A 111039-nucleotide genomic window follows, 5' to 3' on the forward strand; every position below is an offset into this window, starting at 1 on the left:
TGGCCCGGACCCGCTCGTGGTAGCGGTCGGCCGAGCCGAAGACGCTCACGGGGCCCGCCGAGGGCCACCGGTTCCAGACCCTGCTGCGGTAGCTCCCGTAGTCGGTGTCGCTCCCCTGCCAGAAGGGCGAGTTCGCGCTCAGGGCCGTCAGGACGGACAGCCAGGGGCGGATCCGGTCGAGGACCGCCACGCCCTCTTCGTCGGAATCCACCGAGACGTGCACGTGACAGCCGCAGGTCAGCTGCTCCTGCGCCGTCAGACCGAACTGCCGGGCGATCCACTGGTACCGCTCCCCCACGCTCAGCGAGGGCTCCACCCGTGTCGGACACGTGGCGAGCGCGGCGACGACGACGCCCGCGGCCTCGGCGTGCCGGGCGGCTTCGGCGCGCCACCGGAGGATCTCCTCCGCGAGTTCGCCCATCCGCGTCACCGGTTTGGTCGCGAACTCGACCTGTTGCTTGTGGAGTTCCTTCTCCAACGGGATCTCGCCGCCGGCTCCCGCCGCGCGGCCCCCGGTCCGGATCGCGGAGGCCAGCACCGCGCCGGCGGACGCCGCCGGCTCACCGGTCCGCGGATCGACGAGCAGCAGTTCTTCCTCGACGCCGACACTGCGCATGGGGGCCCTCTCGTTGGTTCCTGGTGCTCGTCCGGCATCTGCCCAGTTCCAGGGAAGCCACGCGCCCGGGAAGCCACCCGCCCCGGACGGGCCCCGGGCCCGGGCCTTTCGCGACGGATTTCGCCCGGGTTTGAATTCCCGCGCGGTGAGCATTCGGCGAACGTAGGAATTTCATCGGAGCCCGGAGAGGCAACACCATGGGAATCATCGCCTGGATCATCATCGGACTGCTCGCGGGAATGATCGCGAAGGCGCTCATGCCCGGGCGGGATCCCGGCGGTTTCCTCGTCACCATCCTGATCGGCATCGCCGGTGGTCTTCTCGGTGGCTGGCTGGGGAAGGTGCTGTTCGGCGTCGACTCGATCGACGGATTCTTCGACCTCTCGACCTGGATCGCGGCCGTCGTCGGCTCGATGATCCTGCTGCTCGTCTACCGACTCGTCACGGGCGGCAGCCGACGACGCTGAAGCGCGGCCCAGGGCCGCGAGAACCACACCGGGCACGACACAGAACAGGCAGGAGCACGCCATGACGGCGGATCACGATGTTGTCGCGGTGATTCTGAAGGACCACCGCACCATGGAAGACTTGTTTCGTCGCATGCGGAGCGTGGAGGCCGACCGCGCGCAGGCGTTGCAGAAGTTCTCCGCGCTGCTCATCGCGCACGCCGAGGCCGAGGAAGCCGAGGTGTACGGCGCGCTGAAGCGGTTCAAGAACGTGGACGACGAGGAAGTCGAGCACGGGGCCGAGGAGCACACCGAGGGCAACGAGGCGTTGCTGGCCCTCCTGGAGGTCGCCGAGGTCGGATCCGAGGAGTGGGACGAGCGACTCGAGGACCTGTCGAAGGCGGTGTCGCACCACATCGACGAGGAGGAACGGACGATCCTCAACGGCGCCCGGGAGAACGTCCCGGACGAACGCCGGGCCGAGCTGGGCGTCGCGTTCCTGCGTGAGCGGGAGAAGCATCTGGCGGCGGACTGCGGCTCCATCGAGAACGTCCGGGCCGTCGTGCGCGCCGGTGCCCGATGACCGGCGCCCGCATACCCGGCGGCCCGTCGGGCAGGCGCGACAGCATGGACGACTCCACACAGCACACCACCGAGTTCCGCGTCACCGTCGACGGTGAGCGCTTCACCTGCGAGGACGCCCAGGGACTGGGCCCCCAGGGCGACGGCGGCCTGCCCGGGCAGGAGCTGACCGTGACGCTCACCGGCTGCGTCCTGACCGACACCCCGAAGGCCCTCGCCTGGGCGCTCGGCCGGGACGCGACGGGGCCGCGCTCCGTCCGGATCGACGCCACGACCGCGGACGGCCGGGAGGTGGTCACCGCCTGGGACCTGACGGACGCGGCACCGACCCGGACCGACGATTCCAGTGGCACGGCGTCGAACCACGAGACGCGCATCCAGCGCCTCACGCTGCACGCCGCGAAGATCACCCCGGTGTTGCGCGACGAGGACCGGTTCCAGGACGCCGGAACCACTCCCCCTCCCGGAACCTGAACCGTCCGACCCCGCGGGGGGGGGGGGGGGGGGGGGGGGGGGGCGGGCCCGGGCCCCCCCCCCCCCCCCCCCGCCCCGCGCCGGCGCCCCCCCCCGCGCCCCCGCCCCGCCCCCCCCCCCCCCCCCGCCCCCCCCCCCCCCACCCCCCCCCCCCCCGCCCCCCCCCCCCCCCCCCCCCCGGGGGGGGGCGGCGCGCCCCCCCCCCCCCGGGGGCCCCCCCCCCCCCCGCCCCGTCGTCGTGGCGCCGGCCCGCCGGCGGGGCCGTCCCGTCCCGCGGTCGCCCCCGTCACACGGTCGGACCCGCCGACATGCCGAGTCGCGCGCCTGCCCGAAGAATCAGAGGGCGCCGGCCCACGCCAGGGCACATTCGGGCAGAGAGGTCTACACGATGGCTGGACCGTCTCGCCGCCCGCAGCCCTCGCGCAGCGGTCACGCGTCGACCGATCGGATGCTCCGTACCCTGCTCCGGCGCCGCAAGAAGTCTTTGACCAGCGAGGACGTGTCCGTCGCCGATCAGCCGCAGGTGCGTCGCGCCGTGACGGCGGCCGCTCTGGGCAACACCATGGAGTGGTTCGACTTCGGCGTGTACGCCTACCTGGCCGGCACGATGGGCAAGGTCTTCTTCCCGTCGAGTTCCCCGGGCGCCCAGGTCGTCTCGACGTTCGCGACCTTCGCCGCCGCCTTCCTGGTCCGCCCGCTCGGCGGCCTGGTGTTCGGCCCGCTCGGCGACCGGATCGGCCGGCAGAAGGTGCTCGCCGCGACGATGATCATGATGGCGGCCAGTACGTTCGCCGTCGGGTTCCTTCCCACGTACGCGTCCGTCGGCTTCGTCGCTCCCCTGTTGCTCCTGGTCTGCCGGCTGGTCCAGGGCTTCTCCACGGGCGGCGAGTACGCGGGCGCGACCACGTACATCGCCGAGTACGCGCCGGACAAGCGGCGGGGCTTCCTGGGCAGCTGGCTCGATTTCGGCACCTTCGTCGGCTACGCCATGGGTTCCGGCCTGGTCACCGTCCTCACCCTCGTCCTGGGCTCGCAGGGGCTGGAGGACTGGGGCTGGCGCATCCCCTTCTTCATCGCGGGCCCGCTGGGTCTGATCGGCCTGTACATGCGGCTGAAGCTGGAGGAGACCCCGGCCTTCAAGAAGGAGGCCGCCTACGCGGCCGTGGAAGCGGAAGGGGACGCGGACGCGGAGGTCCCGGCGGCGGGCAGGGGACACCTCAAGGAGATCTTCACGCGCCACTGGCACGCGGTGCTCATCTGCATGGGACTCGTCCTGCTCTACAACGTCACGAACTACATGGTGACGTCCTATCTGCCCACCTACATGACCGTCACCCTGGGCGAGAACGACACCACGGCCCAGCTCCTGGTCCTCGGGACGATGCTGCTCGTGGTGTTGACGATCACGACCGTGGGACACACCTCGGACCGTTGGGGCCGCAGACCGGTCTTCCTCGCGGGCAGTCTCGCCCTCGTGGTCCTGGCCGTTCCGGCGTTCCTGCTGATCCGGGAGGGCGGGATCCTGCTGCCGGCCGCGGGCTGCGCGATCCTCGGGCTGCTGCTCGTCTGTTTCGCGGGGACGGCCGCCTCCACGCTGCCGGCGCTGTTCCCCACCCGCCTGCGCTACGCGGCGCTGTCCATCGCCTTCAACATCTCCGTGTCGCTGTTCGGCGGCACGACGCCGCTGTTCACCTCGGCGCTCGTGGAGGCCACCGGCAACGACATGGTCCCGGCGTACTACCTGATGGTGGCCGGCGTCATCGGTTTCGTGTCGACGCTGTTCCTGCACGAGACCGCCGGAAAGCCGCTGCGCGGGTCCGGCCCCATGGTCGACACGGCCGACGAGGCGGACGCCCTGGTGGCCCACAGCCGCACGGCGGCCGGCCGGCAGGCCCGGGACATCTGGATCCGGTTGCGCCATCCCTGGGCCCGCCACCACGCACCGCGCGACCGGGACACGTGACCCGTCGGGACCGCCGTGTCCGGTGCGCGATCGGGGTTCAGCCGTGCGTGTCCGCCTGGAGGGGGACGCCGTCGAGAAGGGCACCGGCGGGGGCCGACGTGGTCGGCAGCGTGCTCGGCGCCGGGGCCGGGGCGGGCAGGCCGGTCGTCAGGCGCACGACGTCGATCTCCGCCCAGACCACCTTGCCGTGGGCGTGGGCCTGGGCGTCCCAACGGTCCGAGAGGCGCCGCACTATGTACAGGCCGTGGCCTCCGGGCGTCGCTCCCTGCTGCCTGGGACGGGGGCGCGGCAGTTCGGTCTCCCCGTCGAAGACCTCGATCCGCAGGACGTCGCCCGCGGCCGCGATCACGAACTCCTGACAACCGCCGGCGTGCATGACGGCGTTGGTCAGCAGCTCGGACACGATGAGCAGGACGTCCTCGGCGGTCTCGTGACCGTCCCATCCCCAGTCACGCAGGGCTTCCCGGGTGAAATCTCGTCCCTTGGCGACCTGGCCGCGGGTCCCGCTGAGCGCGAGGCGCCGGCGCTGGGTCACGGTCCTGGTGTCCGCGCGCAGCGGATCGCCGGTCTCGGGTCCGATGGGCGTCACTGTGGTCTCACCCCCTGGGGCACTGGTCTTGTCGTTGATGTCGTACTCCTGCAGTCCTGGCCCGGGAAAAGTCCGGATCGACCGTTTCGGTGTCCCAGACCCCGCGCATACCCGCCCTGCCCTCTTGAACACCTCGCACACGGGTGCCGGTGCCCCCGGGAGGAGGCGCGGGAGGTGCGAGGCGGTGGCGGGGTTCATCCCGTGGCGAGGGCGTCCGGCACGGTGCGGCTGATGGTGAAGACGCCGTCCGCGCCGGTGAGCTGGAGCAGTCGCGACAACTGCTCGGTGGGCGCCGCCAGTCGCAGCGCGATGCCCTCCCGTTCGGTGTCCAACCGCAGGCTCAGCAGCAGGTTGAGGCCCGAGGAGTCGCAGAATCCGACCCCCGACAGGTCGATGACCAGCCGGGACGGACCCGATCCGATCGCCTCGTCCAGGACGGGCTGGACGGATCCCAGGCTGTCGAGGTCGAGGTCTCCGGTGAGCGCGCACACCACGGCGTCCGGCTCGCTGTGCCGGAGTTCGGCCCGCCGCGGCCCGACCGTCTCGTTGTCGGCGCGGGGCGGCACGTCACTGTCCCCTTGGTCGCGAGTTCCCACGTCAGCCTTCCGATGCACTGTCTTTTCCCGTTGCTCGTGTTCGCGTCTGAACTCTACAGCCGGTTCGTCGCTCTTGGTCGTGCTCATGACCGCCGGTTGATCGCCGTGTGGAGGCGCTGGGTGAGCCCGGTGTCGAGGACCCTCGACGGGCGGCCGCCGAACACGGCCCGGGTCGGCCGGACACGCGGGCGGGCGGCGCCGCCGGGTGGTCCCGGAGGCGCCGCCCGCAGGGCGGTTCAGGCTGCGAGCATGCCGCTGCGCAGCTGCGTGAGGATCCGCGACAGGAGGCGGGAGACCTGCATCTGGGAGATGCCGAGTTCGGCGCCGATCTCGGCCTGGGTCTTCTCCTGGCCGAAGCGCATCCGCAGGATCAGACGGTCGCGCTCCTGGAGCCGGCCGAGCAGCGGGGCCAGGGTGTGCATCTCCTCGAAGAGTTCCACGGCCGGGTCCGCCTCGCCCATGCTCTCGGCCAGCGGGCGGGTCCTGCGCCCGCTGGTCGTCTGCTCGTCGGAGTCGGCGGAGGCGTCGAGGGAGCCGCTGGTGTAGCCGTTGGCGGCCACCAGGCCCTCGATGACGTCCTCCTCGCCGAGGTCCAGGTGTTCGGCGATCTCCTTGACCGTCGGCGCGCGGCCGAGCACGTCCGTCAGTTCTTCCTGGCTCTTCGCGAGTTCCGTCCGCAGCTCCTGGAGCCGGCGGGGGACGTGCACGGCCCAGGTCGTGTCACGGAAGTAGCGCTTGATCTCGCCGGTGATGTAGGGGAGGGCGAGGGTGGAGAACTCGACCTCCCGGTCGGGGTCGAAGCGGTCGATGGCCTTGATGAGGCCGATCGTGCCCACCTGGACGATGTCCTCCATCTCCACGCCGCCGCCGCTCGCGCGGCCGCGGAAGCGCCGGGCGGCGAAGTGGACGAGGGAGATGTTCATCTCGATGAGGGTGTTGCGCGCGTACTGGTACTCGCGCGTCCCCTCCTCCAGGGACCGCAGCCGGGTCAGGAACAGGCGCGACAGCTCGCGGGCGTCGCCGGGGGCGACCTCGCGGGCGTTCGCCACGGGGGGCAGTTCCGTGAAGGACTCGGGCGTGGATCCGGTCGGGGGAACGACCTCGGCGGCTGTCTCACGTACGGGGCTCACGACTGCGACAGAGCGAGGCATGGCGATGTTCCCTCCCAGGTGCGGATGGCTTCGTTGCCGCTCTTGCCCCCGCTTTCGAGCCCTACACGGTCAATCGGCGATCAAATTCAGCCAGTCTTGGCTTGATCTGACGGGTTCGAGGCGAGGTGGTGTCCCCAGGGCGGGGTCGGTGGCCCCGCGTCCTCCTCCGGAGAACGAAGTGGAGCCGCAGACCTCGCCGGATAGTCTTCACCCTGTTCGCCGACCGACCGGGACCCGTGGGGTGCGGTGCGGCGGCCGGCCGAAGCAGTGCCGCACCGCCCGTCAACGGCACCGCGGGAATCCGGGAAGATCGAGCGGGGGACAGATGGCCAGGCAGGCAGGCGTGCGCTCCAATGTCGAGGGGACCGCGCCGGGAGTGGTCGGGGAGCCGGAGCTGCGTCAGCTCCTGGCAGGCCTGACAGCCGTCCGCGACGGCGACTTCGGCACCCGGCTCCCCGACGAGGCCGACGGTCTCCTCGGGGAGATCGCGACCGTGTTCAACGGCATGGTCGACCAGCTCTCGCTCTTCACCTCCGAGGTGACCCGCGTCGCGCGCGAGGTCGGCACCGAGGGAACGCTGGGCGGGCAGGCCGAGGTTCCCGGCGTATCGGGGACCTGGGCGGATCTGACCGACTCGGTGAACGCGATGGCCGGCAACCTCACCACCCAGGTGAGGGACATCGCCCAGGTCGCCACGGCCGTCGCCCGCGGAGACCTGTCCCAGAAGATCGACGTGGCGGCCCGCGGCGAGATCCTGGAGCTCAAGGACACCGTCAACACGATGGTGGACCAGCTCTCCTCCTTCGCCGACGAGGTCACCCGCGTCGCCCGCGAGGTCGGCAGCGAGGGCCGGCTCGGCGGGCAGGCCGAGGTGCCGGGCGTGGCGGGCGTGTGGCGGGACCTCACCGACTCGGTCAACTTCATGGCCGGCAACCTCACCGACCAGGTGCGCAACATCGCCCAGGTGACCACGGCCGTCGCCAAGGGCGACCTCTCCCAGAAGATCGCCGTCGACGCGCGCGGCGAGATCCTGGAACTCAAGAACACCATCAACACGATGGTCGACCAGCTCTCCGCCTTCGCCGACGAGGTCACCAGAATGGCCCGCGAGGTGGGCACCGAGGGGATCCTGGGCGGGCAGGCGGACGTCAAGGGCGTCTCGGGCACCTGGCGCGACCTCACCGACTCGGTCAACTTCATGGCCGGGAACCTGACGGCCCAGGTACGGTCCATCGCCCAGGTGGCGACCGCCGTGGCCAAGGGCGACCTGTCGCAGAAGATCCGGGTCGACGCCCGCGGCGAGATCCTTGAGCTGAAGACGACGATCAACACGATGGTCGACCAGCTCTCCGCCTTCGCCGACGAGGTCACCCGCGTGGCCCGCGAGGTCGGCACCGAGGGCCGGCTCGGCGGGCAGGCGGACGTCAAGGGCGTCTCGGGCACCTGGCGCGACCTCACCGACTCGGTCAACTTCATGGCCGACAACCTCACCGCGCAGGTCCGCTCCATCGCCGAAGTCACCACGGCGGTCGCCCGGGGCGACATGACGCAGAAGATCCGGGTCGACGCCCGCGGCGAGATCCTGGAACTGAAGGAGACCATCAACACGATGGTCGACCAGCTCTCCGCCTTCGCCGACGAGGTCACCCGCGTCGCCCGCGAGGTCGGCACCGAGGGCAACCTGGGCGGCCAGGCCACGGTCCGCGGCGTCTCGGGCACCTGGAAGGACCTCACCGACAACGTCAACGTGATGGCGTCCAACCTCACCGGGCAGGTCCGCTCCATCGCCCAGGTGGCCACCGCGGTCGCCCGCGGCGACCTCTCGCAGAAGATCACCGTCGAGGCCAAGGGCGAGGTGGCGGCGCTCGCCGGTGTGATCAACACGATGGTGGACACGCTGTCGGCGTTCGCGGACGAGGTCACCCGCGTGGCCCGTGAGGTGGGCACGGAGGGCCGGCTCGGCGGCCAGGCCCGCGTCCCCAACGTGGCGGGTACCTGGAAGGACCTCACCGACAACGTCAACTCCATGGCCAACAACCTCACCGGCCAGGTCCGCAACATCGCGCTCGTCACCACCGCCGTGGCCAACGGCGACCTGTCGAAGAAGATCGACGTGGACGCCCGGGGCGAGATCCTCGAGCTCAAGACCACCATCAACACGATGGTCGACCAATTGTCCTCCTTCGCGGCCGAGGTCACCCGCGTCGCCCGCGAGGTCGGCAGCGAGGGCCGACTCGGCGGCCAGGCCGAGGTGGAGGGCGTATCGGGCACCTGGAAGCGGCTGACGGAGAACGTCAACGAGCTGGCGGGCAACCTGACCCGGCAGGTCCGCGCCATCGCGGAGGTCGCCAGCGCCGTCGCCGAGGGGGACCTGACCCGCTCGATCACGGTCGACGCGTCCGGCGAGGTCGCCGAACTCAAGGACAACATCAACTCGATGGTCGGCTCGCTGCGCGAGACGACCCGCGCCAATCTGGAACAGGACTGGCTCAAGTCCAACCTGGCCCGGATCTCCGGCCTGATGCAGGGCCACCGCGACCTCTCGGTCGTCGCGGAACTGGTCATGGACGAGCTGACCCCCCTGGTGGCCGCCAGCTACGGGGCCTTCTACCTGGCCGACGAGATCGACGGGCAGTCCTGGCTCACCCTCATCGGCTCGTACGGGCGCCCCTCGGGCCAGTCCGAGAGCGACCGCCTCACCCCGGGCGAGACGCTGGTCGGCCAGGCCGCCCGCAGCCGCCGCATCATCGTCGCCGAGGACGTGCCCGCCGGCTACCTGATCTCCTCCGGCCTCGGCCGGTCCGCGCCCGCGTGCCTGATCGTGCTGCCCATCGTGGTGGAGGACCAGGTACTCGGCGTGATCGAGCTCGCCTCGTTCAAGGAGTTCACGGCCGTCCACCGCGACTTCCTGGGCCGGCTGATGGAGACCGTGGGGGTCAACGTCAGCACCATCGTGGCCAACGCGCGCACCGACGAGCTCCTGGGCGAGTCCCAGCGGCTGACCGGCGAACTCCAGGCCCGGTCCGAGGAGCTCCAGGTACAGCAGGACGAACTCCAGCGCTCCAACGCCGAACTGGAGGAGAAGGCGGCCCTCCTCGCCAGCCAGAACCGCGACATCGAGACCAAGAACCTGGAGATCGAGCAGGCGCGCCAGGAACTGGAGGACCGCGCCCAGCAGCTCTCGCTGGCCTCGAAGTACAAGTCGGAGTTCCTGGCCAACATGAGCCACGAACTGCGCACCCCGCTCAACAGCCTGCTGATCCTGGCCCAGTTGCTCGCGCAGAACCCCAGCCGCAACCTCTCCCCCAAGCAGGTCGAGTACGCGGGCATCATCCATTCGGCCGGTTCCGACCTCCTCCAGCTGATCGACGACATCCTCGACCTGTCGAAGGTCGAGGCCGGGAAGATGGACATCAACCCCGAGCGGGTCCCGCTCAGGCGGCTCCTCGACTACGTCGACGCCACCTTCCGACCGTTGACCAGCCAGAAGAGCCTGGAGTTCGAGATCACGACCGCCACCGGGGTGCCGGTGGACCTGCTCACCGACGACTCGCGACTGCGTCAGATCCTGCGCAACCTGCTCTCCAACGCGGTGAAGTTCACCGAGCACGGCCGGGTGGAGCTGCGGATCGAACCCGTGGCCGCCGCCGACCTGCCGGCCGGGCTGAGCCACGGCGGGCCGATGGTCGCCTTCCGCGTGAAGGACACCGGCATCGGCATCGCGGAACACCAACTCGAATCGATCTTCGCCGCGTTCCAGCAAGCCGACGGCACGACCAGCCGCAAGTACGGGGGCACCGGACTCGGGCTCTCCATCACCCGGGAGATCGCCCAGCTCCTCGGAGGCGCCGTCACCGCGCTCAGCAACCCGGGCGAGGGATCCGTGTTCACCCTCTACCTGCCGGTGGCCCGGACGGACTTCGCCGATCGCGCCCTGGTGGGTCCCGGGACCGAAACCACCGGAAGCACCGTCGGCGAGCAGCGGGGACGGGCCCCGGCGCCCGGTCTCGAGCGACGCCCGCGCCGGCTCCTGGTGATCGAGGAGCGCAGCAACGGCCTGCTGACCCTCGTCGCCGAGAGCGCCACCCACGACCTCGCGCTGGGCCGCTCGCCGTTCGCGGCGCACGAGCCCGTCGAGGTGGTGACCGCCGTGAGCGCCCAGGAGGCGGCGGAGGTACTCGCCGCGGCGCCGTTCCACTGCGTGGTCCTGGAACTCGGCCAGGACGGGGAGGCACTGCGCTTCCTGCGGGCCCTGGCCGGGGACTCGGCGCTGGCCTCCCTGCCGGTCCTGGCCCACGACAACCGTCGTCTCGACGCGGCGCAGCAGCGGGAACTGCACGAGCACACGGCGTCGCAGCCGTTGGAGGTGCTGTCCAGCCTGGACGAGCTGCGGGAGCGGATCTCGCTGCACCTCTCCGCCCAGGAACCCGGTGACGTGCCGTCCCTGGTGCGTTCGCAGGACTCCCCCACCGCTGTTCCCGCGTTCCTCGACGACGGTCTGGCCGGTCGTTCCGTGCTGGTGGTCGACGACGACGCGCGCAACCTGTACGCGATCAGCGGCATCCTCGAACTGCACGGCATCCAGGTCGTGCACGCGGAGAACGGCCGTACCGCCATCGACGCCCTCACCGGTCATCCCGGGATCCATCTGATCCTGATGGACGTGATGATGCCCGAGATGGACGGGTACGCGGCGACCGCCGAGATCCGTCGCATGCCGGCGTACGCCGACCTGCCGATCATCGCGGTCACGGCGAAGGCGATGCCCGGCGACCGGGAGAAGAGCCTCGCTTCGGGAGCCAGCGACTACGTCACCAAGCCGGTGGACGCCGACGACCTCATGGCCCGCGTGCGGCACTGGCTGCTGCCGCGGGACGTCTCGGGGGCCACACGTGTCTGACTCCCCGCCGTCCCCCACGTACCCGCCCAGGAGCCCGGACTCACCGTGAACAGTCCTCAGCACCAAGACGCGCCGCGGGGCGGGATGTCGCCCTCGGGGCCGGACGACGTCACCGTTCCGGCTGCTCGCGGCACCCTGCCGGCCGAGCGCGGTGCGGCCGGGCGGCCGGATCCCGGAGTCGACGTGGGCCGGCTGGCCGCCACCGTGGAACGCCTGCGCCGGGAGGTGCGCGAGGCGCAGTCGGCGTCGGACGGACGGGCCCTGATCGAGATGGCCAAGGGCGTCCTCGTCGGCAAGCTGGGCTGCGGGCCCGCCGAGGCGGCACGGCAGTTGGCCATCCTGGCCGAGCAGTCCGGCACGACCGTGCTGGGCCTCTCGGTGGAGATCATCAACGAGGCGTCCCGCGACCGGGTCAGTGATCTCGCGGCGGAGTTCCTGGATCGCGCCGCGGCCGACGGCGATGGCCGGGACGACGCGGCCGCGGTGCGGTTGCGCGCCGCGGAGAGCGGACTGTTGTCCGCCTCGGACGCCCAGGCCGTGGCGACCGCGCTGTTGGAGAACGCGTTGGCTCCGCTGGGGGCGCACGGTGTGGCCATCTGGCTCGCGGGGGCCGATTCCTCGCTGACGCTGGCCGGCCAGGCCGGGTTCACCCAGGACGAGGCGCTCCGCTGGCGGTACGTCCCGCCGGAGGTCGCCACCTGCGCGCGTCTCGCGCTCAACGAGCGGGGGCCCGCCTTCGTCTCCCGCCTCTCCGATTCGGGCATGCCCTCGATCGGGCGCCGTCGGCACCCGCACGGGGGACGCATAGCGGTGCCCGCCGGGACGGGCGGCCGCATCCACGGGGTGCTGGAGGTGTGCTGGCCGCAGCCGCTGGCGCCGCAGCCGCCGCGGATCATCCGCCAGATCGAGGCGTTGGCGGAGCTGTGCGCCCACACGCTGGAGGACCCGGCGGGCGCGGGCGCCCCGTCGGTTCCGGGCCGGCCGCCGCACGCGACGGTGTCCGAATTGACCGATCTCGCGGACCACTTGCACGACCCGGCGCTCGTCCTCACGCCGATCCTCGGTCCCGCCGGCGGCCTGACGGACTTCCGGGTCCACCACGCCAACGACCGTTTCACCGACCCCGCGGGTCGGCCCCGCAGCGCCGTGGGCGGCTCCACGTTCCTGGAGGCCTATCCCATGGCCGCCGAGGACAACGGGCTGTTCGAGAAGCTGGAGCGGGTCTACGCCACCGGGGAGTCCTTCCAGACCCAGCGGATGACGCTGACCGCGTTCATCGACGACGTGCCGCTCACGGCCGTGGCCGACGCCAGCATCACGCGTCACGGCGCCGCGCTGCTGTTGATCTGGCGGATCGAGGACGAGACCGCGCGGCTGGCCAGCCTGCTGCAACACGCGCAGCGGCTCGGCCGGATCGGTGGCTTCGAGGAGAACTTCACCACGGGTGAGATCACCTGGAACGGGCAGCTCTTCTCCCTGTACGGGCTGCCGGCGGGGGCCTCGCCGGTACCGTTGGAGGCGCTCCCCGGCCACGCGCACCCCGATGACATCACGTCGATCAACCGGTTCCTGCGGACGCTGATGCACTACCGGCGCGAGGCCTCCGTGGCCTTCCGCCTCCAGCGTCCGGACGGCGTCACCCGGCACATCCGCATCGTCGCGGAGCCCGTCCAGGACGCGGACGGGTCGCTGTTCGCCGTGCGGGGCGCCTACCAGGACATCTCCGCGCAGCACTGGACCGAGGTGGCTCTGGCCGCCACCCGGGACCAACTGGCTTACACGGAGGCGGAGTCGGCGGAGCGCAGCCGTCTCGCGTTGCAGTTGCAGCACGCGATCATGCCGCCGGCGCCCGCGCCGCTCGACGCGCCGGGGATCCGCATCGGGGTGCGGTACCGGCCGGCGGAGTCGCAGGCCCTGATCGGCGGGGACTGGTACGACTCGGTCGTCCTGCCGAACCGGAAGGTGCTCCTGTGCGTGGGTGACGTCGCCGGGCACGGCATCGAGGCGGCCACCGGCATGGTGGTCCTGCGCAACGCCCTGCGCGGCCTCGCGGTGACCGGGGCCGGACCGGCCCAGTTGCTCACCTGGTTGAACGCGGTCGCCCACCACCTGACCAGTGACCTGACCGCGACCGCCGTGTGCGGGATCTTCGATCCGGACCGGCGGGTGCTGCGTTGGGCGCGCGCGGGACACCTGCCGCCCATCCTCGTGCGGGGCGCGCGGGCCACGGCCTTCCCGCTGGCCAAGGGCCTGCTGCTCGGTGCCGTGCCGAACGCGGAGTACGAGGAGGAGGAGGTACAGCTCGAAGCCGAGGACACCGTGCTGATGTACACCGACGGGCTCGTGGAGCGTCGGGACACCTCCATGATGGATTCCCTGACCCAACTCCTCGGCCTCGCGCAGCGGGAGTCCCCGTCGCTGGAGAGCCGGCTGGACCGCCTCCTGACCCACAGCAGGTCCGACACGGACGACGACACCTGTCTCGTCGGGGTCCAGGTGCGCTGAGCGGACCCGGCACGGGACGTCAGCATCGCGCCCGCACCATCACGTTCGGGTGGTTCGAGGTTCTCCAGGCGCGTTCGGCGCGGCGGACCGGGCCGGTGCCCCGAGGGTGGGTTCATGATCAATGAATCCGTCTCCGGCGCCGCGGGCTCGACCTCCCGGCGCTCGGTGCTCGCCGGCGCGGGCGCCCTCGCCGTGGCCGGCGGGATCGCCGCCGCCACGGTCCCGGCCACCGCCGCGCCCGCCACCGCCACCAACGCCGCTCCCGCCGGGGCCCCTTCCGCCGACTGGGACACCTGCCTGGCCGTCGCCCGCGCCGTCCTGGTCCGGGACGACAACGACGAGCCGCTGGTGCCGCGTTACTCGGACGTACTGCTGAAGTCCGGTCTGCCCAGGTCCCGCAGGGCTCCCCGGAAGGTGCTGGTCATCGGCGCCGGACCGGCCGGCCTGGCCGCCGCCCACCTGCTGCACTCGGCCGGCCACCGGGTCACCGTGATCGAGGCCAACGCCAACCGTGTCGGCGGTCGCGTCAAGACCTTCCGCGCGGGCGGTCACGAGCGCGCCGTCGCCCCCTTCGCCGACCCGAAGCAGTACGCCGAGGCCGGGGCCATGCGCATCCCCGACAGCCACCCGCTGGTGACCGGACTCATCGACTCCCTCGGCTTGCACCGCCGGCCCTTCCACCTGGTGGACGTGGACCGCGCGGGCCGTCCGGCGTCCCGTACCTGGATCCTCGTCAACGGCATCAGGGTGCGGCGCGCGGACTACGCGCGCGACCCGCGCGCCGTCAACCGCTCCTTCGGCGTGCCCGCCGCGTACGAGAACGTTCCGGCCGCGCAGATCGTACGGGGCGCCCTGGCTCCCGTGCGCAAGGAGATCGACGGCAAGGAGGGGAGCGCGCTCGTCGAGGCCTGGGCGCGGGTGATCCAGCGGCACGGCCACATGTCGATGTACCGCTACCTCACCGACGAGGCGAAGCTGGACGAACGGACCGTCGACCTGATCGGCACCGTCGAGAACCTCACCTCCCGGCTCCACCTCACGTTCCTGCACTCCTTCATCTCCTCCGCCCTGATCAGTCCGGACACCCGCTTCTTCGAGCTCCCCGGGGGCACCGGCACCCTCGCGGACGCCATGTACGAGCGGGTCAAGGACCTGGTGAGGCTGGACCGGCGGGTCACTCGCATCGCGCGGGACGCGGCGGGCAGGTCCGTCACGGTGGAGACGGTGTCCGAGGGTCGCGGCGGTCGCCCCGTCGTACGGGAGACCTTCACCGGCGACGTCGCCATCGTCACCGTGCCGTTCTCGGGGCTGCGGCACATCCCCGTGACGCCCGCCCTGTCGTACGGGAAACGGCGTGCGATCACCGAGCTGCACTACGACGCGGCGACCAAGGTGCTGCTCGAATTCAGCCGCCGCTGGTGGGAGTTCACCGAGGCGGACTGGAAGCGGGAGTTGGAGGCCGTGCGCAAGGGTCTCCACGCCGACTACCAGATGGGCCGCACCCCGGGTGACGGCTCGCTGCTGGGCGCCCACCCCGCGACGCCGAAGGGCCGTGTCACGCAGGCGCAGCGCGCGCACTACGCGGCCTGCCGGCTCGTCGCCCGGGACCAGCCGGAGGCCGCCGGTGTCGTCGGTGGCGGCTCCACCAGCGACAACCCCAACCGTTTCATGTTCCAGCCCTCGCACCCGGTCCCGGGCAGCGCGGGCGGGGTGGTCCTGGCCTCCTACAGTTGGGCCGACGACGCCCTGAAGTGGGACGCCCTCGACGACGCGGAGCGTTATCCCCGGGCGCTGTCCGGCCTGCAGGACGTGTACGGGCAGCGGATCGAGGTGTTCTACACGGGCGTCGGCGCGACCCAGTCGTGGATGCGCGACCCGTACGCGTACGGCGAGGCCTCGGTGCTCCTCCCCGGCCAGCACACCGAGCTCTTCCCGCACGTCCGCCGTGCCGAGGGCGGGCTGCACTTCGCCGGCTGTCACACCTCCGTCAAGCCGGCGTGGATCGAGGGCGCGCTGGAGTCGGCCGTGCGCACCGCGCTCGAGGTCCACCTCGCGCACTGACGGGTCGCGGCGGCGCACTCGGCCCACCGGGTCACTCGTGCGAGGGAATGACCGGGGCACGGCCAAGCCGGACCGGTCGTGCGGAACGAAACACTGGCGTGGGTCCCGACGGGGCCCCGGGGCGCGCCCTTTCGCGGGGCGGGCCCGTCACCACCTTTGAAGGAGAGCTCACATGTCGCGTGTGCTGAAGACCGCCGGCCTCGCCCTCGCCGCCGGAGCCGTCGTGATCGGCGGAGCCTCGATGGCCTCCGCCGACGCCGGTGCGCAGGGCGCGGCCATCGGTTCCCCCGGTGTCCTGTCCGGGAACCTCGTCCAGGTGCCCGTCCACGTCCCGATCAACGCCTGCGGCAACTCCGTCAGCGTCATCGGTCTGTTGAACCCGGCGTTCGGCAACGCCTGCGTCAACGCCTGATCGCTCGGCCTCACGGCGGCTGAAGGGTGCCGGTCGTCCTCGGGGGCGACCGGCGTCCCGCCCGGATCAGTGGGAGGACCGCGGCGGCGCCCGGTCGAGCCTGTTCGAATCCGGGGGGCCCGTTGTACGAAGACGCGGGGCGCAAACGGAGTGCGGCGCCGCACTCAAGTACGTTCCCCGCCAAAGGCGGAACGCAATCTCCGAGGGATCTCGGCCAAGGTTCTCGAACACACCAGAGCGCCCCCGCGGTGACGTTCCAGGGGTCCGGTGTGCGGGCAGCCGCTTCATGCCGTTGCCGCTTACCGGAGGAGAGATTCCGCAATGACGAAGGTCCTGGTCGTGCACAGCGTCCGCCTGGTCCGTTCCGCCCTCGCAGCCCTTCTGAGATCCGAAGGCCCTTTTGAAGTGACCGCCGCGGGCTGGCGGACCGCGGTACGCGAAACGGAATGCTTACAACCGGACGTCACCGTCGTCGACCTCGACTGTCCGGGCGCGGCTCCGCTCCTGGCGGGGATGGGCCGCAGGGACCGGCACTCCCCTTCCTCCCCCGCCTCCTCACCCATCCTGGTACTGGCTTCGGCCGGTACGCCCGGCTCGCTGCGGAGGGCGTTCCGGGCACCTGTGCTGGGGTGTGTCGACAAGGACGGTTCGCCGGGCCGGCTGGTGCGGGCCGTACGACGGGTCGCGGCCGGTGAGCGCTTCATGGACGCCTCGCTCGCGTCCGCCTGCATGGAGGCGGAGCCCGTACCGCTGAGTCCGCGTGAACTCAGCGTGCTGGCCCGCGCGGCGGAAGGCGATTCGATAGCCGAGATAGCCAGCGCCCTGCACCTGGCCAGCGGCACCGTGCGCAACTACATGGCCGCCGCCACGCGCAAGGCGGGTGCGCGCAATCGCATCGACGCCATCCGCATATCGCGCCGGGAAGGCTGGGTCTGAGACCGGAGCCGCCCGCGACCGGAGACCGGGACCCGGAGGGCGCCTCCCGAGAGCGGCGCGCGCCTCACACCTCCCCGGTTCCGTTCCAGAGCCCCACCAGGTCCCGGTACAGGGGCGATCGGGCCGGGAGTTCCTCATGTGTGCCGCACACCGCGCGGGTCCCGTCCAGCACGAGGACCCGGTCGGCCCGGGCCGCCGAGGAGATGCGGTGCGCCACCACGACCAGCGTGCCCGGACGGGCGGCGAGGGCCTGTTCGGCGCGCGCCTCGGTACGCGGGTCGAGATGACAGGTGGCCTCGTCGAGCAGCAGCAGCGGAGCGGGTGAGAGGTGGGCCGCGGCCAGGGCGAGTTGCTGACACTCGCCCTGGGAGAGCCGGCGCGGCACGACGGCCCCGTCCAGGCCGCCGAGCCGCTCGACGAGGCCGCCCATGCCCAGGGCGGCCACGGCCTCGCCCACCCGGGCGTCGTCGGGCGGGCGCCCCGCGGGGCACAGGTGGGTCAGGTTCTCCCGGACGGTGCCGGTGAACACGTAGGCCTGCTGGGGCAGCAGCGTGCGTCGCGGATCCGGCCGCGAGGCGTCCCGGTCGCCGTGCGCGGCCGCCCCGGCGACCAGGACGGTGCCCCGGTCGGGCCTGAGCAGCCCGGCGAGGAGCGCGGTGAGCGTCGACTTGCCGATGCCGCTCGGGCCGACGACGGCGAGGTGCTCGCCCGGGCGGACGATCAGGTCGAGGTGTTCCAGTACGGGGGCCGCCCGGGGGCCATAGGCGAAGGTGACGTCGCGCAGCTCCGCCGCGGACGCGGGTCCGGGCGGGGGCGGCTGCGCGGGCGCCGGCGTCTTGGGTGCCTGCGTCTTGGGTGCCTGCGTCTTGGGTGCCTGCGACGGCGGCGGCTCGGGCTCGCGGAAGCGCTCCAGTACCACCAGCAGCCGGGTGCCTGCGGATCCCAGGGCCGTCATCAGGGCGTGCAGGGCGGGGAGCAGCGCCTGTACGAGGTAGGTGAGCGCGCCCACCAGGGTCCCGGCGGTGACCCCCCGGTCCAGCAGCCACGGGGTCGCCACCAGCAGGGCGATGACCGGCATCCGGCCCGCCGCCCCGAGGGCGACGGTACGGACGGCCGCCCACCGGGCGAGGCGGCCGGTCAGCCGCTCCTGTGCCCGGATCAGGCGCTCCACCCCGGGGGTCGTGCGCGCCGCCCCGCCGCAGGCCACGATGTCGCGCAGTCCCTCGCCGACCTCGCCCACCCTCCGCGAGAGCGCCTCGTCGGTGTCGAGGGAATCGCGTTGCACGCCGGCCATGGGGCGCAGCGTGGCGAGGAAGAGGCCGAGCCCCAGCAGCAGCGGGGGCAGTACGACGAGCAGCAGCACGGGGGCGAGGGCCGCCATCCCCACGAGCGCGCCGACAGCGGTGAAGACGAACGAACGGGCCGTGAGGACGATCCCCGCGAAGGAGTCCCGGGCCATCTCCGTCTGCTGGGTGAGGCGGGAGACGGCGCCCGCGTCCGCCGCGCGGGACGGGTCGGCGACGGCCCGGTCGAGGGCGTGCCGCACGGCCCGGCGCACGAGTCCGTCGCGGAGCGGTTCCACCAGGTCGGCGAGGGCGGCGAAGACCCCGCGCAACGCGAAGGCGCCGAGCAGGGCGCCGAGTCCGGCGACGACGAGCCAGCCCAGGCCGACCCCGGTGCGGCCGGCGAGGAAGCCGTCGTCGAGGGCGCGGGCCAATCCGTAGCCGGTGAGGAAGGTGTGCGCGGACTCCAGGAGCGACCAGCTCCCGAGTCGGGCCAGGGCGGCGGTGCGGCCCCGCAGGAACCGGCGCGCGTCGGGGCTCACCCGCCGCCAGGTGCCGTGCTCGCTCACCGGGCCGCCCCCTGACCGCTCGGGCCGATCGGGTCCGCCGTCCGGGCCGGCTCCGGATCGGGCGCCGGCGCGGGCTCCGGCGCGTGCGCGGGCTCCGCATCCGGGCGCGCGCCCGCGGCGAACACGGCCCGGTAGTCCGGATCGCGCCACAACTCGACGTGCGTACCGGTGGCTCGAACACGTCCCTCCTCCAGCCACACGACGAGGTCGGCCCGGGCCGCCGAGGAGATCCGGTGCGCGACGACGATCCGGGTGCCCGCCCGTACCTGTTCGGCGACGGCCCGCTCGACCTCGCGGGCGGTGACCGTGTCGAGGCTGGAGGTGGCGTCGTCGAGGACCAGCAGTCGGCCCGCGTGGCAGAACGCCCGGGCCAGGCCGAGGCGTTGCACTTCCCCACCGGACATGGGGGCGTCGGTCACCGGTGTGTCGTATCCACGGGGCAGACGCCGTACGAACAGGTCGGCGCCGGCCGCCCTGGCGGCCGTCCGCACCGCTTCGGGATCCGGCGCCGGGCCCGAGCCGAACGCGATGGCGTCGCCCACGCTGTCGCCGAGCAGCGCGGGCCGGTGGAAGGCGTGTCCGACGTCGCGGCGCAGGGCTTCGGCGGTCAGTTCCCGCAAGGGGACACCGTCCAGCAACACCTGCCCGGCGTCGGGGTCCGCGAGCCGGCCGGCCACGGCGGCGAGCAGCGTCTTGCCGGAGCCCGAGCCGCCCACGACGGCCGCCGTGGTCCCGCCCGGGATCAGCAGGTCGATGTCGCGCAGCACCGCGGATCCGCCGCGCGTCACGCGTACGCCGCGCAGTTCCAGCGTGCCGGGGCCGCCGTCGGGCAGTTGTCCGTGGCCGTGTTCCAGTTCGGGCAGGTCGAACAGTTCCGCGGTGCGCCGGGCGGCGGCCCGGCCGCGCACGGCGGCACTGAGCTTGCCGGTGACGGCCCCGATGCCGGCGGCGAGGCCGGCGTAGCGCACGGCGGCGAGGAGTTCCCCGACGTCGAGCGCCCCGGACGACAGGCGGACGCCGCCCGCGCCGAGGACGACGTACAGCAGGAGCGGCATCAGGGCGGTGGTGCGGGCCATCGTCGCGCCGTACACCTGCCACATCCGCCGGCCCTCGGTGTCGAGGTCGGGCAGGCGGGCGAGGATCCTGGCGCGTTCCCGGGCGACGGTGCCGGCGGCGGCGATGGTGCGCGCCCCGGCCAGGGCCTCGACGAGCCGGCCCGCGGTCGCCAGTTGCGCCTGCTGGTAGCGGGAGACGATGGCGGAGGAGTCGCGGGCGAAGGTCCTCAGCAGGAGGACCAGCAGCGGCAGGCCGGCGACGAAGGCCAGCGCGGTCCAGGGGTCGATGACGAACAGCGCGACGAGTCCCCCGAGCGGGGGCAGCAGGGCGGCGATCCCGGTCGCGAGGGTGGCCGGTACGGTCCCGGCCTCGGTGGCGTGCGCGGTCAGTCGCGCGGCGATCTCGCCGGGGGCGAGGCGGGCCGCGTGGTGGGGCGCGGTGCGCAGGAGTCGGGAGAGCCCCAGCCGGCGCAGCCAGGCCGTGGAGCGGGCGTCCACCGCGCCGGTGAGCCGGGTCGTGGCGGCGTCCAGGAGCACCTCGGCCACGATGACGGCGGCGCACAGCAGGGTCCAGGAGGCGGCGGCCGGATCGCGGCGCAGCAGCAGGTCGAGGGTGAGGCCCAGGAGCGCGGGTTCGGCGAGGGCGGCGACGGAGGCGGCGGTCGCGCATCCGAGCACGGCGCTCGCCCGTCCGGTGCTGTGTCGGGCGGCCGCGCGGAGCGCGCGATCGGCGGAGCGGGGGTCCTCGGGGCCCGTGGGGGTAGCGGAACCCCGGGAGCGTTCGTGGGCGAGGACGGCCGGTTCCGGCGGGTCGTCGTGCGGGGTCATCCGCGGCGGCTCCTGAGATGGGGTGCGGGGCCCGGACGGCGAACCGTCCGGGCCCCGTACAGGCCTGACGACCTGGTTAGTTACAGGTCGTGATGCTCAGGCTGCTGTCTCCGCAGAGCAGCAGGCTCGCGCGGCTTCCGCCACCGGTCATCGCGGCCTCGGTGATCTCTTCCTTGGGGGTTTCCATCGACTGCAGGTCAAGAAGCGTCATGACAGTTCCTCTTCTTCTCCGGGGGTGTACCGATGGGTCACGGTCCCTGGCGGGACCGGCTTGGGGGCCGCTGCGGCGTCGCGCAGCGGCGGAAGGAACGGCAGGTGTGCGCGCCCGCCGGGCGCGGCGCTGCCGAGGGCGAGCAGAGCGCCGGCCGTGCCCGTGGACAAGTCCATGGACAGGCGCATCATCTGCTCGCCGGGGAAGGCCAGTTGGCCCTGGTACGGGACGGCGTGCCGAGCGAGGGCGTCGATCTGGCGCGCGATGTCCTCGCGCCGCGTCCCTGGTCCGGGGGTCGTGGTCCGGGCGAGGTGCAAGATCATGCCGGCCGCTCCTCGGAAGAGCCCGGGCTGGGCGTAGAAGGTGGCCTGGGCGGCGGCCACGATGCCGCGCCGGGCCTCCTCGAAGCGGGGGTCGGCGCCGTGCTCCAGCCAGTCGTCGAGCACCATGCCGATGCCGGCGCTGCCCTCGCCCAGGTAGGGCATGGTCCGCCAGCCCTCGTTGACCTGGAGGGTGCCGAAGGCGCTGGTCACGCAGCGGTCGAGGTCGCGGTGCAGGGCCTGTCCGGCGCGTGCGAGGAGTTCCGCGTCGCCGGTGCGTTCGTACAGGCGCAGGAAGAGCAGGGCCGGGCCGGCGTTGCCGTACAGGAGCCCCGCCCGGGTGAGGTCGGGGGCCGAGCGGGCGACCAGTTCGGCGCAGCTCAGGGCGGCGTCGTGCAGTGCGCCCTCCCCGGTCGTGGTGCCCAGGGCGTCCAGGGCGAGGCCGATTCCGGCGAGGCCGCCGTGCAGGTCCGGGCCGACGGTCTGCCACGGCTGGCGCAGCAGTTGTTCGGCGAGGGCGAGGGCGCGTTCGCGGTGGCCGAGCCGGTCCAGTGTCCAGGCGGTGCCGGCGAGCCCGTCGTAGAAGCCAAGCGGGGTGCCGGACTCAGGCTCCTCGGTCCTCCTGAGCAGCCACTTCTCGGCCTCGGGCCAGGGTTCGGCGCCGGTCTCGGCGAGGGCGTAGAGGACGCCGGCGGCGCCGTGCCCGAAGCCGGTTCCGCCGCCCGCCGCAGCGAATTGGGCGATGTCGCCGGGGAAGAGTCTGTCCTCGCGGTCCAGGGTGGCCGAGGCGCGCAGCGCGGCCGTCATGGACGCGCGGGCGCGGGACCAGTCCCCCGGCTCGACGGGCAGGTACGGGCCGGTGGGCACGGTCGGGCGGTGGCCCGGCTCGCCGGGAGGCGGGTCGTAGAGGATCTCCTCCACGGCCTCGTCGAGGAAGGCTCTGGGGACGGGGAACTGTTCCGCGGCGATGTCGGCCAGGTGCGCGGCCTTTGCCCGGTCCAGCACCAACAGGCTGGTCAGCGGAAGGAACAGGGCGAGTCTCAGGCAGGCGAGGGCGTAGCGATCGACGGAGAAGCCGCGTCGTCCGGCGGGAGCGACGAACGCCGGGTTGGCGACGGTCTGCCGCAGCCCTTCGTCGACGTGCGCGGCGGCCTCGAAGTCCAGGAGTGCCACGGAGGGTTCGCCGTCCTCGTCCTCCGCGACCATGATGTTGAACAGGTGCAGGTCGTTGAAGACCACCCCGCGGGCGTGCACGGCCTCCACGGCCTCCGTCACGCGCCGGTGGATCGTCAGCGCCCACCGGGTGTAGGAGGCGAGTTCCTCCGGGTCGGGTTCCGCCTCGATCAGCGGGTGACGCCGGGCGAAGTACGTGTTGAGCGGCTTGCCCTCCAGGTACTGCAGGACGAGGAAGTGGTGGTCGCCGACGGTGAAGGTGCCGCGGACGGACGGGACGCAGTCCAGTCCCTCCAGCCGTTCCAGCGCGACCCGTTCGCGGTGCAGCCGGGCCACGGCGTCCGCGCCGTCGGCGGCGAGCCCCGCGTGGGGCCGGGCCTCCTTCAGCACCACCGGTTCGCCGGTGCGGGTGTCCTTGCCGGCGTAGACGCCGCCTCCGTTGGAGAAGTGGAGGGCGCGCTCGATCGTGTAGGGCACGTCGGTGAGCGTCACGGCGGAGCGCGCGTCGAGGTGCGGTTTCAGGAAGGCGGGGAGGTCGAGCCACTCGGGCGGCTGGAACGCCGGCCCGCGGGGGTCGGGGACGAGTCGGCCGTCGGGGGTCTCGATGGCCGGTACGAGTTCGCCCCGCGCGTCGTAGCAGTGCCGCAGGGTGAAGCTGCCGTAGCGCAGGTGGACCGGTCCGGCGCCCCAGCGCAGATCGCTCAGGATGTATGGTCCGGGCTCGCCGGCCAGCAGGGTGTCGAGGTCCCCGGCGATGCGCCGGCACTGCTCCTCGTCGGCCGGGTACACGGTGATGAACTTCCCGCTCGCCGCGCGGTCGGCGTACTTCGCGTTGCGTATGTGCAGCAGGTGGCGGCTCGGCACGAACTTGAAGGCGATGCGCCGGGGAACGCAGTAGGCCTCTACGCGTTCGAGGATCGACTCGGCGTTGTCCAGACAGGCGGAGACGTGGATCTTCCAGCCCTGTGCGGGGAGTTCGACACCGAGGGGACGCAGCGCGTACCAGTCACCGGTGCGGTGCGAACGCCACCCGGTCGGTACGGAGGCGAGGGCCGCGCCGTAGTTCTCATCGGCCCGTCGGTACGGGGCGTCGTAGAACCAACGGTCGGCGTCGCAGAACGCGGCGTACCCCTTGTTCACTCCTGCTCCCTCGGTCGGTGACAGGAACGACGGTGCCACGCGGGGCGTTGGCCCCGACAGTCGCCGCTGTCACCGATCGGGTGTGCAGTACGCACGAGTCACTTGGCGGCCCGGGGGCGTGGCGGGGCGCGGGCCGGGACGGGAACGGGCCGGGCGGGGCGCGGGGCGGGATGGGTGCGGGCCGGGCGGGGCGCGGGCCGGGATGGGTGCGGGCCGGGCGGGGCCGTCGGGGTGAAGCGGCCGTACGCACCGCGCCGTATCCCGTCCGATCATCTGACTGGCCGTAGATTCCTTGCGTCCGGGGAGCGCCGGCCCACCGTCCGGTTCTCCTTCGCTGCGACCGTCGGCGTACGGTCGGGTCCCGCCCGGGAGAGTGCCATGCGTTCTCGTGTCGCCGCCGCCGTCCTGCTCCTCGCACTGGGCCTGCCGCTGACCGGCTGCTCGTCCGACGGTTCGGACCCCGCCGCCCGGGGGGCCGCCGGCGCGCCCCCCGCGGGCCGCCTGGCCGCCCCCTCCCACCTGCGGTTCACCGCCAAGACCCTGGACGGTGCGACCTTCGACGGCGCGGCGCTCGCGGGCAAGCCCGTGCTCTTCTGGTTCTACGGGTCCGCGTGCGCCGAGTGCCCGGCCCAGGCCTTCGAGACGGCCGCCCGGGCCGACCGCTACGTCGGGCGCGTGCACGTGGTGGCCGTCGCGGAACCGGGCACGGGCAACGGCTTGCAGGGCTTCGCCGCACCGGCGGGCGCGGGCCGGCTCCCACACCTCTCCGACACCGGCCACGCCCTGCGGGACCGGTTCCACGCCGAGGGCGTCAACACCTACCTGCTGCTCGACGAGGACGGCGAGGTGCTCTACAAGGGCGCCGGCGCGGAGGGTGACAAGCTCGACGGGGAACTCGCCGCCGTCGCCTCCGGAGTCTGACCGGAGGGACCCCCACCCCTGACGCGGGAGGGCCCGCCCCCCTCACGCGGGGCGCTCCCCGGCGCGGCGGTGGCGGGCGACGTGCCGGGGCGCGGGGCGACGCGGAGCCCGGTCGGGGCGCGCGCGGGCGGGCTCGCCCGCCCCCTCGGCCCCCGCCTCGGGGGCGTGCCGGCCGCATGACCGCCGTGACTCCATTGTGCCGCGCGAAAGGACGACGTGTCGCGCCGTGCCGAAGGAGGGCCCCGGCCCCGTCGCCGCCTTCCCCCGGGCGCCGCGCCCCACTCGAAAGGCCGAGCCCGACCCCCGCGAACCGCCCCGTCGGCCGAGAGAACGGCGCGAATCACGACCCCGACGGCCGGGCGGTGCTACAAATAGTCTGTGACCCATCCTTGCAACCCGTACCGGGGACGTCGGTGCGGTCACTGAGCCGAAATCGCCCGCGAAGCGTCGCCCGACAGGTATTCGTCCTTCAGGTGGCGATCGTGGTGCTGCTCGCGGCCGGAGCGGTCCTGGCGCTGGTGCTCCAGTCACGCCACGACGTCGACCGGGAAGCCCGCACCCGCTCGGTCTCGGTCGCGCAGACGGTCGCCCACTCGACCGGGATGTGCGCGGCCCTGCGTTCGTCCGACCCCGCGAAGACCCTCCAGCCGCTCGCCGAGTCGACGCGCAAGGACGCCGGGGTGGACTTCATCGTCGTGATGGACACCCAGGGGATCCGCTACAGCCACCCGCTCCCCGACCGCATCGGCAAACGGTTCGTGGGCACCATCGAACCCTCCCTCGCCGGTGAGGTGCACACCGAGAGCGTGCAGGGGCCGCTGGGCAAGGAGATCCAGGCCGTCGTACCGGTCTACTGCGACGGCAAGGTCACGGGACTGGTGTCGGCCGGGCTCACCGTGAAGAACGTGTCCGGCGTGGTCGACCGCCAGCTCCCCGTCATCCTCGGGGCCAGCGCGGCCGGTCTCGCCCTGGCCACCGTGGGCGCGTGGCTCATCAGCAGGCGCCTGCGCCGCCAGACCCACGGGCTCGGCCCCGAGGAAATGACCCGCATGTACGAGCACCACGACGCGGTGCTGCACGCGGTCCGCGAGGGGGTGCTCATCACCGACGGCGGTGGACGGCTGCTCCTCGCGAACGACGAGGCGAAACGATTGCTGAAACTGCCGGCCGACGCCGAGGGGCAGTACATCGGCAACCTTCCCGGGCTCGACCGGACCGTGTGCGACCTGCTGTTGTCCGGCCGGGTCGCCACCGACGAGGTGCACGAGGCCGGGGAACGGCTCCTGGTGATCAACCAGCGTCCGACGCGTCCCGGCGGCGGGCCCGAGGGGGCGGCGGTCACCATCCGGGACTCCACCGAGATGCGCGTCCTGAGCACCCGCGCCGACGCGGCCCGGCGTCGGCTGAGACTGCTGTACGACGCCGGGGTGGGGGTCGGCACCACCCTCGACGTGGAGCGGACGGCCCAGGAACTGGCCGACGTGGCCGTTCCGCGGTTCGCGGACTTCGCGACCGTAGAGCTGGCGGAAGCCGTCCTGCACGGGGACGAGCCCGGCGGCACGGCCCCCGACCTGCTCCGCACCGGTTTCAGCGGCATCTCCGACGACGTGCCGCTCTACCCGCGCGGCAGGCTGATCGACTTCCGGCCGTCCACGCCCCAGGCACGCGGCCTCACCACCGGCCGGGCCGAACTGATCCCCGATCTGGCCGACGCGCCCGGCTGGTACGCGCAGGACCCGGAACGGGCGCAGGCCATCCTCGACTACGGCGTCCACTCCCTGATCACGGCTCCCCTCAAGGCCCGCGGCGCGGTGCTGGGCCTGGTCAACTTCTGGCGGTCGCGCAAGGAGGAGCCCTTCGACGAGGAGGACCTCTCGCTCGCGGAGGAACTCGTGGCGCGGGCCGGCGTCACCATCGACAACGCCCGCCGCTACACCCGCGAGCACGCCCTGGCCGTGACCCTCCAGCGCAGCCTGCTCCCCCGGGACCTGCCCGAGCAGAGCGGCGTCGAAGTGGCCCACTTCTACCTGCCGGCGCAGTCCGGGGTGGGAGGCGACTGGTTCGACGTGATCCCGCTGCCCGGCAGCAGGGTCGCGCTCGTCGTCGGCGACGTCGTCGGCCACGGGTTGCACGCGGCCGCGGCCATGGGACGGCTTCGTACCGCCGTGCTCAACTTCTCCTCGTTGGACCTGCCCCCCGACGAACTCCTGGCCCGGCTCGACGACCTCGTCCAGTACATCGACCAGGGCGGGGACGGCGGAGCCGACGGCGGCCTGCTCGGAGCCACCTGTCTCTACGCCGTCTACGACGCGGTGACGCAGCGCTGCACGGTGGCTCGCGCCGGGCACGTGCCGCCGGCGATCGTGCGGCCGGACGGCAGCGTGGAGATCCCCGAGCTGCCCGCCGGCGCGCCCCTGGGACTCGGCGGCTTCCCGTTCGAATCGACGGAGTTGGAGCTGCCGGAAGGCTCCCAGCTGGTGCTGTACACCGACGGGCTGATCGAGGACCGCGCCCGCGACATCGACGAGGGGCTCGATCTCCTCCGGGCGGCACTCGCCCACGCCGACCGCAAGCCCGAGGACACCTGCCGGGCCGTTCTCGCGCAACTCCTGCCCGTGCGCTCCCGCGACGACGTGGCGCTGCTGGTCGCGCGGACGTCGGCGCTGCCGGCGGACCGCATCGCCGAGTGGGAGGTGCCCTTCGAACCGAGTTCGGTGGGCGCCATGCGGGCCCACGCCGTGCGGAAGCTGGAGGAATGGGGCCTGTCCGAGCTCGCGTTCGGCACCGAGCTGGTCCTCAGCGAGCTCATCACGAACGCGATCCGCCACGGCTCGGCGCCGGTTCGCGTCCGGCTCCTGTTCGACCGGATGCTGACCTGCGAGGTCTTCGACGGCAGCAGCAGCTCACCGCGCCTGCACTACGCCACCACCACGGACGAGGGCGGCCGCGGACTCTTCCTCGTGGCGCAGATCAGCCGGCGTTGGGGAGCCCGGTACACGCCGGACGGCAAGGTCCTCTGGTCCGAACAGGCGTTGCCGGATCCCGAGGACGCGTAGCGGCGCCGTCGCCGAGCGGCCGGGCCGTCGACCGCTCCCGCGGGATGCGGGGTCGGTTGGGGTCGGTTGGGGTCGGTGAAGTGCTCCGTCCCGGGGGCCGGTGGAACGCCCGCCGCGGATCGCGGCTCGACCTGCGGCAATCACGGTTTCGCCATGGACGCATCACAACTCGGCATCCGATCTCCACGGTTGCGCCGAGGTCTGATTTGCCGTTTTCGCGGCCTGTAACGTTCACGCGTTCGAAGAAGTTCCCTTGGAAGGACCCACCATGTCGACTCCGCCGTCGCCGCAGGGCGAGCACACCGCTCCCCCGGCCCTTGGCACGCCCGCTCCCGAGGCCGCGAAGCCCAAGGGTTCCAAAGCGAAGAAGTTCATGAGGTTCGTGGCCATCGTCGTCGTCGCCATCGTGGTGAAGTTCGGCATCTCGTACTTCTTCAACTCGCCGGTGCGCGCCGAGGCGGGCGACTGCGTCAAGGTGACGGGCAGCGAGAACAGCCCCGAGGTGGAGACGAAGGGCTGTGACGACAAGGACGCCAACTACAAGGTGCTGAAGGTCGTGGAGAACACCTTCGACACCGCGGCGTGCACCGTGGGCGAGGCCGCCCTGGCGCAGCAGTGGGACAAGGAGAAGTTCGTCCTCTGCCTGGAGCCGGTCAAGCACTGACCCCGCTCCCGCCGGTGACGCCCGTTCAACCGACGCGTTCGCACCGGCGACCGTGACCTCGCGCTGCCCCCTCCCCCTCGGGAGGGGGCAGTTCGGCGTCCGGGCACGGGGCGGAAGCCTCAAGACCGGAGACACCCGTAAAGGGGGAAGCCCCGGCCGGTCTGGGGGGTGACCGGCCGGGGCGGCTCAGGGGTGTGGCGCGCGGAGGGGTGTCGCCTCACGGCGGCGGGCTCCACGGGGCTTCAGCCGAACGATCTTCCCCGCGGGCCATGGGTGGGGCCCGGGGACACTGTCCCCTCCGCAGCCACATCTATATGAACGCTCAACCAGTCAGTGGCGTTCCCACGCCCCGACGTGACCCCCGTCACCCACGCCGCCGCCCCCGGCGCGGGGGCCGGGGGCGGACGGACATCACCGCGGGTCGGGCCCGCGGACGCGACCGGTCCTGCTCACGCCGGGGCCCGGGGGGTCCGCTCCGTGAGCAGGGCCCAGATGATGAAGACGTCGATGGCGATGATGACGATCGCCCACAGGGGCTGGTACGGCAGCCACAGGAAGTTCATCACGATGCTGAGGGCCGCCAGGCCGACACCGAGCGCGCGCGCCCATGCCGCGCCCTTGAGGATCCCCACGCCGGCGATGAGCAGGATCACGCCGAGGATCAGGTGGATCCAGCCCCACGTCGTGAGGTTGAAGCGGTACACGTAGCTGCCCACCCGTGCGAAGACATCGTCGCTGGCGAGCGCCCCGATGCCGTTCAGGACGGCGAGCACCCCGTCGACGAAGAGCAGGACACCGGCGAACATGACGCCCGAGCCCGTGTACCCGCCGCCGCCCCGCTCGCTCCAGCGGGAAGGTTGCGGTGTCGGCGCCCCGGACGGGGTCGCGGTCTGGGCCATGACAGCCTCCTTGGCCGAACACCCCGAGCAGTTGGACACGCCGGCGATTGCGACGTGAGATCGACGATCCGCCGCCGAGACCGCCGGGACCACCCGGGCGGGGCCATTCGGGTGAACGCCCCAGGGTGCGCCCGTACGCACGGGCACCACCCGTGCCACCCCGAGGTGCAACCGGACGGTTGCACCTCGGACGCAGACGTGCAACCCTGGAGTTGCACTGAATGGAATCGACGAGGGAGGCCCCCATGAGCGAGGACCGGATCGAACGCGAGATCCTGATCGAGGCATCCGTGGAACGGGTGTGGTCGCTGGTGGCCGACCCCGGCTTCTGGGTGTCCGACGCGGCCGGCCCCACCGGCGCCGTGGCGGAGGCCGGAGCCCGCGTGGTGGCGAAGAACGCCGAGTACGGCGACTTCCCCGTACGGGTGGAGGAGGTCGAGCCGCCCACCCGTGTGTCGTACCGCTGGGCCAGCGCGTTCCCCGGGGAGGAACCTCGCGAGGAGAACAGCACGCTCGTGGAGTTCACCCTGACCCCGGAGGGCGACGCGACGCGGCTCCGCGTGGTGGAGAGCGGGTTCTCCGCGCTGGCCGGGTCGGAGGAACTGCGCCGCAAGGCGGTGGCGGACAACACCGGCGGCTGGCCCCAGGTCTTCGACGCGCTCAAGAAGCGCGCCGAACAGCCGTCCGCGTGACGGAGGAACACCGGGGCGCCGACGAGGGCGCCGTCGACGACGTCCTCGCCGCGCTCGCCGATCCGACGCGGCGCCGACTGCTCGACCTCCTCGCCGCGCAGGGCGAGGTCACCGCGACGACGCTCGCCGCGGGGCTTCCCGTGTCACGGCAGGCCGTGGTCAAACACCTCGCCGTCCTGGACACCGCCGGACTCGTCTCCGGCCGCCGGGTCGGGCGCGAGGTGAGGTACACGGTGCGGCCGACGGCCCTGAACGCGACGGCGCGCCGGCTGGCCGCGCTCGCGGCCGACTGGGATCGACGGCTGGCGATCGTCAAACGCCTCGCCGAAGCGGCGGAACGCGATCCGGACGGGCGCTAGTGCCGTGACCGTCGGGCCCTGCCGGGCCCCGCAAGGGGGGTCGCGGTCCAGGGGACCGGGCCGCGACCAATCCGACCGGGCCTCGGCCGCGAAGTGAGCGTGTGCGCCCGCTCCGGCGGCGCGGCCGTGTCCTCGTGTCCGAACCGGGTACGAGGGTCCCCTGGTGGAAGGAGCCTCGATGAGGCCCGTGGCAGACCGATTGGCCGAACTCCTCGAGCATTTCCTCGCCGGACCCCCACCGGTACGCCTGCGCGCGTGGGACGACAGCGAATCCGGGCCGCGGGACGCCCCCCTGGTCGTGCTCCGCTCCCCCGACGCCCTGCGCCGCCTGCTGTGGCAGCCCGGCGAGCTCGGCCTGGCCGAGGCCTACATCGTCGGTGACCTGGACATCGAGGGGGACCTCGCCGACGGGCTCGGCCGCGCCTGGCAGTCCGTGCGCGAGCACGGCACCACGACACCGGGCCCCACGGGGTGGGCCCGGGCCGCGGCGCTCGCCGTGGGGCTGGGCGTGGCCGGCATACCGCCGCACGCCCCGGACGCCGCCCGCGCCCGCCTCAGCGGCAGGTTGCACAGTTCCACCCGCGACCGGGCCGCCATCAGCCACCACTACGACCTGTCCAACGAGTTCTACGCCCTGCTCCTGGACCCGACCATGGCCTACTCGTGCGGCTACTGGTCCCGCCCCGACGACCCCGACTACACGCCGGCCGACGCCCAGTACGACAAGTTGGAACTGATCTGCCGCAAGGTCGGCCTGCGCGCGGACTCACGCCTCCTCGACGTCGGTTGCGGCTGGGGTTCGCTCGCCGTCCACGCCGCCCGCGCCCACAAGGCCCGCGTCACCGCCGTGACACTGTCCCGGGCGCAGCGCGACTTCGTGAGCGACCGGGTCGCGCGGGAGGGCCTGTCCGATCTGGTCGAGGTGCAGTTGCGGCACTGGCGCCACATCGACGGCGGGGGCTACGACGCGGTCAGCGCCGTCGAGATGGGCGAGCACGTGGGGGACGTCGAGTACCCCGAGTTCACCTCGCTGCTCCACGGGGTGCTGCGACCCGGTGGACGGCTGCTGGTCCAGCAGATGTCCCGTGGGCTCGACGCCCCCGGCGGCGGCGCCTTCATCGAGACCTACATCGCGCCCGACATGCACATGCGACCCGTCGGCCGCACCGTCGACCTCATCGAGGACGCCGGGTTCGAGGTGCGGTCCGTCGAGGCCCTGCGCGAGCACTACGCCCGGACCATCGACGCGTGGCGCCGCACCCTGGAAGAGCGGTGGGTGGACTTCGAGTCGCTCGTCGGCCAGACCACGGCCCGTGTGTGGCGTCTGTACCTCGCGGGCAGTTCGCTGGCGTTCTCCGAGCGCCGCATGGGCGTCGACCAGATCCTCGCCGTCCGGCCGTCCCGGGAGGGGCGCAGCGACATGCCCGCCACACCGGCCGGCTGGTACGAGTCGCAAGCGCGGGCGTGAGCGCCGCGAGGAGGTCCTCGATGAGCCCCGGGTCGCCGCACGTTCCCGCCGCGCCGGGCCGGGAGCTGCCCTCGGCGCTGTCCCTGCGGCGCAATCCGGCGGATCCGACGGCGGCGATCCTCGTGTTGCACGGCGGCCGGGCCGACGGGTTGACCGCGCCGCCCGCCCTCAACCTGCCCCTGGTGCGCATGAGGGCGTTCACCCGCGCGCTGGCGCGGGCCACCGGGCCGGACCGCGTGGTCGTCGCGGAGGTCCGCTACCGCCACCGCGGCTGGAACGGCGCCCGGGAGGACCCGGTACGGGACACCGTGCGCGCCCTGGACGAACTGCGCCGCGCCGTCGGAGCCGTCCCCGTGGTCCTGGTGGGCCACTCCATGGGCGGTCGGGCGGCGTTGCGCGCCGCGGGCGACCCGGCGGTACGGGCGGTGATCGGGCTCGCCCCGTGGTGCCCGCCCGGTGAGCCGGTGACACAGCTCGCGGGCAAGTCGGTGGTGCTCCTGCACGACGAGGCGGACCGGGTCACCGATGCCCGGGCGACGTGGGGCCACGTCCGGCGGGCTCGCGCCGGCGGGGCGCGGGCCGCGGGCATCGTCATGCCCGAGGGCGGGCACGCGATGCTCCGTCGGTCGGCGCGTTGGCACGGGGCCACCGTCGCCGCCGCGCTGGGGTTGCTCGGATCGCGCGAACTCCCCGACGGCCTCTTCACCGGGCCGGTCCCGATGCCCTGGCCCCGGCCGGACGGTGTCGATGCCCGGTGCGGAGCCGGCCGCCGCCCGCGGGAAGGCGGGTGACGGCCGGGCGGTCGGCCCCGGTGGTCAGAAGTACACGTTCCAGGTGATGTCGGTGGTCGCGGTCCGGCCGGCGGCGTCGGTGAGGGCGATCCGGCTGGTGCGCATCCCCCACGTGGTGGGCGCGCCGGTGACGGTGCCCGTCGCGGTGTCGAGGCTCAGGCCGGCCGGCAGTCCGTCGGCGGTCCACCGGTAGGGCCTGGTGCCGCCGGTGGCCTGGATCGGGAGGCTGACGGGCTTGTTGACGTAGGCGATCTGGTTGCCCGGGTTCCGCAGGACCGGGGCGCCGCCGCCGACGGCGGTGACGGTCCAGGTGAAGGAGGCGGACGCCTTCCTGCCGGCGGTGTCGGTCGCGGTGACGGTGACGTTCGACGTGCCCGCGGTGGTGGGTGCGCCGGTGACGGTGCCCGTCGTGGCGGCGATGGTCAGGCCTGCGGGAAGCCCGCCGGCGGTCCAGGTGTAGGGGGCGGCGCCACCGGTCGCGGTGTTCTTGAGTTCGACCGGGGTGCCGATCGCGGTGGACCGGGCGGGGACGGGGGTGACGGTGACGTCGCCGGGCTGCGGGGTGGCCGTGACGAGGGTGGCGCCGAATCGGCTGAGGGCCTCGTTGACGGGCTGGAAGATGGTGAACTTCTCGCCGCTGCCGGAGCTGCAGGTCGCGCTGCCGCCGCCGGAGTGGAGGCCGATGGCCTTGCCCCCGGCGGCGGTGACGTAGGCGCCGCCGGAGTCGCCGCCGGCGGAGCAGGCGCTGGAGTAGGACAGGCCCTCGATGACCACGTTGCCGTAGTCGACGCTCTGGTCGACCTTGGTGACCTCGCCGCAGCGCAGACCGGTGGTCTGGCCCGAGCGGCAGATCGCGGTGCCCACGATCGCGTCGGCGGAACCGGTGACGGTGATGTCGCCCTGTCCGTATCCGGCGACGGTGGGGACGACGTTCCAGCCGCTCTGGTCGACGTCGACGATGCCCATGTCCCCCTCGCGGGCGTTGACGCTGCCGCTGCCGTTCCTGTTCGACGTGCCCACGCGGGTGCCGTCCTTGCCGTAGGCGGGCTGGTTGGTGTCGTTGGTGCAGTGCCCGGCGGTCAGGAACGCCTTGGTGCCGCCACTGGTGCGGGTGACGGGGAAGCCGATGGAGCAGGGGCTTTCACTGCCCGGTGTCCACTTCTCCCCGCCGATCACATCGGACTGCTGCACGGGGGTGTCGGAGGTGTAGGTGACGTGTGCGATCGGTCCGAGGGCGTCGACGGCGGCCACGAAGAGCTCGGTGGAGGCGGTGCTCGCCGCCCGGTCGACGGTGACGTCGACACGGTTGTTGCGGACGTCCGGCCCCCAGGAGACCACTCCGTCGATGCCGGCGCCGACCTGGCGGGTGATGGCCTTCGTGGTGGCGTCGAGTCGGGCGCCGGTGTGCCCGACCCGTACGGGTACGGCTCCGGCCGCCCGGACCAGGGCCTCGTCCGCGTCGGTGGTGACGGCCGCGGTGAGACGGCCGGCGGCGGCGTCGAACCACAGGCCCGGTATCCGGTCGCCGGCCCGGGCCCGGATACGGGCCGCCGCGAGGTTCGCCGCGCTCTCGTCCGCGAGCCGTTCACGGACACCCGCGTCGCTCAGGTGGAGGTCGCGGCGCATGGCGTCGAGGAGTCGGGGTGTGGCGGCGGGCGTGGGGTCCGGAGCGGGGGCGGCGGCCGCCGCCCCCGACGGCAGGGCGGCGAGCGAGCCCAGGGCGAGGGCGGCGGCGAGACAGGCCCAGGCGGGCCTGTGGTTCACGGTGCGCACGAGGACGGGTTCCTCTCACGGGGGGACGCGCCGGCGGGCGCCGGCGCGGCCGCGGCGGGCCGCGGCGGCCTCCCGGGGCCGGTGGCGGCCTCCCGGCCCCGAGGTGGTGGCCAACACAGTGGCGGCGGCCCGCGGGAGGGGGCATCGGAGGAAACCCTTGTCCGTGGAGTCGATCGCGCGGGGCCCGTTGTGCCGGGCGGACGACGAACCTACGGTCCGTGTCGTGACGTGGGAGACCGAGGTGACGGACGACCGGGGCGGCGCTCGCGCGGATGCGCCGGACCCCGCCTTCGATGCGGCGCGGCGCGCGCTCGCCCGGGACGGGCGTGTCGTCGTCATCGGGCCGTGGGGGGCCGGCAAGACCACGCTCGCCCGGAGGCTCGCCGCCGCCGGGGTGGCGGACGGACGGACGCTCCTGCGCGTCACCGGCGCCGAGGGGGACGTCGCGGATCCCGGGGGCGGCCTCGCCCAGCTGCTGTCGGGCGACGTGGCCGGGCACGCGCGGGGGTTGACGGATGCCCGGCGGGACGTCCTGGAGCGGCTGGCGAACCCGACGGGCCGGCAGGTCGAGGTCCCGGGGCCGGCGGCCGCGCGCTCGGCGGTGACCGCGCTGCTGGGCGCGATCGAACCCGGGGCCCTGCTCGTCGTCGACGGTGTCCAGTGGCTCGACGCCTTCAGTGCCGACGTCCTGGGGTACGCGCTGCGCACGCTGCCCGCCGAGCGGTTGACGGTCGTGGCCACCGAACGCGAGAGCGGCCGGCCGCGCTCCGCCGTCCGACTGGTCGGGGCACACGCGCCGTACGTCGCGCCGGCTCCGCTGGACGTGACGGAGACCGCCGGCCTCCTCGCCGGGCACGGGCTGCCCGGGCGGTGGGCGGCCACCGTGGACCGGCTGTGCGGCGGCCACCGCCTGCTGACCTCGTTGGCGTGTACGTCCTTGGCGGCGCTGCCCGCCTCCGAACGGCGCGGCATCGCCGCGTCGGCCGTGTTGCGGGACGCCGCCGGGGAGTGGCTGGAGACGCTCCCGCGTCCGGTGCGGCGCACCCTGGCGGTCGCCGCGCTGGCGCACCGTCCCTCGTTGTCCCTGCTGTCCCGGGCGGGTTGCGCGGACGCGGAGGAGCACCTCGCCCGGGCGCGGCGCGCCGGGGTGCTACGGGACGGCCCCGCCGCCGGGGAGTTGGTCTTCCAGGGCGCGCTGCTCGCGTCGGCCGCCGCCCGGGCCGGTGGGCCGCGCGAACGCGAGGAACTGCACCGGGCCCTGGCCGCGGCGGTCCTGGACCCCGCGCACCGGGCCCGCCACCACGCTCTCGTGCTGCGCCGCCCGGACCGGGCCGCGGCCGAGGACACCGAACGCGCGGCCTGTTCGGCCCGCGACGGCGGTGACCGCGCCCTGGCCGCCGAGCTGTTCCTGCTGGCCGCCGGGCTCACCCCCGCGGACCGGCCGGAGCCTCGGCTGCGCCGGATCACGGCGGCGGCGCGGGAGGCCGCGGCGGCGAGTCGTACGGATCTCGCCTGGCAGGCGGTGGAGGCCGTGACCGAGGCGGCCGTCGAACCCGCCCGGCACGTGGCGGTGCTGCTGGCCCTCATCGACTCCCACGGTCAGGCCCTCGCGGAGCTCGAACCCCTCTTCCACCGGTGCAGGCAACTCGCGGGTGAGGATGCGGGACTGCTGGCGGGCATCGAGCTGCGCGCCGCCATCGCGGCGAACATCTCCCACGAGGAGCCGGACCGGGCGCTGCGCGCGGCCGCGCGGGCTGCGGAACTGGCCCGCGCCGGCGGGCAGCCGGCGCTGCGCGCGGCGGCGCTCACGATGCGCGCCCGCATGGAGCGCGTCCTCGGTGTGCCCGACGCCGCTCGGACCCTCGACGAGGCCCTGGCCCTGGGGGTGCCGGTCCAGGAGTACGGGATCCGCAACAGCGCCCAGTACCTCGCCGCACGCCACGAGGTCTTCGACGACCGGCTGCCGCTCGCGCGGCGGCGACTGCTGGAACTGCTCGCGATCGCCGAGCGGGAGGGCGACCCGGAAGACCTCGTCGATCTCTGGCGCAGTCTCAGCGAGGTCGACGCCCGGCTCGGATCGTGCGGCCGCGCCCTGGAGTGGGCCGATCGGGCGCTGGCGCACTCGGCCGCCCACGGCCTGTCGCCGGGCCCCGCCTGGTACACCGCCGCCCTGGCGCAGAGCGCCGGCGGATCCTTCGCCGCGGCGTCGCGGCTGGCCGAGCGCGGCGTCCAGGCGTCCCGGGAGGAGGGGGACGCCCTCTACCACGCGCGCAGCCTGTGGGTCGGGGGTTGTGTGCGGCTCCACACGGGCGACGGGGCGGGCGCGGCCGCGACCTTCGCGGAGGTGGCCCGTCTCGAAGGGGACCGGCCGGTGGCCGATCCGAGCATGTTCCGCTGGCAGCCGGACGCCGTGGAGGCCCTGACGGCCGGCGGGCACACGGACCGGGCGGGGTTGCTGTTGGCCCGGGCCGAGGCCGCGCCGGGGATCCGGGGGCGGGGGCCGGGCACGGCGGCCGCCCTGGTCCGTGCCCGGGGCGTGCTGCTGGCCCGCGAGGGCAGGGCCGACGAGGCGGTCGCGTGTTTCGGGGAGGCCGCCGGGGGCTTCCGGAGCGTGGGGCTGCCCCTTGAGGAGGCGCGCACCCATCTCGCCCGCGGCCGGGCCGAGCGGGCGCGCCGCAGGCAGGCCGCCGCGCGTGCGGCCTGGGAGGAGGCGGCGGAGCTCTACGCGGCGGCCGGGGCCCGGCCCTGGCAGGAGGTGACCGCGGCCCTCCTGGACCGGCTGCCCGGCGGGCGCCCGGCCGTCGGGTCGCGGGGAGGACTGACCCCCTCGGAACTCCGGCTCGCCGGCCTGATCTGCCGGGGCGCCAGCAACCAGGAGGCCGCCCAGCAGCTGTTCCTGTCGGTCAAGACGGTGGAGGGCATGCTCAGCCGGGTGTACCGCAAGCTCGACGTGCGTTCCCGCACCCAGCTCGGCGCCGTCCTGTCCCCGGACCGGTGACCGACCGACGGGGGACGGCCGGATGCCACCTCGCCGGTCGCAGGCGAGGTGGCATCGTGGCGAGGTGGTGGCGCCGGCGCCCGTACCGGGGGCCGGTCTCGCGGGCAGTCCGGGTCAGGTCAGCAGTTTCGCCTTCGCCCGGTCGAACTCCTCCTGGGTGATGTCGCCCTTGTCCTTGAGCGTGGAGAGCTTGTGGAGCTCGTCCGCCGCGCCGCCCGGGGTACCGGGCGTCCCGGCGGCCTTCTGGACGTACTGCCGGAAGGCCTGCTCCTGCTCCTCGGCCTGCTTCACGTCGCGCTTTCCCATGCCCCGACCGCGGACGATGAGATAGATGAAGACGCCGATGTACGGCAGCAGGAGCACCAGGACGAGCCAACCCGCCTTGCCCCAGCCGTGCAGTTCGTGGTCGCGGAAGATGTCCGTGATCACCTTGAAGAGCAGGAAGAACCACATGACCCAGATGAAGAGCCAGAGCATGGTCCAGAACAGGTTGAGCAGTGGATAGTCGTCCACGGGACACTCCGATCACGTATGGGACGAATCAATTCATACCGCCCGTGGCACCACTCCGCACGCGGAGCGACCGCCCCGGCGGCCGACGCCGCGCGCCCGAGCGTGTGAGGGGCCCGTTCTTACGGATCCGTGACGTGCGGCCCGGTGGGCGCCGCGCCGCGCCCCGGGCGGCATAGCGTCGGGGCATGCGCGTACTTGTGACTGGAGGAGCGGGCTTCATCGGCTCGCACGTCGTTTCCGCCCTGGCGGAACGCGGACACGAACCGGTGGTCTTCGACCTGACGGAGGACGACGGGCGGGACGTACGGGACCCCGCGCAGGTGCGCGAGGCCCTGGCCGCGGTGGACGCGGTCTGCCACCAGGCCGCCAAGGTGGGGCTGGGCAAGGACTTCGCCGACGCCCCCGCCTACGTGTCGGCCAACGACTACGGCACGGCCGTCCTGTTGGCCGCGATGGCGGAGACCGGGGTGCGGCGGCTGCTGCTCGCCGGGTCGATGGTCGTGTACGGCGAGGGGCGGTACGAGTGCCCCGCGCACGGCGTGGTCCGCCCGGGACCGCGCGCCGAGGAGGACCTGCGCGCCGGCAGGTTCGAGCCGCGCTGCCCCGACTGCGGCGCCGAGCTCGCACCGGGGCTGGTGGCCGAGGACGCCCCGATGGATCCGCGCAACGTCTACGCCACCACCAAACTGGCCCAGGAACACCTCGCGGCGTCCTGGGCACGGGCCACCGGCGGGCGGGTGGTCTCACTGCGCTACCACAACGTCTACGGGCCGGGGATGCCGCGCGACACGCCGTACGCGGGAGTCGCCGCGCTCTTCCGTTCCGCGCTCGCGCGGGGGCAGGCCCCCCGCGTCTTCGAGGACGGCGGGCAGCGGCGGGACTTCGTGCACGTACGGGACGTCGCGGCGGCCAACGCCGTGGCGTTGGAGGCGGTGCGGGACACCCCGGGCTTCGTCGCGTACAACGTGGGCAGCGGCGATCCCCGTACCGTCGGCGACATGGCGAGGGCGCTGTCGGCCGCCTGCGCGGGCCCGGATCCCGTGGTCACCGGCGAGTACCGACTGGGCGACGTCCGGCACATCACCGCGGACTCGGCCCGGCTGCGCCGGGACCTGGGCTGGCGCCCGGTGGTCCCCTTCGAGGCGGGCATGGCCGAACCCGGCGACGGGCCGGCGTAGGGCCTGTCCTTCGGATCATGCGGGGCTCAGTTGTCGGCGATCTGGGCCACCCACCCGTAGGGGAGTTCCGAGCCGTCGAGGGTGACCGCCTCGACCGTGCGGGTCTCGGGGTCGATGTCGGCCTGGACGCCCTCGCCCTCGTAGCGCGGGTAACCGGACGTGCCCGGCTCGCCGGTGAAGTCCACGAGGGCCGTGCGCACGATGCCCTGGCGCCCGGTCCCGCCCTCGGGGCGGGGTCCCGGGCGCAGTACGACGGTGTAGCGACGGGGAGCGGAGGCGGGATCGTTCCCGGCGGAGGCAGTCATGCCGCCAGGCTAGCGACCGGACGATGCCGGCGCCGGCAACCCTCGTCCCGACGGGGCGCGCCACGGTCATCGCGCGCCGCCCGGGCGTAACAGGTCCGCGTACACGCGCGCCGTCACCCCCGGCCGGCCGGGTTCGCAGGTGACGCGGCCCATCCCCGACGTCGCGCACAGTCGACCCAGCGCGACCACCGCCGCGCGGACCGTCTCCTCGTCGCCGCCCGTCACGTCGAAGACGACCAGCCCGGGTTCCGCGACGTACCGCTCATCAATGTCGTTCACACCCGTCCCGACGAGTGCCGGTCGGCCGCCGGTTCGCCCGCGCCGGGCTGTACATCCGTACGGGCCGACACCCGCGGGGGAGGCAACCCCGCGACCGGCCCGGCGCCGACGAGCCGGCCGGGGCGTCCCGGGCTGGCTCGTCCGAACGCGCCATCGGGGCAGCCGTGTTCACCCGGCGTGCCACAGGGTCTTGTCCCCTTGGACGATGACCGCGTCGCCGGAGGTGCGGATCAGCAGTCGGGCGCCCCGGTGGCCGGTGGTCTTGGAGGACCACAGGGGCCGGCCGGCCTCCGTGAGGACGGCGAGTTCGCCGTCGGCGGTGAAACGCGCCCGGGCTCCGGTGCCCGAGGTGCCCGCGCTCCACACGGTACGGCCGTCGCCGTCGTACAGGACCAGGTCGCCACTGCTCTCCATGCTCAGGCGGACGGCTCCGGCGTCCAGGGTGTCGCCGGAGCGCAGCACGGTACCGGCGTGCACCTCGATGGAGTCGTCGAGCTTGCCCGCGGCCAGGGAGCGCAGGGTGGGGAGGGAGGGGGTGAAGGCGTAGACGGCGCCCTCGGTGCGGATGAACCGCTGGAAGGAGAGCGTGGTGGCGCGGCTGCCGCTCTGCGAGGGGCATTCGAACGCGGCCTGGGAACCGGGACCGATGACCGGGTCGGCGCCCGGGACGGGGTGGCGGGCGGGCGGGAAGTCCACATCGTTGACCCAGCGTTTGGCGATGAACTCGAACTGCTCGACGAGGTCCGCCTGATGGCTGACGAAGAGGAGGCCGCGCGCGGCGTCGTCGCCTCCCCCCGCGCGGGATCCGGTCTCCGGCCGGTGCGGTGGGCCGAAGGGGATGCCGCGCCGGATGATGCGACGGGAGTCGAGTTGGGCGATGGGCAGGGGCGGACGTCCCGGGGCCGGGGTGAGGCCCCCGCGCGGGTTGCTCTTGCGGATGTGCGAGAACAGCGGCGTGGTCCAACCCTGCGGGTCGTCGTGGAAGTCGAGCGCGCCGTCGATGTCCTCGCCGGGCAGGGGGACGCGTTCGGCGGCGGGGCAGGTGGCGACCGGGGCGCCGCCGGGCCAGCGACCGATCATGCGGGCGGCGAGCCACGTCGGATCGGCGTCGGCCGGCGCGGCCCCGGACCTCTTCAGTTCGGCGAGGCATTCGGCGGCCTGGTTCCACCACCCGGGCACGTCCTGCGCGAGGCGCCGTACGACGTGGAACGAGCCGCCGGTGGCCCATGCGGGCAGCCCGGCGGGACGCGCGCCGACGCGTTCGTGCCCGACCAGGAACTCACCGGCGGGCACCAGCCGGGTGCCGGGCTTGCCCTGTACGGTCGCGGGGTTCGCGGCGTCGGACGCGTCGAAGCCGCGCACGCCGGGTTGGCTGATGGCGTCGAGGAAGCCGAAGTGCTCGTGGCCGCGCAGCGCGCCGGGGAGCGTGGCTCCGTCCTGTCCGAAGAGGACGGTGGCGGCGGCGCCGTCCAGCGAGCGGCGGTGGCGGTCGACGGCCTCGGCCAGTCGCCCGGAGTCGTCGGCGGCCAGGGTGAGGACGGCGTGCACGTCGTCCTCGGACGCGCCGAACAACCAGGAGTCGGGGGCGCTGGGTCCCGTGTCGCCCAGTGCCTCGGCGCGGGCGGCGGCCCCGTCGCGGAAGGCCTCTGCGGTGCCGCCGACCGGGACGGCGGGGAAGGGGTCCTTGCCGGCGAGCAGGCTCAGGCCGGGATGGGTGAGACTCAGACCGGTCCACAGCGTGGCCATGCCGGCCGGGTCCACACCGTTGCGCAGGGTGCGCGCCCGGCTGAACTCGGCGTTGAATCGCGCGACTTGATCGGTCGTGGAGAGTTCGGGCAGCAGCCCGCCGAGCCAACGGCGGGCCTGGCCCGCGTGGCGGAAGTGGACGAGGAGCACACAGACGTGGTCCTTGCGGAAGCCCGCGAGGATGTCCCCCTGGGTGGTGGTGTCGGCCCGCAGGGGCAGGGCCTGCGCCGCGACCCGGGACGAGGGCGGCGCGACGGGTGCGGCGGGGGCGCCGACGCGGGACGCGGCGCCGGCCGCGGTACCGGGGACCCCGACGGCGAGGGCGGCGGCGCAGGCCCCCGCCCGTACGACGGTGCGGCGGGTGGGGTGGTGCGGGGAGGGCGGGCTGTGCAACGTGTCCTCCGGGCAGTGAAGGGGGCGCGGCCGGGCGACGCCGGGGAGGGCGCGCCGGGCAGCCGATGATCATCACCCTGTGCGATGGGCGGGAGACGCGCGAGGCGGACGCACCGATGGGGTGACGGGGCGTCGGTTGACGCCCCGTCGGCCGATCGGGGCCGTGCCGGCGGCTGCCGCGGTCCGGCCCGACGCGCGGTCCGCCGTCAGTGGTCTTCGAGGAGGCGGCAGACGAAGTTCTCCTCGACTGCGCGGAGCCGTTCGAGGAGGTCCGGGTCGAGCGTCACCTGGCTCGTGACGGACACGGTCACCGACCGCCTGCCGTCCGGGGTGGCCGCGGCGAACTGCGTGTAGCCGGGGAAGTTGCCGGTGTGGCCGAGGACGGCCCCGCAGCGCGTGGTGTAGCGGAAGATCCCCAGCCCGGCCGCGTTGACGCCCGGCCCCGCGGGTTCCGAGGCGCCGCCGCGCACGAACCGTTGCTGTTGGCGTCGGGTCGGCGGCGACAGCAGCTCGGGGCCGGCGTAGCCGCGGATGAACGCGGAGAGGTCGCGGGGGGTGGAGACGATGCCGCCCGACGCCCAGACGCCCGACGCTCCGAGCACTTCGCTGACGTCCTCCGGCGGGGCCGGGGGATCGACCGCGTAGCCGTGCATGAAGGGCTCGGGCAGCCGGTACCCCTGGGGGAGGCTGGTGTTCCGGAGGCCGAGGGGTCGGTACACCCGCTCCTTCAGCAGCTCCTCGTACGGGCGGCCGGTGGCCTGTTCGGCCATCAGCGCGACGGCGATGTTGTCCGAGTTGGAGTACTGGTAGCGCGAGCCGGGCTCGAAGCGGAGGTCCTCGTCGGCCACGTAGTCGAGCAGTCTGCGGGAGTCGAAGCGGTGTCGGGGGTCCGCGGTGAGGATCTCCAGGAACTCGGGGTCCTCGGTGTAGTCGGGGAGGCCGCTGGTGTGGTTGAGGAGTTGGCGGAGCGTCACCGCGTGCCAGTCCCGGGGGAGTCGGGGCAGACGTCGGCCGATGGTGTCGTCGAGGCCGAGCCGGTGGTCGTCGACGAGGCTCAGGGCGACCGCGCCGTTGAACGCCTTCGCGACGCTGGCGATCCGCATGTGGTCGTCGAGGCCGGGCGCCTCCCGGCGGCCGACCTCGGCCACGCCGGCCCGGTAGACCTCCTGTCGGCCGTCGCGGCGGAGCACCGCGATGGCGCCGGGCGGGCCGCCGGGCGCCTCGACGAGTTCGCGCAGTTGCCGCTGGAGGGACCGGTCCCGGGGCGGCTCCGCCGGGCCGGCTCCCGCGGCCGCCGGGGTGAGGCCGCCGGCCAGCGCGGTCGCGGCGAGGGCGGCGACGGCCGCACGCCGCAGGCCTCGTGTACGGGGACGGGGACGGGCGGCGGATCGGCTCGCGATGTGCAGCGGGCGCACGCTGGTACCTCCTCGGTATCGGACCCCCGCGGGCCCGGGCGATGTCTGGGCCCAGCATCGGGTCACGGCCCGCCCGCCGCTTGCGGCCTGCTCCATCCGGCCGAGGCGCCGGCGGGTGACGGGGGGCGCGGACGGCCGGTTCGAGTGGTCCCGCGGGCGGGAACCGGGGTCACACTGGGACCAGGACGAGACCCGCCTGCCCGGCGGGCCGAGGAGAGGTGCCCGCGTTGGCCGTTCCGATCGTCATCGACTGCGACCCCGGGCACGACGACGCCCTGGCCATCATGCTGGCGGCGGGGGATCCGGCGATCGACCTGCTGGCCGTCACCACGGTGGCGGGCAATCAGACCCTGGACAAGACCACGCTCAACGCGCTCCGCGTGCTGACGGTCGCGGGCATCACCGGTGTGCCGGTCGCGGCGGGGTGCGCGCACCCGCTGGTGGAACCGCTGGAGGTGGCCGAGGACGTGCACGGGGTGTCGGGGATCGACGGTCCCCGGTTCCCCGCGCCGACCATGACGGCGGTCCCCGAACACGCCGTGGAGTTGCTCCGGCGGGTCCTGTTGGGGCATCCCGAGCCGGTGACGCTCGTGCCGACGGCTCCGCTGACGAACATCGCGCTCCTGCTGACCCGCCACCCCGAAGTGGCCGGGCGGATCAAGGAGATCGTGCTGATGGGCGGATCCACGGAACGGGGGAACCGAACCCCGGCCGCCGAGTTCAACATCCACGTGGACCCGGAGGCCGCGGACATCGTCTTCCGCAGCGGTGTGCCGGTGACCATGTGCGGGTTGAACGTGACCCACCAGGCACTCGCCACCCCCGGGGTGCTGGCCCGGTTCGAGGCACTGGACTCGGAACTCGGTGGGATCTGCGTCGAGTTGTTGCGGTACTTCGCCGGAACCTATCGCCGCCTGTGGGGGTTCTCCGCTCCCCCGGTGCACGATCCGGTGGCGGTGGCCCGTGTCATCGACCCCGGGATCGTCGCCTGCGTCGACGCGCACGTGGCCGTCGAGCTGCACGGACGGCACACGCGCGGGGCGACCGTGGTGGACCTGCACGGGCGCCTGGGGTTGCCGGCCAACGCCCGAGTCGCCGTGGGCCTGCGGACGGACCTCTTCTGGGACCGGATGGTGGCGGCGGTGGCCGCGCTGGGCGCCGCTCACCACTGAGCGCGTGCCCCGCGCCGCGTGCCACGCGCCGATGGGCGGCTCCCCCCACGCCCCGGTGGGCCGGGTGGGCGTCCGGCGTACGGTCGAATCCGCGCCCGACCGGATCCGTCCGCCGCCCCCGGCCCTCCCCCGGCCGCCCTGTCCCCTGCCGGTCGCCGCGCCGCTCCCCTGCCGGTCGCCGCGCCGCTCCCGTGCCGTTCCCGTGCCGTTCGCGTGCCGTTTCACCGGCCGGGCAGGGTCGCGGCCGAAGGCGTGAGGGGCGCCGGTACGGGGAAGGCTGGGCGGACGATGACGCGGCGGGCGGCGCGGGCCGAGGCCCGGCCTGGTCCGGTGTTCCGCGCGACCCGACCGGGGTCGATCATCACGACGAGTGTGGAGGAAACGGCGGATGCCGAACGAGCGAGCGGGCCGGCCGGCGGAGCAGGGCGATCTGATCGATGTCGCCCGACTCGTGACCGCGTACTACGCCTTGCGCCCCGACCCGGCGGATCCCGTCCAACGGGTCAGTTTCGGCACCTCGGGGCACCGCGGATCGTCGACGACGACGTCCTTCAACGAGGACCACATCGCGGCGACGAGCCAGGCGATCAGCGAGTACCGGTCGCGGGAGGGGACCGACGGACCGCTGTTCCTGGGCGCGGACACGCACGCGCTGTCGGAACCGGCCCGGGTGACCGCCCTGGAGGTGTTCGCCGCCAACGACGTGACGGTGCTGATCGACGCGGCCGACGGGTACACGCCGACGCCCGCGGTGTCCCTCGCGATCCTCACGTACAACCGGGGACGCTCTTCCGGCCTGGCCGACGGCGTGGTGGTCACCCCCTCGCACAATCCGCCGGCGGACGGGGGCTTCAAGTACAACCCGCCCCACGGCGGACCGGCGGGTTCGGCGGCCACCGGTTGGATCGAGACGCGCGCCAACGAGATCATCGCGGGCGGCCTGAAGGAGGTGCGGCGGATCCCGTACGCGCGGGCGCTGGCCGCGCGCACGACGGGCCGTCACGACTTCCTCGGGGCGTACGTGGCCGACCTGCCCTCCGTGCTCGACCTGGACGCGGTGCGCGCGGCGGGCGTGCGGATCGGGGCCGACCCGCTCGGCGGCGCGTCCGTGGCGTACTGGGGCCGGATCGCGGAGGAGCACCGGCTCGACCTGACGGTGGTGAACCCGTACACCGATCCCACCTGGCGGTTCATGACGCTGGACTGGGACGGCAAGATCCGGATGGACTGCTCCTCGCCCCACGCCATGGCGTCGTTGATCGAGAGCGCGGGCTGCTACCAGATCGCCACGGGCAACGACGCCGACGCCGATCGGCACGGCATCGTGACCGCGGACGCCGGCCTGATGAACCCCAACCACTACCTCGCGACCGCCATCGCCTACCTGTTCGCGCACCGCCCGGACTGGCCGGCGACCGCGGGCATCGGCAAGACGCTGGTGTCGTCCGCGATGATCGACCGGGTCGCCGAGGACCTGGGGCGCGAACTGGTGGAGGTGCCCGTCGGTTTCAAGTGGTTCGTGGACGGGCTGGCCTCGGGCGCCCTCGGGTTCGGTGGGGAGGAGTCGGCCGGAGCCTCGTTCCTGCGGCACGACGGCTCGCCGTGGACCACCGACAAGGACGGGATCCTGCTGGCCCTGCTCGCGTCGGAGATGTTGGCGGTGACGGGGCAGACGCCCAGCGAACGGTACGGGGAGCTCACCGCGCGGTTCGGGGAACCGGCGTACGCGCGCATCGACGCCCCCGCGACCCGTGAGGAGAAGGCGGTGCTCGGCCGGCTGTCCCCGGACCAGGTCACCGCGGACACGCTCGCGGGAGAGCCGGTGACGGGGGTGCTGACGCAGGCCCCGGGCAACGGGGCGGCGATCGGCGGCATCAAGGTGACCACGGAACACGCCTGGTTCGCCGCCCGCCCGTCGGGCACCGAGGACGTCTACAAGATCTACGCGGAGTCGTTCCTCGGTCCCGACCACCTGGCGAGGGTCCAGGAGGAGGCGCGGGGCGTGGTCTCGGCGGCCCTGACCGACTGAGGCGGGCGCCGGCGCCGGCCGACAGGGGCGGGCGCCGGCGCGGTGGGCGGCGGCGCGGCGGAAGCCCACGGCCCCCGCGCGGTGGAAGCCGACGGCGCCCGCGCGGTGGACGGTGCCCGCACGGTGGGATGACCGGCCCGGTGCAGGCGGCCCGCTCCGGGTAAAGCGGCGCGGCCAAGATCGAAAGCACTTAGGTTAGGCTAAGCTAAATGTCATTGAGGCGGCCGTACGGTGGCCGACGTGTCCGCCGAGGAACACGCCCGCGCGCGCCGGCCCGCCGCGCGCGGAGCCGTCGTACGCACCACCACCCCCACCACCTTGATCAGCGAACGGGAACTCTGATGACCACTGCACCGAACACGGCCGAAGGCAGGCGCAGATGAGCGTGCGGGCAGCCGTCGCGGGAGCGAGCGGATACGCCGGTGGTGAGCTGCTGCGGCTGCTCGGCGCCCACCCCGGAGTCGAGGTGGGCGCACTGACTGCGCACACCAGCGCGGGGCGCACGCTCGGCTCCGTCCAGCCCCACCTGCACCGGTTCGCCGACCGGGTACTGGAGGAAACCTCCCCCGACCGGCTCGCCGAACACGACGTGGTCTTCCTGGCCCTGCCGCACGGGGAGTCGGCCGCGCTCGCCGCGCGCCTTCCCGATACGACGCTGGTCATCGACCTCGGAGCCGATTTCCGGCTGCGGGACCCGGACGCCTGGAAGCGGTTCTACGGCGGTGAGCACGCGGGGAGTTGGCCGTACGGCCTGCCGGAGCTGCCCGGCGCGCGCGAGACGCTCGCCGGCGCCACCCGCATCGCGGTGCCCGGCTGCTACCCGACGGCCGTCACCCTGGCCCTGTGGCCCGGTTACGGCGCCGGGCTGTTGGAAGCGGAAGCCGTGGTCGTCGCGGCCGGCGGCACCTCGGGGGCGGGGCGCGCGGTCCGGCCCCACCTGCTGGGCTCCGAGGTGATGGGGGCGATGAGCCCGTACGGCGTGGGGGGCGGCCATCGGCACACCCCCGAACTGGAGCAGAACCTCTCGCTGGCGGCGGGCACCCCGGTCGGCGTCTCCTTCACCCCGACGCTGGCCCCCATGGCGCGCGGGATCCTCGCGACCTGCTCGGCCCGACTGCTGCCCGGCGTGACCGAGGCGCGATTGCGCGCGGCGTACACGTCGGCCTGCGCGGAGGAGCCGTTCGTGCGTCTGCTGCCGCCGGGGCAGTGGCCCACGACCGGCGCGGTGCTGGGCTCCAACACCGCGCAGGTGCAGATCGCGGTGGACCCGGCGGCGGGGCGCCTCGTCGCGGTGTGCGCCATCGACAACCTCACCAAGGGGACGGCCGGCGGCGCGGTACAGAGCATGAACATCGCGCTGGGCCTGCCGGAGACCCTGGGACTGCCGACCGACGGGGTGGCGCCGTGACCCTCCCCCCGGCGAACGCCCCCTCGGCGGGGGCCTCCTACGCCGACTGATTCGGCCGCTCTCCGTGACGCGACCCCGACAGGCTTCGACTTTCGGGGTCGGTGTCATGCCGTCATATCAATTTCTGACGAAGGCAGTTGGCGTAGGACGAGGACGACACGCACGACCGCCTGCACCAACTCACCGACCCGGCACCGGCATCACAGGCTCTCGGCGAGACCCGACAGCGACAGGTCGAGGGCGGCCTGCGCGCCGCGCAGGTCGTACCGCTGTTCAAGGTGTTCCTCGACCTGCGGGCCCGGATCGCCGCGCGGCCGTCGGCACTGCGGGTGGTGCGGGAGCGGGCGCTGGACGCCGACGTCCTTCTCCGGGTGGACCTGCTCGCCTGCACCGGACCGGTACCTCCGGGTGACGGCACCGTACTGCTGTGCCGGCTGCTGGAACTGCTGCCCGACGAGGACGCCGTGCTCCCCCTGATGGAGACGGCGGCCGCGCTCGCGCCGACCTGTCGGTCCGCGACCTCACGGACAACGGCTGGACCACCGCCCGCGGGTGCTCACCCGGCAGGGCGGACGCCCGTGATCGCCTCATCGCGCAGGAAGAGGTCGACGCTCTCCACCCGGGCCCAGCGGCGCGGTGGGGCGGGCGGGCGCGGGATCTCCCGGCCCTGTTCGCGCCACTGCCGCACGACGGCGTCGTAGATCGGGGTCCCCGAGGGACGTGCGTGCTCGCCGGTTCGGGGGCTGAGGCCCGGCCAGGTTGCCGGAACGGTTCTTCTCGTCTCGTTCACGTCGTGCCCAACGACGGGAGACCGCTTCAGGCAACCCTCGGTTCCACCCCGACCGGCGTGTGGTCGGTGTGGACGGTCGCGGCGATCAACCGCGGAACGGCCTGCACCAGGGCGTGCTCGGCGGCCTCGGCCAGCTCGTGGGCCTGTACCACCGTCAGGTGGGCGTCGACCACGATGTCGGCCTCCGCGCGCAGGGCGTGCCCGATCCAGCGCATCCGTACCTGTCCCACCCCCCGCACGCCGGTGACCGTGCGCAGCGCGTTCTCCGCCCTCTCGACCAGGCCGGGTTCCACGCTGTCCATCAGGCGCCGCAACACCTCCCGCGCGGCTCCCAGCAGGACGTACAGGATCGCGACGGTGATCAGCAGCCCGATCACCGGGTCGGCGGCCTTCCAGCCGGCGGCGGATCCGCCGGCGCCGAGCAGGACCGCGAGGGAGGTGAAGCCGTCGGTACGGGCGTGCAGGCCGTCGGCGACCAGGGCGGCGGAACCGATCCTGCGGCCGGTGCGGATGCGTTGGCGGGCCACCCATTCGTTGCCGGCGAACCCGACGAGCGCGGCGGCGGCCACCGCCCACAGGTGGGTGACGTCGCGGGGGTGCAACAGCCGGTCGACGGCCGCCCACGCGGCCAGCGCTGCGGAGGCTGCGATGGTCGCCACGATGAGCAGCCCGGCGAGGTCCTCGGCCCGGCCGTAGCCGTAGGTGTAGCGCCGGTTCGCGGCACGCCTGCCGAGCACGAACGCGATGCCGAGCGGGACGGCGGTCAGGGCGTCGGTGGCGTTGTGGACCGTGTCGCCGAGCAGGGCCACCGATCCCGACAGGGCGACGATGACGGCCTGGACGACGGTGGTCGCCGCCAGCACGAGCAGGGAGAGCCACAGCGTGCGCATGCCGTCGCGCGAGGTCTCCATGGCCGTGTCGATCCTGTCGGCCGCCTCGTGGCCGTGCGGGCGGATCAGGTGCGCCAGGCGCCGACCGAGCCCCGCGTGCTCGTCCCGGTCGTGCTCGTGCTCGTGCTCGTGCTCGTGACGGTCATGATGATGGTGATGGAGATCGTGACGGTGATGAGGATGGTCCTCACGGTGATCGTGTACGTGCCGATTCCCCTCCATGACCCCACGGTGGCACAGCGGATCCATTGCGGCTACAGCTGTCGTACGCCCTTTGACCAGGTGCGATTCACTCGCATGTGCGACGCCGGCGCTCCCGCGCAGGGTCGGCGCCGGCGGTCAGGACTGTTCTTCCGCGAGGATCCGGTCCGCCGCGTAGTGCGGGCACCGTTGCGCGTGCCAGGTCACGGTCAGGAAGCCGGGTCCGGCCGCGATCGTACGCGCCACGCCGTCGACCGGGCCGGCCCCGCAGTATCCGCACACGAGCGTTCTCGGAACCGGCAGCTCCACCATGACCGTTTCCTCCCACCGAAACCAGCGCGCATCCGAGACGGACACCCACGTGTATCAAACCCGGGCACGATCCGATCGGGTACCGACGAGTAGTGGCCGACTTCCGCACACATCGGGCTGAGGGGCACGAGTCCCCGCGAACGCGGGCGAAGGTCCGGAGGTCGCGCTCCCCCGCGCGCGACCGATCAGGATCGGAGAAGCGAAACCCGCTCCGCCGAACGTAGCGTGAGTTCCACGGGCACCGAGCCCCGCGGGCAGGGAACGGGGCGTCCGGCCCCGATCGACGGATGGAGACACGATAAGCATGGCCAAGAGGACGGACACGCGGTCGTCCGCGCCGCACGACGCCGACAGCCACGATCTGATCAGCGTGCACGGCGCGCGCGTGAACAACCTCAAGGACGTCAGCGTCCGGATCCCCAAGCGTCGACTCACGGTGTTCACGGGCGTCTCCGGCTCGGGCAAGAGCTCGCTGGTGTTCGGCACCATCGCGGCGGAGTCACAGCGGCTGATCAACGAGACGTACAGCGCCTTCGTCCAGGGGTTCATGCCCACGCCCGCGCGGCCCGAGGTCGACGTCCTGGACGGCCTGACGACCGCGATCATCGTGGACCAGCAGCGGTTGGGAGCCGATCCCCGCTCCACGGTCGGCACCGTCACCGACGCCAACGCGATGCTGCGCATCCTCTTCAGCCGGCTCGGCAAGCCCTACGTCGGCGGGCCCGGCGCCTTCGCCTTCAACGTCCCCTCGGTCCGGGCGAGCGGGGGGATCACCGTCGAACGCGGCGCCGCCACCAAGACCGTGAAGGCGACCTTCAGCCGGACGGGCGGCATGTGCGTGCGCTGCGAGGGCCGGGGCACGGTCTCCGACATCGACCTGGCCCAGCTCTACGACGACTCCAAGTCGATCTCCGAGGGGGCGTTCACCATCCCCGGCTGGAAGTCGGACAGCTGGTGGACCGTGCGGCTCTACGCCGAGTCGGGCTTCCTCGACCCGGACAAGCCGATCCGCAAGTACACCAAGAAGGAGATGCAGGACTTCCTCTACCGGGAGCCGACCAAGGTGAAGGTCGAGGGCGTGAACCTCACCTACGAGGGTCTCATCCCCAAGATCCAGAAGTCGTTCCTGTCCAAGGACAAGGAGGCGATGCAGCCGCACATCCGGGCGTTCGTGGAACGGGCCGTCACCTTCACCACCTGCCCCGAGTGCGACGGCACCCGGCTCAGCGAGGAGGCCCGCTCCTCGCGCATCGCCGAGATCAACATCGCCGAGGCCTGCGCGATGCAGATCAGCGACCTGGCGCAGTGGGTGAGCGGCCTCGACGAGCCGTCGGTGGCGCCGCTGCTCTCGACACTGCGGGGGACCCTGGACTCGTTCGTGGAGATCGGTCTCGGCTACCTCTCGCTCGACCGTCCGTCGGGCACCCTGTCGGGCGGCGAGGCGCAGCGCGTCAAGATGGTCCGCCATCTCGGCTCCTCGCTCACCGACGTCACGTACGTCTTCGACGAGCCCACGACGGGCCTGCACCCCCATGACATCCAGCGGATGAACGACCTGCTGCTGCGGCTGCGCGACAAGGGCAACACGGTGCTGGTCGTCGAGCATAAGCCGGAGACCATCGTGATCGCCGACCACGTCGTGGACCTCGGTCCCGGCGCCGGCGCGGCGGGCGGCACGGTCTGCTTCGAGGGTAGCGTCGAGGAACTGCGGACCGCGGGCACCGTCACCGGTCGCCACTTCGACGACCGGGCCGCCGTCAAGGGCAAGGTGCGGACGCCCACCGGGGCGCTGGAGATCCGCGGCGCGACGACGCACAACCTGCGCGACGTCGACGTCGACATCCCGCTCGGGGTGCTGACCGTCGTCACCGGTGTCGCCGGCTCCGGAAAGAGCTCGCTCGTGCACGGCTCGATCCCCGCCGGCGAGGGTGTGGTGTCGATCGACCAGGGCGCGATCCGCGGTTCTCGCCGGAGCAACCCGGCCACGTACACCGGCCTGCTCGACCCGATCCGCAAGGCGTTCGCCAAGGTCAACGGCGTGAAGCCGGCCCTGTTCAGCGCCAACTCGGAGGGTGCCTGCCCGAACTGCAACGGCGCCGGCGTCGTCTACACCGACCTGGCGATGATGGCGGGCGTCGCCATCGTCTGTGACGAGTGCGAGGGGAAGCGTTTCCAGGCGGCGGTCCTGGAGCACCACCTCGGGGGCCGGGACATCAGCGAGGTGTTGGCGATGTCGGTGACCGAGGCGGAGGCGTTCTTCGGCGCCGGCGAGGCGCACACGCCGGCCGCGCACCGGATCCTCGTGCGGCTCGCCGACGTCGGGCTGGGCTACCTCAGTCTCGGCCAGCCGCTGACCACCCTGTCGGGCGGCGAGCGGCAGCGGCTCAAGCTGGCGACCCACATGGCCGACAAGGGCGGGATCTACGTGCTCGACGAGCCGACCGCCGGTCTGCACCTCGCGGACGTCGAGCAGTTGCTCGGTCTCCTCGACCGGCTCGTCGACTCCGGCAAGTCGGTGGTCGTGGTCGAGCACCACCAGGCGGTCATGGCGCACGCCGACTGGATCGTGGACCTGGGCCCCGGCGCCGGACACGACGGCGGCCGGATCGTCTTCGAGGGCACGCCCGCCGACCTGATCGCCGGTCGTTCGACCCTCACCGGCGAGCACCTCGCGGCGTACGTCGGCGTCTGACCGGAACGCGCGGACACGGCACGGACACCGGGAGGGGGTGGCAGGGCACGATGAGGGCGGTACGCGATCGAACCCGTTCTTTCGAGAAGGAGAGAGGGCATGCTGCAAGCCTTCGCCGACCTGTCCACCCCGCTGCTGGCCGATGCCTGTGTACGAACGAACACACCGCTGCGCGTCGCACCGCCGGGCATCGGCGCGGTCGTGCGGGGGCACCGGGTGGCGGGGCCCGTGCTGCCGGTCCGTCACTACGGGAGCGTGGACGTGTTCCTGGAGGCCTACGGCCGGGCCGAGGAGGGCGACGTCCTGGTGATCGACAACGGCGGCCGTTCGGACGAGGCGTGCGTGGGTGACCTGGCGGTGCTGGAGGCCGCGGCGGCGGGGGTGACGGGTCTGGTGGTGTGGGGACTGCACCGCGACACCGCGGAGCTGGCCGAGATCGGGCTGCCCGTGTTCAGCTACGGCACCTGTCCGGCCGGACCCGTACGGCTGGACGAACGCGAGCCCGAGGCCCTGGTCACCGCCCGGTTCGGGGCGCACCTGGTGGACGACCGGGACTTCGTCTTCGGCGATGTCGACGGGGTGTTGTTCGTCGCCGCGGAGCACGTCGAGAAGGTGCTGACGACGGCCGGGCGGATCAGCGGGACGGAGCGGGAGCAGGCGCACCGCATCCGCTCGGGCGAGACGCTGCGCCGGCAGACGGCCTTCGAGGACTACCTGGTCCTGCGGGACGCGGATCCCTCGTACACGTTCCGACGGCACCTGCGGCGCGGCGGCGGGGCCATCGAGGAGTAGCGCGAGGAGCGGTGCGTGCGCGTGTCCCGCGTGCGTGGTGCGCGTACGTGGTGCGCGCACGTGTCCGGGCCCTCTCCGGGGTGCACCGCGGACGCGCGGTGGGCCGGCTCGCCGAACGGCCCACCGCGCTGGATCAGTTCTGTCCCAGCGGCAGGGCCAGGTCGGTGACCTGCTGCTTCGCGGGGAAGGCGCCGAGGTCGCGGGCGGCTCCGGTCAGTACGTCGATCTCGTACAGGCGGGAACCGCGACCGGTGTCGAGGCTCGCGAATCCCCGGTTGGTCCCGTGCTCGGGCGAGAAGTGGATGTCGAATCCGGCGTCGGGCCCGGCGTTCACGCCGAGGTTCCCGGTGGGTGCGAGGGTGCCGGCGTTGGCGGGTGACTGGAGGGACACCCGGTCGGCCGTGGTGTCGATGTCGAAGAGGGTGGTCGCCGTGGCGGCGTTCAGGTCGTTGTTGGTGTACGCGGCGCCGGTGACGCCCATGGTGGTGGACGGCGGGGTGGTGGGGTTGGTGAGGGTCCCGTCCACGGTGGTGCCCAGCGGGGCGGCGGCGTCGTCGAGGTTGTGGCGCAGGTTCTGTCCGGTGTTGCCGATCACCCGCAGCCGGTTCGCGGCGGGGTTGAAGTCCACCCCGAAGCGCGTCCCCGACAGGCCCACCGTGAGCTGGGAGACCTTCGTCGCCCTGGCGTCGCCGGTGTTCAGGGTGTAGACGCCGCCCTTGTCGCCGACGCCGTAGAGCCTTTCGTTCTGGACCCGGAAGTCGATGCCCACGAGCTTGGTGTCGCCCCGCAGCCCGGACACCCTGCCGATCCCCATCGGTTTGGCCGGCGAGTCCACGGTGAACTCCACCAGCCGCTGATCGGAGGTCAGACCGATCGCGGTCAGCGCCCGGTGACCCGCCCGGTCCATGGCGTGGTCGCCTCCGTCGGCGGACGCCAGAACGGGCGCGGACACGGCCGCGGCCAGGGCGACGGACGCGGCGATGACGATCTTGCGAGTACGCATGATGCTCTCCGGATCAGGGGTGGATGGTGAGGGCTGCCCGCCCGGGGTGTCGAGCGGGTTCGGGTCTGTTTCGACGGCCGGGCCCGCGCGGACGGGTCGACGTCCGCGATCCCACCCCAATGGCGGCACCAACCGGCCGGCGGCCTCCCCCCGGTGGCGGGGCCACCCGGCCGCGGGGTCGCGACCGGGCGTCGTCCACCGTCCTGCGCGGCCGTGTCTCGCGGCCTGACGCCGACGCCGGGGCTACGGTGGGCGCCGGGCGAGCGTCAGAGAGGTCGGTGCCGGTGTCGACGTCAAGCCATGAGGTGTTCGGTGCGCCGTGTTGGGTCAGCCTGATGACCCGCGATCTCGATCACGCGCAGGCGTTCTACGGGGCCGTGCTCGGGTGGACCTTCCGGCCGACCCGGCTCGGTGAGGGTTTCTCGGTGGCCATGCGTGACGGGGTGCCGATCGCCGGCATCGGAGCGCTGGCCGGCCGGCTGGGCGTCCCGGTGGCCTGGACGCCGTACTTCGCGGTCGACGACGCCGACGTCACCTCCGCCCGGGTGCGCGAACGGGGCGCCACCATGGCCGTGGGCCCGCTGACCTTCGGCACCGGGCGCGCCGCGCTCGCCGCCGACCCGGACGGCGCGGTCTTCGGCTTCTGGCAGGGCGAGGTCATCCCGAACTGGACGGCGCACCGTCGCCACGCCGCCGCGTGGCTCGAACTGCGCACGCGGGACGCGTTCGCCGCCGCCGTGTTCTACGGGGACGTCCTGGACTGGGCGTGCGAGCGGCCGGGGTGCTGCGACGTCTCGTACGAGCACGACCACGTGGTGATCCGGCGCGGTCACGACACCGTCGCCCGGATCAGCGGCGGGGCCGTGGAAGAGGCACCCGACCCCCAGATCCGCCCGCGCTGGCACGTCCACTTCGACGTGCCCGACCTGGAGGCGGCCGTGGACACCGCCGTCCGGCTCGGCGGCCGGACGGCCTCCCCCGTCCAGACCTCGGGCGACAGCCGCAGGGTCGCGCTCGGGGACCCGGACGGCGCCCTGTTCACGATCGTCTCGCCGCAGGACGCGTCCGGTTGAGCGGCTACGCGGGCTTGCCGCCCGGTTCGGCCGCGTGCCACACCGTCGTGGCGTTGCAGAACTCGCGGATCCCGTGGCCCGAGAGTTCGCGGCCGTAGCCGGAGCGCTTCACTCCGCCGAAGGGCAGTGCGGGGTGGGAAGCGGTCATGCCGTTGAAGAAGACACCGCCGGCCTCGACGTCCCGTACGAAGCGCCGCTGTTCGACCTCGTCGCGGGTCCACACGTTCGAGCTGAGGCCGAACGGCGTGTCGTTGGCCAGGTCCACCGCCTCGTCCAGATCGCGTACCCGGTAGACGGTGGCCACCGGGCCGAAGGCCTCCTCGTGGTGGATCCGCATGTCGGGGGTGATCCCGGTGAGGACGGTCGGCGCGTAGAACCAGCCCTTCGGGAACGCCTCGGGCCTGCTCCCGCCGCACAGGGCCTCGGCCCCTCGGCGTACGGCGTCGTCCACGAGTCCTTCCACGTCGTCGCGGCCCTGTTCGGTGGCGAGCGGACCGACGTCGGTGGACTCCGCCATCGGGTCGCCGACGGTCAGCTCGGCCATCCGGGCGGTGAAGAGCCGGGTGAACTCGTCGTGGACGTCGGTGTGCACGATGAAGCGCTTGGCCGCGATGCAGGACTGCCCGTTGTTCTGCACGCGGGCCGTCACCGCGGTCCGCGCGGCGCGTTCGACGTCGGCCGACGGCATCACCACGAAGGGATCGCTGCCGCCGAGCTCCAGGACGGTCTTCTTGACCTCGTCGCCGGCGATCGCGGCGACCGCGCGGCCCGCCGGCTCGCTCCCGGTGAGCGTCGCCGCGGCCACCCTGGGGTCGCGCAGGATCTTCTCGACCGCGCCGGAGGAGACGAGCAGCGTCTGGAAGGCCCCGGCGGGGAATCCGGCGCGTCGGAAGAGGTCGCCCAGGTACAGCGCCGTCTGGGGGACGTTCGACGCGTGCTTGAGCAGACCCACGTTGCCGGCCATCAGGGCGGGGGCCGCGAAGCGGACGACCTGCCAGAGGGGGAAGTTCCACGGCATCACGGCCAGCACGACTCCCAGCGGCCGGTAGTGGACCCGGGCGCGGGCGGCTCCGGAGTCCGCCACCTCCTCGTCGGTCGGGAACTCGTCGGCCAACAGGCCCTCGGCGTTGCGTGCGTACCACCGCATGGCCTTGGCGCACTTCGCCGCTTCGGCGCGGGCCGCCGCGAGCGGCTTGCCCATCTCGGTCGTCATCGTGCGGGCGATGTCGTCCTGGTCCTCGTCCAGGAGGTCCGCCGCGCGGTCGAGGAGGCGGGCGCGCTCGGCGAATTCCGTGATCCGGAACGTCCTGAACGTCTCGGCGGCGAGCGCCAGCCGTTGTTCGACCTCCTCTTCCGTCAGCTCGTCGAACGTACGGAGCGTCTCGCCGTTCACGGGGTTGATCGTCGCGATGGCCACGTGGGGCTCTCCTCTTCCTCGGTGCACCGGTCTCCGATGATGCAATCGCGCGTACGCGGTGGGCCGGAAGCGCGCCGGACCTCGACGCGCGCCGTTCCTCTCCGCTCACGTGTGCCCCGCCCGGGCCGAGTGACCGGTGCGCTTGTTGATCACGCCGAGGACTGGGCAGGGGCGGGCTTATGACACTGGCAATCACACCTTTGCGTCGGCTCGCCCACCGCTACCGGGAACCCGCGGTCGTCCAGGCGATCCGTTCGACAGCGGCTGCCGTCGTCTCGTACGTCGTCGCGTTGGCGGTGAGCGACGAGCCGGCGCCACTGACCGCGCCGCTGACCGCGCTGCTCGTCGTCCAGGTCACGCTGTACACCACGCTCACCACCGGAATCCGACGGGTGAACTCCGTCGTCGCCGGCGTGCTGATCGCGATCGGTTTCAGTGCCCTGGTCGGATTGACCTGGTGGAGCCTTGGTCTGATCATCCTGGCCTCGCTCGTCATCGGCCGCGTGGTGCGGGCCGGCGAGTTCGTCCCGGAGGTCGCGATCAGCGCGATGCTGGTGCTCGGCGTGACGAGGGTCGCCGACACGGCCTGGGACCGTGTCCTGGAGACGCTGATCGGGGCCGCGGTCGGTCTCCTGTTCAACGTGCTGTTCGTGCCGCCCGTGTGGATCCGCCCCGCCTCCGACGCGATCACCGGGCTCTCGGCGGGCATGAGCACCCTGCTGACGCACATCTGCGCGGAACTCGACGGTCCCACCACGGTGGAGAAGGCCGCCGCCCGCCTGCACGAGGCGCGGCGCCTCGACAACGACATCGCGCTGGTCGACGCCGCGCTCCGGCAGGCCGAGGACAGCCTGCGGCTGAACCCGAGGGTGCGCGAGGGGCTCCTCTTCCGACTGGTGTTGCGCACGGGGCTCGACACGCTGGAGATCTGCGCGGTGGTGCTGCGGGTGTCCTGCCGGACCCTGACCGATCTCGCCAAGACCCGGCCGGCGGACACCCTTTTCCCGCCGCTCGTCACCCAGGCGCTACAGGAGTTGTACAGCCACCTGGCGGTCGCGATGGAGAGCTTCGCGGAGCTGATCACCGCTCAGGTCAGCGCGAACGCCGAGGAGGCCGAGGGGCGGCTGACCCGGGAACTGGAGACCGCCCGGATGAGCCGCGACCGGCTCGCGGTGCTGTTGTTGGAGCGGGTCCGCGCCGAGCCCGGGATGTGGCAGTTGTACGGGGCGCTGCTGGCCGAAGCGGACCGCGTACTCGACGAACTCGGCGTGGACAAGCGCTCACAGCGCCTGATGGAGGAACTCGACCGGCACTCCCGTCTGCGGCTCGAACGCCACCCGCGCTGGCACCGCCTGACGCGCCGGCTGCGCTCCCTCAGGCCGGGCCGGGGCCGCGCCCGGGACCGCGATCAGGTCTCGGAGTAGCTGAAGTCACCCATGGTCCACGCGCTGACGTCCTTGATGGCGATCCGGTACATCCCTCCGGTCTCGGGGATGCCCATGGTGCCCTGGAGGATCCTGGCCACGTGGAAGTGCAGGTAGGAGGGCGGCTCCTGGCGGGCGGAGCCGTCGGCCGTCTCGGCGTCCACGAACAGCGGCGCGAACGGACTGAGCCGGTCGGAATCGGTCAGGACCTCGGCGACGCGCCGGCGCCACACGCTCTCGGGCGCGAGGCGGCCCGTGACCACGGCGCCGTGGACCAGGACGGTCAGTGACATCTGGTTGGTCTGCTCCGATTCCACCGCGGCGGCGATGGCGACGAGCAAGACGTCAGGCTTCGACATGAGCACCGATGCTACAAGGCGCCGGTCGCCCCGGCGGACGTGTTCACGGTGCGCCGGTCGCCACGTCCGCGCGTCGCGTGGCGAATCGGCTCGTGTCGGGCGCGATCGATCCCTGCCCGCACCCCTTTCCGGGCCCTCGGAGGAGGCGCACCGGGACGGGTGAGCGGCGCGGCCCCGGCCGCCCCGGTGAGCCCCGCCCTCGCCTGGCGGCATTCCGGCGGCGCCCCGGCCGCTCCTGCCCCGAGCTGCCCGTTTGCACTTCGGCAACAGTGTTGTCAAAGTGGCGGCATGACTGCCTCGACTGCTGACCCCGCTCCCCTCGGCAAGGATCCCGGCCCCGCCGCCGCGCGGACGGAGGTGACGCCATGAGCGCCTCCGCCCCCGACGTGGCGGAGCTGGAGGCCCAGGAGGCGCGACTGATCCTGCCCCGCTTCACCCACGAGGACGCCTGGGAGCTGGGTTCGCTGCTCGTCACCCTCGCCCGCGAGCGGTCGGCCCCCGTCGCCATCGACATCCGGCGCGGCGCACAGCAGCTCTTCCACTGCGCGCTCCCCGGTTCCAGCGCCGACAACGACGCGTGGATCGAGCGCAAGCGTCGCGTCGTCGAGCGCTACGGTGCCTCCTCGTTGTTGGTCGGAACCCGCTTCCGGGCCGGCGGCAAGGACTTCGACACGGACGGGCGCCTGGATCCGGGCCTCTACGCCGCGCACGGCGGTTCGTTCCCGATCGCCGTGGAGGGGGCGGGAGTCATTGGCGCCGTCACGGTGTCGGGGCTGCCGCAGCTCGACGATCACGCGCTGGTGGTGGAGGCGTTGGAACGCTTCCGCGACCGGCCTCGGGGCGAGCACCGCGGGACCCGTTGATCCTCGACCGGCCGAGCCGGGCGCGGTGCCCTCGCCGGATGGGCACCGCGCCCGGCGTCAGTGGGTGCTGCGGCGGTGGCCGCCGCGCTGCTGGGGAATCGTCCGGAGCCTGGGCGGCTGGACGTCGCGGCGGGGTGCGCTCGACCGGACCGGAGCCGCGGGGGCTGCCACGAGAAGAGCGATCAGGGCTCCGACCGCGACGAGAATCACCACGATGGACATCGACATGGCCGTTCCTTTCGTCGGGCGCTGACAACCTGTCACTACCCATTGTTACCTGAACCACCGCCACCAAACACGGCGAGTGACATCCGCAGGGGCGTCGAGGCTTCCTCCGCCCGCGGCGCGAGCCCGCGCGGGCAAGGTGACCCGCATCGGAGCGCGTCGATCCCTCCGGGGCGGGCAGGCGCGGGATATGACATCGAATCAGCTGCTCGCGTTCGCCCCCTCCCCCACCCCCGGACCCGCCTGGCTGCACCTCCTCGTGATGGCCTTCGCGCTGTTCGTCCTCCTGCGAACCCTGACCAAGCACCGCTGAACAGGCTTGTGCACACGGCTCGTTGAGCCTGGGCACGGCGCACGAGGGAAGCGGTGGGCCGGCCGTTTTCGGGGCATCCGCAGGGCATGGACAACTCATCGCTCGGTTCCGAGCGGCAGGACGACCCAAGACGCCCGCGCCGTCTGCCCCGGTGGGGACGGGTCGTCGGCGTACTGGCGGCACTGGCCCTGCTGTTCGTACTGGTCAGCCGGTTCGACCTGATACCCGGTTTCGGTGACCTCTTCGGCGAGAAGACGCGTGACCGCACCGGTCCCGTCCTCCTGAAGTCGATCCAGGACATGCACCGTTACGAGGGCGCGGCGGGCAACTTCCAGGTCGTGGTGGACCTGGAGAAGGACGCGAAGTTCCTCCCCGACTCGATCCGCGGCACCCGCACCCTGTACGTGGGAGCGGGGACCGTCAGCGGCTACGTGGACCTGGGCCTGCTCGACGAGCGGAGCGTCACGGTGAACGAGGACCGCACGAAGGCCACGCTCCGCCTGCCCCACGCCGTCCTGGGGCCTGCCGCCCTCGACCTGGACCGCTCGTACGCGGTGTCGCAGCAACGCGGCCTCCTGGACCGACTCGGGGACCTGTTCTCCGACAACCCGGCCGGAGCGCAGGGCGTACAGCGCCTGGCCGCCCAGCACATCACCGAGGCGGCCCGCGCCGGCGGACTCGTCGAGCGCACCGAGAAGAACACCCGCGCCATGCTGGAGGGGCTTCTCCGCTCGCTCGGCTTCCGCGAAGTGACGGTCGACTACGTGTGACCTACGGCCCTGTACGGGGCCGGGCGACCCCGCCCGCCGGGTCGTCGGCCGGTAGGCCCCGGTCAGCGCGTGCCGGCCAACCGGTCGCCGAGGGGACTGCGGTGGTACAGGACGTGCCGCCCGTCGCGCGCCCGGGTCAACAGGCCCGTGGCGTACAGCACGCGCAGGTGCTGGGAGACCGCGCTCGGGGTGATCCTGAAGCGGCGGGCGATCTCGACCGTGGGCAGCGGCTCGTCCAGGAGGCCCAGCAGTCGGGCCCTGGTCGCGCCGAGCAGCGAGACGAGGGCCGCCGGGTCGGCGGTCGCCGGTTCGGTCCACAGCGTCGCCACGCCGCGACTGGGATAGACCAACAGCGGCGCCTCCCCGGGGTCGACCGGGGGTGCGGGCTTGTGGGCGAAGACGGACGGCACGAGCAGCAGCCCTCGGCCGGACGCCTCGGCACGGTGACGGCCGATCATCCGGTCGATGTGCAGCACTCCGTTCTCCCAGCGCAGGTTCGGGTGCATGCCGGCGAACAGCCGGCGGGCGCCGCCCATGGCCAATTGCCGCGCCCGGTAGGTCATGTCGGCTTCCAGCAGCAGCCTCATGCGGGGCCACGCCGGCTCGACGGCGATCTCCCAGTAGCGCCGCAGGAGGTCACAGACGGCGTCACGGAGCACGGCCACCGCCGCGTCGTCGGCGCCCGCCGCGGCGCGCAGGGCTTCGGGAAGCGGGTCCGGTGCGTGGGCGGCGATCAGATCGCGGCGCACCCGGTCGGGGGGCGTCGCTCGGACGAGGGCCAACTCCTCCTCGAAGCTGGGGGCGAAGCCCGGCGGCCGCGGGGTCAGGAAGTCGGGAAGGGTGAGTCTGCGCGCGACCAGTGACATCAGCAACCCGGTGTCGAGCGGCCCGAGTCGGCCGAGCACGGACCTGCGCCACGGCAGGTGCAACGCGGACAGCCCCGGGTCGCGCAGCACCCGCAGGCTGAAGACGCTCTCCCCCAGGGGCGAGAGCGCGAACCGCGTGTCCGCGAGGTCTTCGACACCCAACACGAAGCTGATCATCAAGCCATACGCTACATCCATTGGAGGCCGTGCGAAGGTGCCGTGAACTCGGCACATGACACCCACCGCTGACCGACAGCACGCGCCAAGAGACCCGGGCACCCCACACCACCTCGGGCGGCCCCTGCGCGCCGCGGTCGGGCCGGTGGGCTGACATGAGCCGCCGGCTGCTCCTGCTCCTGGCCGTGACCTGCGGCGTCGCCGTGGGCAACATCTATTTCCCGCAGGCCGTCGGCCCGCTGATCGCCGCCGGCCTCCACGTCTCCCCCGACGAGGCCACGCTCGTGGTGACCGCCACCCAGATCGGTTACACGCTCGGCGTCTTCCTGCTGGTTCCGCTCGGCGACCGGCTCCCGCACCGTCGGTTCCTCGTCACGTTGCTCACCCTCACCGGACTGGGCCTGCTCGCCGCCGGCTGCGCCCCCGCCCTGCCGTTCCTCGTCGCCGCCAGTCTCGTCGTGGGGGTCTCGACCGTGGCCGCCCAGGTGATCGCACCGTTGGCCGCAGGGCTGGTCGCCGACGACAGGCGCGGCGCGGTGATGGGCACCCTGTTGAGCGGATCGATCGGCGGCATGCTGCTGGCCCGCGCCTTCAGTGGGACGCTCGGTGAATGGCTGGGGTGGCGGGCGCCCTACCTGGTGGCCTCGGCCGTCGTCCTGCTGTTGGCCCTGGTCCTGGCCCGCACGCTGCCCCTCACCGCTCCCTCCTCTCCCCCCTCGCGCGCCTCGTACCCGGCGCTGGTGGCCGCGTCGCTCCGGCTGCTGCGCACCGAACCCGAACTGCGCCGCTCCTGCTTCTACCAGGCGACCGTCTTCGCCGGCTTCTCGGCCGTCTGGACCTGCGTGGCGCTGCTGCTGACCGGTCCCCGCTACGGCCTCGGCGCCCAGGCCGTGGGCATGTTGGCGCTGGTCGGCGCGGTGACCATGCTCTGCACGCCGCTCGCCGGCCGCCTGGTGGACCGCGCGGGGCCGGATCGGGTGAACCTCGTGTCCCTGCTCGGGGTACTCCTGTCGGCCGCGATCCTCACCGCGGGTTCCGCGGGCGGGGCGGCGGGGTTCGCGGCCCTGACGCTCGGGACGGTGCTGCTCGACGTCGCGATGCAGTCCGGCATGGTCGCCAACCAGTCCCGGGTCTTCGCCGTGCGTCCCGACGCGCGCAGCAGGCTCAACACCGCCTACATGACCTGCGCCTACCTGGGGGGCAGCGCGGGATCCTGGCTCGGGGTACGGATCCACGACCGGGCCGGCTGGGGCGGCGTGTGCGCGCTCCTGGCCCTCCTCGCCGCCCTGGCCCTGGTACGCCACCTGGCCGTCCCCTCCCCCTCGCGCCTCCGGGAGCGGCAGCCGCGCTGACCCTCGGCGGGCGGGCCCCGGCGGGGTCGTGTCAGCGTCGCAGGGCCGTACGGAGCGTCAGTCCGTGGTGGCGCCGCAGCCGGGAGAGCTCCCAGTAGGACAGGGCCGTCACCGTGGCCGGGGCGCCGAGGATGAAGGCCACCCGGGCACCCGTCGGAACCTGTTCGTAGGACCCGGTGATCACATCCACGAGCGCCATCTCCCACACCAGCACGCCGGCGAGGATCGGTGGCAGCACCTCGTGGATGTCGGCGGTGCGGAAGACGTGCACCAGCGACAGTCCGATGCCGTAGAGGGCGAAGCCGATCGACCACAGGCAGATCACGACGATGACGATCTTCCCGGGGAGCCCCACGGCGTCCCGCACGCCCGCCAACTCCGGGGCCATGGCGAGGGCGGCGGTGCCCATGGACGTCATCATGGCGAGGACCGCGCCGAGCGGGCGCAGGGCCCGGCGCAGGTACACGCGGCGCAGCCCGTCCCGGGCGGCCGCCACGAAGGCGCCGACCACCACGGGGAAGGTGCACACCAGGACCAGGACGCTGGACCAGCTCTGGTCGAGGCGTTCGCTCGCGACGCCGTGGACGTCGGCGGCGCTCGCGACGGCGTTGTAGGTGACCATCAGACCCACCCAGGCGAGAAGCCCCAGCCCGGTCCGCCACAGCTGGAGCTTGCGGACCTCCCGGTCGTCGACGATCCCCGGGCGTGCGGGACGGAAGGTCCGCTGGGCGGCGTACAGGGGGTTGTAGAGCCCGCGCAGGATCTTCCGGGCCCGCGACTGCTCGACGCGCGGGGGCGGACCGTACGGGTATCCGGGCGGCGGACCGGGCTGCGCGTACGGATATCCCGGCGGCGGACCGGGCTGCCCGTACGGATATCCCGGCGGCGGACCGGGCTGCCCGTACGGGTACCCCTGCGGGGGGACCGGTGGCGCGTAGGGGTGTCCCTGCGGCGGGGGCGCGGCGCCGCCGCCCGCCGGACCTCCGTACGGTCCGCCGCCGTAACCGCCACTGCCGTAACCGCTCATGTCACGTTCCCCCGATGTGTCGTGCCGTCGAACCCAGGCATCCTAGGTCCTGCCCACCGCGGGTCCGGTCCGACCCCGGACGGAGCGGCGCGACGCGAGGAGTCCGGGCCTCACGATCAGACGGTCGGTTCCGGTCGGTTGCCGTCCGTTCCGATCGGTTCCGGCGCGAAGGTGTCTGTCGGGGACTGAGCGGTCTTTGTAATGTCACATCGCATGATGTTCTTACGGCGTACCGCGTCGGCCGCGGTCCTGCTCGCCACCCTGATCCCGTTGACCGTCACCACCGCCGCGACGGCGGCCGAGCGTTCCCCCTGCCCCGTCTCGGCCTCCGAGCCGCTCGACGCCGAACAGGCACGCCTTGCGGACCCGCGGACCACGGCCCTCGTCGAGCGTGCCGGGTCGGGTGACTTCGTCCGGCGCTTCCCCGCCGCGCTGTGCGGGGTTCGGGGCACGGTCGAGGCCGAACGGCTCCTCGACGCCTGGGGCGGGGCCCTGTGGCGGTCGGCCGTGAGTCGGGCCCAGGGGCAGCGGCCCGGCGGTGATCTCGCGACCGGCGACGACCGGCCGCTGTACTGGACCCGGCTGGCCATGACGGCCGCGCTCACCCGCTGGGAGCCCGCCTTCGCCGTCGACCGGCGTGCGTTGCGGGCCCGCTTCGAGGACGCCTCCCGCGGCCTGACGGACAACGACTTCCGGGCGGCTCCCGGCGTACGGCGCGTGTTCATCAGCGGCTTCGACCCCTTCGGGTTGGACGCCGAGATCCGCCGCGCCAACCCGTCCGGGTCCGCGGCCCTCCAACTCAACGGCCGCCGCGTCACCCTCGCCGACGGGAGTCGCGCCGAGATCCGGGCCGTCGTACTCCCCGTGCGGTACGCCGACTTCGACTCCGGCATCGTGGAACGGGCGTTCACCCCGCACCTGGCCGCCGGCTCCCGAAGGGCGGACGTCATCACCACCGTCAGCCAGGGCTACCCGGGCATCTTCACGCTGGAGGACTGGGCGGGACGCGCACGGTCGGCCGACCCGTACCCCGACAACGCCCGCGCCCTCTCGGGTGGCACCCGCGACCACCCGGTCACCGCTCCGGGCATGGGCCGCGGAGCGGAGTTCATCCGGACCACCCTGCCGGCCGACGCGGTCACCGCCGCCGTGCAGACGCCCTACCCGGTGCTCCTCAACCGCGCCGTCACCGAGATCCCCGCGGGCGGCACGGCGCCGGTGGACCGGACCGACGGTCCGACCGCGGGATCGCGCGCCGTGGCGGGCGGCGGGGGCGGCTACCTCTCCAACGAAGTCGCCTACCGTTCCAACCGGTTGCGGGCCGAGCTCGCCCCGCTGATGCCCGGCGGGCACCTGCACACCCCGGTACTGACCGGCCTGCCGGCCGACCCCCAGGTGCTGACCGGCCCCGAGTTCGAGCGCAACGAGAGCGCGATCGCCTCCGAGGTCCGGGCCGTCCTCGAACACGCCGCCGTGCGACCGTGACGTCCGCGCCGGCCCCGGCGGCTCCCGGCGGCCGGCGCGGCGAAGGTCATCGGTCCGCCGGCCGGTCGGGACCGCCCGACCGGCGCGACCCGCCCGACGCTGCGATCAACAGGACCTGACCGGCTGGAGGTTGTGCACGTAGCGGGCGGCGACCCAGCCGTTGACCCCGTGCACGCGGTACCAGACGGGGTTGCCGTCGACCCACTTGCCGCGCTTCTGGCACACCAGGCCGATGCGCTGCCGGGGAGCGAGCGTCTTCACGACCTTCGAGTAAGTGGTGGGCTTGCTACGGACGTTGACCCCCGACTGCGACACCACGACCCCGAAGGTGTGGGCGGCCCTCGGCGCCGCATCCACCCCCGCCCGGTGGGCCGCGCCCGCCTCGTCGGCCGCGCCGGCCGCCCGACCCGAAGCCCCCAGGGGCCCGATCAGCAGGCCTGCCGCGAGCACGCACGCCGTCGCCGTCTTCTTCACCATCGCTCAACACTCCCGTCGCGCCGTCCAGCCGTAGGCGGTCACGCCGGGCACCGCCGAACCGACTATCACCACGGCGTCGGCCTTTCGGGTGCTTGCCACGCCTGCCCGTCACCCGGTCGGCCCCACCCGAAGTGCCCTCACTCCCGGTCGATCCAGTTCAGTCGCCCCCGGTGGATGAGCCGCAGCTGACGGCGCGCGGTGTCCGTGACCTCGGCCCACTCGTTGTCCTCCAACGCCGCGGCCAGGTAGGCCGAAGCGGTCATCACCATGTGGTCGACGTACAGGCGGGCCAGCATCAGGAGGTCCGCCGGACTCCAGCCCGTGCCAAGCGGATCGGAGGCGAGCTTTTCGGCCACTTCCCGTGCGAAGGCGTCGAGTCGACCGGCGATCGTCTCCCGAACCCCGCGCACGCCGCCGTGCCGTTCCCGGACGATGAAACGCAGGTGTCCCGGGTACGTGCGCACCAGCTCCGCCATCAGATCGACGGCCTCGTCGAGGCGCCGGTCGGCTTCCCCCGCCGTGCCCAGGATGGAGCGGACAGCGCCGTGGAGGTTCTCCAACGCCTCGTCGACCAGGGCGATCCCGAGTTCCTCGATGTCCGCGAAGTGTCGGTAGAAGGCGGTCGGCGCCACTCCTGCCGTACGGGCCACCTCACGCAGCCCCAGGCTCCCCAGGCTCTGTTCCTCCAGGAGCGAGAGGGCCCCGTCCAGCAAGGCCCGGCGCGTGCGGTGGCGTTGGGCCTGGCGGGCCCCGACGGTCTGACTCATGACGGAAAGTAAACCTCGATCCCCCGGCAGCCGCATGCCACCATTTAGACTGGGTAGTCAGTGAACAACTGTCACCTATTTTGGAGGAAGCACGATGCTCTTCCTCGTCGCGGCCCTCATGCTGTTGGGGGTCCTGCTGGGAACCGCGGCCCACGTCCCGGCGCCGGTCACTCTGGCCGGCGCGGCCGTGGTCGCCGCCTGGCTGCTGGTCTTCGCCGTACGGGAACGGACCACGCGCCACCACCGATCCGCGAGCCGTCAGGAGGGTTCCTCATGACATCCCACCGCACCACCCTGGACCGCACCACCCGCGACCACGCTCACCTCGACGACACCCGACGCGACACCGCCGCGGCCGACGTCGCCACCGGTACGACCGCGACCCGTGACACGGCACCCGGTTCCGCCGGCGCCCCGGCCCCCGCCGACCGCACGGCCGCGACGGGCCGCACCGGGGTCACCCGCGAGGCCGACGACATGGCCGTCGTCTCGTTCCTCTCGGGCCTGGTGGGGCTGCTCGCGATGAACCTCGTGCTCGGACCGATCGCCATCACCCTCGCCGCCCTCGCCCTGTACCGCGGCACGAGCCGCCCGGGCCGCGCCCGCCTCGGTCTCGTGCTCGGTGTCGCCGACCTCGCGATCCTGGCGTACCTGATCAGCGCGGACGGCACCTGGTCGTGGAGCGTCGGCTGAGGCCGGCGCCGGGCGGACGGCCGGCACGGCCGGAACGAGGGCCGGAACGCCGGCGTCCGCTCAGGGCAGGGGAACGCCGCGCGCCGTGAGCCACAGCTCGTACCACTCCTCGTGGCTGAGCTCCGGGTCTCGTCGCGCGGCGTCCTCACAGGCCCGAATGCGCTCCGGGCGGCCGCTTCCCACCACCGGGACGATCCGGGCCGGGTGCCGGCGCAGCCACCACAGCAGAATCGTTTCCGGTGTCGTGCCCTTCTCACCGGCGAGCTTGGCGATCAGACGCGCCGTCGCGTGCTCCCGGTCGCTCTCCTGACGGCCGGTGAACCGGCCCTGCGCCAGGGCTCCCCAGGCTTGCAGACGCACGCCCCGCGTCAGGCAGTACTCGATCGTCCCCGTGGCGAAACCGCTCTCCGCCGCGCCGGGCGTGTTCACGAGCACCCCGTCCTCCAGCCAGTCCCGGCGGTCCAGGCTCATCTCCAACTGGTTGGCGACCAGGGGGAATTCGAGGTGCGATTGGAGCAGGGCGATCTGGGCGCCGCTCATGTTGGACACGCCGAACTCACGGACCAGCCCCTGTCGACGCAGCGAGGTGAGCGCCTCGGCGACCTCCGCGGGCTCCGCCAGCGGGTCCGGCCGGTGCAGGAGGAGAACGTCGATGACGTCCGTACGGAGTCGACCGAGGCTCTCCTCCACCCGCCGGACGATGGTGGGGCCGCGCAGGTCGTAGATGCCGGGGCGACCGCCCTCCGCGAGGCGGATCCCGCACTTGGTCTGGAGCGTGATGCGTTCACGCAGACCGGGGGTCCGGGTGAGGACCTCGCCGAACACCGCTTCGGCCTTGCCGTGCCGGTAGATGTCGGCGTGGTCGAATCCCGTGATGCCGCTGTCGAGGGCGGCCTCGATCGCCGCCTCGGCCGCGTCGATGTCGCCGGGCCCGTACGGCTCCGTGTCCCATCCGCCGCCGAGCGCCATGCATCCGTACAGCAGCCGGTCCCGGTCCGCCTCTTGCGCCTTGATCACCATGCCGCACAGCCTACGGGCGCGGCCGGGGTGGCGGACCGGGTGTCAGCCGAGGAAACCGCCGTAGTACCCGCCGACCCGGCTGTAGTAGTCGGTGTCCCCGATGTGCTTCTCGCTCACGAACTCGGGAGCCGCCTTGATCTGCTCCTTGGTGCGGTCCACGTAGATCTTCTCCTGTGCCACGTCCACGTGGATGACCGTGCCGGCGGGCAGGAGCACCTCCCGGCCGAAGATCCACGGGCCGGTGTCCACCACGACGTAGGAGGAACCGGCGTCGTCGGAGTGCTTGCTGACCTTGCCGATGTCCCCGTCGGCCGCCTCGACCTTGAAGCCGGTGAGGTCGATGGCCTCCAGTCGGCCCGAAGTCTCGCGGTATCCCCACACGTTCACGTTCACGAACTGCTCCCTCGTCTCCGGATCGACGCGTCCGCCCTGCCCGACCGCCTCGCGGCGGGGGGCGGCGGACACCTTCGATCACCGCCTGCCCAGGGCCCCGGTTCTCACACGTGCCCCGATCACGGCCCCGATCACGGTCAGCCGGCGGGTCTGATCACGACCCCGATCACGGTCAGCCGGCGGCTCTGATCACGTCCCGGCGGAGCACCGGAGGCGGATCACCCGAGGCGGCTCCGCACGCACGACAAAGCCGGACCCCTCGGGTGGAGGTCCGGCCCTGTCGTGCGTGCGCCGCGGGCGGGCGCGGACGCTCAGTGCTTGAAGGTGTCCTTCAGCTTTTCCTTCGCCTCACGCGCATCGCCCTTGGCCTGCTCGGTCCGGCCCTCGGCAGTAAGTCGTTCGTTCCCCACCGCACGGCCGGCGATTTCCTTCATCTTGCCCTTGGCCTGCTCGGTCTTGGCCTTTGCCTTCTGGTCACCGGACACGGTCATCACTCCCATGCGGTTGAAAACGCCTACCTCGCGGCGCCTGGCCAGAAAATGCGAGTTCAAACGCCCCGGGTTCGTTTTCACCGGTTCCATTTCCGCCTCGACCAGGCGGGCGTACCCACGACGCCCCGCACATAAGAAACGGGTAAGAAGAAGCAATGCCGAACACACGGCCGGGCGGACGGACATTTGGAGGTCGATAACCATGGTTCCCCTTCTTCTCGTGCTTCTGCTCGTACTGATCCTTTTCGGTGCGGGTTTCGCGCTCAAGATCCTCTGGTGGGTCGCGATCATCGTCCTGATCCTCTGGCTGATCGGCTTCGTCGCCCGGCCGAAGGGCAGCAGCGGACGCTGGTACCGCTGGTAGCGCCGCCGACCACCCCGTACGTCACACGGGCCCGCCCCCGCACCCGGGTGCGGGCCCGTCGGCGCGTCCGGAGGGTCACGCCGAGACCGCGTCCCGAATGCCCGGCAGCCCGGCGCCCCGGCGTCCCGGCTCCGCGGAACGAACCGACGGCGAGGGCCGGCGCGCCGACGCCGGCCGAAAGCGCATGCCGGCAGGGGTCGCGGTTCGCCCGCCATGATGCTTCCCGGTCGGACCGTCCGGCCCGGAAGGCGGGGGGGACCACATGACATCGAGGCGCATAGGGGCACGCACGGGCGGGTTGGGGACGGCGGTGCTCGGCGCCGTCGCGTCGGCGCTCGTGGGCGGCCTGCTCCCGGCGTCCCCCGCGGTCGCGCAGGCCCCGGCCCCCGCGGGCTCGCCCGTCACCGCCGCACCCGGCACGTCCGGGGCGCGGCTCGACGTACGGCGTACCACCGGCCTCCTGGACGGTGACGTCGTGACGTTCACGATCGCGGGCGGACCGCCGAAGGATCAGGTGTGGGTCAAGCAGTGCGGCCCCTCGGCAGCGGCGACCCCCTGCGACGAGGACACCGGCCGGCAGTTCAGGGTGTACCCCGACGGGACGTACCAGCCGTCCCCGAAGAAGCTGTACGCCCGGCTCGACACCGGGGCCGGGAGCATCGACTGTCGCACGGCGACGCGGGCCGACCCGTGCACCCTGGCCCTGACCGACAACGCGGGGGTCCTCCTGGCCACCGTCCCGCTGCGCTTTCGCCCGGACGGCCGCCCGGAGGCTCCGCCGGCCCTTCGAGTGACGCCGGACACGGGGCTGGTCGACGGCCGGTCGGTACGTGTGACGGGCAAGGGGTACGAACCGCGGTTCCACGCGCTGGTGATGGAGTGCGCCGCCGGGTCGACGAGCACCCTCGGCTGCCGTGCCCGCAGCAGGCCGCCCGCGACGAGCGACGGCGGCCGGATCGACGAGACGGTCGTCCTCTCCGCGCGGTTTACCGCCATCGACGGGCGCACGATCGACTGTCTCCCCCGCGGGGCCTGCGAGTTGGTGGTCTTCGGCACCCGGGTGCGCGGCCCCCGGCAGGTCGGCCATCCCCTGCACTTCGCGGCGAGCGCGAGCCGTTGACACCGGGCGGAATCGAGTGGAACCGATTGGAACCGAGTGGATCCGGTGCTCGAATCCGCCCCCTCAGCCGGCCGACCGACAGCCGGCCCGGGGGGTCACAGGGGTGAAGGTGTCTCCATCATGACAGGTCAGACGGCTTTTTCGTAGGACTGACGACACAGCCGATCACCCTTGTTCGGGGGCCTGTTCGGATTTGAGAATCTCTCTCATGAATCCCTCGGCGCACATCAATCACCACGCGGTCCTTCGAGCACGGGTGGCACTCCTCGGTTCCGAGAAGCCGCCCATCGCCGAACGGGTCGCCGCCTACCGGGTGCTCGCCCAGGTGAGCCCCCTGGCGTATCTGCCCCTGCTGGCGGTCGCCTTGTGCAAGTACGCCCGGCGGGAATTCGCCGATCGACCCGACATCGCCCTGGCCCTCCACACCGAATCGGTCGTCGCCGCGCGCCGCATGTGCGCGCTGGAACCGGAGCGAGTGGAACTCCTCGTCCGTTCCCTGACGTTGTACGGGGAGCAACTGGTCCGCATGGACCGTCAAGAGGAAGGCCGCACGGTGGAGAAGGAATTGGCCGACCTCGTCCAGGCCGATCAGCGGTAGTGCGTCGAACCGCGGCGGGCCGTGCCTGTTCGGCGCGCACCGGCCGGGTGCCGCCCTCACCCCCGGCCGGCAGGCGACGCGCCGGCCGTCCGCCGGGCGGTTCCCGGCCGACAGGACCCGGCGCGGGCGGTCCGAGGTCAGGCCTGGGGCTTCGGGCGGGTGGTGCCGGGGAGGCAGGCCACCGCGGGGTTGTAGGTCTGGAAGGTGCCCTTGGGGTTCTCCTTCCAGAGCCACAGGTGCAGGGCGTAGTGGACGGGCTGACCGGGGAAGTGCCCGCGCAGGGGCCCCGTGAAGGCCCGGCCGAGGAGTTCGGGCCGGTCGCCGTCGGTCGTCAGGTCCTGGTCCTTGTCGTAGACCAGCCACTGGACGCCGACCAGGCGCTTGCCGCCGCGCCCGTCGTCCTCGTAGTACAGCGCGGCGGGCTTGGCGGGATCGACGGAGTTGTCGTACGCGTGATTGAAGTGCGGGTAGCCCAGACCGCCCGCGCCGGCGGGGTCGGTCACGCAGTACTTGTCCGGGACGTACCCCGCCTTCACGGCGGCGGCGTGCCGCAGGAAGGGGGCGGTCGCGCGGTAGGTGACGGCGCGGTCGGAGGCGGCCCTGCCCGATTCCGTGCCGGAGGCCGCGGACGCGACGGTGGGAGCGGCGGCGGCCGTCAGGGCGAGCGTCACGGTCGTGACGAGGACCAGGGTGGTGCTGCGAACCATGCGCGGACTCCTCGGTGGCGGGCTGGTTGCTCAACGAGCAGCATGCTCTCCCGAGCCGCCGGACCCACCACGCGACTTGACCGCACGGCTGACCGGACGACTGACCGCCAAACGGCCGAGCCGGGACGCGGTGGCGGCCGGCGCGGCCCGCGCATCCGGCGCAGGCCCCCTGACTCGAACGAACCAAGCCCCGTTTTGCGAACGCTCCCGTCGGGGAACCGCTGAGTCCACACAGGCGAGTGTCACGGAGGGTGCGGAACATGACGCAGGAGAACGCGACACCGGACGGCGGCGCCGCCGTGCACGATCTGGTGGCGGCCGTGTCCAAGGGCGCGCCGGAGTACCGCTCGTGTCCCCATCCCGTCTACGCCGGCCTGCGCGAGCGCGATCCGGTGGCCCGGTTGACCCCTCCGCACGGCGTCGCGACCTACCTGATCACCCGCTACGACGACGCCCGGGACGCCCTGTCCGACCCGCGGTTCAGCAAGAACATGCGCGGGGCGATGGACATCTACCACGCCGTGTTCGGGGACTTCTTCGACGCCCTGGACGACAACGTGCTGTTCTCGGACCCGCCACGGCACACACGGCTGCGCCGTGTCCTGCGCAGCGCCTTCACCCCCAGGCGGGTGGAGGAGATGCGGGCCGGGATCACCGAGATCGCCGAGCGCCTCCTCGGTGAGTGCCGCAAGAGCAACTCGGTCGACCTGATGTCCTCGTTCGCGTTCCCCCTCCCGATCTCGGTCCTGTGCGAACTCATGACGATCCCGGAGGACGATCGGCCCGAGATCCTGGAGCGGTTCGCGGTGGTGACGCGCTCCCGGTTCAATCCCGCGTTGAAGGCGGAGCTGAAGGCCGCCGAGGAGTGGTTGCAGGATCGACTGCGGCGGCTGATCGCCCACCAGCGGGCGAACCCGTCGGACTGCTTCCTCGGGGACATCATCAGGGCGGAGGAGGCCTTGGACGACGCGGAGCTGGTGTCCTCGCTTTGGGTCCTGTTCTTCGCCGGGCACAAGACCACCGCCTACCAGATCGGGAACTCCGTCCTCGATCTCCTGCTCCACCCCGAGCAGCTGGCGAAGCTGCGGACCGACCCCGGCCTGATCCCCCGGGCAGTCGAGGAGATCGTGCGCTTCGAGGGGTCGGTGGAGACGTCGACGTTCCGCTACGCGACGCAGGACGCGGAGATCAGGGGCACGGTGATCCCCGAGGGGTCGCTCGTCCAGATCGCCATCTCGTCGGCGAACCGGGACCCGGAGAAGTTCGACCGCCCCGACGAACTCGACGTGACGCGCGAGGGACTTCAGGGCGCCCACCTCGGCTTCGGGCACGGAACGCACTACTGCCTGGGCGCGCCGCTGGCACGACTCGAATTGGAGATCGCGCTCTCCTGCCTGCTGCGGGAGTTCCCGGAGATGGAGATCGCGGCGGACGAGGAGCCCGCGGGGGCGTGGCTCAAGGGACCGATGGCGGCGTTCCGCGGTCTGGAGCGACTGCGGCTCGTCCTGGAGCCGTCTCGGCCTGTCGAGACGCTCGCCCCGGCGCACCCGTCGCCCACGGCCTCTGTTCCCGCTCACAGGTGACCCGATCCGAGGGACGGTGATTTGGCATGCAGAACCCCATGAACACCACCTCCGGCCTGCGCCTGGTGCGCGCGCCCGCCGAGGGGCTCCTGGCCCCCTCGGCGGTCACGGGCGACCTCGTCGGTGACCTGGCCCGCGTCGCCACGGACGATTCCCCGCCGGTACTGGGCACGGGACACGGCGCCCGACCGAAGATCGACATGCACCACCACTACTGCGCGCCGCAATGGCGCGAGTGGGCCGAGCGCCATGAGCTGATCGCCCCGGGACAGTTGCCGCGTTGGGCGGAGCTGGGGATCGAGGAAGCGGTCCGCTTCATGGACCTCGCGGGCATCACGACGGCGGTGCTCAAGCCGATGCTGCCGGCCCGCTACCGGTCGTCGGCGCAGCTCCGCGAGGCGATCACCATCACGCTCCGCTCGATGATCGAGGTGAGCGCCGCCCATCCGGGCCGTTTCCTGCACTACGTGCCGCTCTTCCTGGACGACCTCGACTCGTCCTCCTGGGCCATCCGCCGCGGACTCGGGCAGCTCGGCGCCGTGGGCGTGAACGTGACGGCGAACCACGGCGGCGTCTACCTCGGGGACCCCTCCTACGACCGGGTGTTCGCCGAGCTGAACGAGGCCTCCGCCGTGGTGGACACCCATCCGCACCACCTCCCGGGCGGTCCCCCCGGCGCACCGACGGTCCCCGGCATCCCGAACTTCATGTGCGACTTCCTGTTGGACACCACACGGGCCGCAGTGAACATGATCAGCAGGCGGACGCTGGACCGTTTCCCGGACATCTCGGTGATCCTGCCGCACGCCGGTGGCTTCCTCCCGTACATCGCGCCGCGGCTGGAAGCCCTCGGACGGTTCTGTGACCCGCCCATCGAGCCCGCCGCGGTCCGCGATCACCTCCGGCGCTTCTACTACGACACGGCGGGCCCCATGGCGCCGGCCGCGACCCTCCTCGCCCACGCCCCGGCCGACCACGTCCTCTTCGGCACCGACTGGCCCGCCGCCCCCGCCGACACGGTGCTGGACCTGGCGCTGCCCGCTCTCGACGCCGACCCGGACCTCACCCCCGAACAGGTCCAGGGGATCCACCACGACAACGCGCTCCGACTGATCCCGCAGTTGGCCACGGCCTGACGGCTCGGACGCCGCCCCGGTCCCGGCCCGGGGCGGGCCGGCGGTTGGTCAGGGCCGCGTCCGCCCGGCCCCGGTGGCGGCACGGCCCGGCGGGGCGCCCGGTACGTCGGGCGTGTCCGTACCGGTCGTCCCGGACGGGAACGCCCGCGCGAGGAAACCGCTGCCCGCCGCCAGGACGAGCGCGCAGAGGATCAGCGCCGCCCCCACCGCGAAGGTGAACCGCACGCCCGTCGCGACGGCCCGCGGGCTCGCCGTCATGATGGCGCCGCCGATCCGCGCCCTGGGAACCGTATCGGCCACGAAACGCCATGGTGAGGGCCATCGTGACGGCCGCCCCGATGCCCCGCACCGCCCGGGCGACGATCAGCGACCAGAGGTGGGGCGCCGGCGCACAGGACGGAGGCGGCCGTGAACACCGCGATCCCGGCGAGCGGCAGCCGGCGGCGGCCCACGAGGTCGCCGAGCCGTCCGGCGCCGACGATCAGGGCGGTGACGGCCAGGAGGCGGGCGAGGACCACCCACTGGACCTGCCGGACGGCGGCCGAGAATACGTGCGCCGGCGTGGGCAGCGCGACGTTGCGCTGCCGGTGCCGGTGCCGAGCGGGAGAGCACCGTGGCCGGCGAGAGTGCACCGGCCGTTGCGGAGTGACAATCTTTGTTGCCGGTTCCGGAACGACGGTATGGAATGCCCCCATGGACAGACCACAGCCCTACCGCGCGGTCCTCGACGAGGTCGGCCCCCGGCTCAGGCGCGTACGCGCCGCGCGCGGACTCACCCTGGCGGCTGTCTCCGAGGCGACCGGCATCTCCAAGAGCACCCTGTCCCGGCTGGAGTCCGGGCAGCGTCGCCCCAGTCTGGAGCTGCTGCTGCCCCTCGCCGGCACGTACCACGTACCCCTGGACGACCTGGTGGGAGCGCCCGAAGTGGGTGACCCCCGGGTGCGGTTGACGCCCCACGCCCTGCCGAACGGTGGGGTGTACGTGCCCCTGTCCCGCACCCCGGGCGCCATTCAGGCGTACAAGATGATCATCACCGACCGGGGCGGCGAGCCCTCCCCGCGGACGCACGAGGGCTACGAGTGGCTGTACGTGCTGAACGGCCGGCTGCGGCTGGTCCTCGGCGAACACGACCTGGTCCTCGGCGCCGGCGAGGTGGCCGAGTTCGACACCCGGGTTCCGCACTGGTTCAGCAGTGCGGACGGACGGCCCGTCGAAGTCCTCAGCCTCTTCGGACGGCAGGGGGAGCGCATGCACGTCCGCGCGAAACCCCGGGCCTGACGCGCCTGCCCCCGGCGGTCCCCGCCCGGGGCAGCCCGGGCGGGGACCCAGCGGGCCCGTCAGCCGAGTCGGGTGAGCCTGTTCCCGAACGAGGGCTCGGCCAGGTCGACGCCCACCGCCACCGGTACGGTCTTGGCGCCGGCGCCGTCACCGACCGTCAGCACGCCCACTTCGGCGCCGGCCTTGGCGGTGTGGGGCAGCGCGGCGCCGCCGGCGCCGAGCGTGAGTCGCAGCCGCTGACCCGGAACGCCGATCGCGTTCAGGTCCTTCGTCGCGACGAGCGGGGTGCGCCCGCCGAGTCCGTCGTCCACGTGACCGACCAACTGCCCCTTGTGGATGACCGGAGTAGAGGCGAGCGCCCGCCGGACGGCTTCGATCACCTTCCTGCTGTTCTCCTTCACCAGCTTCAGGCTGTCGCCGCCGTTCACGTCGGGGCCGCCCGCGTGCTGGTCCATCATCGTGCCGAGGATCAGGGGCGTCTCCTCGCCCACCGACTTGAACGAGGCCCACAGCAGCGTGCCGCCGGCCGCCGAACTCGACCCGGTCTTGATGCCCTTGACACTGAGGTCCGCTGCCGTGAGCAGGCTGTCGTTGTTGTTGTAGATCGGCTTCGGCAGCCCCGGGATGGTCGCGTTGGGCAGTTTGACGATCGCGCGGAAGGCGTCGTTCCTCATCACCGCCTCGGCGAGCTTCAGTTGATCGACGGCGGTGCTGACGGTCGCCTTGTCCAGGCCGCTGGGATCCGTGTAGACGGTGTCCTTCATGCCGAGTTCCGCGGCGGCGGCGTTCATCTTCGCGACGAAGGCGTCCTGGGAGTCCGTGCCGGAGTCCCAACGCGCCAGCAGACGGGCGACGTTGTTGCCCGAGGGGATCATGAGCATCTTGAGCATGTCCTGCTGGCTGTACGTGGCCCCCGCCTTGAGCCCCTCGATGCGGGACTCGTCCTCGGAGGTCCCGTCCGCCACCGCCGCAGCGTCGACCGTGATGTCGGGGCCCTTGTCGCTGGGCTTGACCAACGGATGGTCCTTGAGGATCACATAGGCCGTCATGACCTTGGCGACGCTCGCGGTGGGGACCGGCTTCTGCTCGCCGAACACCGCGATGTCACCGGAACCGGGCACACGGACGGCGCCCTGCCCCTGCGCGGGCCAGGGAAGGGTGAGCTGCCCGTCGACGGTGTGGAAGGCCTGCCCGGCCACGAGCTTGGGTTCCGGCAAGGGACGCATCAGCTGCGCCCCGGCGAAGCACCCGGCGAGGACCAGCACGATCGGCGTCCAGATCTTGACGCGCCGCAGCGCGGTCCGGCGGGGGGTCTCCGTCGGCGGCGGGGTGTTGGTGAGCGCGGCCAACAGGTCCAGCGGCGGCTGCGGGGGCTGCGGGACCTCCCGGGTGGCCTCGGGGACGAGGGCGGCCGGTGCGGGAGCCGACGCAGCGGGCGCGGGGGCGGAGGCCGGGCGCGGGGTGGGGGCGGGGGCCGGGGTAGGGCGCGGGGTGGGGGCGTCCAGTTCCTTCAGCGGGAGGAACTCACTGGTCCGCTCGGCGTCCTGCGCGCTGTCCCGGGCCCACGAAGGCACGCGTACCGTCGTGGACCCGGGCGCTCCGCCCTTCGGTTCCGCCTTGGGTTCCGCCTTGGGTTCCGCCTTCGGTTCCGCCTTGGGTTCCGCCTTCGGTTGCGATGCGGCTCCCCCGGCCGCCTCCCCGGCGGGGGCGGAGCCCTCGTCGGCTTCCTCGGTCTCCGGGGTCTCTGAGGTCTCCGGGGCTTCCGGGGTTGCCCTGGCCTGCGGGGCTGCCGAATCAGGCTTCGACTTCCGCTCGGGCCCGGGCTCCGGCTCGGGCTCGGGGTCGGGGTCGGGGCCGGGCTCAGGGGACTCCGCCCGGTCGGGGGTCGGCGCCGGCTCGGCTTCCGGTGCCTCGTCGGGGTCGGCCGGCCGCTCGGGGTCGGCGGGCCGCTCGGGGTCGGCGGGCCGCTCGGATTCGCTCGGCGCTTCAGCCCCTGCCGTCGCCTCGGGGTCGGCCGGCTCCTCGGACTCCTCCCGGCTGTCGCCGGGCCCCGCGGCCCGTTCCGAGGACTCGGGCGCGTCGACGCCCTCGGCCTCCTCGGGAGACTCTTCGGTCGGGTCGGCCTCCGCGGACCCGGCCCCGGTCGTCTCCTCTCCGTCCGTCCTCCCGGGCTCGACGCCGCTCGCCCGCCCCGCTCCCGTTTCCGAGGTCCCCGGTCGCGCCGCGGTCTCCGTAGTGCCCGAAGCCTCCGGTGCCTGCGCAGGGTCCGAGGAACCGTCCGCCACCGTTACCGCCTTCATCCCAGCCCCGCCTTGACATTCGCCTCCGGCGGCCGCCGCACCGCCCATGCGATGACCGGCGGTCCGCCGGCTCTCGCCGATACCGTTCGCCGGCGGATCCCACGGGATCCGCCGGAGGTCTAGATGCTCGATGGGCCCGGGCCGTTCCCCCTCCCCCGACCTGTGACCGTTCGGTCATACTCCGACGTCAGCGCGGGTGCGGGCGGCGCCCGAGCGGGAGGGCCGGCGGGCTGCGGCAAGGGCGGCCGTACCGCTCTCCAAGTGATCGGACTCACGTCCCCTCGGCCCCGCCGTTCCCCGCGGCCGTCGTCGTGCCCTGACAGACTCCCTCCTTGATCACGGGGCCAAGGGGCCTTCGTTCAGGCGGAATCGGGAGAGTTGTGCGCAAGGTGAAGTGGGTGGCCGCGGCTGCCGGTGTGGTGTTGCTCGTAGCGGGTTGTGGGAGCGAGGGCGGCGCCGACAAGCCGAAGGGCGGCGGGGCGCCCGCGTCCGGGGCCGCGACCCCGGCGGAACAGGGCGCGGGAACCCTGGACGCCGCGGCGGTGAAGAAGGAGATCGCGGACGCGGCCACGACCGCCGGTTTCACGGAGAAGTCGGGGGACGACGTCCCGGCGAGCCTCCGGTCCTGCATGGTGTCCTGGAGCCCGGACGGCAAGAAGGCGGCCGATTCCAAGCAGTCCTTCGACGCCACCGTCGCCGCCCTCGTCAAGGGAGGCTGGAAGGAGACCCGGACCTCGGACCAGCCGATGTCCGTCATCAAGTCGCTGGACAAGAGCGGCTGGACGGTGAAGGCGAGCCACCACGGCAAGGCCGGCAGCCTTCTGGTCGTCTCCTTCATCGCCGTGGACAATGGCCCCACCTGCGCGAAGGCCTTCCAGGAGGACCTGGCCAAGAACAAGCAGTAGCGCCGGGCCGTCGCCTCCGTGCCCCGTGGGACGGAGGCGGTCCCTCCGGAGGGGCCCGCGGCCCGCCCGGCGACCGGTCAGCCGTTCAGAGCGGCCATCAGCTCGGGCGCGTACCGGTCGCCCGAGACCACGCCGTGCGGGGCCACGGCGTCGATGGCGGCCAGCTCGGCGTCCGTGATCGTCACGGCGGTCGCGGCGACGTTCTCCTCCAGGTAGCGGCGGCGCTTGGTGCCCGGGATGGGCACCGCGCCCCGGCGCAGCGTCCAGGCGAGGGCGAGCTGTGAGGGAGTGACACCCTTCTCCTCGGCGAGGCGACGGACCTGCTCGACGACGGCGAGGTTGCGGTCGAAGTTCTCGCCCTGGAAGCGGGGGTCCGTGCGCCGGAAGTCGTCCGCCGCGAAGTCGTCCGGGCTGGTGACCGCCCCGGACAGGAAACCTCGGCCGAGCGGCGAGTACGCGACGAGCCCGATGCCCAGCTCGCGCAGGACGTCCAGCACCCCGTCGTGCTCGATGCCCCGCTCGAAGAGGCTGTACTCGGTCTGCACGGCCGCGAGCGGGTGGACCGCGTGGGCCCGCCGGATGGTGGCGGGCGCGACCTCGCACAGGCCGATGTGGCGAACCTTGCCGGCCGCGACGAGTTCGGCCATCGCGCCGACGCTCTCCTCGACGGGCACGTTCGGGTCGACGCGGTGCAGGTAGTACAGGTCGATGTGGTCGGTGCCGAGGTGGCGCAGGGACCGCTCGGCCGACCGGTGGATGTACTCCGGGGTGCCGTTGTGGCCCCGGAGGGCACCGTCGTCGGTGAACTCGACACCCGTCTTGGTGGCGATCACCGCGGCTTCGCGGCGGCCGGCGAGGGCCTTGCCGAGGAGCTGCTCGTTGACGAACGGTCCGTAGCCCTCGGCCGTGTCGAGCAGCGTCACCCCGAGCTCCAGCGCCCGGTCGATGGTGGCCAGCGACTCGGTCTCGTCGGTGGCGCCGTAATGGGCGCTCATTCCCATCAGACCAAGGCCCTCGACGCCGACCTCGAGTCCCTGACCGCCCAGTGCGCGGATCTCCATGACATGCCCCTCTACAGGTAAGTAACTAACTGGATAGGTCAACCATGCACCCGAGCCGCGCGGGATGTCAATAACCAGATAGTTACTTGCTAGGCTGCCCGCATGGCACGGGATTCCAGCGCAACCAAGGCACGCCTGCTCGACGCGGCCTTCTCCGAGTTCGCGACGTACGGCATCGCCGGTGCGCGGGTGGACCGCATCGCCGAGGCGGCGCAGGCGAACAAGCGGCTCATCTACGTCTACTTCGGCAACAAGGAGGATCTCTTCGACGCGGTGCTGCTACGGGCACTGGAGTCGGGTGCGGAGTCCGTGCCGTTCGACGCCGACGACCTGGCGGGATACGCGGGAGCCGTCTTCGACCACCTCGTCGAGCGACCGTCGCTGATGCGGCTCGTCCTGTGGAAGCAGCTGGAACGCCCCGGCAGCACGGACGTCGAGGCGGCCTCCTACCGCGACAAGATCGCGGAGGTGGAGCGGGCCCAGCGGGCCGGCCGCGTCGATCCGTCCCTGGATCCCGCCGATGTGCTGACGCTGGTACTGGGCTTGTCCCAGGCCTGGTTCGGCGCGGTGGGCGGCCCGGCGGCCGGCGGTCAGGGCGTCGACTGGCCGGCCGAGCGCCTCTCACGACACCGCGCGGCGGTGGTCGAGTCCGTACGCCGGGCCACGGCCGCACCCGGGGCCTGACGGCCGACTCCGGGTCGAGTCAGGGGCGACCTCGTCGAGCCCGGGGCGACCCCCCGTCGGGTCCGGGGCGACCCCGGTCCGATCACATCGGGTAAGGGAACGGATTCACCCGGTCACGTCCACACCCCTACGGCATGCGTACGAGGCGATTTACGGCACCCGGATCCCAACCGGCGCCGATCGCCTGTACGTTCCGCCTCACAGGTGGGAACAACCCCATGGGGAGGCCGATGTGAAATCCATGCGCATACGTACGAGACGAAGGGCCGCGGTCGTGGTCGGCGGGGCGGTGGCGCTGGCGGCGCCGCTGGTGGTGGCCGGTGGCGGCACGGCACAGGCCGCCACCTGCAACGTGACCACCGGGCCGTACCAGCGGCAGGTCGAGCAGTTCCTGGGACGGCCGGTCGACGGAGTGCAGTCGGCGGCCGACTGCACCGCCATCAGGTCGTTCCAGGCGACCCACGGCATCACGCCGACCGCGGGCTACGCGGGGCCGCTCACCTGGCGCACGATGAGCACCATGTTGGACCAGCGGGCGGCCGGCACCACCCCCAACAAGGCGGGCAAGTGTCCGACCAATCTGGGACGTATCGCCTGTGTGGACCTGACCCGACAGCTCAGTTGGGTGCAGGACGGCGCGAAGCTGGTCTACGGTCCGGTGCCGGTGCGCACCGGCAAGGACGGGACGGAGACCCGGACCGGCCTGAAGAAGATCTACTACCGCAACATCAACCACTGGTCGACGATCTACAACGTCTCCATGCCCTACTCGCAGTTCTTCGACGGGGGCATCGCCTTCCACTCCGTGGACAAGAGCATGTGGAACCCGCCCGGGTCCGGTGGGTGCGTCAACATGCGGATCACGGACGCCAAGACGTACTGGAACATGCTGAAGAACGGCGATGACGTCTTCGTCTACGGGAACAAGCCCGGGACCTGAGATCACCTCGGCGCCCCCGACGGGGGCGCTCAGGGCCAACGGGGCCTCGCGCGTGCGGCATTGACCCGTGTCATGCCGCACCCGGGAGGAGTTCACGGCGGGAGGACGAGGAACGGGACCGTCACCCCGTCACCCCCTCGCCCCGTCCGGCACCCGGCGGTCGGCGCCCGCCTGTCCGGCTCAGAAGCGGTGACCCGTCCGCGCCCCCAACGCCAGGCCCACCGTCAACAGGGTCAGCGCGCCGCAGAAGGCCGGGGGCGACCACATCAGCAGGCCCGGCCCGAACAGCGTGGTCGGCATGGCCACCACGCACCACGGGACGGCCAGACCGTAGAAGACCGACCGCCGAGCGCTCACCAGCGCCCAGGCACCGACCCCGAGGCCGAGCCAGAGCAGCAACACCCTTGACCACAAGCCCGTTTCCGATGCGGGCGGGTAGGTGCGGACGCGTCCCCCGACCTCCAGTCGGACCACCTGTCCCTGCCAGGTCCGAAGCCGTGCCCGATCACCCGCCCTGGCCTTCTCGTAGGTCTCCTCGGCCACGCCCAACCAGTCGGCGCCACCGCTCCAGGCCACTTTCACGTCGTGGTACCTCGTGCAGCTGGTGCCTGCGTTGCCGCCACCACCCCCGATCGTCACGGGTGCCCCGCCCGCCCCGCCCGCGCCGGCGGCGGCGCCGCCGATGGTGGCCGGTACCCCGCCCGCGGTCGTGCCGCCGCTCGTACCGTTCGACGTACAGGTCTGCCCGGTCCTGCGGTCGCGGACCTCGCCCGTCTCCTCGTGGACACAGTCCTCCCCGCCGCACACGGACGCCCGTCCGAACACGACAGTCGCCTCGTGGCCCCGTTCGAGGGCCCGCGCGCTGAAGAGGACGGCGAGTACCGCGCCGAGGACGACCAGTGCCCGTAGCAGGCTCGGGAGCGCGTCCCCGTACCGACCGCCCCTGTATTTCCCGGACTTCACGAGGACCTGATGCCCCTCGCCGGGGCCCGGCATGCCGGCGCGTCGCGATCCGCCGTCCGGCCGACCCCCGGGCGGGGCGATGCTCGTCGGGGCCGTGCTCGCCGGGCGGCGTCAAAAAGGTGATGCCCCGTCCGCCGCGCGTCCCTAGACTCGCCGGTGTGTGCCACGAAGAGCGCGGCGCGTGTTTCGTCGAACCAGTCCACGAGGGGAGCCCGGCCATGTGTCACCGCACCGCCGTCCACGCTCTCCGGTCCCGGTACGACGTGATCCTGGTGTCCTCGGTTTCCCGGTAACGGCTGCGCGGCCGTCACCGGATGTCCGAGACGAAGTGACGAAGTGACGAAGAAGACCTGACCCGCCCGGCGGACGAGCCGGTCGCGCACCGCGCGCGGCCCCCGTTCGCGGCGCCTCGTCGTACCCGGAAACCGCCCTGCGGCACGCCGCCGGCACGCGGTACGCCGGCACGCGGTACGCCGGGCAAGCGGTACCGGACCGTCCCCCGTCGCCTCCTCCACCCATCGCGCCGCCCTCACACCCATGCCCTCGGAAAGGCCTCGGGCCATGCGCACCACACCTCTGACCACCGTCCGCAACCTCGGCATCCTCGCCCACGTCGACGCCGGCAAGACCACCCTCACCGAACGGGTCCTGTACGCGACCGGAACCACTCACAAGCGCGGTGAGGTCCACGACGGGACGACCGTCACCGACTACGACCCGCAGGAACGCGATCGCGGCATCACCATCTTCGCGGCCGCGGTGAGTTGTACCTGGAACGAGCACCGGATCAACCTGATCGACACCCCGGGACACGTCGACTTCGCCGACGAGGTGGAGCGGTCGTTGCGCGTCCTTGACGGCGCCGTCGCCGTCTTCGACGCCGTCGCGGGCGTCGAACCGCAGAGCGAGTCGGTGTGGCGCCAGGCGGATCGGCACGGTGTGCCCCGCATCGCGTTCGTCAACAAGATGGATCGGGTCGGCGCGGACCTCGACGCGGCCGTCGCGTCGCTGCGGGACCGGCTCCACATCGTTCCCCTGGTGGTCCAGCTGCCCATCGGGCAGGAGGACGGGTTCACCGGGGTCGTGGACCTCGTCCGCATGCGCGCGCTGGTCTGGGGACCGGCCGCCGGCGGGTCCGGGTCCGGCACCTTCGAGGTGCTCCCGGTCCCCGACGCCCTGCGGGAAGAGGCGCTCCGGCGCCGTCGGCTGCTCGACGAGCGGGTGGCGGAGCTGCACCCGGCCGCCCTGGAGGAGTACTGCGCCACGTCGACCCTCTGCGCCTCCACGCTGGTCGCCGCGCTGCGTGAACTGACGCGTGGTGGTGAGGGCGTGGTGGTGCTGTGCGGATCCGCGTACCGCAACCGCGCCGTGGAGCCGCTCCTCGACGCCGTCGTGGACTACCTCCCCTCACCCGCGGACATGCCGCCGGTGCGCGCTACCGCGCTCCACGGGAGCGCCGCGGAGGGGGTGGAGGAGCGTGTCGCCGATCCGGCGGCTCCGTTCGCCGCGTTGGCCTTCAAGGTGAACGCGACGGCGACCGGGCGGCTGACGTGCCTGCGCGTCTACTCGGGAACGGTGCGCAAGGGGGACACCGTGCTCGACGCGACGGCGGGCCGGACCGAGCGGATCGGGCGCATCCTGCGCGTCCAGGCGGACCGCCACGCCGAGGTGGATCAGGCGGTGGCCGGTGACATCGTCGCCGTGGTCGGGCTCAAGTCCACCCGCGCCGGGACGACGCTGTGCGCTCCGGACGCGCCACTGGTCCTCGAACCGCCCGCGGTGGCCGCTCCGGTGGTGTCCGTGGCGGTCGAGGCGGGCACCCGGGCGGACATCGGTCGGCTGTCGTCGGCGTTGGCCCGGTTGGTCGAGGAGGACCCGTCGCTCGTCGTGCGGACGGATTCCGAGACGGGGCAGACGGTGCTGTCGGGAATGGGCGAACTGCATCTGGAGGTCGCGGTGGAGAAGATCCGACTCAACCACGGGCTGCGCGTCGAGGTGGGTCGCCCCCGGGTGGCCTACCGGGAGACGGTGGCTCGCGGAGTGTCCGGGCTGGTGTACCGGCACGTGAAGCAGGACGGTGGCGCGGGCCAGTTCGCCCACGTGGTCATCGACGTAGCCCCCTTGAACGGCGACGGCGACGGCTCGGGTCCCGGCTCCGGCTCCGGCTCCGACGGCTCGGGCGGGGTCGACGGTTTCGTGTTCCGCTCCGTGGTCGTCGGCGGCCGGGTGCCGCAGGAGTTCGTCCGCGCGGTGGAGGCGGGTTGCCGCGACGCGCTCGCCGAGGGTCCCCTCGGCGGCCATCCGGTGACGGGGCTGCGGGTCACGTTGACCGACGGCGCCACCCACTCCAAGGACTCCTCGGAGATGGCGTTCCGGGCGGCGGGTCGGTTCGCGCTGCGCGAGGCGCTGCGCGGCGCGACCATGGAGTTGCTGGAACCCGTGGTCGAGGTCGTGGTGACCGTCCCCGACGAAGCTGTCGGCGGCGTGCTCGGTGACCTGGCGGCGCGGCGCGGGCGGGTCGCGGGGTCCACTACGCGGACCGGAACCACCTCGATCACCGCGACCGTTCCGCTGGCCGAACTCTTCGGGTACGCGTCCCGGTTGCGCGGTCGCAGCCAGGGCCGGGGCACGTTCACCACCCGGCCCGTGGGGTACGCCCCCGTGCCCGCGGCGGTGTACGCCCGGGGCGCGTCCGCCTGACGCGTGGCCCCCGACCGCCCCGGCGGTCGGGGGCCTCCCCGTCGGGTGGCGGCGCCGGGTGCACGCCGAGTCGCCCCGCGCGCACGGCCTCCGCCGGCGGATAGGGTGTTCGGCCATGACCGGATCGGATTTCCTCGACACCGCCCGGGTGTTCTACGACACCGTGGCCCGCGACTACACCGAGCACTTCGGCGACTGGCTGGTGAGCAGGCCGTTCGACCGGGCGATGCTGGCCGGGTTCGCCGAACTCGTGGGGGCCGGCGCCGCCGGGCCGGTCGCCGACGTCGGCTGTGGGGACGGTCGTCTGACGGCGTACCTGGACGGGTTGGGGCTGTCCGTGTTCGGGCTCGACCTGTCGTCGGCCATGGTCGCGTTGGCCCGGAACTCGTACCCGCACCTGCGGTTCGACGAGGGTTCCATGACGGCTCTGGACCTGGCGGACGGTTCCCTCGGCGGCCTCCTGGCCTCGTATTCGATCATCCATGTACCGCGGGAGCGACTGCCGGGGGTGTTCGCCGAGTTCCATCGGGTGCTGGCCCCGGGCGGTCACCTGATGCTGTCCTTCCAGGTGGGCGACACTTCCTTGCGCGTGGACCGGCCGTTCGGCCACGAGGTGGCGCTCGACTTCCGTCGACAGCGGCCGGAATGGATCGCCGAGGCGCTGGGCCGGGCCGGGTTCGTGGTCCGTGCGCGGCTGCTGCGGGAGCCCGACGAGGGCGTGGAGCAGGTGCCTCAGGCGTACGTGGTGGCCCGCAAGCCGGTGGTTTCCGTCCCCAGTCCCCCGTCCCCCGCGCAACGGCGCTGACCGGCCGGCGGTCCGGCCCGCCGGCCGAATGTAGGCTCCTCATAAAGATGAAGGTTCTGCACAAGGGGTGGGGATGAAGGCAGGCAAGGCTGCCGCGGGTGTCACCGCGGCGCTGTTCGTGACGGTGGGTGCGGTGGGCTGTTCGGCGAGCCCGGTCGCCAAGCAGGCCGCCGACTCGGCGGAGGCGCTGGTCGCGGCGCTGTCGCAGGCTTCCGACGAAGCGTCGAAGGCGGGCTCGGCGGACATAGACATGACGGTGACCTCGCCCGACACGGGCGGCAAGCCGGTGTCCATGAAGGGCGTCTACTCCTGGGGCAACGGCCTCGCGATGGAGACCGAGATGCCGGCCAAGGACCTCGAGATGGAGGAACTGGTCGCGGACGGCACCATCACGATGCGCCTCGTGGACGGCGCGTACTACTACGGCGTCGACCCGGCCGAGGAGGGCCCGCTCAAGGGCAAGACCTGGTTGAAGGTCGAGGCGTCAGCCGTTCTCGGCGAGGCGGGCGCGGCCGGCATGAGCCGGGCGGAGAGCGACCCGACCGCCGGTCTGAAGTCCCTCAAGTACGCCCGGGGCGTCACGAAGGTCGGAACGGAGCAGGTCAACGGCAAGAAGGCGGTCCACTACCACGCCTCGGTCCCGGCCGACAAGCTCGGTGACGCGGCGGCCGTGTACAACGCGCTGGGCACGGGCGGCGAACTCGTGGCCGACGTCTGGGTCGACGACAAGGGCATGCCCGCCCGGATGAACCAGACCTTCGGGACGACCACCGTCAGGATGGACTTCCTGTCCTTCGGTGTCGCGCGGGCGATCACCGCCCCGCCGGCCGCCGACACGGCCGACATGACCGAGATGATCGAGAACGACGAGGGCGGGCCGGCCTGACGCCCGAGGCCACCGACCCTCGCGGGTCGGTGGCCTCGACGAGCCGGTGCCCCGGCCCCCTCGCGATCCAGGGGCGGGCCGGGGGCGCCGTACTCAGACCTTGCGCCACCGTGCCATCGCCCACGAGAACACGCCGAACAGCACCAGTCCGATGGCCACGGCGATGAGCAGCCAGGGGCCGGCCGGGGTCTGGGTGAAGGTCCGCAGGGTGTCGTCCATGCCCTTCGCCTGGCTCGGGTCGTAGCGCCACGCGGCGTACAGGACGAATGCGCCCACCACCGTGAAGACCGCACCGCGGGCGACGCCGCCGGTCACGCCGAGGACGTCCACGGCCTTGCGCCAGTGCTCGGACACCCCGGTCATGTCCAGGTGCTTGCGGAAGGTGCGTCGGGCCGCCCGTACCGCGATGACCACGCCCGCGACGGCGATCCCGATGCCGACGGCGCCCACCAACCACCGTCCGGCGGGCAGCCCCAGCGCGGACGCCGTCCAGTCGCGCGACTGCTCGTCGCCGGACCCGCCCCCTCCGGAACCCGTCGCGAAGGACAGTACCGAGAAGGCGGCGGCTCCGTAGAAGACGGCCCGCCCCGCCGCCATGAGACGCTTCGACGCCTTGTCACCCTTGGGGCCGGCCGCGCCGAAGGCGGCCTCCGACAGGCGCCACAGCACCATGCCGACGAGGCCGATGCCGACGGCCCAGACGAGGACGCTTCCGAACGGTTTGCCGGCCAGTTCCTGGAGCGCCCCCTGCCGGTCGGCCTCCCCGCCGCCCTTGCCGAATCCGACACGGACGGCTATCAGTCCTATGAGGATGTACAGCGCGCCGCGCGCCGCCAACCCGCACCGGGCCGTGACGGACCGGGCCGTTCCGCCGCGCGAGGCGGACCGGACGCCCTCGCCCACCACGCCCGCTCTGGCCGTACTCACACCTCACCGCGCCAGGCGCCGGTCTCGGCACCGCGGGATTCGATGAACACCTTGAACCGCTTGAGGTCGCCGCTCACCCGGCGCTTGACGAGACCGAGCTTGTCGGCGGCGTTCTCGGCGAGGCCGTCGGGGATCCAATTCATGTGCAGGGAGACCTGGGTGGTGGTCGCGTCGACCGCCTCGAAGGTGACCAGTCCGGCCTGGCGCGTCTCACCGTCCACGGTCGTCCAGGCCACGCGGCGGTCCGGGACCTGTTCCGTGATGCGTGCGTCGAACGCGCGCTCCACCCCGTTGACCTTGGTGACCCAGTGGGTGAGGGTGTCGTCGCGCTGCTCCACCCGGTCGACGCCCTCCATGAAGGCGGGGAAGCTCTCGAACTGAGTCCACTGGTTGTAGGCCGTCCGTACAGGGACGTTGACCTCCACGTACTCCTCGACGTGCGCCATGAGTACCCCTTCCATACAGGTCGGTGCCGGAGCGCCCGATCATCCGGGCGTCGGTGCGCCGGGTCGGCCGCTCCGAACACGCGGTTACCCGAACCCCCTTCCTCCATGCGGCCGCGCCCGACCCGTCCCGCTACGCGGCCCGCGCCGTCCCGTCATCCGGCCGCGGCGGCGCATCGCGCGGCGGACGTTCGACACGCCGGCGCGTTCCCCGCGCCGCGGTGTCGACGATGATCGATGCGCGAAGGCGACGACGGCGGTGCCGCGATCGCCGCCGCGCCCCGCGGCAGCGCCCACCCGACCAGAGGAGACACCCCCATGGCAGCCGACGCGAACCGCGGTTCGAGCACCGTCCACGTCCGTGCCGCACGGCCGGCGGACTTCGAGCAGTGGCGGGTCCTCTACCGCGGTTACGCGGACTTCTACCGGGTGGAGCAGACCGAGGAGGCCGCCGCGCTGGTGTGGTCGTGGGTGCACGACCCCGCGCACGAGGTGGAGGCACTGGTCGCCGAGGACGGCGAGGGCCGGCTCGTCGGCCTCGCGCACTACCGCCCGTACGCGCGTCCCCTCTCGGCGACGGTCGGCTGTTTCCTCGACGACCTGTTCGTCGCCCCCGAGCGCCGCGGCCACGGCGCCGCCGACCTGCTGCTGTCCCGCCTGGCCGAGATCGCCGCCGAGCGCGGTTGGAGCGTGGTCCGCTGGATCACCGCCGACGACAACCACCGGGCACGGTCCAAGTACGACCGGGTGGCGACCCGCACCATGTGGGTCACCTACGACATGCCGCCCGCACGCTGATCCCGCGGGCCGGCCGGGGACCGGTCCTCAACCCAGGCGGTTCCAGAGGAAGGTGTGGGTCAGCGCCTCGTTCACGGCCGCCTGGGCGTTGTCGGTGGCGCCCGCGTGCCCTCCGCCGGCCGTCTCGTGGAAGTGGACGACGTGCCCCAACTCCCGCAGTCGGGCGGCCGCCTTGCGCGCGTGCCCCGGGTGGACCCGGTCGTCGCTGGTCGCGGTGAGGATCAGGATCGGCGGGTAGGGCCGGTCCGGCCGGAAGGCGTGGTACGGGGAGATGGCCTCCAGGTGCGCGCGGTCCTCGGCCCGGTCGGGGTCCCCGTACTCGGCCGTCCAGGACGCGCCCGCGAGGAGCCGGTGGAAGCGCAGGAGGTCGAGGATCGGGAAGCCGATGACGACGGCGCCGAAGAGTTCGGGGTAGCGGACCGTCATGGCTCCCATGAGCAGGCCGCCGTTGCTGCGCCCCTCGATGCCCAGCCGGTCGGGGGTGGTGATCCCGCGGGCCACCAGGTCCCCGGCGACGGCGGCGAAGTCCTCGAACGCCTTCGACCGCTCGGCCTTGAGCGCGGCCCGGTGCCATCGGGGCCCGTACTCGCCTCCGCCCCGGATGCCCGCGATCGCGTAGGTCCCGCCGCGGGCGAGCCAGGCCCGCCCGGTGACGGCGTCGTACCCGGGGGTCAGGGACACCTCGAAGCCGCCGTAACCGTAGAGCAGGGTCGGCCCGGGGCCGGCTTCGGGGCCGATGACGAAGTACGGCACGCGGGTGCCGTCCGCGGAGGTCGCGAAGTGCTGTCGGACCGTCAGCCCGGTGGTGTCGAAGAGGGCGGGCGCCTGTTTGACCACCTCGCTGCCGCCGCCGATCTCGCCCCGGTGGAGGGTGGCCGGCAGCAGGTGTCCCGAGACGTGCAGGAAGTACTCGTCGCTCTCGTGCGGGTCCGTTCCGGTGATCGAGGCCGCGGCGAGCGGCGGTACGTCCGCGAGCAGTTCCCGGCGCCAGCCCCCGGGCGTGTGGGTCAGGACCTCCATGCGGGTGGAGACGTCGCTCAGCGTCTGCAGGATCAGGTGGTGGCGGGTCCAGGAATGGCCGGCGAGGGCGGTGCGCTCGTCCGGTTCGAACAGCACGGCCGCCTCGCGGTCCCCGGCGAGGAACGCGTCGAAGTCGAAGGCCAACAGGGAGCCGGCCGGGTGGCCGAGCCAGGGGGACTTCGGGGCGACCACCAGCCAGTCGCGGTGGGCGTACGCCGCGGCGTCGCCCGGCACGTCGATCTCGACGGGCCGGCCGTCCTCGCCCAGGAGGTACAGGTTCCGGTTCCAGAAGTCCCGCTGTCGGGACAGGAAGTGGCGCTCGAAGCCCTCGGTCGGGTCGAACCAGCCGGCCGCGGCCAGATCCTCGCTCTCCACCTCGAAGACGAGGGGGGCCCGCTCCAGGGGCGTGCCGCGGCGCCACCTGCGCACGGTGGCGGGGTAGCCGGACGCGGTGAGCGAGCCCGGTCCGAGGTCGGCGCCGACGTAGACCTCGTCCGCGTCGATCCAGTCGATCCTGGTCTTGCCCTCGGGCACCTCGAACCCACCGGTGACGAACGCCAGGGTCGCCAGGTCGAACTCGCGCACCACCACGGCGTCGGTCCCCGCCCGGGAGAGGTGCACCAGGGCGTGCCGGTGTCCGGGGTACAGCACCTCGGCGCCCGACCACGTCCAGTCCTCGGCCTCGTCGGCGGCCAGGGCGTCGACGTCCAGCACCGTCTCCCAGTCCGGGAGGTCCTTGGCGTACTCCTCCGGCGTGGTGCGGCGCCAGACGCCCCGGACGTGGGCGGCGTCCTGCCAGAAGTTGTACAGGTGGCGGCCGCGACGGCGGACGTACGGGATCCGTCGCTCGTCGTCCAGGACCTCGCGCAGGTCGGCTGCCAGGGCCGCGAACCCGGGGCCGCGGGCCAGCAGGTCCGTCGTCTCCGCGGTCCGCTCGGCCGCCCAGGCCAGGGCGCGGGGGCCGCTCACTTCTTCCAACCACATGTACGGGTCGTCATCGATCACCCCCCGATTGTGCAGACGTCCGGCGCCGCCTGTCCGCCGGTCGGCCGGCGCCGTCACCGAATCGGTGCCCCGCGGGCGGCCCGGCGGGCCCGTGGTGCGGGCGCGGCGAAGACGCCGGCCCGCACCCGGGGAACGCCGACCGGACCGCCGACCGGACCGGCGCCCGGGATCGGTGCCCGGGGCGACGCTCGGGGTCGGCGCCGGGGGTCAGCGTCGGGGGTCAGCGTCGGGGGTCAGCGCTCGGGGGTCAGCGCTCGGGGCAGGTCTTCCACGCGAGGTGGTAGACGGTCTGGATGGCGCCGTCGGTGGAGTCCATGGCGATGAAGCTGTTCGTCTTCCTCGGGTCCGAGGTGCCGGCGTTGGCACGCAACTCGGTGTTGATGTTGAAGTTGCGCTGGGCGCCGCAGGGCGCCCAGACGAGCTGGGCCCAGTCGGTGGTGTCGGTGACCTGCCAGTTGTTGTCGAGCGGGCCGTTGAAGCGGTGACTCCTGCTCGCCGTGTCGGGGGAACCCTGGAAGTAGTACGAGGCCTTCTGGGTCGCGTTGGCCCCGCTCTCCAGGTGGGCGTACCCGCGGTAGTCGGCGCTCGCGACGGCGTAGGTGAAGCCCTGCGGGACGTGCACGATCAGGTTGAGCTGGCAGTTCTTGCGGAAGTCCGTCGGTTGGGAACCGAGACCGACCTGCGCCAGGTACTGGCTGTAGGTGACGGTGAAGGCCGTGTTGTCCGCCGACACGGCGACGGCCGCCGTGCCGAGCGGGCAACCGGATCCGTTGACGGTCGCGAGCTCGATGACGATCTTGTCGGGCGGCACGGTGATGCCGGCCGGGGCCTGCGGGGCGAGGAACGTTCCGGCGAGGAACACGGCGGTCGCGCCGCCGGCGAGTAAGACACCGGGCATGATGCTCCGATCGGTTGTCGGTGGCCTTGCCTGAGGTGGGGGGTCCGGTCGAACGCCCGGTCCCGCTCCGCCGATCCGCACAGCGGGAATCGTCGGGTGGGTCCGGAGCGTGTGGAAACCTCGACCGTCCGGCCGCGTCGCGGAACGAGTACCGGAACGCTCTGGATGCTAGAGACCGTGCTCGCCGCGGAATAAGGCGGTTACCGGCCGAACACACGACGTGGCCGTCGGCCGCCGGATCACACGTGGCCGGGGTCCATCGCCGCGGCGAGGGCGGTGGCCCGTTCGACGGCGCGCGGGCGCGGATCCGCGGTGCGCGTGGTCCAGGCGATGTGTCCGTCGGGCCGGACCAGGAGTTCGGCTACCCCGTCGAGGTCGTCGTGCGGGTCGTGCCCGGTGACGCCCGCCCGGGTGAGGCGGGGGTGCGCGTGCGCGTCGGGGCCGCCCGGGGACGGCCGGCCGGTGAGGTCGAGCAGGACGAAGTGCCCCTCGTGGAACAGCTCGTAGGCCCGTCGCACGGACGAGCCGGCCACGGTGAGTGCGATGTCGGGCAGGCGCCGTCCCGCGGGCGGGTCGCCTTGGAGCGGGTACCGGGTGGCGAGGGCCGAGACCCGCCCGGCGAGCAGGCGGTTCACCTCCGGCAGGCCGAGCAGTTCGTCGAGGAGCGTGCGCAGTGCGACGGCCGGGGCGGCGTGGTCCGGTACCAGGGTCAGTTCGGCCAGCAGGGTCTGTACGGCGGTGTTGTCGGTGACCGCGCGGCCGACGGGTCGGCGCTCGCCGTCGTAGCTGTCGAGGAGGCCGGGCGGGGACCAGCCCCCGAGGTCGGCGGCGAGCTTCCAGCCCAGGTTGAACGCGTCCTGGAGGCCGGTGTTGAGGCCTTGGCCACCGGCCGGGAAGTGGATGTGCGCGGCGTCGCCCGCGAGCAGGACCCGGCCGGAGCGGTACCGCTCGGCGAGTCGGGTCGCGTTGCCGAAGCGGGACGACCAGGCCGGCTCGCCGACGCCGAGGTCCGATCCGCAGAGCCGCTTCAGGCAGGCGCGGAACTCGTCCGTCGTGACGGGTTCCGCGGAAGGTGTGCGCATGCGTTCGGGGTCGATCAGGACGATGCGGGTGAGTCCGCTCTCCAGCGGTACGGCCAGGCCTCCGGCGGCGCGAAGCCGGCGTAGGGCGTCCGGGTCGGCGCCCAGGCCGGCGAAGTCGCCGAGCACGCCGGTCAGGGTCTCCTCGCTTCCGGGGAAGGCGATGCCCGCCGCCTGCCGGACGACGCTGCGGCCGCCGTCGCAGCCCACGAGGTACCGGGCGCGCAGGGGCGCCCGGTCTCGCGGACCGCCGCCGTCGCCGTCACCGCTCCCCGCGTCGGCGGTGTGGACGGTACAGGTGACCCCTTCGGCGTCCTGGGCAAGCTCGGCGAGTCGCAGGCCGCGGCTGATCCGGACCCCGAGTTCCCGGGCGCGTTCCTCCAGCAGGGCTTCGGTGCGGGCCTGCGGGATGGCCAGGGTGTAGCCGTGGCGGGTGTCGAGGGCGGCGAAGTCGAGCGGGGTGGGCAGGGCCGCGTAGTGCCAGCCGGGGACGGGTCGGCCGTGGGCGAGGAAGCGGGGGGCGAGACCGCGCAGGTCGAGGATCTCGACGCTGCGCGGGTGGAGGGTCAGGGCGCGGGAGTGCGGGTGGGGGGCGGCGCGGCGCTCGATGATCCGGGTCCGTACGCCGGCCAGGGCGAGTTCGCAGGCCAGCATCAGCCCGGTGGGGCCGGCGCCCACGATGATCACATCGGTGTCCATGAGAGGTACTCCCTAATAAGTGAACAGCGTTCACGTGAACGATGTTCACTATAGTGAGGCCCATGAGTTCCCTGTCAACCTCCACTCCCGGGCGAGGCCGCCCCGCCCGCCTCGACCGGGCCCGCACCGTCGAGACGGCTCTGGGCCTGTTGGACGAACACGGCCTGGAAGCCCTGACCATGCGGCGACTCGCCGACGCCGTCGGCGCCCAAGCCGGCGCGCTGTACCGGCATTTCGCCACGAAGGACGACCTGCTGACCGAGATGGCCGAGCGGATGGTGGCCTCGGCGACGGTCGATGTCCCGCCCCCGGACGGCGCCTGGCAGACGGCACTGGCCGGCCGCGCCCGGGCGCTGCGCGCGGCACTGCTCGCGCGACGGGACGGGGCACGGGTCTACGCCGGCACGCACCCGACCGGCCCGAACACGCTCGGGTTCGCGGAGTCGGTTCTCGCCCTGCTGATCACGGCCGGTTTCGGCGAGGAGGACGCGGGGCGGGCCCTGTTGGCGGTGGCCGACTTCACCCTGGGCCACACCCTGGAGGAACAGGCCGCCCTCACCCCGGACGGTCCGGCCGATCCGGCGCGGCTGCGCGAGGCGGCCGCGGGCGAGACCCACCCGCACCTGGCCCGCGCGTTGCCGGTGCTCACCAGCACCGACTTCACCGCCCGCTTCGAGTTCGGCCTGGACCTGCTGATCACCGGACTGTCGGCACGAGACCCGCGCCGGGACCCGCGCCGGGTCCCGGACTGACCGCACCCGCCGTCCCGACGCGAGCGGCGCCGGCCGGAAACGGAACGGCAAGCGGAGGACGCGGCGGATGAACGCGCACGGTGGGTCAGCTCCGCGTGCGCGCTCGGGCACATCGCGCCCGCTCCCCCTTCGTACGCTCCTTGCCGACAAGGACGACAGCCGGCCGGCGCAGCGCGCGGGCCGGTCCGAGAGAGAGCGGGCCGCATGCAGTTCGGCTGGCGCCCTTCGTGTGGCACGGCTCCATCCGCAGCCCCGAGGTGGCGGAGCAGGCGGCGTACTACGGCGACGGCTTCTTCGCCGACAACATCTTCTGGCCCAAGGAGCACTACCAGCGGCTGATCCGCCTCTACCGGCGCCGGTTCGCCTTCCACTGCCACGGCACCGAGGAGCAGGCGATCGTCGGCCTCGGCGGGCAGGCGTTCATGAGGAAGAACTCCCAGGACGCGGTACGGGAGTTCCGGCCCTGCTTCGACAACGCCCCGGTGTACGGGCACGGTCCCTCGCTGGAGGAGTTCACGGAGCAGACCCCCCTGACGGTCGGCAGTCCCGCGCAGGTCATCGAGCGCACCCTGAGGTTCCGTGAGCACTTCGGCGACTACCAGCGGCAGTTGTTCCTGATGGACCACGCCGGGCTGCCGCTGAAGACCGTCCTGGAACAGCTCGACCTCCTGGGCGAGGAGGTCGTGCCGGTCCTGCGGCGGGAGTTCGCCGCGGCGCGCCCCGCGGCCACGGCGGCGGCGCCGACCCATGCCGGCAGGCTGGCGGCACGCGACGGGGTCGCCCCGTGAGGGAGAACCCCGCCGCCGCGCTCGGAAGTGACGGCGCGCCGAAGAGGATCACGGTGGTCGCGGCCGGTCTGAGCGATCCCTCGTCCACCCGGCTGCTCGCCGACCGGCTCGCCGCCGCCACCCGGACGGCACTGGACGCGCTGGGGGTGGCCTGCGCGATCGAGTTCGTCGAACTCCGCCCGCTTGCCCGTGACATCGCCGCCCATCTCGTCACCGGCTATCCGCCGCCGGACCTCGCGACCGCGTTGCGGGCAGTGGGGGGCTGCGACGCGCTGATCGTCGTCACACCCGTGTTCACCGCCTCCTACTCGGGCCTGTTCAAGTCCTTCTTCGATCTCATCGAGAACACGGCCCTCACCGGCCGTCCCGTGCTCATCGCGGCGACCGGCGGGACCAGCCGGCACTCGCTGGTGCTGGAGCACGCCCACGCCCTGCGTCCGCTGTTCGCCTACCTGCGCGCGGTGGTGGTACCCACCGGCGTCTACGCGGCCACCTCCGACTGGGGGAACACGGGCGACCCGTTCACGGAGGAGCTGCCCCGCCGCATCGGCCGGGCGGCGGCCGAGTTGGCGGAGCTCCTGGGCCCGGGCCGGCCGGGGGCCGGCGGTCCGGCCTCCCCGGAGTCGGACGTGGACGAGGTCGTCTCCTTCGAGCGACGGTTGGAGGCGGTACGGGCCCGCCCCGCGCGGCGGTGACCGGCGGCGGCCCCGACGCCGGGGCACGTCACCGGGCGCGGCGCACCCGGGCCAGGACGAGGACCGTGTCGTCGGTCGCCGTGTCGGGCAGCAGGTGCGACAGGATCCGGTCGGCCGCCGCTTCCAACGACCCGACGGGGCCGCGCAGTTCCTCCCGGAGCGCGTCGAGGCCCGCGTCGATGTCCCGGCCGCGGGCCTCGATCAGCCCGTCGGTGTAGAGGGCCACGACGGCGCCCTCGGGGAGTTCGACCTCCGTCGAGGCGAACGGCACGCCGCCCACCCCGAGCGGCACTCCCAGGCCCTCCGCCAGGGTCTCGATCGTCCCGTCGGGGTGCCGTACCAGTGGCGGCGGGTGGCCCGCGTTGGCGATCACGGCTCGCCCGGTGCGGGCGTCGTACAGGAGGTACGCGCAGGTCGCCCATTCGATGCCGACGTCCTGGGCGCAGGCGTCGAGTTCCTCCAGCAGCGCCCGGGGGTCCCGGGTGTGCCGGGAGAGCGCCTTCGCGGTGATCCGCAGCCGACCCATGGCGGCTGCTGCGGGCACCCCGTGGCCCATCACGTCGCCGACGACGAGGGCCACCCGGTCGTGGGGCAGGACTCCGGCGTCGTACCAGTCGCCGCCGACCTCGGTGCCCCTGCCGCCGGGCAGGTAGCGGTGGGCGATGTCGACGTGGGGTCCGCCCGCCGGAGCGCTGGGCAGGAGGGAACGTTGGAGGGTGAGGGCGATGTCCTGGACCCGGCTGTACAGGCGGGCGTTGTCCAGGCAGAGGGCGGCGCGTGAGGCCAGCTCCCCGGCGAGCCCGAGGTCCTGTTCGGCGAAATCGGGGCGGGCCGCCGAGCGCCCGAACATGGCGAGGCCCTGCACCGTGCCGCGCGCGATGAGCGGGGCGATGAGGATGCGGACCAGGCCGCTCTCCATGAGCAGCCGGGCACGCTGTGGGTGCACGACGGTCCGGGTGATGAAGTCCTCGTCCACCCGGACGCAGATGGGGCGGCCCGAGCTCAGCATCTGGTGGATGCCGGAGCCCGGCGGGTAGGTGACCTCTCTCAGGCCGCTGACCAGCTCGACGGCGGGTGCGTCCAGCGTGGTGCCCGAGGCGATCCTGCGGGTGAACAGCGGAAGCCCCGGATCGAACTCCTCGCTATCGTCCATCCACTCCACGAGTTCCACGACGGATCCGTCGCAGAAGTCCGGCACCACGACCTCGACCAGCTCCCGCGCGGTGACCTCGACGTCCAGGGTGGTGCCGATGTGGCCGGCCGCCCGGTCCAACAGCGCCAGCCGGCGGCGGGCGGACGTCGCCTCCAGGATGGCCCGCTCCCGGTCGGTGACGTCGATCAGCAGCCCTCCCACCCCGCGCCGGGTGCCCACGGCGCCGCTCAGCGGGAAGAAGCTCACCGACCGCACCTGGTCGCGGTCGGGGTGTCCGCTCGTCCGCAGGCCCACCAGCGTGCCGACCACCGGGCGGCCGTCCCGGGCGACCCCCCGCAGCATCCGCCGGTACTCCCCGTCGTCCGACGTGATCATGACGTCGGCCATGTGCCGGCCGAGGTGCTCGGTGACGGGGATGCCGTCCATGTCGGCCAGCGCCTGGTTGAGGTGCACGTAGCGCAGCTCCTCGTCGAGCATGACCAGGCCGATCGGGCAGGTCTCGAAGAGCGCGTCGAGGAAGGACAGGTTGGTCTTCACCCGGTCGAGCTCGTCGCTCCTGCTGGCCAGGCCCATGATCACGGAGTCGCCTTCGGCGCCGGTGACCGGGAAGACCCGGAAGCCGCAGTCGAAGACGGAGCCGTCCCGGTGCCGCACGGGCAGCCGTACGCGCCAGTAGCCGAGGGTCCGGGCCCGCTCGACGAGGTGCCCGGCCGCGTCGGGCTCCGAGGCGGGGAAGAGCGCGGCGGCGGGACGGGAGAGCACCGCCGCGGCCTCGTGGCCGAACAGGCCGCGGGCGCCGGGACCCCAGTACCTGATCAGGCCCTCGTCGTCGATGCCGAACACCGCGACCGACACGTGCTCCAGGAGCGATCCCGGCTCGGACCAGAGCGGCTCGGGATCCTGCGCGCCCCCCGGCGGGTCCGTCGGCATCGGCAGATCCCCTCACGGGTGGCTGTCCGGCGCCCGTGAGTCGATCACGGGCCGTTCCTCCAATTCTGCCCGCGATCGAAGAGGGGTACATTTCGTCCGACCGCGGAATCCGGACGGTGACGCCGGAATCCCACGGAACGCACTCGGGCGAACACGATGAGGAGTCGACCGGCAGGTTTCCCGGCGAGCGGACACGGCGAGACCGGCCGCTCGGAGCGTCATGCGGGGCTTCGGCCCGACGCGCCGGGTCCATGTCACCGCACTCGCGGACACGCGTACGGTCCGTGACGCCCGCGCTTCCTCAAGGACCGATTCCAGCGGTCGAACAGGAGAAGACCAGTGGCCACCGGAGCACACCCCACCGCCCGTCCGCCGCGTGTCCCCCGGGCCCGCCGCCCGCCTCCCGAGCTGGACCCCGCCCATGTGGACCGGTGGCGCCGAGAGGGCGGCGAGCTGATCGAGCTGCTGGCACTGGCGCGCGAGCTGCTCGGCGGCGTGGTGGCCGTCCGCCTCGGGCCGCGGCCCACGGTCCTGGTCACGGAGGCGCGGGCGGTGCAGCACGTGCTCGCGCAGCACGCGGACCGGTACGTCACGCGTTCGCACCGCGCCCGGCTGTTGATCGGCGACGGGGCGCTCTCGGCCACCGGCGAGGCGTGGAAGCGTCAACGACGTGTGCTCCAGTCCCAGTTCACCGGCACGGGGATGCGCCGCCACGAGCAGCGGATCGTCGAGGCCGCCCGGACGGCCGCCCGTCGCTGGGCCGAGTACGGCCACAGCGGGCACACGCTCGACGTCGGCGAGGAGATGCGCCGGTTCGCGCTGGACACCATCTGGCGTTCCCTCACCGGCCACCCACTCGACGAGGACACCGCGCGCGAACTGGCCGTCGTGGGAACGGTCGTGGCCGCCCTGCCGACCCCACCCACCGAGGCGCTCGACGCGCGGGAGGCCGTCGCGGCCGACCTCGCCCGGGTCGACCTCGTCGTCCGGCACGCGATCGAGGCGACCCGGGGCCGGGCCGCCGGCCCGACCGGCCCCGGGCTGCTCCACGTCCTGCTCGACGCGTCCACGGCCCCCCGCGAACGCGCCGGCCACACCGACCGGCTCGTCCACGACGAACTGGTGACGCTGCTCGTCGCCGGCCACGAGACCACCGCGACCACGCTGACCTGGCTCCATCTGCTCCTCGACCGCCACCCCGAGGCCCGCGAACGGGTCCTGGCCGCCGGCGACGAAGGGTCGCCCGAGCGGCGCGAGGCCATCAGGGCGCTGGTCAGCGAGACGCTCCGGCTCTACCCCTCCGCCTGGATCCTGCCCCGCCGCAGCACGGCGCACGACACGCCGGCCGGGTACGCCATCGAGGCCGGTACCGACGTGCTGGTCTGCCCGTACCTCGCGCACCGCGACGCCGCCCTGTGGCCGGACCCCGAGCGTTTCGATCCGCGCCGGTTCACGGATCCGGGCGGCCGGCCCACCCATCCGGGCTCCTACCTGCCGTTCGGCCTCGGGCCACGAGCCTGTCTGGGGCTCCAGTTCGCCCTCCTGGAGTCGACGGTCCTGCTCGAACACCTGCTGCCCGGCCACACCGTGACCTTCCGCTCCGCTCCCGCGAAGGCCGCGTACAGCGTCACCGTCCGCCCGGACGGGCCGACGCCGGCCGTGCTCACCGCCGCCGGGGCCGCGTAGGTGCCCTCCGCCGGCTTCGGGGCCCGGCTGCGGGGTCATCGGCCGGTGTGCGCGCACTCCCTGTCGTCCCCGCCGCTGCGGCAGCCGACCATGCCGGTGAACCCCGGGGCCGGGTGATCACGTTCGTCCTCGTGCCGCTGGGCCGCGCCGCCCGCGACGATCACGGCGAGCAGCAGGGCCATCATGACGAGTTGGCTCCACACCACCGCCCGCGCCCCGCGCCATCCCGCCAGGAGCGCGATCACCAGGGCGACGAGGAAGACCACGGCGAGGGCGCCCAGGTACCCGTCGAGCCGTACGTCCGGCTCGTCCCGCGAGGAGTCCAGCCGGAAGGATTCCCCGAGCCAGACGAGCGCGACCCCGCACATGGCCAGTAGTTCCAGGAGCACGAGGCCGAAGGCCGCGCACCCCGACCCGCCCCGTGCCACGTCCGTACGGTCGGGGGCGGCCCCCGTGGATGTCGTCATGCCCCCCACTCTCGCCACCCCCGTCGGCGTGTGCATGAGTACGCGTACTCATGCACACGGCCGCGCGTTCACGAGGTGGCGGCGGGCTCCGGCACGGGGCTGCCGCAGTCGGGGTGACCCCAGCGGGCCCCCAGCTTCGCGATCATCTCGCCGGCCGCGTACTGCTTGCCGCAGGGGCAGGTGCCGGGGAACTTGGCCTTGATCGACCGGCCGCCGCGGGCGGGCGCCGCCTTGCCGTCGGCCGCGCCCCGGGTCGCGGCTCCGCGACCCGCGGAGCCGCGCGCGGCGGAAGTCCGGGCCGGCGCGCTGCGCACGGGGGCGGGAACCGGCATGGAGGCGTCGCCGTGGGCGGTGCCCGCGGCCTGCTGGCTGACGGCGGCGTCACTGGCCGCCTGGTCGGCGATCGCGTTCAGGTGGTCGCCGTCCTCGCGGTGGGCCGGCACGTAGCGGAACTCCACGTCCCGGTCCGCCAACAGCGCGTCGATGCTCTCGACGAGTTCCCTGTTGGCCACCGGCTTGCCGGCCGCGGTCTTCCAGCCGTTGCGCTTCCACGCGGGGAGCCACTGGGTCACGGCCTTCATCGCGTACTGCGAGTCCATGCGCACCTCGACGACCGCGCCGGGAGCGACGGCCTCCAACAGGCGCTGTAGTGCGGTGAGTTCACCCACGTTGTTCGTGGCTCGGCCCAGTGGACCGGACTCCCAGCGCTCGGGGCGCCCCTCGGCGTCGGCGATGACCCAGGCCCATGCGGCGGGCCCGGGATTCCCCTTGGCCGCCCCGTCGCAGGCGGCAATGATGCGATCAGACATCCCCCGATCATGCCCCACCGGAGGGACCGCCCTCGACCTGCGCACCGTGCGTCGGACGCCGGACGCCGTGTGTCACGTACGGAGGTACGAGGCCCCGTTGACGTCCAGGATCGTGCCGGAGGACCAGGTCGCCTCGGGAGAGGCGAGGTAGAGGACGGCCGAGGCGATCTCGCGCGGTTCGGCGACGCGACCGAACGGGCTCTGCGCGGCGATCCGTTCGCCTTCCGGGGAGTTCAGCCGATCGGCGACCCGTTCCGTGGCGACGAAGCCGGGCGCCACGGAGGCGACGGTGATGCCGTGGGGTGCGAGGGAGACGGCCAGGGATTGACCGAGGGCGTGCAGGGCCGCTTTGGTCGCCGCGTACGCGGGGTGCTCGGGTTCGCCCCGGAAGGCGCCGCGCGACCCGACGTTCACGATGCGGCCACCGCGACCCCTGTCGATCATCCGGCGGGCGACGCAGTAGCTGATGTTGGCGGCGCCGAACAGGTTGACGGCGGCGGTTCGCTGCCAGGCGTCCTGCCACTGCGCGTACGAGGTGGTGGCCGGGGGGTGGGGGATCATCACGGCGGCGTTGTTCACCAGGACGTCCACGGCGCCGAGCGCCTCGGCGGCCTCCGAGACGAGGCCCTCGACGCGCGCGGGATCGGTGAGGTCGCCGCACAGCAGTACGTGGCCGTCCCCGGCGAGCGTCCCGAGGACCTCTCGCGCCTCGGACTCCCGGGTGGAGCAGTGCACCGCGACGCGGTCCCCGCGTTGGGCGAACGCCGTCGCGATGGCGCGGCCGATGCCCCGGGAGGCCCCGGTGACCAGTACGCCTCGACTCGCCGTGTCCATCACGCGCTCCCTCCGACCCGCTGTCGATCATGACCTCGACCACGACTGTGATCCGACGCTCCCCCGATGTCAACCGGCGGTTTCCCCCTCCCGGCCCGGGGCACGAACCCCACGGCGTCCCGGGTCGGCCCGGGACGCCCACATCACACGGACCGGGAGTGAGGGGCGTCGATGAGTGATCGCAAGACCGCGGCGGAGGTGTTCGACGAGGTGGGCGCGCGCTACGAGGAGGTGTTCGGGCGGGTGCCCGGACAGCTCGCGGCCCTGGAGTGGCTCGCCTCCCGACTGGCGCCGGGCGCCAGGGTGTTGGACGTGGGCAGCGGTACCGGCCGGCCGGCCGCCGAGGCGCTGGCGCAGGCCGGTTGCGCGGTGACCGGCATCGACGTGTCGGCGGAGATGGTCGACCTGGCGCGGGCGCGGGTGCCCGGGGCCCGGTTCGAGCAGGCGGACGTGCGGACGTACACGGCCCCGGAGGGCGGCTTCGACGCGGTGTGCGCGTTCTTCCCGCTGCTGGTGATGGACCGGCGGGAGGTGGTGGCGTCCTTGGAGCGGATGCTGTCGTGGGTGGCGCCCGGCGGGTACTTCGTCATGGCCACCGTGCCGGGGGACATCCGCGATCTCGACATCGTCTGGATGGGGCACGAGGTCACGGTCAGCAGTCTGTCCGTGACCGAGTACCTGAGCAGGGTGGAAGGCGCCGGTTTGGAGGTGCTCGGTCACCACACGGCGGTGTTCACGCCCGGTTCCGGGTCCGGCGATTCCCCCGGGGCCGCCGCCGTGGACGTCGAGCCGGAGGAGCACTTCTTCTGCCGCGCCCGCCGCCCCGCGCAGCCGCCCTCCCCCGCCGACCGCCCGGTATGACGATCGGCTGAACCACTCGTGCGACCACGCGTCGGTCGTCCGCCGCCAAACGGAGCCATCGGCCGGGGAGTCCCGTGTGTCGCCAATTGCCCCGATTCGACTGCGTTTACGTTCTGACCTGACCCCAGTCCCCCTTGTGAAAGGCGATGTTGTGAAGCGAACGATGCGCAGCCGTGCCCTTGCCGCCCTGACCGTGCTGGCCGCCGCCGGCGCACTGTCCGCCGTGGCCTCCCCGGCGCTGGCCGCGACGGCCGACGGCGACGTCCACCACGTCTACATCGTCGGCAGCACCAACGTGCAGTACGCGCAGGACGACAACTTCAACGCGGGCCGCGACAACACCGTCGGCTCCAACGACGGCACCGCCCCGCCGGCCGCCGCCGGCGCCGCGTCCGCGATGTCGCTGCTGGACGCGTCGAACTGGGCCGACACCTTCTAGTCCGACCCTAGTCCGGCCGGACGGCAGTGGACCGTTCCGGCGTCGCGTCCGCCTCGCGGGCGCGGCGCCGGAACAGCGCGTGGAGCAGTACGGCGGTGAGGGTGCCCGCCACCACCGCACTGCTCAGGATCGTCCGGGCCCAGCCGGGGAACCCCTGGTACACGTCGGGAGCGACGACCGGGAGCAGCCCGACGGTGAGGGCGAGCGCGATCACCGTGGAGTTGGTCTTCTCCCCCGGGTCGGAGCGGGTCAGCATGTCGACGCCCATCACCGCGATGATCCCGTAGATCACGAGTGCGGACCCTCCGACGACCGGAGCCGGTATGCCGGCCAGCAGTCGGGTGAGGGGAGCGAGCAGTCCCACGAACACGAGCAGCACGCCGGCCCCCGCCGTGACGTAGCGGCTGCGCACTCCGGTGATCCGGCCGATCCCGATGTTCTCGGCGCTGGTCACCATCAGCGAGGTGCCGAAGAGCCCACCGAGGACGGAGACCAGTGCGTCGGCCCTGGCCACGCGCGGCACGTCGCGTCCGGGATCGGACTCGTTGCCCACCGTCTCGCTGTTCAGGACGGTCTGCCCGGTGATCTCCGCGAGCGTGGTGAGGCTGAAGATCAGCAGCGGCAGCGCGGCGAGCACGTTGAACTGCGGGGCTCCGTACGGGAGAAGGTGCGGGAGCGCCAGTCCGCTGCCGGGGGCGGACGTGAAGCTGCCCAGGCCGGTCGTGACGGCGATCAGGGTGCCGGCGCCCATGCCGAGCAGGACCGCCGTCTGCCTCCAGACCCCGCGCAGCAGGAACAGCAGCAGCACCGTCACGCCGATGGTGACGGCGGCGAGCGACACGGCCGACGGCGCCGCGTACCCGGCGGCGGTGCGGGGACCGGTGATCAGTTGGGCGGCGACCCGGATCATGGCGATGCCGATCAGCAGCACGGCCGTGCCCATGACCAGCGGCGGGAAGAAGCGCACGATCCTGGCGTAGAACGGCAGGATCGCGAACAGCAGGGCCGCCGCGAGGAGGACGGATCCGGTCGCCGTGGCGGGGCCGTGGTCCTTGGCGATCTGGATGAAGAGCGCCGTGGCCGCGCCGCCGGGGAGCATGACGAACGGCAGCCGGGCCCCGATCCCCCGGACGCCGAGGGACTGGAGCAGCGCTCCGACGCCGCACAGCACGAGGGTGGCGCTGAGCAGGGACGCGGTGCTGCCGGCGTCGAGCCCGAGGGCCTGACCGGTGAGGAACGTCGTGGACACGGGCGCGGCGACCATGGCCAGCACGTGCTGCGCGGAGAGGGGGGCGAGCCGGGCGGGCGAGAGACGCTCGTCGACCGGCCGCACCGGGTCGCAGGTGGTGTCGGCGGTGGTCACGAGCCGGCCCCTCTGTTCAGCCAGGGCAGTTCCCGCTCGGTGTACCGGTACGCGCGGAAGACCGCGTTGTGTTCGGCCGGGAAGAGGCCGCGCACCTCGGATTCCCGGTAGCCGCCGAAGTGGGGGTTGACGTACTCCCAGCAGAGGTAGCCCTCGGGCGTCACCTCGAAGAGCCGGCCGGCGGGCGAGTCCGTCACCAGGGTGTTGCCCCCGGCGAGGCGCTGGGCGCTGCCCATGAACGGGGCGAAGAAGGATTCCCGGGCGGGGTCGTGGTACTCCCAGACGATCTTTCCGGAGGAGCGGTCGATCTCGATGACGCGGGAGTACGGGACGTCCGATCCGGGCCGGAAGACGCCGTTGTCGAAGACGAGGATGTTGCCGTTGTCGAGTTCGGTGGGGGCGTGCTGCTGCGAGACCGTCCCCGGTTCGGTGCGCCACAGGATCTCGCCGGTCTCCCGGCTGATGACGACGACGGCCGAGACGCTGCGCAGGCTCGCCAGGACGTTGCCGTCGGCGAGCGGGACGACGCTGTTGATCAGGGGCCAGTGCTCGCGCGAGTAGTCGGGGTGCAGCGCGTACTCCTCGCGGTCGAGGTGTTCGGCCGCGCGCCAGGACCAGCTGACGGAGCCGTCCGCGTCGACCTCCTTGATGGTGTCGGCCCAGACCGTGCCGGCCGGCTCGGAGCCCGGGACGCCGCCGCGCACCGCGGCGGCGTCCGCGCCCCGCAGGGGTTCCAGGGCCGCGTAGAGGACGCGGCCCTCGCCGAGGTGGTGGGCGTCGTGGTGCTGGAACGGGTCGCGGTGCTCGCGCAGGATCGCGCCGTCGGGGGCGGCTTCGAGCATGACGCCGCCCCGGTACTTGTGCCACATGGGGAAGAGGGCGGGTTGGTCGGGAAGTACGCCGCTGTAGGCCAGGTTCCCGTTCGCGAGGACGCGGGCGTGGCGACCGGGTCGGTAGGGGAGCTTCCATTCGTGGGCGACCTCGCCGTGCGGGTCGATCAGGTACACCTCGCCCGTCCCGGTGAGCGGGGCGAAGAGCGTGTAGCCCCCTTCGGAGGCGGACGGATCGAGGGCGATCAGGCCGGTGCCGCGGCGCCGGCGCTGGTTCTGGTCGATCGGGGACATGCGGGCCTCCTGTGAAACTTTCTTTGATGACATCAATCGACTTAGAAACTAGCGGCGGATTGTTGCGGCACTGTGAAGGCAGTGCGAAGCCCTCGGCCGACTGCGAGAGGATGATCCACACAGCGGACGGAATCGAGGAACCACGTGACGGACGAACCGCCGGCCCCCCTGATCGGGGCGGGCATCCGCAGACGACGCAGGGCGCTGGACCTCACCCTCGCCGAGGTGGCGGGCCGCAGCGGGCTGTCGTCGCCGTTCCTCAGCCAGATCGAGAACGACCGGGCCCGTCCCAGCATGCGTTCGCTGCAACTCATCGCCGACGCCCTCCAGACCACGGCCGTCCAACTGCTCACCGCTGCCCAGACCCCCCGCCGCGTGGACATCGTGCGCGCCGACGCCGACCCCGGGCTGGATCCGGCGGCGCGGGTGCGTCCGCTCGTCCGCGGCCACCAGCAGATGCACGCCCTGGAGTTCACCGGGGACCACGACGCGGACCGCGCGTTCCGGCACCGCAACGACGAGTTGATGTACGTCGCCGACGGAAGCGTCGAGGTCGAGGCCGAAGGCCGTACCCACCACCTGGGCAGGGGCGACACCCTCTACGTCACGGGCGGGGTGCGGCACCGCTGGCGGGCGTTGGAGGAGGGCACCCGGGTCCTGCTCGTCGCGGTGGCCGACCACATCGAGACGAGCGTGGACCCGCGCTTCTGAACGGTCTTCGGTACCAAGGGCCGGGGGCCGGGGGCCGGGGAGCCGGCCGATAGCCTCGGCTCGTGATCAGGCGTACGAGGACCACCGCGGCGGACGGGCACGGCGGCGGGCGGCCGGCGGGCCCGGTTCCCCGCGACGTTCTGCTGTGGGTGGTGCTCGCGGGCGCCGCCGTCCTGCGGTACCGGGACGAGGCCGGCGTCTGGTCGCCGATGCCCGTCCTGCTGCTGTCCTCGGCGGTGCTGGCCCTCGCGACGGCGGTGCGCCGCCGGCGACCCGGCGCGGCCGTGTTCCTCGCCAACGCGCTCTGCGCGGTCGGTCTGTTCGACCCGGGCACGCCGGCGAACGCGTACCTGCTCGCGCTGGCCGTCCTGTCCGGGCTGCTGGGCGTCAGATCGCCCGAGGCGGGGCCGGCGCTGTGGGTATTCGGCGCCTGCCTGGCCCTGGACCTGGGGCTGTGCGCGGCCCTGGGGGTCGGCGCCGTGCACTGGTTCTACGTCGTGACCCTGGTACCGGGGGCCATGTTGCTGCCCTGGGCGGCCGGGTGGTACTGGCGGGCCCGACAGGAGTTCGTACGGGGCGGCTGGCTCCGCGCGCGCCGGCTGGAGAGCGGGCAACGCGGCGTCGCGGAGCGGGCGCGGCTGCGCGAACGGACCAGGATCGCGGCCGACATGCACGACTCCCTCGGGCACGAACTCAGCCTCATCGCCCTGCGCGCGGGCGCCCTGGAACTCTCCCCCACACTGACCGACCGGGACCGGGAGGACGTGGCGCTGCTGCGGGCGAGCGTCGCGGACGCGGTCGAACACCTCAGGGACACGATCGGAGTCCTGCGCGAGGACGCCGGCGCCGAGCGGGGTACGGAGGCCGTGCCGGAGTCGGTGGACACGGTGGAATCGGTGGAGCAACTCGTGGGCCGGGTGCGGGCCACCGGTGTCGCCGTGGAGCTCCGCCGGGACGGCGACCCGTCCGCGCTGCCGCCGCTCGTCGACCGGGCCGTGTACCGGGTGGTGCGGGAGTCGTTGACGAACGCCATCAGGCACGCCCCCGGCAGCACGGTGGCCGTGCGGGTGGCCCGGGCCGGCGGCCGGGTCGAGGTGAGCGTGGTCAACTCGGCCCCGCCCGGACGTGCGCCGACGCGCGAGGGGGCGGGGCGGCACGGGCTGGTCGGGCTGCGCGAACGGGTGCGGATGATCGGGGGAACGCTGCGGGCGGCTCCGTGCCGGGGCGGCTTCGAGGTCGTCGCCGACCTGCCCGACCGCGTCGGGGCAGAGCGGCCCCCGGCCGTCGCGGGGGCAGCCGTGGTGGAGGATTCGGAGTCGGCGCGGGGTCTGGTGTCCGCCCGCCGCAGGGCGCGGGCGCGGTTCGCGCTCGCGTTCGGCGTCCCCGCGGGCATCGGGTTGGCCATGGCGCTGTCCGCAGCCGTCCTCGCCCTCCAGTTGGCGGGCTGCGTCCTGCGGCCGGCGGACTTCGCCGCGCTCACCCTCGGTTCCTCCCGCGCGGAACACGCGCGGGTGTTGCCGGCACGGACGTTCCGCTACCCGTCCGACCCGATGCGGGCGCAGCCCGCGCCGGCGGGCGCGGACTGCGCGTTCTACCGGTCGAACGGCAACCTGCTGGAGCAGGTGGACGTGTACCGGCTGTGCTGGTCCGGGTCCCGGCTGGTCGCCAAGGACGTGTGGTCAGGCGTCGCGTCCGCGCAGCACCGCCCGGCCGGCCAGATGGGCGGCCAGCGCCCATGACAGCAGGATCAAGGCCGCCACCGCGGGCGGGTACGGGGCCCCGGCCTCGCCGCGCATCAGATGGGTGCCGGCGGTCTGCGGCAGGTAGTCGTTGATCGTCAGCAGTACCTCGCCGCCCAGTCCGGTGAGCACGCTCGGGATCGCCGAGAGGAGGACGAACACGACCGTCAGCACTCCGGCCGAGGCCCGCAACGCGAAGGCCACCCCCACGGTGAGCACGGCGACGGCCGCGCAGTAGAGCGCCATCGTCAGCACCTGGACGGCCGCCTTGGCCGGATCGAAGGTCGCGTGCCCGCGGAAGGGCGTCCAGGCCACCGCGATGCCCGACACCCCGTACAGAATTCCCGCGACGGCCGCCACCGCGGCGGCCATGACCGTCTTGGCCAGGTGCATGCGGTGCCTGACCGGCACCCACAGCAGTGAGGCACGCACGCTGCTCGTCGCGTACTCGCTCGTCACCGCGGTCATCGCCAGGACGACGATCGCGAACTGCACGAGCAGCAGCGAGGTGACCGGCGCGTTGCCGACGGGCTGGAGCGGGACGTCGTTGATCCGGGCGATCGACGCGTAGTAGAAGGTGAACACGCCGGTGGCGGCCGCGCCCGCCGTCAGGCAGATGTACGGCGCGCGGACGGACCACGTCTTGGTCCACTCCGCGGCCAGCGCCTCGATGAACCCTCCCGCGCCGACGCGGGTCGTGGGTCGTCCGGGAGACGGGATGTCGACGGTGTTCTCCACGGCGCTCACCCCCCGACCTTGGACGTCGACTGCCGCTCCGTGCCGTACTCCACGCTCTGCGCGGTCAGTTCCATGTACGCCTCCTCCAACGATGCCGATTCCCCGTGGAGTTCGTGCAGTCTCACCCGCAGCCGGTGGGCCAGGTCCCCCACCTCGTCGGCCGTGCTGTTCCGGATGACGGCGCTCCCCTCGGCGCCCGGTTCGACGCGCGCGCCGGGCAGCTCGGCCGCGTGCCGCAGCAGCGTCTCCCGTTCCTCCGGGTCCGGCACGCGCACCCGTACCGACGGCTCCGCGGCGTTCGCCAGCAGCCGTTCCATGGGCTGGTCGGCCAGCAGCCGGCCCTTGCCGATGACGACGAGTTGGTCGGCCGTCAGCTGCATCTCGCTCATCAGGTGGCTGGAGAGCAGGACGGTACGGCCCTCGGCGGCCCGGGCCCGGACCAGTTCGCGCACCCAGCGCACCCCGTCGGGGTCGAGACCGTTGACGGGTTCGTCGAAGATGAGCACCGCCGGGTCTCCGAGCAGGGCCCCCGCGATGCCCAGGCGCTGGTACATGCCGAGGGAGAAGTCACCGGCGCGCCGGCGCGCCGCCTTGGCCAGACCCACGCTCTCCAGCACCTCGTCCACCCGCCGCGCGGGGATGCCGTTGCTCCGGGCCTGGGCGAGGAGGTGGCCGCGTGCCGACCGGGCCGGGTGCAGTGACTTCGCGTCGAGCAGCGATCCGACCTCGCGGATCGGGTGGCGCAACGAGGCGTACCGTCGGCCGCCGATGAGGGCCTCGCCGCCGGTCGGGTGGTCCAGGCCCAGGATCATCCGCATGGTGGTGGACTTGCCGGCCCCGTTGGGTCCGAGGAAGCCGGTCACCCGGCCCGCCTTGATGTCGAGCGTCAGTCCGTCCACGGCGAGCGTCTCGCCGTAGCGCTTCGTCAGTCCCCTGAGCGTGATCACGATGTCCTCCGGTGTCGTTCGTACTGCCTCGACCGTAGGAATCACGGGGGCCCGGTGGCATCGGCCCCGCGGTGGTGATCGCACCCCCCACTTTCGTCGGGGGTACCCCTCCTCTCGTCCGATCCGCCCGGTGGGGGCGGTGGTTAGGCTGATCGGATGGTGCGAGTGCTGGTGGCGGACGACGAGGCGATGGTGCGCGCCGGTGTACGGGCGATCCTCGCGCGGGACCCGGACATCGAGGTGGTCGCGGAGGCGGCGCAGGGGTTGGAAGCCGTCGAGGCCGTGCGTGCGCACCGCCCGGCGGTGGCGCTGCTGGACATCCAGATGCCGGTGCTGGGCGGGATCGCGGCTGCCGAGCGGATC

General features: G+C 72.9%; 102 protein-coding genes (2 of these 102 cut by a window edge). 55 read left to right on the forward strand and 47 right to left on the reverse strand.

Translation table 11 applies throughout. The features are described 5' to 3' along the window. Window positions 1-616: the 5' portion of a glutamate--cysteine ligase gene (locus ACIRO3_RS06060; protein WP_404133007.1), read on the reverse strand. 494 nt of this gene lie to the left of the window's left edge; the window shows 616 of its 1110 coding nt (coding positions 1-616); it begins with the start codon at window positions 614-616; its stop codon lies off the left edge, out of view. A gap of 197 nt (window positions 617-813) precedes the next feature. On the opposite strand from ACIRO3_RS06060, the gene ACIRO3_RS06065 reads away from it, so the two are divergent. From ACIRO3_RS06065 to proP, 4 genes are all read left to right on the forward strand, one after another. Further along, window positions 814-1083 carry a GlsB/YeaQ/YmgE family stress response membrane protein gene (locus ACIRO3_RS06065; protein ID WP_351750193.1) on the forward strand — a complete coding sequence of 90 codons (270 nt, stop codon included), beginning with the start codon at window positions 814-816 and terminating at the stop codon, window positions 1081-1083. Between the two features lie 61 nt (window positions 1084-1144). Further along, window positions 1145-1645 (forward strand): hemerythrin domain-containing protein, encoded by a 501-nt coding sequence (locus ACIRO3_RS06070; protein ID WP_404133010.1) that lies wholly within the window; start codon window positions 1145-1147, stop codon window positions 1643-1645. Window positions 1646-1689: 44 nt separating this feature from the next. Further along, window positions 1690-2118, forward strand: coding sequence for a hypothetical protein (locus ACIRO3_RS06075; protein WP_365996802.1), 429 nt, complete (start codon window positions 1690-1692; stop codon window positions 2116-2118). A 448-nt stretch (window positions 2119-2566) separates the two neighbouring features. After that, the gene (gene proP, locus ACIRO3_RS06080; RefSeq protein ID WP_404134079.1) at window positions 2567-4081 is read left to right on the forward strand and encodes a glycine betaine/L-proline transporter ProP; all 1515 of its coding nucleotides are present in this window, start codon (window positions 2567-2569) and stop codon (window positions 4079-4081) included. Window positions 4082-4118: 37 nt separating this feature from the next. Here proP and ACIRO3_RS06085 read toward each other — a convergent pair whose 3' ends face one another. The 3 genes from ACIRO3_RS06085 to ACIRO3_RS06095 all read right to left on the reverse strand — a co-directional run bounded on the left by ACIRO3_RS06085 (window position 4119) and on the right by ACIRO3_RS06095 (window position 6417). Next, complete coding sequence (locus ACIRO3_RS06085) at window positions 4119-4670, reverse strand: ATP-binding protein (protein WP_404133013.1); 552 nt, start codon at window positions 4668-4670, stop codon at window positions 4119-4121. 194 nt (window positions 4671-4864) lie between these two features. Beyond that, window positions 4865-5236, reverse strand: a complete 372-nt coding sequence (locus ACIRO3_RS06090) for an STAS domain-containing protein (protein WP_404133015.1) — start codon at window positions 5234-5236, stop codon at window positions 4865-4867. A gap of 266 nt (window positions 5237-5502) precedes the next feature. Further along, entirely contained in the window at window positions 5503-6417 is a 915-nt protein-coding gene (locus ACIRO3_RS06095) for a SigB/SigF/SigG family RNA polymerase sigma factor (RefSeq protein WP_404133018.1), read from the reverse strand. 325 nt (window positions 6418-6742) lie between these two features. Here ACIRO3_RS06095 and ACIRO3_RS06100 point away from each other — a divergent pair, with 325 nt between their 5' ends. The 5 genes from ACIRO3_RS06100 (at window position 6743) to ACIRO3_RS06120 (ending at window position 17231) form a co-directional block, all read left to right on the forward strand. Continuing rightward, a complete protein-coding gene (locus tag ACIRO3_RS06100; RefSeq protein WP_404133020.1) occupies window positions 6743-11317 on the forward strand; it encodes a HAMP domain-containing protein in 4575 nt (1524 codons plus the stop codon). Between the two features lie 84 nt (window positions 11318-11401). Further along, complete coding sequence (locus ACIRO3_RS06105) at window positions 11402-13822, forward strand: SpoIIE family protein phosphatase (RefSeq protein WP_404134081.1); 2421 nt, start codon at window positions 11402-11404, stop codon at window positions 13820-13822. Window positions 13823-13936: 114 nt separating this feature from the next. Next, window positions 13937-15883, forward strand: a complete 1947-nt coding sequence (locus ACIRO3_RS06110; protein ID WP_404133023.1) for a flavin monoamine oxidase family protein — start codon at window positions 13937-13939, stop codon at window positions 15881-15883. 172 nt (window positions 15884-16055) lie between these two features. Further along, window positions 16056-16295, forward strand: a complete 240-nt coding sequence (locus tag ACIRO3_RS06115; RefSeq protein ID WP_404133026.1) for a chaplin — start codon at window positions 16056-16058, stop codon at window positions 16293-16295. Between the two features lie 321 nt (window positions 16296-16616). After that, complete coding sequence (locus ACIRO3_RS06120) at window positions 16617-17231, forward strand: response regulator transcription factor (RefSeq protein ID WP_361780698.1); 615 nt, start codon at window positions 16617-16619, stop codon at window positions 17229-17231. A gap of 64 nt (window positions 17232-17295) precedes the next feature. Here ACIRO3_RS06120 and ACIRO3_RS06125 read toward each other — a convergent pair whose 3' ends face one another. The 4 genes from ACIRO3_RS06125 to lanKC all read right to left on the reverse strand — a co-directional run bounded on the left by ACIRO3_RS06125 (window position 17296) and on the right by lanKC (window position 23810). After that, window positions 17296-19083, reverse strand: coding sequence for an ATP-binding cassette domain-containing protein (locus ACIRO3_RS06125; protein ID WP_404133029.1), 1788 nt, complete (start codon window positions 19081-19083; stop codon window positions 17296-17298). Beyond that, window positions 19080-20966 carry an ABC transporter ATP-binding protein gene (locus ACIRO3_RS06130; RefSeq protein WP_404133032.1) on the reverse strand — a complete coding sequence of 629 codons (1887 nt, stop codon included), beginning with the start codon at window positions 20964-20966 and terminating at the stop codon, window positions 19080-19082. The genes ACIRO3_RS06125 and ACIRO3_RS06130 overlap by 4 nt, the downstream gene beginning before the upstream one ends. 76 nt (window positions 20967-21042) lie before the next feature. Beyond that, window positions 21043-21177 carry a SapB/AmfS family lanthipeptide gene (locus tag ACIRO3_RS06135; RefSeq protein ID WP_053678097.1) on the reverse strand — a complete coding sequence of 45 codons (135 nt, stop codon included), beginning with the start codon at window positions 21175-21177 and terminating at the stop codon, window positions 21043-21045. Beyond that, complete coding sequence (gene lanKC, locus ACIRO3_RS06140) at window positions 21174-23810, reverse strand: class III lanthionine synthetase LanKC (protein ID WP_404133037.1); 2637 nt, start codon at window positions 23808-23810, stop codon at window positions 21174-21176. Before lanKC ends, ACIRO3_RS06135 begins: the two co-directional genes overlap by 4 nt. Before the next feature lie 378 nt (window positions 23811-24188). Between lanKC and ACIRO3_RS06145 the strand changes: the two genes are divergently transcribed. From ACIRO3_RS06145 to ACIRO3_RS06155, 3 genes are all read left to right on the forward strand, one after another. Continuing rightward, window positions 24189-24731 carry a TlpA family protein disulfide reductase gene (locus ACIRO3_RS06145; RefSeq protein ID WP_404133040.1) on the forward strand — a complete coding sequence of 181 codons (543 nt, stop codon included), beginning with the start codon at window positions 24189-24191 and terminating at the stop codon, window positions 24729-24731. Between the two features lie 473 nt (window positions 24732-25204). Then, window positions 25205-27787 carry a SpoIIE family protein phosphatase gene (locus ACIRO3_RS06150; protein WP_404133043.1) on the forward strand — a complete coding sequence of 861 codons (2583 nt, stop codon included), beginning with the start codon at window positions 25205-25207 and terminating at the stop codon, window positions 27785-27787. 268 nt (window positions 27788-28055) lie between these two features. Continuing rightward, window positions 28056-28451, forward strand: coding sequence for a hypothetical protein (locus ACIRO3_RS06155; RefSeq protein ID WP_404133046.1), 396 nt, complete (start codon window positions 28056-28058; stop codon window positions 28449-28451). 449 nt (window positions 28452-28900) lie between these two features. On the opposite strand, the gene ACIRO3_RS06160 is transcribed toward ACIRO3_RS06155, so the two are convergent. Beyond that, window positions 28901-29350, reverse strand: coding sequence for a hypothetical protein (locus tag ACIRO3_RS06160; RefSeq protein WP_361780677.1), 450 nt, complete (start codon window positions 29348-29350; stop codon window positions 28901-28903). A gap of 245 nt (window positions 29351-29595) precedes the next feature. Here ACIRO3_RS06160 and ACIRO3_RS06165 point away from each other — a divergent pair, with 245 nt between their 5' ends. The 4 genes from ACIRO3_RS06165 to ACIRO3_RS06180 all read left to right on the forward strand — a co-directional run bounded on the left by ACIRO3_RS06165 (window position 29596) and on the right by ACIRO3_RS06180 (window position 32660). Next, complete coding sequence (locus tag ACIRO3_RS06165; RefSeq protein WP_365996517.1) at window positions 29596-30042, forward strand: SRPBCC domain-containing protein; 447 nt, start codon at window positions 29596-29598, stop codon at window positions 30040-30042. Continuing rightward, entirely contained in the window at window positions 30039-30401 is a 363-nt protein-coding gene (locus tag ACIRO3_RS06170) for an ArsR/SmtB family transcription factor (protein WP_404133050.1), read from the forward strand. The genes ACIRO3_RS06165 and ACIRO3_RS06170 overlap by 4 nt, the downstream gene beginning before the upstream one ends. Before the next feature lie 178 nt (window positions 30402-30579). Continuing rightward, window positions 30580-31869: a class I SAM-dependent methyltransferase gene (locus ACIRO3_RS06175; protein ID WP_404133053.1), complete on the forward strand. Its 1290-nt coding sequence runs from the start codon at window positions 30580-30582 to the stop codon at window positions 31867-31869. Between the two features lie 20 nt (window positions 31870-31889). Next, window positions 31890-32660 carry an alpha/beta hydrolase gene (locus tag ACIRO3_RS06180; protein WP_361780665.1) on the forward strand — a complete coding sequence of 257 codons (771 nt, stop codon included), beginning with the start codon at window positions 31890-31892 and terminating at the stop codon, window positions 32658-32660. A 24-nt stretch (window positions 32661-32684) separates the two neighbouring features. Here the strand turns inward: ACIRO3_RS06180 and ACIRO3_RS06185 are convergent, their stop codons facing one another. Next, complete coding sequence (locus ACIRO3_RS06185) at window positions 32685-34433, reverse strand: putative Ig domain-containing protein (RefSeq protein ID WP_404133056.1); 1749 nt, start codon at window positions 34431-34433, stop codon at window positions 32685-32687. A gap of 223 nt (window positions 34434-34656) precedes the next feature. On the opposite strand from ACIRO3_RS06185, the gene ACIRO3_RS06190 reads away from it, so the two are divergent. Continuing rightward, window positions 34657-37431 (forward strand): LuxR C-terminal-related transcriptional regulator, encoded by a 2775-nt coding sequence (locus ACIRO3_RS06190; RefSeq protein ID WP_404133059.1) that lies wholly within the window; start codon window positions 34657-34659, stop codon window positions 37429-37431. Between the two features lie 114 nt (window positions 37432-37545). Here the strand turns inward: ACIRO3_RS06190 and ACIRO3_RS06195 are convergent, their stop codons facing one another. Beyond that, window positions 37546-37944, reverse strand: a complete 399-nt coding sequence (locus tag ACIRO3_RS06195) for an SHOCT domain-containing protein (RefSeq protein WP_404133062.1) — start codon at window positions 37942-37944, stop codon at window positions 37546-37548. Window positions 37945-38129: 185 nt separating this feature from the next. Between ACIRO3_RS06195 and ACIRO3_RS06200 the strand changes: the two genes are divergently transcribed. After that, on the forward strand, window positions 38130-39122 hold the full coding sequence (locus ACIRO3_RS06200) for an NAD-dependent epimerase/dehydratase family protein (protein ID WP_404133065.1): 993 nt from the start codon (window positions 38130-38132) through the stop codon (window positions 39120-39122). 26 nt (window positions 39123-39148) lie between these two features. Here the strand turns inward: ACIRO3_RS06200 and ACIRO3_RS06205 are convergent, their stop codons facing one another. From ACIRO3_RS06205 to ACIRO3_RS06220, 4 genes are all read right to left on the reverse strand, one after another. Beyond that, the gene (locus ACIRO3_RS06205; protein ID WP_404133068.1) at window positions 39149-39427 is read right to left on the reverse strand and encodes a hypothetical protein; all 279 of its coding nucleotides are present in this window, start codon (window positions 39425-39427) and stop codon (window positions 39149-39151) included. 66 nt (window positions 39428-39493) lie between these two features. After that, window positions 39494-39706 carry a DUF6207 family protein gene (locus ACIRO3_RS06210; protein ID WP_361780644.1) on the reverse strand — a complete coding sequence of 71 codons (213 nt, stop codon included), beginning with the start codon at window positions 39704-39706 and terminating at the stop codon, window positions 39494-39496. Between the two features lie 168 nt (window positions 39707-39874). Then, complete coding sequence (locus ACIRO3_RS06215) at window positions 39875-41845, reverse strand: Dyp-type peroxidase (protein WP_404133071.1); 1971 nt, start codon at window positions 41843-41845, stop codon at window positions 39875-39877. Window positions 41846-42051: 206 nt separating this feature from the next. Continuing rightward, a complete protein-coding gene (locus ACIRO3_RS06220; protein WP_404133074.1) occupies window positions 42052-43260 on the reverse strand; it encodes a serine hydrolase domain-containing protein in 1209 nt (402 codons plus the stop codon). 227 nt (window positions 43261-43487) lie between these two features. On the opposite strand from ACIRO3_RS06220, the gene ACIRO3_RS06225 reads away from it, so the two are divergent. The 4 genes from ACIRO3_RS06225 (at window position 43488) to ACIRO3_RS06240 (ending at window position 48570) form a co-directional block, all read left to right on the forward strand. Further along, window positions 43488-44432, forward strand: coding sequence for a nucleoside hydrolase (locus tag ACIRO3_RS06225; RefSeq protein ID WP_404133077.1), 945 nt, complete (start codon window positions 43488-43490; stop codon window positions 44430-44432). Window positions 44433-44820: 388 nt separating this feature from the next. Next, the gene (pgm, locus tag ACIRO3_RS06230; protein WP_404133080.1) at window positions 44821-46461 is read left to right on the forward strand and encodes a phosphoglucomutase (alpha-D-glucose-1,6-bisphosphate-dependent); all 1641 of its coding nucleotides are present in this window, start codon (window positions 44821-44823) and stop codon (window positions 46459-46461) included. A gap of 379 nt (window positions 46462-46840) precedes the next feature. After that, window positions 46841-47869 carry an N-acetyl-gamma-glutamyl-phosphate reductase gene (argC, locus tag ACIRO3_RS06235; RefSeq protein WP_404133082.1) on the forward strand — a complete coding sequence of 343 codons (1029 nt, stop codon included), beginning with the start codon at window positions 46841-46843 and terminating at the stop codon, window positions 47867-47869. A gap of 278 nt (window positions 47870-48147) precedes the next feature. Next, entirely contained in the window at window positions 48148-48570 is a 423-nt protein-coding gene (locus ACIRO3_RS06240) for a hypothetical protein (RefSeq protein WP_404133084.1), read from the forward strand. Window positions 48571-48685: 115 nt separating this feature from the next. On the opposite strand, the gene ACIRO3_RS06245 is transcribed toward ACIRO3_RS06240, so the two are convergent. From ACIRO3_RS06245 to ACIRO3_RS06255, 3 genes are all read right to left on the reverse strand, one after another. Further along, window positions 48686-49570 carry a cation diffusion facilitator family transporter gene (locus ACIRO3_RS06245; RefSeq protein ID WP_404133087.1) on the reverse strand — a complete coding sequence of 295 codons (885 nt, stop codon included), beginning with the start codon at window positions 49568-49570 and terminating at the stop codon, window positions 48686-48688. A 44-nt stretch (window positions 49571-49614) separates the two neighbouring features. Further along, window positions 49615-49740 carry a hypothetical protein gene (locus tag ACIRO3_RS06250; protein WP_404133089.1) on the reverse strand — a complete coding sequence of 42 codons (126 nt, stop codon included), beginning with the start codon at window positions 49738-49740 and terminating at the stop codon, window positions 49615-49617. A gap of 148 nt (window positions 49741-49888) precedes the next feature. Then, window positions 49889-50062: a hypothetical protein gene (locus ACIRO3_RS06255; protein WP_361780623.1), complete on the reverse strand. Its 174-nt coding sequence runs from the start codon at window positions 50060-50062 to the stop codon at window positions 49889-49891. Between the two features lie 304 nt (window positions 50063-50366). Here ACIRO3_RS06255 and ACIRO3_RS06260 point away from each other — a divergent pair, with 304 nt between their 5' ends. Both ACIRO3_RS06260 and ACIRO3_RS06265 read left to right on the forward strand, forming a co-directional pair. Continuing rightward, window positions 50367-52754, forward strand: coding sequence for an ATP-binding cassette domain-containing protein (locus ACIRO3_RS06260; protein WP_404133092.1), 2388 nt, complete (start codon window positions 50367-50369; stop codon window positions 52752-52754). 99 nt (window positions 52755-52853) lie between these two features. Beyond that, the gene (locus ACIRO3_RS06265) at window positions 52854-53546 is read left to right on the forward strand and encodes an RraA family protein (RefSeq protein ID WP_404133095.1); all 693 of its coding nucleotides are present in this window, start codon (window positions 52854-52856) and stop codon (window positions 53544-53546) included. Window positions 53547-53679: 133 nt separating this feature from the next. On the opposite strand, the gene ACIRO3_RS06270 is transcribed toward ACIRO3_RS06265, so the two are convergent. Continuing rightward, entirely contained in the window at window positions 53680-54549 is an 870-nt protein-coding gene (locus tag ACIRO3_RS06270; RefSeq protein WP_404133097.1) for a DUF4394 domain-containing protein, read from the reverse strand. Between the two features lie 335 nt (window positions 54550-54884). On the opposite strand from ACIRO3_RS06270, the gene ACIRO3_RS06275 reads away from it, so the two are divergent. Beyond that, window positions 54885-55622, forward strand: a complete 738-nt coding sequence (locus ACIRO3_RS06275; protein ID WP_361780617.1) for a VOC family protein — start codon at window positions 54885-54887, stop codon at window positions 55620-55622. 4 nt (window positions 55623-55626) lie between these two features. Here ACIRO3_RS06275 and ACIRO3_RS06280 read toward each other — a convergent pair whose 3' ends face one another. Continuing rightward, entirely contained in the window at window positions 55627-57039 is a 1413-nt protein-coding gene (locus ACIRO3_RS06280; RefSeq protein WP_404133099.1) for an NADP-dependent succinic semialdehyde dehydrogenase, read from the reverse strand. A gap of 179 nt (window positions 57040-57218) precedes the next feature. On the opposite strand from ACIRO3_RS06280, the gene ACIRO3_RS06285 reads away from it, so the two are divergent. After that, the gene (locus tag ACIRO3_RS06285) at window positions 57219-58463 is read left to right on the forward strand and encodes an FUSC family protein (protein ID WP_361780611.1); all 1245 of its coding nucleotides are present in this window, start codon (window positions 57219-57221) and stop codon (window positions 58461-58463) included. On the opposite strand, the gene ACIRO3_RS06290 is transcribed toward ACIRO3_RS06285, so the two are convergent. Continuing rightward, window positions 58448-58822: a hypothetical protein gene (locus tag ACIRO3_RS06290; RefSeq protein WP_361780608.1), complete on the reverse strand. Its 375-nt coding sequence runs from the start codon at window positions 58820-58822 to the stop codon at window positions 58448-58450. The genes ACIRO3_RS06285 and ACIRO3_RS06290 overlap by 16 nt on opposite strands. A 365-nt stretch (window positions 58823-59187) precedes the next feature. Here ACIRO3_RS06290 and ACIRO3_RS06295 point away from each other — a divergent pair, with 365 nt between their 5' ends. Then, window positions 59188-59685 (forward strand): heme-degrading domain-containing protein, encoded by a 498-nt coding sequence (locus ACIRO3_RS06295; protein ID WP_404133102.1) that lies wholly within the window; start codon window positions 59188-59190, stop codon window positions 59683-59685. Window positions 59686-59742: 57 nt separating this feature from the next. Here the strand turns inward: ACIRO3_RS06295 and ACIRO3_RS06300 are convergent, their stop codons facing one another. Then, window positions 59743-59913, reverse strand: coding sequence for a hypothetical protein (locus ACIRO3_RS06300; RefSeq protein ID WP_361780602.1), 171 nt, complete (start codon window positions 59911-59913; stop codon window positions 59743-59745). 187 nt (window positions 59914-60100) lie between these two features. On the opposite strand from ACIRO3_RS06300, the gene ACIRO3_RS06305 reads away from it, so the two are divergent. Both ACIRO3_RS06305 and ACIRO3_RS06310 read left to right on the forward strand, forming a co-directional pair. Continuing rightward, on the forward strand, window positions 60101-60223 hold the full coding sequence (locus ACIRO3_RS06305) for a hypothetical protein (protein WP_266973236.1): 123 nt from the start codon (window positions 60101-60103) through the stop codon (window positions 60221-60223). Between the two features lie 86 nt (window positions 60224-60309). Next, window positions 60310-60993 carry a DUF4230 domain-containing protein gene (locus tag ACIRO3_RS06310; protein ID WP_404133105.1) on the forward strand — a complete coding sequence of 228 codons (684 nt, stop codon included), beginning with the start codon at window positions 60310-60312 and terminating at the stop codon, window positions 60991-60993. Between the two features lie 62 nt (window positions 60994-61055). Here ACIRO3_RS06310 and ACIRO3_RS06315 read toward each other — a convergent pair whose 3' ends face one another. Continuing rightward, window positions 61056-62036: a helix-turn-helix domain-containing protein gene (locus tag ACIRO3_RS06315; protein WP_404133108.1), complete on the reverse strand. Its 981-nt coding sequence runs from the start codon at window positions 62034-62036 to the stop codon at window positions 61056-61058. Between the two features lie 155 nt (window positions 62037-62191). Here ACIRO3_RS06315 and ACIRO3_RS06320 point away from each other — a divergent pair, with 155 nt between their 5' ends. Beyond that, on the forward strand, window positions 62192-63388 hold the full coding sequence (locus ACIRO3_RS06320; RefSeq protein WP_404133111.1) for an MFS transporter: 1197 nt from the start codon (window positions 62192-62194) through the stop codon (window positions 63386-63388). Window positions 63389-63419: 31 nt separating this feature from the next. Here the strand turns inward: ACIRO3_RS06320 and ACIRO3_RS06325 are convergent, their stop codons facing one another. Next, a complete protein-coding gene (locus ACIRO3_RS06325) occupies window positions 63420-64415 on the reverse strand; it encodes a hypothetical protein (RefSeq protein WP_404133113.1) in 996 nt (331 codons plus the stop codon). Between the two features lie 213 nt (window positions 64416-64628). Between ACIRO3_RS06325 and ACIRO3_RS06330 the strand changes: the two genes are divergently transcribed. Further along, window positions 64629-65900, forward strand: coding sequence for a pyroglutamyl peptidase (locus ACIRO3_RS06330; RefSeq protein WP_404133116.1), 1272 nt, complete (start codon window positions 64629-64631; stop codon window positions 65898-65900). Between the two features lie 105 nt (window positions 65901-66005). Here ACIRO3_RS06330 and ACIRO3_RS06335 read toward each other — a convergent pair whose 3' ends face one another. Next, window positions 66006-66377 carry an SH3 domain-containing protein gene (locus tag ACIRO3_RS06335; RefSeq protein WP_404133118.1) on the reverse strand — a complete coding sequence of 124 codons (372 nt, stop codon included), beginning with the start codon at window positions 66375-66377 and terminating at the stop codon, window positions 66006-66008. A 137-nt stretch (window positions 66378-66514) separates the two neighbouring features. Further along, complete coding sequence (locus ACIRO3_RS06340; protein ID WP_404133121.1) at window positions 66515-67144, reverse strand: TetR family transcriptional regulator; 630 nt, start codon at window positions 67142-67144, stop codon at window positions 66515-66517. Between the two features lie 94 nt (window positions 67145-67238). Here ACIRO3_RS06340 and ACIRO3_RS06345 point away from each other — a divergent pair, with 94 nt between their 5' ends. Both ACIRO3_RS06345 and ACIRO3_RS06350 read left to right on the forward strand, forming a co-directional pair. Next, entirely contained in the window at window positions 67239-67421 is a 183-nt protein-coding gene (locus tag ACIRO3_RS06345; protein WP_404133124.1) for a hypothetical protein, read from the forward strand. Then, window positions 67418-67837 (forward strand): hypothetical protein, encoded by a 420-nt coding sequence (locus tag ACIRO3_RS06350; protein WP_404133126.1) that lies wholly within the window; start codon window positions 67418-67420, stop codon window positions 67835-67837. Before ACIRO3_RS06345 ends, ACIRO3_RS06350 begins: the two co-directional genes overlap by 4 nt. Window positions 67838-67897: 60 nt before the next feature. On the opposite strand, the gene ACIRO3_RS06355 is transcribed toward ACIRO3_RS06350, so the two are convergent. The 3 genes from ACIRO3_RS06355 to ACIRO3_RS06365 form a co-directional block, all read right to left on the reverse strand. Further along, window positions 67898-68857, reverse strand: a complete 960-nt coding sequence (locus tag ACIRO3_RS06355; RefSeq protein ID WP_404133129.1) for an aldo/keto reductase family oxidoreductase — start codon at window positions 68855-68857, stop codon at window positions 67898-67900. 42 nt (window positions 68858-68899) lie between these two features. Continuing rightward, window positions 68900-69250, reverse strand: coding sequence for a PRC-barrel domain-containing protein (locus ACIRO3_RS06360; protein WP_404134084.1), 351 nt, complete (start codon window positions 69248-69250; stop codon window positions 68900-68902). Window positions 69251-69561: 311 nt separating this feature from the next. After that, window positions 69562-69741, reverse strand: coding sequence for a CsbD family protein (locus tag ACIRO3_RS06365; RefSeq protein WP_404134087.1), 180 nt, complete (start codon window positions 69739-69741; stop codon window positions 69562-69564). Window positions 69742-69943: 202 nt separating this feature from the next. Here ACIRO3_RS06365 and ACIRO3_RS06370 point away from each other — a divergent pair, with 202 nt between their 5' ends. The 3 genes from ACIRO3_RS06370 (at window position 69944) to ACIRO3_RS06380 (ending at window position 71823) form a co-directional block, all read left to right on the forward strand. After that, window positions 69944-70105 carry a hypothetical protein gene (locus ACIRO3_RS06370; protein WP_053682363.1) on the forward strand — a complete coding sequence of 54 codons (162 nt, stop codon included), beginning with the start codon at window positions 69944-69946 and terminating at the stop codon, window positions 70103-70105. A 262-nt stretch (window positions 70106-70367) separates the two neighbouring features. Beyond that, window positions 70368-71225 carry a neocarzinostatin apoprotein domain-containing protein gene (locus ACIRO3_RS06375; protein ID WP_404133132.1) on the forward strand — a complete coding sequence of 286 codons (858 nt, stop codon included), beginning with the start codon at window positions 70368-70370 and terminating at the stop codon, window positions 71223-71225. A 208-nt stretch (window positions 71226-71433) separates the two neighbouring features. Further along, window positions 71434-71823 carry a hypothetical protein gene (locus ACIRO3_RS06380; RefSeq protein WP_404133135.1) on the forward strand — a complete coding sequence of 130 codons (390 nt, stop codon included), beginning with the start codon at window positions 71434-71436 and terminating at the stop codon, window positions 71821-71823. 137 nt (window positions 71824-71960) lie between these two features. Here ACIRO3_RS06380 and ACIRO3_RS06385 read toward each other — a convergent pair whose 3' ends face one another. Beyond that, window positions 71961-72530: a hypothetical protein gene (locus ACIRO3_RS06385; RefSeq protein ID WP_404133137.1), complete on the reverse strand. Its 570-nt coding sequence runs from the start codon at window positions 72528-72530 to the stop codon at window positions 71961-71963. A 260-nt stretch (window positions 72531-72790) separates the two neighbouring features. Here ACIRO3_RS06385 and ACIRO3_RS06390 point away from each other — a divergent pair, with 260 nt between their 5' ends. After that, window positions 72791-74113 (forward strand): cytochrome P450, encoded by a 1323-nt coding sequence (locus ACIRO3_RS06390; protein WP_361776346.1) that lies wholly within the window; start codon window positions 72791-72793, stop codon window positions 74111-74113. 26 nt (window positions 74114-74139) lie between these two features. Then, complete coding sequence (locus ACIRO3_RS06395) at window positions 74140-75249, forward strand: amidohydrolase family protein (RefSeq protein ID WP_404133140.1); 1110 nt, start codon at window positions 74140-74142, stop codon at window positions 75247-75249. Window positions 75250-75297: 48 nt separating this feature from the next. Here the strand turns inward: ACIRO3_RS06395 and ACIRO3_RS06400 are convergent, their stop codons facing one another. Continuing rightward, a complete protein-coding gene (locus ACIRO3_RS06400; RefSeq protein WP_404133142.1) occupies window positions 75298-75549 on the reverse strand; it encodes a hypothetical protein in 252 nt (83 codons plus the stop codon). Between the two features lie 393 nt (window positions 75550-75942). Between ACIRO3_RS06400 and ACIRO3_RS06405 the strand changes: the two genes are divergently transcribed. Next, on the forward strand, window positions 75943-76527 hold the full coding sequence (locus tag ACIRO3_RS06405) for an XRE family transcriptional regulator (protein WP_361776340.1): 585 nt from the start codon (window positions 75943-75945) through the stop codon (window positions 76525-76527). A gap of 59 nt (window positions 76528-76586) precedes the next feature. On the opposite strand, the gene ACIRO3_RS06410 is transcribed toward ACIRO3_RS06405, so the two are convergent. After that, window positions 76587-78827: a serine hydrolase gene (locus ACIRO3_RS06410; RefSeq protein WP_404133145.1), complete on the reverse strand. Its 2241-nt coding sequence runs from the start codon at window positions 78825-78827 to the stop codon at window positions 76587-76589. A 398-nt stretch (window positions 78828-79225) separates the two neighbouring features. Here ACIRO3_RS06410 and ACIRO3_RS06415 point away from each other — a divergent pair, with 398 nt between their 5' ends. Then, window positions 79226-79732, forward strand: coding sequence for a hypothetical protein (locus ACIRO3_RS06415; protein ID WP_404133147.1), 507 nt, complete (start codon window positions 79226-79228; stop codon window positions 79730-79732). 77 nt (window positions 79733-79809) lie between these two features. Here ACIRO3_RS06415 and ACIRO3_RS06420 read toward each other — a convergent pair whose 3' ends face one another. Continuing rightward, entirely contained in the window at window positions 79810-80793 is a 984-nt protein-coding gene (locus tag ACIRO3_RS06420) for an aldo/keto reductase (RefSeq protein ID WP_361776331.1), read from the reverse strand. A gap of 102 nt (window positions 80794-80895) precedes the next feature. Here ACIRO3_RS06420 and ACIRO3_RS06425 point away from each other — a divergent pair, with 102 nt between their 5' ends. Continuing rightward, window positions 80896-81477 (forward strand): TetR family transcriptional regulator, encoded by a 582-nt coding sequence (locus tag ACIRO3_RS06425; protein ID WP_361776329.1) that lies wholly within the window; start codon window positions 80896-80898, stop codon window positions 81475-81477. A 241-nt stretch (window positions 81478-81718) separates the two neighbouring features. Next, on the forward strand, window positions 81719-82417 hold the full coding sequence (locus tag ACIRO3_RS06430; RefSeq protein WP_404133152.1) for a L,D-transpeptidase family protein: 699 nt from the start codon (window positions 81719-81721) through the stop codon (window positions 82415-82417). A gap of 180 nt (window positions 82418-82597) precedes the next feature. Here the strand turns inward: ACIRO3_RS06430 and ACIRO3_RS06435 are convergent, their stop codons facing one another. Beyond that, window positions 82598-83380 (reverse strand): hypothetical protein, encoded by a 783-nt coding sequence (locus ACIRO3_RS06435; RefSeq protein WP_404133155.1) that lies wholly within the window; start codon window positions 83378-83380, stop codon window positions 82598-82600. Window positions 83381-83941: 561 nt separating this feature from the next. On the opposite strand from ACIRO3_RS06435, the gene fusA reads away from it, so the two are divergent. From fusA to ACIRO3_RS06450, 3 genes are all read left to right on the forward strand, one after another. Continuing rightward, complete coding sequence (fusA, locus tag ACIRO3_RS06440) at window positions 83942-86080, forward strand: elongation factor G (protein WP_404133158.1); 2139 nt, start codon at window positions 83942-83944, stop codon at window positions 86078-86080. Window positions 86081-86195: 115 nt separating this feature from the next. Further along, window positions 86196-86885 carry a class I SAM-dependent DNA methyltransferase gene (locus ACIRO3_RS06445; RefSeq protein WP_404133161.1) on the forward strand — a complete coding sequence of 230 codons (690 nt, stop codon included), beginning with the start codon at window positions 86196-86198 and terminating at the stop codon, window positions 86883-86885. Window positions 86886-86958: 73 nt separating this feature from the next. Continuing rightward, window positions 86959-87771, forward strand: coding sequence for a hypothetical protein (locus tag ACIRO3_RS06450; protein WP_404133163.1), 813 nt, complete (start codon window positions 86959-86961; stop codon window positions 87769-87771). A 93-nt stretch (window positions 87772-87864) separates the two neighbouring features. On the opposite strand, the gene ACIRO3_RS06455 is transcribed toward ACIRO3_RS06450, so the two are convergent. Together ACIRO3_RS06455 and ACIRO3_RS06460 are read right to left on the reverse strand one after the other, a co-directional pair. Continuing rightward, window positions 87865-88698 (reverse strand): DUF1206 domain-containing protein, encoded by an 834-nt coding sequence (locus tag ACIRO3_RS06455; RefSeq protein WP_404133166.1) that lies wholly within the window; start codon window positions 88696-88698, stop codon window positions 87865-87867. After that, on the reverse strand, window positions 88695-89144 hold the full coding sequence (locus tag ACIRO3_RS06460; RefSeq protein ID WP_361776311.1) for an SRPBCC family protein: 450 nt from the start codon (window positions 89142-89144) through the stop codon (window positions 88695-88697). The genes ACIRO3_RS06455 and ACIRO3_RS06460 overlap by 4 nt, the downstream gene beginning before the upstream one ends. Window positions 89145-89459: 315 nt before the next feature. Here ACIRO3_RS06460 and ACIRO3_RS06465 point away from each other — a divergent pair, with 315 nt between their 5' ends. Beyond that, window positions 89460-89939: a GNAT family N-acetyltransferase gene (locus tag ACIRO3_RS06465; protein WP_404133168.1), complete on the forward strand. Its 480-nt coding sequence runs from the start codon at window positions 89460-89462 to the stop codon at window positions 89937-89939. 27 nt (window positions 89940-89966) lie between these two features. On the opposite strand, the gene ACIRO3_RS06470 is transcribed toward ACIRO3_RS06465, so the two are convergent. The 3 genes from ACIRO3_RS06470 to ACIRO3_RS06480 all read right to left on the reverse strand — a co-directional run bounded on the left by ACIRO3_RS06470 (window position 89967) and on the right by ACIRO3_RS06480 (window position 94640). Then, the gene (locus ACIRO3_RS06470; protein ID WP_404134089.1) at window positions 89967-91943 is read right to left on the reverse strand and encodes a prolyl oligopeptidase family protein; all 1977 of its coding nucleotides are present in this window, start codon (window positions 91941-91943) and stop codon (window positions 89967-89969) included. A gap of 268 nt (window positions 91944-92211) precedes the next feature. Then, a complete protein-coding gene (locus ACIRO3_RS06475) occupies window positions 92212-92862 on the reverse strand; it encodes a DUF4360 domain-containing protein (protein ID WP_361776305.1) in 651 nt (216 codons plus the stop codon). A gap of 239 nt (window positions 92863-93101) precedes the next feature. Then, window positions 93102-94640, reverse strand: a complete 1539-nt coding sequence (locus ACIRO3_RS06480) for an FAD-dependent monooxygenase (RefSeq protein WP_404133171.1) — start codon at window positions 94638-94640, stop codon at window positions 93102-93104. A 62-nt stretch (window positions 94641-94702) separates the two neighbouring features. On the opposite strand from ACIRO3_RS06480, the gene ACIRO3_RS06485 reads away from it, so the two are divergent. The 3 genes from ACIRO3_RS06485 (at window position 94703) to ACIRO3_RS06495 (ending at window position 96875) form a co-directional block, all read left to right on the forward strand. After that, window positions 94703-95392 (forward strand): TetR/AcrR family transcriptional regulator C-terminal domain-containing protein, encoded by a 690-nt coding sequence (locus tag ACIRO3_RS06485; RefSeq protein ID WP_404133173.1) that lies wholly within the window; start codon window positions 94703-94705, stop codon window positions 95390-95392. A 95-nt stretch (window positions 95393-95487) separates the two neighbouring features. Next, complete coding sequence (locus tag ACIRO3_RS06490) at window positions 95488-96180, forward strand: LLM class flavin-dependent oxidoreductase (protein ID WP_404134091.1); 693 nt, start codon at window positions 95488-95490, stop codon at window positions 96178-96180. After that, window positions 96177-96875 (forward strand): FMN reductase, encoded by a 699-nt coding sequence (locus ACIRO3_RS06495; RefSeq protein ID WP_404133176.1) that lies wholly within the window; start codon window positions 96177-96179, stop codon window positions 96873-96875. Before ACIRO3_RS06490 ends, ACIRO3_RS06495 begins: the two co-directional genes overlap by 4 nt. Window positions 96876-96903: 28 nt before the next feature. Here the strand turns inward: ACIRO3_RS06495 and ACIRO3_RS06500 are convergent, their stop codons facing one another. Continuing rightward, window positions 96904-98958: a SpoIIE family protein phosphatase gene (locus ACIRO3_RS06500; RefSeq protein ID WP_404133179.1), complete on the reverse strand. Its 2055-nt coding sequence runs from the start codon at window positions 98956-98958 to the stop codon at window positions 96904-96906. Between the two features lie 339 nt (window positions 98959-99297). Between ACIRO3_RS06500 and ACIRO3_RS06505 the strand changes: the two genes are divergently transcribed. After that, a complete protein-coding gene (locus ACIRO3_RS06505) occupies window positions 99298-100644 on the forward strand; it encodes a cytochrome P450 (RefSeq protein ID WP_404133182.1) in 1347 nt (448 codons plus the stop codon). A gap of 35 nt (window positions 100645-100679) precedes the next feature. Here the strand turns inward: ACIRO3_RS06505 and ACIRO3_RS06510 are convergent, their stop codons facing one another. From ACIRO3_RS06510 to ACIRO3_RS06520, 3 genes are all read right to left on the reverse strand, one after another. After that, entirely contained in the window at window positions 100680-101111 is a 432-nt protein-coding gene (locus tag ACIRO3_RS06510; protein ID WP_404133185.1) for a DUF6234 family protein, read from the reverse strand. Window positions 101112-101179: 68 nt separating this feature from the next. Then, complete coding sequence (locus ACIRO3_RS06515) at window positions 101180-101920, reverse strand: ribonuclease H (RefSeq protein ID WP_404133188.1); 741 nt, start codon at window positions 101918-101920, stop codon at window positions 101180-101182. A 72-nt stretch (window positions 101921-101992) separates the two neighbouring features. Further along, a complete protein-coding gene (locus tag ACIRO3_RS06520; protein WP_404133191.1) occupies window positions 101993-102754 on the reverse strand; it encodes an SDR family NAD(P)-dependent oxidoreductase in 762 nt (253 codons plus the stop codon). 171 nt (window positions 102755-102925) lie between these two features. Between ACIRO3_RS06520 and ACIRO3_RS06525 the strand changes: the two genes are divergently transcribed. Then, window positions 102926-103615 carry a class I SAM-dependent methyltransferase gene (locus ACIRO3_RS06525; RefSeq protein WP_404133194.1) on the forward strand — a complete coding sequence of 230 codons (690 nt, stop codon included), beginning with the start codon at window positions 102926-102928 and terminating at the stop codon, window positions 103613-103615. Window positions 103616-103778: 163 nt separating this feature from the next. Continuing rightward, window positions 103779-104054 (forward strand): hypothetical protein, encoded by a 276-nt coding sequence (locus ACIRO3_RS06530; RefSeq protein WP_267798287.1) that lies wholly within the window; start codon window positions 103779-103781, stop codon window positions 104052-104054. A 7-nt stretch (window positions 104055-104061) separates the two neighbouring features. On the opposite strand, the gene ACIRO3_RS06535 is transcribed toward ACIRO3_RS06530, so the two are convergent. After that, a complete protein-coding gene (locus ACIRO3_RS06535) occupies window positions 104062-105417 on the reverse strand; it encodes a uracil-xanthine permease family protein (RefSeq protein ID WP_404133197.1) in 1356 nt (451 codons plus the stop codon). Beyond that, entirely contained in the window at window positions 105414-106541 is a 1128-nt protein-coding gene (locus ACIRO3_RS06540) for an aryl-sulfate sulfotransferase (RefSeq protein WP_404133200.1), read from the reverse strand. Before ACIRO3_RS06540 ends, ACIRO3_RS06535 begins: the two co-directional genes overlap by 4 nt. Window positions 106542-106685: 144 nt before the next feature. On the opposite strand from ACIRO3_RS06540, the gene ACIRO3_RS06545 reads away from it, so the two are divergent. Both ACIRO3_RS06545 and ACIRO3_RS06550 read left to right on the forward strand, forming a co-directional pair. Further along, complete coding sequence (locus ACIRO3_RS06545; RefSeq protein ID WP_404133202.1) at window positions 106686-107252, forward strand: helix-turn-helix domain-containing protein; 567 nt, start codon at window positions 106686-106688, stop codon at window positions 107250-107252. 62 nt (window positions 107253-107314) lie between these two features. Continuing rightward, entirely contained in the window at window positions 107315-108991 is a 1677-nt protein-coding gene (locus ACIRO3_RS06550; protein WP_404133205.1) for a sensor histidine kinase, read from the forward strand. Here ACIRO3_RS06550 and ACIRO3_RS06555 read toward each other — a convergent pair. Both ACIRO3_RS06555 and ACIRO3_RS06560 read right to left on the reverse strand, forming a co-directional pair. Next, the gene (locus ACIRO3_RS06555; RefSeq protein ID WP_404133208.1) at window positions 108932-109738 is read right to left on the reverse strand and encodes an ABC transporter permease; all 807 of its coding nucleotides are present in this window, start codon (window positions 109736-109738) and stop codon (window positions 108932-108934) included. The genes ACIRO3_RS06550 and ACIRO3_RS06555 overlap by 60 nt on opposite strands. Then, on the reverse strand, window positions 109735-110676 hold the full coding sequence (locus ACIRO3_RS06560) for an ABC transporter ATP-binding protein (protein WP_404133211.1): 942 nt from the start codon (window positions 110674-110676) through the stop codon (window positions 109735-109737). The genes ACIRO3_RS06555 and ACIRO3_RS06560 overlap by 4 nt, the downstream gene beginning before the upstream one ends. A gap of 156 nt (window positions 110677-110832) precedes the next feature. Here ACIRO3_RS06560 and ACIRO3_RS06565 point away from each other — a divergent pair, with 156 nt between their 5' ends. After that, window positions 110833-111039 carry the start of a response regulator gene (locus tag ACIRO3_RS06565; protein WP_404133214.1) on the forward strand. 495 nt of this gene lie beyond the right edge of the window, so only the first 207 of its 702 coding nucleotides appear in the window; the start codon lies at window positions 110833-110835; the stop codon falls past the right edge of the window.

The sequence above is a fragment of the Streptomyces sp. NPDC102278 genome (genome assembly GCF_044766345.1).
Classification (GTDB): domain Bacteria; phylum Actinomycetota; class Actinomycetes; order Streptomycetales; family Streptomycetaceae; genus Streptomyces.

What these genes read in the sequence shown, in the direction of transcription:
- ACIRO3_RS06260 (WP_404133092.1), top strand. Translation starts at nt 50,367, where the DNA reads ATGGCCAAGAGGACGGACACGCGGTCGTCCGCGCCGCACGACGCCGAC.
- ACIRO3_RS06445 (WP_404133161.1), top strand. Translation starts at nt 86,196, where the DNA reads ATGACCGGATCGGATTTCCTCGACACCGCCCGGGTGTTCTACGACACC.
- ACIRO3_RS06340 (WP_404133121.1), bottom strand. Translation starts at nt 67,144, where the DNA reads ATGAGTCAGACCGTCGGGGCCCGCCAGGCCCAACGCCACCGCACGCGC.
- ACIRO3_RS06285 (WP_361780611.1), top strand. Translation starts at nt 57,219, where the DNA reads ATGACACTGGCAATCACACCTTTGCGTCGGCTCGCCCACCGCTACCGG.
- ACIRO3_RS06390 (WP_361776346.1), top strand. Translation starts at nt 72,791, where the DNA reads ATGACGCAGGAGAACGCGACACCGGACGGCGGCGCCGCCGTGCACGAT.
- ACIRO3_RS06315 (WP_404133108.1), bottom strand. Translation starts at nt 62,036, where the DNA reads ATGATCAGCTTCGTGTTGGGTGTCGAAGACCTCGCGGACACGCGGTTC.
- ACIRO3_RS06425 (WP_361776329.1), top strand. Translation starts at nt 80,896, where the DNA reads ATGGCACGGGATTCCAGCGCAACCAAGGCACGCCTGCTCGACGCGGCC.
- ACIRO3_RS06130 (WP_404133032.1), bottom strand. Translation starts at nt 20,966, where the DNA reads ATGACCCCGCACGACGACCCGCCGGAACCGGCCGTCCTCGCCCACGAA.
- ACIRO3_RS06530 (WP_267798287.1), top strand. Translation starts at nt 103,779, where the DNA reads ATGCGCAGCCGTGCCCTTGCCGCCCTGACCGTGCTGGCCGCCGCCGGC.
- pgm (WP_404133080.1), top strand. Translation starts at nt 44,821, where the DNA reads ATGCCGAACGAGCGAGCGGGCCGGCCGGCGGAGCAGGGCGATCTGATC.
- ACIRO3_RS06175 (WP_404133053.1), top strand. Translation starts at nt 30,580, where the DNA reads ATGAGGCCCGTGGCAGACCGATTGGCCGAACTCCTCGAGCATTTCCTC.
- proP (WP_404134079.1), top strand. Translation starts at nt 2,567, where the DNA reads ATGCTCCGTACCCTGCTCCGGCGCCGCAAGAAGTCTTTGACCAGCGAG.
- ACIRO3_RS06320 (WP_404133111.1), top strand. Translation starts at nt 62,192, where the DNA reads ATGAGCCGCCGGCTGCTCCTGCTCCTGGCCGTGACCTGCGGCGTCGCC.
- fusA (WP_404133158.1), top strand. Translation starts at nt 83,942, where the DNA reads ATGCGCACCACACCTCTGACCACCGTCCGCAACCTCGGCATCCTCGCC.
- ACIRO3_RS06345 (WP_404133124.1), top strand. Translation starts at nt 67,239, where the DNA reads ATGCTCTTCCTCGTCGCGGCCCTCATGCTGTTGGGGGTCCTGCTGGGA.
- ACIRO3_RS06075 (WP_365996802.1), top strand. Translation starts at nt 1,690, where the DNA reads ATGGACGACTCCACACAGCACACCACCGAGTTCCGCGTCACCGTCGAC.
- ACIRO3_RS06120 (WP_361780698.1), top strand. Translation starts at nt 16,617, where the DNA reads ATGACGAAGGTCCTGGTCGTGCACAGCGTCCGCCTGGTCCGTTCCGCC.
- ACIRO3_RS06520 (WP_404133191.1), bottom strand. Translation starts at nt 102,754, where the DNA reads ATGGACACGGCGAGTCGAGGCGTACTGGTCACCGGGGCCTCCCGGGGC.
- ACIRO3_RS06420 (WP_361776331.1), bottom strand. Translation starts at nt 80,793, where the DNA reads ATGGAGATCCGCGCACTGGGCGGTCAGGGACTCGAGGTCGGCGTCGAG.
- ACIRO3_RS06275 (WP_361780617.1), top strand. Translation starts at nt 54,885, where the DNA reads ATGACCCGCGATCTCGATCACGCGCAGGCGTTCTACGGGGCCGTGCTC.
- ACIRO3_RS06335 (WP_404133118.1), bottom strand. Translation starts at nt 66,377, where the DNA reads ATGGTGAAGAAGACGGCGACGGCGTGCGTGCTCGCGGCAGGCCTGCTG.
- ACIRO3_RS06460 (WP_361776311.1), bottom strand. Translation starts at nt 89,144, where the DNA reads ATGGCGCACGTCGAGGAGTACGTGGAGGTCAACGTCCCTGTACGGACG.
- ACIRO3_RS06180 (WP_361780665.1), top strand. Translation starts at nt 31,890, where the DNA reads ATGAGCCCCGGGTCGCCGCACGTTCCCGCCGCGCCGGGCCGGGAGCTG.
- ACIRO3_RS06470 (WP_404134089.1), bottom strand. Translation starts at nt 91,943, where the DNA reads ATGTGGTTGGAAGAAGTGAGCGGCCCCCGCGCCCTGGCCTGGGCGGCC.
- ACIRO3_RS06270 (WP_404133097.1), bottom strand. Translation starts at nt 54,549, where the DNA reads ATGCGTACTCGCAAGATCGTCATCGCCGCGTCCGTCGCCCTGGCCGCG.
- ACIRO3_RS06290 (WP_361780608.1), bottom strand. Translation starts at nt 58,822, where the DNA reads ATGTCGAAGCCTGACGTCTTGCTCGTCGCCATCGCCGCCGCGGTGGAA.
- ACIRO3_RS06515 (WP_404133188.1), bottom strand. Translation starts at nt 101,920, where the DNA reads ATGTCTGATCGCATCATTGCCGCCTGCGACGGGGCGGCCAAGGGGAAT.
- ACIRO3_RS06145 (WP_404133040.1), top strand. Translation starts at nt 24,189, where the DNA reads ATGCGTTCTCGTGTCGCCGCCGCCGTCCTGCTCCTCGCACTGGGCCTG.
- ACIRO3_RS06325 (WP_404133113.1), bottom strand. Translation starts at nt 64,415, where the DNA reads ATGAGCGGTTACGGCAGTGGCGGTTACGGCGGCGGACCGTACGGAGGT.
- ACIRO3_RS06200 (WP_404133065.1), top strand. Translation starts at nt 38,130, where the DNA reads ATGCGCGTACTTGTGACTGGAGGAGCGGGCTTCATCGGCTCGCACGTC.
- ACIRO3_RS06245 (WP_404133087.1), bottom strand. Translation starts at nt 49,570, where the DNA reads ATGGAGACCTCGCGCGACGGCATGCGCACGCTGTGGCTCTCCCTGCTC.
- ACIRO3_RS06155 (WP_404133046.1), top strand. Translation starts at nt 28,056, where the DNA reads ATGTCGACTCCGCCGTCGCCGCAGGGCGAGCACACCGCTCCCCCGGCC.
- ACIRO3_RS06540 (WP_404133200.1), bottom strand. Translation starts at nt 106,541, where the DNA reads ATGTCCCCGATCGACCAGAACCAGCGCCGGCGCCGCGGCACCGGCCTG.
- ACIRO3_RS06395 (WP_404133140.1), top strand. Translation starts at nt 74,140, where the DNA reads ATGCAGAACCCCATGAACACCACCTCCGGCCTGCGCCTGGTGCGCGCG.
- ACIRO3_RS06135 (WP_053678097.1), bottom strand. Translation starts at nt 21,177, where the DNA reads ATGACGCTTCTTGACCTGCAGTCGATGGAAACCCCCAAGGAAGAGATC.
- ACIRO3_RS06160 (WP_361780677.1), bottom strand. Translation starts at nt 29,350, where the DNA reads ATGGCCCAGACCGCGACCCCGTCCGGGGCGCCGACACCGCAACCTTCC.
- ACIRO3_RS06330 (WP_404133116.1), top strand. Translation starts at nt 64,629, where the DNA reads ATGATGTTCTTACGGCGTACCGCGTCGGCCGCGGTCCTGCTCGCCACC.
- ACIRO3_RS06380 (WP_404133135.1), top strand. Translation starts at nt 71,434, where the DNA reads ATGAATCCCTCGGCGCACATCAATCACCACGCGGTCCTTCGAGCACGG.
- ACIRO3_RS06300 (WP_361780602.1), bottom strand. Translation starts at nt 59,913, where the DNA reads ATGTCGATGTCCATCGTGGTGATTCTCGTCGCGGTCGGAGCCCTGATC.
- ACIRO3_RS06370 (WP_053682363.1), top strand. Translation starts at nt 69,944, where the DNA reads ATGGTTCCCCTTCTTCTCGTGCTTCTGCTCGTACTGATCCTTTTCGGT.
- ACIRO3_RS06525 (WP_404133194.1), top strand. Translation starts at nt 102,926, where the DNA reads ATGAGTGATCGCAAGACCGCGGCGGAGGTGTTCGACGAGGTGGGCGCG.
- ACIRO3_RS06385 (WP_404133137.1), bottom strand. Translation starts at nt 72,530, where the DNA reads ATGGTTCGCAGCACCACCCTGGTCCTCGTCACGACCGTGACGCTCGCC.
- ACIRO3_RS06500 (WP_404133179.1), bottom strand. Translation starts at nt 98,958, where the DNA reads ATGCCGACGGACCCGCCGGGGGGCGCGCAGGATCCCGAGCCGCTCTGG.
- ACIRO3_RS06205 (WP_404133068.1), bottom strand. Translation starts at nt 39,427, where the DNA reads ATGACTGCCTCCGCCGGGAACGATCCCGCCTCCGCTCCCCGTCGCTAC.
- ACIRO3_RS06110 (WP_404133023.1), top strand. Translation starts at nt 13,937, where the DNA reads ATGATCAATGAATCCGTCTCCGGCGCCGCGGGCTCGACCTCCCGGCGC.
- ACIRO3_RS06475 (WP_361776305.1), bottom strand. Translation starts at nt 92,862, where the DNA reads ATGCCCGGTGTCTTACTCGCCGGCGGCGCGACCGCCGTGTTCCTCGCC.
- ACIRO3_RS06405 (WP_361776340.1), top strand. Translation starts at nt 75,943, where the DNA reads ATGGACAGACCACAGCCCTACCGCGCGGTCCTCGACGAGGTCGGCCCC.
- ACIRO3_RS06115 (WP_404133026.1), top strand. Translation starts at nt 16,056, where the DNA reads ATGTCGCGTGTGCTGAAGACCGCCGGCCTCGCCCTCGCCGCCGGAGCC.
- ACIRO3_RS06365 (WP_404134087.1), bottom strand. Translation starts at nt 69,741, where the DNA reads ATGACCGTGTCCGGTGACCAGAAGGCAAAGGCCAAGACCGAGCAGGCC.
- ACIRO3_RS06450 (WP_404133163.1), top strand. Translation starts at nt 86,959, where the DNA reads ATGAAGGCAGGCAAGGCTGCCGCGGGTGTCACCGCGGCGCTGTTCGTG.
- ACIRO3_RS06410 (WP_404133145.1), bottom strand. Translation starts at nt 78,827, where the DNA reads ATGAAGGCGGTAACGGTGGCGGACGGTTCCTCGGACCCTGCGCAGGCA.
- ACIRO3_RS06480 (WP_404133171.1), bottom strand. Translation starts at nt 94,640, where the DNA reads ATGGACACCGATGTGATCATCGTGGGCGCCGGCCCCACCGGGCTGATG.
- ACIRO3_RS06065 (WP_351750193.1), top strand. Translation starts at nt 814, where the DNA reads ATGGGAATCATCGCCTGGATCATCATCGGACTGCTCGCGGGAATGATC.
- argC (WP_404133082.1), top strand. Translation starts at nt 46,841, where the DNA reads ATGAGCGTGCGGGCAGCCGTCGCGGGAGCGAGCGGATACGCCGGTGGT.
- ACIRO3_RS06070 (WP_404133010.1), top strand. Translation starts at nt 1,145, where the DNA reads ATGACGGCGGATCACGATGTTGTCGCGGTGATTCTGAAGGACCACCGC.
- ACIRO3_RS06430 (WP_404133152.1), top strand. Translation starts at nt 81,719, where the DNA reads ATGCGCATACGTACGAGACGAAGGGCCGCGGTCGTGGTCGGCGGGGCG.
- ACIRO3_RS06255 (WP_361780623.1), bottom strand. Translation starts at nt 50,062, where the DNA reads ATGGTGGAGCTGCCGGTTCCGAGAACGCTCGTGTGCGGATACTGCGGG.
- ACIRO3_RS06310 (WP_404133105.1), top strand. Translation starts at nt 60,310, where the DNA reads ATGGACAACTCATCGCTCGGTTCCGAGCGGCAGGACGACCCAAGACGC.
- ACIRO3_RS06100 (WP_404133020.1), top strand. Translation starts at nt 6,743, where the DNA reads ATGGCCAGGCAGGCAGGCGTGCGCTCCAATGTCGAGGGGACCGCGCCG.
- ACIRO3_RS06105 (WP_404134081.1), top strand. Translation starts at nt 11,402, where the DNA reads ATGTCGCCCTCGGGGCCGGACGACGTCACCGTTCCGGCTGCTCGCGGC.
- ACIRO3_RS06375 (WP_404133132.1), top strand. Translation starts at nt 70,368, where the DNA reads ATGACATCGAGGCGCATAGGGGCACGCACGGGCGGGTTGGGGACGGCG.
- ACIRO3_RS06265 (WP_404133095.1), top strand. Translation starts at nt 52,854, where the DNA reads ATGCTGCAAGCCTTCGCCGACCTGTCCACCCCGCTGCTGGCCGATGCC.
- ACIRO3_RS06350 (WP_404133126.1), top strand. Translation starts at nt 67,418, where the DNA reads ATGACATCCCACCGCACCACCCTGGACCGCACCACCCGCGACCACGCT.
- ACIRO3_RS06165 (WP_365996517.1), top strand. Translation starts at nt 29,596, where the DNA reads ATGAGCGAGGACCGGATCGAACGCGAGATCCTGATCGAGGCATCCGTG.
- ACIRO3_RS06095 (WP_404133018.1), bottom strand. Translation starts at nt 6,417, where the DNA reads ATGCCTCGCTCTGTCGCAGTCGTGAGCCCCGTACGTGAGACAGCCGCC.
- ACIRO3_RS06295 (WP_404133102.1), top strand. Translation starts at nt 59,188, where the DNA reads ATGAGCGCCTCCGCCCCCGACGTGGCGGAGCTGGAGGCCCAGGAGGCG.
- ACIRO3_RS06305 (WP_266973236.1), top strand. Translation starts at nt 60,101, where the DNA reads ATGACATCGAATCAGCTGCTCGCGTTCGCCCCCTCCCCCACCCCCGGA.
- ACIRO3_RS06485 (WP_404133173.1), top strand. Translation starts at nt 94,703, where the DNA reads ATGAGTTCCCTGTCAACCTCCACTCCCGGGCGAGGCCGCCCCGCCCGC.
- ACIRO3_RS06465 (WP_404133168.1), top strand. Translation starts at nt 89,460, where the DNA reads ATGGCAGCCGACGCGAACCGCGGTTCGAGCACCGTCCACGTCCGTGCC.
- ACIRO3_RS06510 (WP_404133185.1), bottom strand. Translation starts at nt 101,111, where the DNA reads ATGACGACATCCACGGGGGCCGCCCCCGACCGTACGGACGTGGCACGG.
- ACIRO3_RS06355 (WP_404133129.1), bottom strand. Translation starts at nt 68,857, where the DNA reads ATGGTGATCAAGGCGCAAGAGGCGGACCGGGACCGGCTGCTGTACGGA.